We start from the raw sequence: 114,553 nt of genomic DNA on the forward strand, positions 1-114,553 counted from the left end.
CCGCCGACGCGGCGCTGTTCGTCGTCTGCGCCGCCGAAGGCGTCGACGCGGCGACGGTCGCGGTGTGGGAGGAGTGCGCCGCGGTCGGGATGCCGCGCGCGGTCGTCGTCTCCCGGCTCGACCACCACCGCGCCGACGCGATGGCCGAGATCGCCGCCTGCCAGGCCGCGTTCGGCGCCGGCGTGCTGCCGCTGTACCTGCCCGCGGGCGACGGCCTGGTCGGGCTGATCACCCAGCGGTACTTCGACTACTCCGGCGGGCACCCGCCCCGGGTCGGCGAGCCCGACCCGGCCGACCTGGAACGGATGTCCGAGGCCCGCAACGAGCTGATCGAAGGGATCATCGCCGAGAGCGAGGACGAGTCCCTGATGGAGCGCTACCTCGGCGGCGAGGAGATCGCCGAGGAGACGCTGATCGCCGACCTCGAAACCGCCGTCGCGCGCGGGACGTTCCACCCGGTGATCCCGGTGTGCGCGACCAGCGGGATCGGCCTGGCCGAGGTGCTCGACGGGATCGTCCGGGCGTTCCCTTCCCCGCTCGAGCACCGGCCCCCGGACGTCACCACGCCGGACGGCGGGACGCACGCCGCCATCACCGCCGACCCCGCGGGCCCCCTCGCCGCGGAGGTCGTCCGGACGGCCGTCGACTCCTACGTCGGCCGGGTGTCGCTCGTCCGGGTGTTTTCCGGGACGCTGCGGCCGGAGCGCCCGGTGCACGTGTCCGGGCACGGGCTCGCCGAACGCGGGCACGAGGACCACGACGCCGACGAGCGCGTCGCGCACCTCTACTCCCCGCTCGGCGCGAACCTGCGGGAAGTGCCCTACTGCGTCGCGGGTGACCTCTGCGCGCTGACGAAGGTCGGCTCGGCCGAGACCGGCGACACGGTGTCCTCACCGGAGGAGCCGTTGCTGATGGAGCCGTGGGCGATGCCGGAGCCGCTGCTGCCGGTGGCGGTGGTCGCGAAGACCCGCAGCGACGAGGACACGTTGGCGCGCAACCTTTCCCGCCTGGTCGCCGGCGACCCGACGCTGCGGCTGGACCGCAACGCCGAGACGAACCAGCTGGTGCTGTGGTGCATGGGCGAGGCCCACGCCGACGTCGTGCTTTCGCGCCTGCGGGCGGGCGGCGCGGACGTCGAGACCGAACCGGTGAAGATCAGCCTGCGCTCGACGTTCAGCAAGCCGGCCAAGGGACACGGCCGGCACGTCAAGCAGTCCGGCGGGCACGGCCAGTTCGCGGTCTGCGACATCGAGGTCGAGCCGCTGCCGCGGGGCGGCGGGTTCCAGTTCGTCGACAAGGTCGTCGGCGGGTCGGTGCCGCACCAGTTCATCCCCAGCGTGGAGAAGGGCGTGCGGGCCCAGCTGGCGCGCGGGCTGGCCGACGGGCACCCGGTGGTCGACGTCAAGGTGACGCTGGTCGACGGCAAGGCGCACAGCGTCGACTCGTCGGACGCGGCGTTCCAGACGGCGGGCGCGCTCGCGCTGCGCGAGGCCGCGGCGAACGGGCACATCACGATGCTCGAGCCCCTCGAGGAGGTGGCGATCCGGCTGCCGGACGAGCACCTCGGCACGGTGCTCGGCGACCTGTCCTCCCGGCGGGGCCGGGTGCTGGGCACCGAAGCCGGCGAAGGCGGCCGGACGGTGATCCGCGCGGAGGTCCCGGCGACGGAGCTGCTGCGGTACCTGATCGACCTGCGCTCGATGACGTCCGGGACGGCGACGTTCACCCGCCGCCACGCGCGGTTCGAGCCGATGCCGGAAGGGATGGCGGTCCACTAGCCGAATGCTATGAGAAGCCGAAGCCGCCCGGGCGGCCGTTGCGGTCGGCCAGCAGGCCCGCCAGGGTCGCGATCGCGATCTCCGGCGGCGTGCGCGAGCCGATGTTCAGCCCGACCGGCCGGTGCACCCGGGCGATGTCGTCCTCGGTCACGCCCAGGCCCCGCAGCGCGGCCACGTGCGGGCCCGGATGACGCGGGTTGCCCAGCACCCCGATCCAGCGCGGGTTCCCGCCGAGCGCGGCCTTCAGCACCTCGCCCAGTTCGGGCCGGTGGTGGTCGGTGACGACGACGTCCGCGGACGCGTCGAGCGGCGGCAGCGTCGTGTCCGCCTCGATGCCGTCCGGCACGTCGGTGGCACGCGCGGCGTCCGGCTCGAACAGCGCCACGTGGTAGCCGAGGTCACGGGCGAACTTCAGCAAGTACCGCGAAACCGGCGACGCGAACACCGCCACCAGAGTCCGCACACCGGGGTCCGCCTCGGCTTTGCCGTGGGCGACGTCGCAGGTCTCGCTCATGCCGCCCAGTCTGTCAGCCACCACCCTGTTCGCCCACCCACCACGCGTCAGACCTCCGGCTCGGCGAACTCGAAGTACTCCGGCAGCGGCGCGGTGCCCGCGAGCCGGAAGTACCGCACCTTCCGCCGCCGTCGCAGCCGCAGCGTGTCGCGGACGGCGTCGTTGTGGACGCGGCGGGCGATCACCACCCGGTGCTCGGCGTCGGTCAGCTCCTCGGCCAGCTCGGCCGGCAGGGCCGCCCGGTCGACGCGGCTCAGCCGCAGCGTCAGCTCGTTTTCCTCGCCCTCGCGGTCGGCTCGCGGGGCCGCTTCGGCGCGCTCGGCCAGCGTTCGCAGGCCCGTGTCGCCCAGCACGACCGCGACGGCGCGGGCCACGACCGCGCGGCGGGCCAGCGCCGCGTCGAGGGCGGCCCAGCCCGCGTCCATCCGGACGTGCAGCCGGTCGAGCCGGTTCGCCGTCGCCACCAGGAAGAGCCCGCCCAGCACGACGACCAGCGCCAGCACCGGCAGCAGCCAGCCGAGCACGCTCACCGGGCCGGCTCCCGCTCCGGCGCCGCGACGCGCCGCGGGTCGGCGGCCACGGCCGTCTCGTAGACGCGCAGCACCTGCGTGGCCACCACCGACCAGTCGAACATCGTCACCCGCTCCCCCGCCGCCGCGGCCAGCGACGCCCGACGTGCCGGGTCGCCGAGCAGCTCGCGCAGCCCGTCCGCCAGCGCCGCCGGGTCGCCGGTGTCGACGAGCATCCCGGCGTGGCCGTCGTCGAGCACCCGCCGGAACGAGTCGAGGCCGCTGGCCAGCACCGGGGTTCCGGCCGCCATCGCCTCGGTGAGGATCATCCCGAAGCTCTCGCCGCCGGTGTTGGGCGCGCAGTAGACGTCGACGCTGCGCAGCGCCTGGGCCTTCACGGCGTCGTCGGCCTGCCCGAGCAGCTCCAGGTGCGGCGCCAGCTCGGGGCCGGCGTCGCGGCGCAGCTGGTCCTCGTCACCGCGGCCGACCACCACGAGCCGCAGGTCCTCGAACTCGGGCAGGATCCGCCGCAGCGCCTCCAGCAGGACGCCCATGCCCTTGCGCGGCTCGCCGAACCGGCCGACGAACCCGACCGTGCCGCCCGCCCGCGGGTAGCCCGGCAACGGCGTCGCCGAGGAGAAGAACTCGACGTCGACGCCGTTGGGGATCTCCACGGCGTCGCCGCCCGCGTGCTCCACCTGCACCCGGCGGGCCAGCGCGGACACCGCGATCCGCGCGGTGATCTTCTCCAGCAGCGGCCGCAGCACCGGCTGGAACGCCGACAGCGTGCGCGAGCGCGTGGTCGCGGTGTGGAACGTCGCCACGATCGGGCCGTCCGCGATGAGCAGCGCCAGCAGCGACAGGCTCGGCGCGGCCGGCTCGTGCAGGTGCAGGACGTCGAAGTCGCCGTCGCGGATCCAGCGGCGCACCCGCGCGTAGGACACCGGGCCGAACTGCAGCCGGGCGACCGAGCCGTTGTACCGGATGCCGAGTGCCTTGCCCGCCGGGTGCACGAACTCCGGCAGGTCGGCGTCGTCGTCGGCGGGCGCGAGCACGGACACCTGGTGCCCGCGCGCGAGCAGCGCCTTCGTCAGGTCGATCACGTGCCCCTGGACCCCACCGGGCACGTCGAAGCTGTAGGGACAGACGATCCCGACCCGCATCGGACGCGCAGCCACGCCTCAGCTCGCTTCTTCCAGGTCGACCCGCTCGGCGGCCGCCAGGTCGGCGGGCCAGAACTTCTGCAGCATGTGCCAGTCGGCCGGGTGCGCGGCGATGTCGCCGGCGAAGATGTCGGCCAGCGCCTGGGTGGCGGCCGCGACCTCGGCGCGCGCGGTGACGCGGATGCGCGGGTGCAGCCGGATCTGCCAGCCGTCCTCGGTGAACCAGCAGCCGGCCGGGATCAGCGCCGCGCCGGTCGTGGCGGCCAGCCGCGCCGGGCCGCCGGGCATCCGCGCGGCCTCGCCGAAGAACTTCACCGGGATGCCGCTGGTGGTCAGGTCGCGGTCGCCGACCAGGCAGACGGCCTTGTTCTCCCGCAACCGCTTCAGCAGCACGCGCATCGCCGAGCTGTCGCCGGTCAGCGGCACGATCTCGAAGCCGAGCGACTCGCGGTACTCGACGAACCGGCGGTAGAGCGACTCGGGCTTCAGCCGCTCGGCGACGGTCGTGAAGCCGCCGAGGTAGTCGGCGAGCCACACGCCGGCGATGTCCCAGTTCCCGCTGTGCGGCAGCGCCATCACCGCGCCGTTGCCCTCGGCGAGCGCGGCGTCGAGGTTTTCGACGCCGGTGATCGACCCGGCGACCTTCGCGCTGACCTCCTTCTGGTCCATCGACGGCAGCCGGAACGTCTCGTGCCAGTACCGGGCGTACGAGCGCATCGCGCGGCGCGTCAGCTCGTCCAGCTCGGCCGGGTCGGCCTGCGGCACGACGCGGGCGAGGTTGGCGCGCAATTGCCGCACGCCGCCGCCGTCGCGCCGGACGGCGAGGTCGGCACCGAGCGAGAAGACCGTGCCGCCGAACCCGGGCGGCAGCCACCCGGCCAGCCGCCACCCGGCCGCGTAGCCGAAGGCGCTCAGCCGCTCGGTCAAGCCGCTCATGCCGGCTGCTCCCCGGCGGCGGCCTCGCGGGCCGCCTTCGCCACGGCGGCGAAGCGCTGCCCCAGGGTGATGAGGGACCCGGCGGCCAGCAGCCAGAGCGTCACGTCGACGGTGTACGGGATGCCGAAGCCGTGCAGGCCGGTGCCGACCAGGGCGATGATCAGCCGCTCGGCGCGTTCGACGAGCCCGCCGTCGACCGGCAGGCCGGACGCGTCGGCGCGGGCCTTGACGTAGGAGATGACCTGGGCGAGCACCAGGCACAGCAGCGCGGCGGCGGCGGCCGGGTGGTTGTCGTCGACGACGAAGCACCACCAGGCGATCGCGGCGAACAACGCGCCGTCGACCAGCCTGTCGCAGGTCGCGTCCAGCACCGCGCCGAACGGGGTGCCGTAGCCGCGGGCGCGGGCCATCGCGCCGTCGAGGAGGTCGAGCATGGCGAAGCCCCACACCGTGAAGGTGCCCCAGAGGAGGTAGCCGTTCGGGAAGAAGGCCAGGGCGCAGACGACGGCGCCGGCGGTGCCGAGCACGGTCATCGCGTTCGGGGTCAGCCCGGCGCGGACCAGCGCCTGGCCGATCGGGTCGGTGACGCGGGAAACGGAGGCACGCGCGAAGATGTTGAGCATCGGTTCGTCAGAGGCACCTGGCTACGAGGGTCGGGTGGGCGATGGCAGCCTATCGACCCGCCCCGGCGAACCTGACGCGCCGCCCCGGCTCAGCCCGATTTCGAGAGTTCGCCCTCGTGCTCCCGCGCCTCTTCCGCGGCCTGCGCGGCGGCGCACTTCGGCGAGAGGCGCTGCCGGATCGCGGCACTGATCTCACCGAGCGCGACGACCTGCTCGGGCGTCAGCGGGTCGAACAGGCTCTCCCGGACGGCCTCGACGTGCCCGGGCGCGGCCGCTTCGAGCGCGGCGAAGCCCGCGTCCGTCAGCACCGCCCAGGCACCGCGCTTGTCGGTCGGGCAGGCTTCCCGGCGCACCCAGCCGTTGGCTTCCAGGCGCGCGACGGCGTGCGAAAGCCGGCTGCGCGACGCCTGGCGGGCGTCGGCGAGCTCGCTCATCCGCAGCCGGCGGCCGGGCGCTTCCGAGAGCGCCACGAGGACTTCGTAGTACGTGTGCGGCATGCCCGAGTCGTGCTGCAGCTGACCCTCGAGGTGCGCGCTGAGCATGCGGGTGGCCGCGTTGAACTCACGCCAGACGCGCTGCTCGTCGTCGCTGAGCCATCGGGTTTCGGACATACGCCCATCATACCCTCGGTTGAACACTCAATCAGGCTTTGCCGGTTACGGCATTGGAGCGTTTCTACCAGGCGTCGGCGAGCAGATCCCGCGTTTCGCCCAGCAATTGCGGGAGCACCTTCGTCTGGCCGATGATCGGCATGAAATTCGCGTCGCCACCCCACCGCGGCACCAGGTGCTGGTGCAGGTGCGCGGCGATCCCCGCGCCCGCGATCACGCCCTGGTTCAGGCCGATGTTGAACCCGTGCGCGCCGGACACCGCGCGGATCACCGTCATCGCGTGCTGGGTGAACTCCGCGACCTCGCGGGTCTCGGCGGGCGTCAGCTCGGTGTAGTCGGCGACGTGCCGGTACGGCACCACCATCAGGTGCCCGGGGTTGTACGGGTACAGGTTCAACACCGCGTACACGGCGTCACCGCGCGCGACGATCAGCCCCGTCTTGTCGTCCAGGGACGGGATGCGGCAGAACGGGCAGCCGGTGTCCTCGTCGTCGTCCGGCTTGTCCTGGCCCTTGATGTAGGCCATCCGGTGCGGGGTCCAGAGGCGCTGGAACGCGTCCTGGACCCCGACGCCCTGCTGCTCGACGAGTTCGGGACCGTCACTCACCGAACGACCGTCTCCAGCGCTTCGGCCGACGGCGACGCGTTCTCGCGGCGCTCGATCCAGCCGGCGATGGCGTCGACGGCGTCGGCCACCGGCACGCCGTTGATCTGGCCGCCGTCGCGGAAGCGGAACGACACCGCGCCCGCTTCGACGTCCTTCGCGCCGGCCAGCAGCATGAACGGCACCTTCTGCGTGGTGTGCGTGCGGATCTTCTTCTGCATCCGGTCGTCGCTCGCGTCGACCTCGGCGCGGATCCCCTTGGCGCGCAACGTCTTCTCGACGTCCTGCAGGAACCCGACCTGGTCGGCGGTGATCGGGATGCCGACCACCTGCACCGGCGCGAGCCACGCCGGGAACGCGCCCGCGTAGTGCTCGGTCAGCACGCCGAAGAACCGCTCGATCGACCCGAACAGCGCACGGTGGATCATCACCGGCGTCTGCCGGGTGCCGTCCGGCGCGGTGTACTCCAGCTCGAACCGCTTGTTCTGGTTGAAGTCCAGCTGGATGGTCGACATCTGCCAGGTGCGGCCGATGGCGTCCTTGGCCTGCACCGAGATCTTCGGGCCGTAGAAGGCCGCGCCGCCCGGGTCCGGGACCAGCTCGAGGCCGGAGTCGACGGCGGCCTGCCGCAGCGTCTCGGTGGCCTCCTCCCACTCCCAGTCCTCGCCGATGAACTTGTCGGAGTCCCCGCGGGTGGACAGCTCGAGGTAGAAGTCGGAGAGGCCGTAGTCGGCCAGCAGGTCGAGGACGAACTTCAGCAGCGACCGGAGCTCGCCCGGCATCTGCTCCTTGGTGCAGTAGATGTGCGAGTCGTCCATCGTCAGGCCGCGCACGCGGGTGAGGCCGTGCACCACGCCGGACTTCTCGTAGCGGTAGACGGTGCCGAACTCGAACAGCCGCAGCGGCAGCTCGCGGTAGGACCGCCCGCGCGAGCGGAAGATCAGGTTGTGCATCGGGCAGTTCATGGCCTTGAGGTAGTAGTTCTCCTCGTCGAACTGCACCGGCGGGAACATCGTGTCCGCGTAGTACGGCAGGTGGCCGGAGGTGTGGAACAGCTCGCCCTTGCTGATGTGCGGGGTGTTCACGAACTCGTAGCCGGCCTCCTCGTGGCGGCGGCGCGAGTAGTTCTCCAGCTCCCGGCGGATGATGCCGCCCTTGGGGTGGAACACCGGCAGGCCGGAGCCGATCTCCTCGGGGAAGGAGAACAGGTCCAGCTCGGCGCCGAGCTTGCGGTGGTCGCGGCGCTCGGCCTCGGCGATCCGCTCCAGGTAGGCGTCCTGCGCCTCCGCCGACTCCCACGCCGTGCCGTAGATCCGCTGCAGCTGCGGGTTCTTCTCGCTCCCCCGCCAGTACGCCGCGGCCACGCGGGTCAGCTTGAACGCCGGGATGAACTTCGTGGTCGGCACGTGCGGACCACGGCAGAGGTCACTCCAGACACGTTCCTTGGTGCGCGGGTCGAGATTGTCGTAGATGGTGAGCTCGCCCTCGCCCACCTCCATCACCTCGGAAGTATCCACTTCGGACTTGAGGTCGACGAGCTCGAGCTTGAACGGCTCGTCCGCCAGTTCCTTCTTGGCCTCGTCGACGGAGTCGAAAACGCGCCGGGAGAACTGCTGGGCGCCCTTCACGATCTGCTTCATGCGCTTTTCGAGCGCCTGCAGGTCTTCCGGGGTGAACGGAGTGTCAACGGCGAAGTCGTAGTAGAAACCGTCTTTCACCGGCGGCCCGATGCCGAGCTTCGCTTCGGGGAATTGCTGCTGCACGGCCTGGGCGAGCACGTGCGCGGCCGAATGGCGGATGACGCTGCGGCCGTCCTCGGTGTTCGCGGCGACCGGCTCGACCTCGGCGTCGGTTTCCGGCGCCCAGGCGAGGTCGCGCAGCTTGCCCTCGGCGTCGCGCACGACGACGACCGTCTCCTCGCCCTTGGTCGGCAGGCCGGCCTCACGGACCGCCGCGCCCGCCGTAGTGCCCGCCGGTACCACCACACGGGAGGTGGCCACGGGGGAAACGGGGGGCGACTGCGACACGATGGCTCCTCGGACTGGAGTGACGGAGATGACCCCGACGATGCTAGTCGTCGGCCCGTGCGGACCTCACGCGCGTGGCGCGAACGCCGGACCGGCCGCCTCCGGGTGCGGAGGCGGCCGGTCCGGTCTAGGTCAGAGGGTTTCGACGACCTGGTCGAAGTCCAGCCGCGGCAGGCGGTCGAACCAGGGGTTCTCACCCGGCTTGCCGACGTTGACGACGACCAGCGAGCGCCACTTCTTGTCCGCGAAGAACTCGTCGTCGACGCCCTGGGCGTCGAAGCCGGTCATCGGGCCGGCGGCCAGTCCGGCGGCGCGGACGCCGATGATGAAGTAGCCGACCTGGAGCAGCGAGTTGAGCTTGGCGAACTCGACGCGGCCCTGCTCGTCGGAGAAGTTGTCCTTCACCTGCGGGGCGTGCGGGAAGACCTGCGGGATGTTCTCGTGGAAGTCGACGTCCGCGGCGAGCACGACGGTCAGCGGCGCGGCTTCGGTCTTGTCCCGGTTGCCCGGCGACATGTGCGGCAGCAGGCGGGCCTTCGCCTCGGCGGTGCGCAGCACCAGCGCGCGCAGCGGCTGGGTGTTCATCGACGTCGGGGCCCACTTGACGAGGTCGTAGATCGCGCGGACCTGCTCCTCGGTCACCGGCTCGGAGCTGAAGCTGTTGGCCGTGCGCGCCTCGCGGAACAGGAGGTTCTGGACCTCCGCGGGAACCTGGAGGCCTTCGGTCTGCTCGGCAAAGGTGGTCATGGGGCTGAGTTCCTTCCGTGGTCGGATACCCCGTGCAACCAGGTTGAGCGTTGAACTATTTCGCGTTCAACTAGGCGGGCCCGGTGAAGTGGATCACAACGGGAAGCCGCGCGCGCACGAGGCGCGACGAGCCCTCACCCGACCGGGCACGACCACGGCCGCCGATCCCCCTCGGCGGGGATCGGCGGCCGTGGTCTTCGGCGCGCGGTGCGGGACGGGTCAGTAGGCGCCCTGCCCGCCCATCACCGCGCGGAACGTCTTCCAGAGGATCACCAGGTCCAGGGCCAGCGACCAGTCCTCGACGTAGCGCAGGTCGAGCCGGATGCTCTCGGCCCACGTCAGGTCGCTGCGTCCGCTCACCTGCCAGAGCCCGGTCAGGCCCGGCTTCACCAGCAGCCGGCGGCGGGCGTCGGGCGCGTACTGCGCCGTCTCCTCCGGCAGCGGCGGCCGCGGGCCGACGAGCGACATCTTCCCGGACACCACGTTGAAGAGCTGGGGCACTTCGTCGAGCGAATACCGGCGCAGGAAACCACCCACGCGGGTGATCCGCGGATCGCGCTTCATCTTGAACAGCGGGCCCGCGCCCTCGTTGTCCTGCTCGAGGGTCTGCCGGATCTGGTCGGCGTTGGTGACCATCGTGCGGAACTTGAGCATGGTGAACGTCGCGCCGTCGCGGCCGACGCGGCGCTGGCGGTAGATCACCGGGCCGCGGTCGTTCAGCTTGATGGCGAGCGCGATCACCAGCAGCAGCGGGGAAAGCAGCGTCAGCAGGAACGCCGAGCCGGCACGGTCGACGATCTCCTTCACGACGCGGCGGCCGCCGGTGAACATCGGCGCCGTGACCCGCAGGAGCGGCATGCCCAGCACGCCGGTGACGTTGAGCCGGGGCCCGGCGACCTCCATCAGCACGGGCGCGACGACCATCTCCGCGCCGGTGCCCTCCATGTCCCAGGCCACCCGCTGCAGGCGTTTCGGCGTCCAGTACTGGTCGGACGTGATCGCGACGACGCGGTAGCCGCCGCGGCGCACGTGCCGGGACAGCTCCTCCAGCCTCCCGACCACCGGGACGCCGTCGATCTCGCCGCTGTCGCGCTCGGCGCCGTACCCGGTGAACGTGCAGGCCGCCTCGACGCGCCAGCCGACGTGGACCTCGGACTTGGTGCGCGCGATCAGGTCGGCGACGGTCTCCGGGCTGCCCGCCGCCATCACCGGCAGCAGGCAGAGTCCCTTGGCGCGCTTGCGGTGCAGCACCTGGCGCAGCAGGTAGCGCTGCGGGAAGGCGACGAGCGCGATCGCCGGGACGACGACGAACACCCAGACCTGGACCTCGAGCGCGCCGAACAGCAGGCCGCCCAGCGCGACCAGGACGGCCGCGGTGATGAAGCCGCGGCCCAGGGTGCGGTACTCCTCCGCGCCTTCCCCGAGCACGCGCGGGCTCCACGCCCGGCTGACCGGCAGCGAGACGAACACGGCGAGGATCGTGCCGAAGGCGTGCATGTCGTGCGGGGCAACGCGATCGATGACGAACGCGCTGATCGCGATCACCAGCAGCGTGATGAAGACGTCACTGCCGACGACCCAGGCTCGGTATCTCGCCTCCCAGGCCGCCGGGAGCGCCTTGGGGGACGGCGTCGCGGCCGCTTCGACCGGCTTGCCGTCCCGCTGGGCGGGTCGGGGAATGGCCTGGAGGTCGATGTGCGGCGGTGGCTGGCTCACCGTGTACGACGGCCGCACCGACTCTTCCATCTGACCTCCCGGGACCAGGGATCGGGTTGGGTCCGCAAGCACGCTGCGTCACCGGCAGTGATTTCGTACAGTCACCACGACTCGGATCTCGCGCTCTGCCCGCGGGGGCTTCACACGGCAAGGTATCGGCGACCCTCTCAGCATCGTTACAAGGATTTCCAGCCACATGCAGCGCGTCTTTCCCGCCAGAAAATGGCCGCAAGATAACAAGATGATGACGATGCGTAATAGGGAGTATCCCCGGGAAAACTACGGTATGTAGCCAAAAGTGCAATGCCCGCACCCGGGTGGACCCACACTCTTCCGAACGGCCGAACCGCCCCGCGAGATCTACTGTGGACACTGCGGCGCCGCACCGGTCCACAGTGGACCACCACGGCGCCGCGTACGGCACGACGCGAACGCCGGGTGATCACTCGGTGACGTTCATCGCCGAACCGTCACAAGCCCGCATTTCCGTCACAAGTCCCCGGCGCGCACACCGCCGAGGACCACAGCACGCCTCCCGCAAAGTTCGTTCGACAAAAGCCCGCCGCGACAGCGGACTTCAGAGGAAGTTCCGAAGATTCCCGGCGATACGGGAGCGGAACCCCTCTTGCCACCAGATACGCATAGGCCGAACGGATCGTTCACTCCGCTTAAAGCGTGACGAACTCCACAACGCAACCACACACGGGGGTCCGGGGGCTCGCCCCCGACGGGGGCGTGGGGGCTCGGCCCCCACAGGACACAACGAGAGAGCCCTGTTCGCGCTATTTGCGAACAGGGCTCTCTCAGCGAACTCGTGGGCGATACTGGGATCGAACCAGTGACCTCTTCGGTGTGAACGAAGCGCTCTCCCGCTGAGCTAATCGCCCGCTCGCGGTGTCAGGAAACTGTAGCCTACGACTTCCGGGCGCCTGCAAATGGGTGGTCCTCGGCGACCACACTCCGCTTACCGGCGAGTACGGAACGAACAACCCCGAGCTAGCCGGGGTTGTGGCCGGCGGGGGCCGCGTGCGGCCACGTTCGACACCCGTGCGACGGTGCTATCGCCCGGCGGCTAAACCGCGCAGTATGGAGGAGTGGGCCCACACGGGGCGCGCCGGTCGATCGCGCGCCGTGGGGAGATCACGGGCACAGACGGGGGCTGATGGGCCCGGACGGGTGATATGCGGCGCACCCGTGACGGAATCGGCCTCCCGAAGCGTCTCAGTGGTGACGCCCTCGGCCGGGCCGGGCCGGGCCGGGAAGGGAGACGAAGGGTAGGACGATGCGCAACGATCACGTGACGCTCCGCTCGACGGCGGTCTTCGACCTGCTGGCGCCGCGGACGCCCGCGGTTCCGGTCAAGGTGGAGCTGCGCTACGACACACGCGACCCGTATGCGGTCGTCGCCGCCTTCCGCACCGGCCGCGCCGGCTGGGTCGAGTGGGTGTACGCGCGTGACCTCCTCGCGGACGGCCTGCTGGCCGACGCGGGTGACGGGGACGTTCGCATCCGCCCGTCGGTCGAGGATCCCGAGTCCGTGCTGATCGAGCTGAACTCGCCGTCCGGGCACGCCATGTTCGAGGCATCCGCCCAGGAGCTGGCCGACTTCCTCGACCGCACCTACGACGTGGTGCTGCCGGGCAACGAGCACCTCTGGGTCGACGTAGACGACGCGCTCACGCACCTCATCCCCCACGATCTGGCCTGATGACGGGCTCGCAACGGCGGAGTGACACCCCGGTGTCGAAGCCGTTTTCGGGGTCCGATATGGTTTTTCCACACCACGGCGACGGCGGTTCGAGCCCCTGGAGCGGCTAGTCGGCAAGTGGTGCAGTGCGGATGTAGCGCAGCTGGTAGCGCATCACCTTGCCAAGGTGAGGGTCGCGGGTTCGAATCCCGTCATCCGCTCGGTAGGCTCTCGAGGCCTGGCACGGTGGAGTGGCCGAGAGGCGAGGCAACGGCCTGCAAAGCCGTGTACACGGGTTCGAATCCCGTCTCCACCTCGCGCGATTAGCTCAGCGGGAGAGCGCTTCCCTGACACGGAAGAGGTCACTGGTTCAATCCCAGTATCGCGCACCACATGTTTTCGCAGGTCAGAAGCCCTGTCCCTCCCCGGAGGGGCGGGGCTTCAGTCGTCAGTCGGCGATGGCCGCAGGTGCGGGAACCACGACACCAGCTTCGCCCCCGGATACCGCGACGCCGGCGACCGCAGCCAGCGCTCCTCCAGGATGTCCAGGATCTGGTTCACCATCGCCGGCGTCACGTGGCCGTACACGCGGGTGATGCCCTTCATCTTCTGGCCCAACCGTGCGCACCGCGGAACCTTCGGGATCCCGTCCTCGGTCAGCCAGGTGCCGTGGGAGTGCCGCCCTTCGTGGAAGGTGAACGTCGGCAGAATCGGCGGCCGCCGCTCCCCCACCCGGAGCCGCCCAGTTCGACTCCGTCCCACGCCCGCTGCCAGACACGGATCCGGAAGTTCGCGCGCCGCCACGGATGCCCCCTCAGGCGTGCACATCAGGTCAGTTCCTGATCTTTGACGTTCCAGGATTCACTGGTGGTGCGGCCGGTCGCATCGGTGGTGCTCAGGGCACGGTCGGCGTCGTCATAGGTCACCTGGCACTCTGCTGCCTCGCCGGACGGATGGTCGCCACAGATACCCAACGCGTCTTCGTAATGCTTGCGCCCCTGGTCATCGGCGTGGTCGCGGTCACCTTGGACAGCCAGCGCAGCGACATCCGGCGCCTTCTTGTCGGCCTCCTTGCCTTTCTCTATCTCGCGCTCAACCTGCAACTGGTGCCCAACGACATGAAGGTCCTCGTCGAGGTCGGCGGCCTGGTCTTGTTCGCCGCTCTCGTCTCTCCGCAGACGTCGCTTCCCCGAAGCCGTCGAAACGCCGCCCCAGCCGGCCCGCGGGCCGAGGATTTCTCACCACGCCGCGGAACCCTCAGCCTCAGCGAGGAACCGACGATCAGACGGCCGGCCTCCGAGACTCGACCCTGAGGATCACACGCTGACCGCCGAGCCTCTTTGCCCCCGTTCACCGGGCTTGAGCCGGGTCGGTTCCGCAAGTGCGGATGGACTCTGAACAACGCCGCCGCGAGCAAGCTGACCAGGTGGCCCCAGGCCGTGAGACCGAACACCACGGCAAACCTACCCGGTATTCCCTTGGTGAACGCTGAGAACGACAACGCAGAGGGCAGCGAGCACTCCGGCAAACACCACCAACGTCCACATCAGACGCTCGCCGCCAGTGCCGGCTGCAACCTCCGCGCCGCGTTCTTCCTCGACCTGCTCCACCGCGGCTTCTCCGCCGACGACGCCCAACAGCAACGCGACACCGCCATCAACCGGGGCCGCTACGAGATCCTCGCGACGCTGCCCGTCAAGGTGGACCTGGTTCGCCGGACTACCTGGCTATTTCTCGCAATCCGGGCGTACCAGCGTATCGGCGGACGGTGTTGGCGCGCCGTTCATACGAAAGTCGGTGTGACCGCCGCCCTTGTCTTGTCACACTGCCAGGAGAACCTGCTCGACACCGATTCCGTTGCCCAGTCGGCCGGCCCGTCCGTCACCACCTCTGGTTCCCGTGCCCGGGACCGCGACGGCGATTGCCGCGGTCCCCGGGGTCCCCGCGTCCCCTGGGAGTGTCCATGCAGCGCAGCAACATCATCCGGCTCGCCGCGGTTCTCGCCGTGAGCCTGGCGTGCCTGTCCTTCACCGCGCCGATGGTCTCGGCCGGCGGGGACTCCGAAGACGCCGATGGTGTCGAACACGAAGTTCTCGTCCCGCAGCCGGCAGCGACCGCGGCGAGTTGCGGCGTGGAACGCTGGTCGGTCAAGACCGGCACGGACGCCGACGCGAGCAAGATCACCTTGCAGTCCACGACATCCAGCACGATCGCCGCGCTGACCGCACTGCCCAAGCCCGCCACTCTTCCGGCGAACAACCGGATCCAGCCGACCGAAACCACGGTGTATCGGCTGCAGGGCACGCTGACGCAGTACAAGCTGGAGTCCGATTCGGACTATCACCTGGTCCTGGCCGACGGGTCCGGTCACACGATGATCACCGAGATCCCCGACCCCGCCTGCGTCGGCTCGTCCAGCGCCCTGCTGACCAGCATCCAGAAGGCACGCGGCGAGTTCAACGCGAAATACACCCCGACCGGCAGCTTCCAGACCGCGAACGTCCCGGTGACCGTCACCGGCGTCGGGTTCTTCGACTTCCTGCACGGCCAGACCGGTGTCGCGCCCAATGGCATCGAACTGCACGCCGTGCTCGACATCCAGTTCGGCACCGGCGGCGGGGGCAGCGTGTCGGTGACCAACCCCGGCAACCAGACCGGCACCGCCGGCCAGCCGGCGAGTCTGCAGATCTCCGCCGCCGACACCGCCGGCGGCAGCCTGTCCTACAGCGCTACCGGCCTGCCCACCGGACTGTCGATCAACCCCGCGACCGGGCTGATCTCCGGCACCCCGACCACGACGGGCACGAGCACGGTGACACTGACCGCCACCGACTCGACCGGCCCCGCCGGGAGCACCTCCTTCAGCTGGACCATCGCGCCCGCCGGCGGCGGTGGCTGTACCGCGCGGCAACTGCTCGGCAACCCCGGATTCGAGACCGGCACGGCCGCCCCGTGGTCGACCGGTTCCGGCGTGATCAGCAACAACTCCGGTGAACCGCCGCACGGCGGAAGCTGGGACGCCTGGCTGGACGGCTACGGCAGCACCCACACCGACACGCTGTCCCAGCAGATCGCCCTGCCCGCCGGCTGCGCCACCTACAACCTGAGCTACTGGCTGCACATCGACACCGCCGAACCGACCACCAGCGCCTACGACACACTGGCCGTGCAGATCCTCAACGGTTCCGGAACCGTGGTCGCCACCCCGGCGACCTACTCCAACAAGGACGCCGCGACCGGCTACACCCAGCACAGCGTCAACCTCTCGGCCTATGCCGGCCAAACCATCACCGTGAAGTTCACCGGCACCGAGGACTACACCGGGCAAACCTCGTTCGTCCTCGACGACACCGCCCTCACCGTCGGCTGATCCCAGCCCCTGGTGGTGACCCAGCCGAAGCCGGCTCACCACCAAGGGACGCCGACGGCTCGGACCCGGTCTGGTGCCGCAGCCAGGCCGCTGACATCGGCCCGCCTGCGCAGCGCCGATCGGCGGGCTGCACGACAAATGGCGCGGCGATCACTCCGCCCGGTCCCCGACGAGCCTGACATGCGCGCTTCCGGCCCGCCATGAAGCCGAGAATGACGGACTGGCCGAGGTCGATCACACTCAACGCCAGGTTCCTTCACACGGGACGGCAGGCACCCGGGGCGGGGGGAACCCCGGATGCCTGCCTGCTCTGGGAACGCCCGGGGACCGGCCGGTCCGGGGCGATCGTTGTTCAGTCGCGGTCGAGGCCGTGGTGCTCGAAGCCGTCGTCGCCGAAGCCGTGCAACGCGGCGAACAACAGCGCAGCGAGGAGCAGCACCCCCGCCAGCACCGCGACGAAGACGGCCAGACGGCGTCGTCTGTTCACGATCGCCTGGCCGAAGCGAGCACGGGCAGCCAGCCACTGGCTTCGTCGGCGGGTACCACACGCTGGGGCAGATCGGCGGTGACTGCGTCGAGGTCGTAGCGGTAACGCGCCGCGGCGACCAGAGCCGGGTCTGCTCGCGCTCTCCGTCCGAGCAGCGGATCCCCTGCCGATCCTCCATCACAACGTCCTCGGATCGGGTCGGCTTCTTCGTCGCTGCCACGCTATAAGAGGGCGAGTTCGCCCACGGCTACGGACGGGTTAACGGGCTGCAAGAGGAACTTCCAAGCGATAGCCGAACCCCGCACGGTGGTGATCGTGGGCGCGATCGCCGCACTTCCGCGGCTTCGGCGAGTTCCGGCGCAGCGCAACGATGTTGACGTCCAACGTCTTGATCGTCGGCGCCGACTTCGGGCCCCACGACGCCCCTTTCCTGCGTGCGCGCAGTGATCATGATGATCAGCGCGTTCGGCGTGATCACCCGCACCCGACGGCACACGACGGTTCGGATAACGCTTCCGGCCATTCGACTGCGGTGCCGGACCAGCCTGCGGTCGCCAGATGTCAGCGTCAGTAGTCAACCTCAAAAGCTGAGAATTTACCCTTGGAGTACTGAGGTTTAGCCATTGCCTAACTTCGTCCACGGTGGCCATCGAGGGCAAGAAATGAGGTTCGCCTCACCTATATGAGGAGAGCCTTCCCTGAGTTACAGTGCCCGGTAACCGTCCGCGCAATTCCAGGAGCCTGCTCATGTCGCCCAGCCAGATCGCGCTCCTCGGCGCTGTCGCCGGGGTCACCATCTACCTCGGACTCCCGCTCGGGCGGTTGCGGGCGGAGTTGCCGCGACTGAAGACGCTGCTCAACGGAATCGCCACCGGCGTGCTGGTTTTCCTGCTGTGGGACGTGCTCGCCCACGCCTGGGAACCGATCGACAGCGGGCTGGGCCACGGCGATTTCGGCATCGCGCTGGGCAACGGCGCAGTCCTCACCGTCACGCTCGGCGTCAGCCTGCTCGGGATGGTCTACTTCGACCAGGCCACACATCGCCGCCGACCGCAACGCAGGCCAGGCCCCGGAGCCGCGAAGATCGGCGAGCTGACCACTCCCACGGCGGCCGCACCCGCCGCGCGGCTGGCGTTGACGATCGCCGTCGGAATCGGCCTGCACAACTTCGCCGAGGGCCTCGCCATCGGCAGCTCCGCCGCGGCAGGCGACCTCAGCCTGGCACTGCTGCTGGTGATCGGATTCGGGTTGCACAACGCCACCGAAGGTTTCGGCATCGTCGCGCCGATGGTCGGCAGCCGCCCCTCATGGGGATACCTCGCCACACTCGGCCTCATCGGCGGCGGCCCCACCTTCCTCGGCACGCTCGTCGGACAGGCGTTCGTGAACGACACCGTGTCGGTCGCCTTCCTCGGCTTGGCAGCGGGCTCGATCCTGTACGTGGTGATCGAACTGCTGGCGGTCGCCCGCAAGGCTGGCTTCAAACCGGTGACCACCTGGGGTCTGCTGCTCGGCCTGTTCCTCGGTTTTGCCACCGACGCGGTCGTCACCGCGGCCGGCGCCTGACGCCCGCGCCGGCCGACTCACGCTCGCGGGCTGTCCGCGACGCGGACGGTGATCTGGGAAGTCGCGCTGATCGGTGCGGCAGGTGCGAGCGACCGGAGCCACTGCGTACCGGGCAGAACACGCGGCGGCCCGTGGTTAGCCGGTCAGGCGCACGGTGCCGGGGCGCCGCGGCCGCACGGCCAGGCCACGACGTCGCACGATGCCCATGCAGCACGCCGGCGCGCGACAAGGCCGCATCCGGCACCGGGAGGCAGAGGTAGTCATTCCGACAGCCTGGATTCGGTCCCAAGCGCGTCGGCCCGACGCAGGCTAGCCGCCGTGCAAAACACGTGCGGAGGGCGCCCGGTAGACGTGCTGGCAGGGACTCAGCCCGCGGCCTCGGCGACGCGTGCCGGTCGCCGCTGCCAGGACGTGTACCCGACAAAGACGACGAGGGTCGAGCCCAGCAGCAAAGAAGCGCCGATCGTGCCATATCCCATGCCGCCCGCGACCACCGGTTTGCTGACGAAATCCCCGGCTGCGGCCCCCAGCGGCCGCGTGAGCACGAACGCGATCCAGAACAACAGCGTCCCCGAGACACCCGTCTTCCTCATGGCCGGCAGCACGACAAGGATTCCGCTGATCGTCAGGGCGGTGCCGCCGAATCCCAGCCCGGAGTCGTCGGCAAGGAAGTCACCCAGCGATGTGCCCAACGTCGTGGACAAGAGGATCGCCGCCCAGTACAGCAGCTCACCGCGGAACGTGCGGATGGTCTGCACGTCGAACGAACGGCCGCTGAACTTCCACAGCAGGAACACCGCCGCCAGGGCGGTGAGCAGCACAAGCGCCCCCCGCGCGTAGCCGAGCCCAGCAGTGCGGTTCAGGAAGTCCGACATCGTCGTGCCGGCGGTGCTGGTGGCCAAGATGACCGTCCAATACAGGGCCGGGTGGAACGTGTCGACGGCCAACTGCGTCACCAGACTCGCCACGAACAGGCCCACGAGGATCACGGAACTGGCCAGGTACCCGACCTGGAGGGTCTGGGCGAGCAGGTCCCCGGCGGTCTCCCCCAGCGTGGTGGCGGCGACGATCTTCATGATCCAGAACACCGCAGTGATCGAAGGAAGCTTGGTCATGATCACCATTCAAGCGCCGCCCGAACCATTACTCGGCCTGCGTCCTGCTGATCCTCGGCCGCGGACGGCTGCTGTCCGACCCGTCGATGATCGAACTCGTGCACCCCGGTGGCGAGCTCCACGTCCGGACCGACCGCGACACCCCCGCTCCCCGCGCTGCTCACCGAACGCGGAGCCCACGTCATCACCGACGGCAACGGCCGGCTCACGGTCGCCGGCCTCGAGCCCGGCGCGATCGCGGCGGTGGCCGGGCTGCTGTTCCTCGCCGTCACCGTGTTCAACGGCATCTCTCCCGACGGCTCGACCACCCTCACCCACTGGGCGCCCGGCGTAGCCGCCGAAGGCCTGACCTGGGCGACATTCCACGACCCCGAATGGCCCTCGGCCGGCTTGGCACTGCTGCTCTGCCTGACCTACCTGGTGGTCACCACCACCCGCAGCGGCCGACGTCCCGCCCGTGCGACTTCCGGCATACGGGCTACGCCGGAAGTCGCACACCGACCCCGCACAGATCGTCCGCCAGGCAGTCGACCCCGTGCGCGGCCGGCCGTAGGGTTCGGCCCCTCAACGCCGGAAGGACCAGAACGCCCATGATCGAAGCACGCGCGGTGTCCAAACGCTACGGTGGGAAAACCGCCGTGGACGACCTCACCTTCACCGTGAAACCCGGTGTGGTGACCGGGTTCCTCGGCCCGAACGGCGCCGGGAAGTCGACCACGATCCGGATGATCATGGGCCTGGACGCGCCCACGTCCGGCACGGTCACGGTCAACGGCAAGGCCTACCGCCGCCACGCCGCGCCGCTGCACGAGGTCGGCGCCCTCCTGGAGGCGAAAGCCGTCCACACCGGACGATCCGCCTACAACCACCTCCTCGCCCTCGCGCTGAGCACGGGCATCCCGCGCCGGCGCGTCGACGAAGTCATCGAACTGGTCGGACTGAACGACGTCGCCCGCAAGCGCGTCGGCGGGTTCTCCCTCGGCATGGGCCAGCGCCTCGGCGTCGCCGCCGCGCTGCTCGGCGATCCGGCGACCCTGGTGCTCGACGAGCCGGTCAACGGACTGGACCCGCAGGGCATCCTGTGGATCCGGAACCTGCTGCGCGGCCTGGCCGCCGAGGGCCGCACCGTCTTCGTCTCCTCGCACCTGATGAGCGAGATGGCCCTGACCGCCGAGCACCTGATCGTGATCGGCAGGGGCAAGCTCATCGCCGACACCTCGGTCGAGGAGTTCATCCGGCGCGCGTCGAGCCGGGTGGTGCGAGTCCGCACCCCGGAGGCCGCGCGGCTGCGGGACCTGCTCAGCGGGCCCGAGATCGGGGTCACCGACCTGGCGCCGGGCCTGCTCGAGGTCAGCGGCCTCGACGGCGCCGAGATCGGCCGGGTGGCCTGCCGCGAAGCCATCCCCCTCGAAGAGCTGACGCCGGTCCAGGCGTCGCTGGAAGAGGCGTTCATGGAGCTCACCGACGACGCCCTCGAATACCGGGTCACCCCGGCCGCTCAGGAAAGGTCCGCGTGATGACGACCACCACCGCCCCGGCCACGACCGGCGGCGCGCCGTCGCCCCAGGTGCCGCTGCCGGACGACCTCAAGGTCACCCCGGTCCGGGTCCTCCGTTCCGAATGGCTGAAGTTTCGCACCGTCCGCTCGTCACCGCTGGCGGTCGCCGTGACCGTGGTCGGGATGATCGCGCTCGGCTGGATCTTCTCCGCCGCCGACGCCAGCCGCTGGCCGGTCATGCGGCCCCAGGCCAAGCTGCGCTTCGACCCGACCGACGTCAGCATCCGCGGCTACGTCCTGGCGCAACTGGTGATCGGCGTGCTGGGCGTGCTCGTCGTCTCCGGCGAATACGGCACCGGGATGATCCGCGCGACCTTCTCCGCCGTCCCGACGCGGACCCCGGTGCTCTGGGCCAAACTCGTCATCTTCGCCGTCGTGTCGTTCGTCGTCGGCACGGTCAGCTCGTTCGCCGCGTTCCTCGGCGGACAGGCGTTCCTCAGCTCCCAGCACATCGAGACGACGCTGTCGGCGCCCGGGGTGTTCCGGGCCGTGTTCGGCGTGGGCCTCTACCTGACCGTGGTGGGCATGCTCGGCGTTGCGCTCGGCTGGCTGATCCGGCACACCGCCGGCGCCATCGCCACCCTCTTCGGCCTGCTGCTGGTGCTCCCGGGGATCGCCGAGGCGCTGCCGGACAGTTGGGCCCCGCACATCGTGCCCTACCTGCCGAGCAACGCCGGACAGGCCCTGATCACCGTCCACCCGGACTCGGCCATGCTCGCGCCGTGGACCGGCTTCGCCGTGTTCTGCGCCTACGTCGCCGTCGCGCTCCTGGCCGCGGTCGTCCTGCTCGAGCGCCGCGATGCCTGAGCCGTGGGGGATGATGGCGCGGTGAGTGACGCGGGCCCGTCGTGGCCGGTCTCCGAACACGGCCTGGTCAGCGGGTGGCCCGGCGCTGAACGGCTGCGCGCCTGGGCCCGCGCTCACCCCACGGCCACCGACGTGCTGCTGGCGTGCGCGTTGCTGCCGCTGACGCTGGTCATCGAGCACCGCGGCGTGGCGCCGGCGGCTCGTCCGCTGCTGTTCGGAACGGGCGTCCTGCTGGTCTCGACGCTCGCGTTCCGTCGGCGCTATCCGCTCTCGACCCTGGCCGCCGCGTGCACGTTTGCCCTGGTCCAGGGTTTTTTCGGCCCGGCGTTCCCGCCGAGCGTGATCGCTGTGCTCGTCGCCGTCTACACCGTCGGCAGCTACTCCCGACGGCGGCCGGCCTTGACGGCACTGGCGATGCTCGGCGTGCTCATCGCGGCCGTCGTCTTCCCGAACGACGAGTTCGCCGAGTCCCTCGCCCGGTTCGTGTTCACCGCCGCCATGGTCGTCGCCGCGTTCGTGCTCGGGGTGAACGTCCGGATGCGCCGGGTCTACCTGGCGTCGCTGCAGGACCGGGCGCTACGAGCCGAACGCGAGCGCGACCAGCAGGCGCAGATCGCGGCCGCCCGTGAACGGGCGACCATCGCCCGGGAGATGCACGACATCGTCGCGCACAACCTCTCGGTGATGATCGCACTGTCCGACGGCGCCGCCTACGCAGCACGAACCGACGCGGGCGCCGCCGAAACCGCGTCCCTGCACGTCTCCGCGACCGGCCGGCAAGCGCTCGACGAGATGCACCGGCTCCTCGGCGTGCTGCGCAACAACAACGGCGACGAAACCCCGCGAACCCCGCAGCCCGGTGTCGCCCAGATCGACGACCTCGTCGCGCAGATCCGCACGACCGGCCTGCCCACCTCGTGGACGATCACCGGCGAACGGTTCCCGCTCTCCCCCACCGCCGGGCTCGCGCTCTACCGCGTCGCCCAGGAAGCCCTCACCAACGTGCTCAAACACGCCATCCGGCCCGCCGGCGCGCACATCCGCCTGACCTACGCCGACCCCGCCGTCACCCTCGAGGTCGACGACGACGGCGCCGGCCACGGCGGGACGACCGGCCCGGCCGCCGGGCACGGGCTGAGCGGCATGCGCGAACGCGTCGCCGTCTTCGGCGGCGACGTCACCGCGGGCCCCCGCCCCGGCGGCGGCTGGCGGGTCACCGCCCGGCTCGAACCCGGACGCGTCCCCGGCGACACCGGCTCGGTGGTCAGCGCATGATCAGCATCCTCCTCGTCGACGACGAACCCCTGTTACGCCTGGGCTTCCGGCTGGTCCTGGAGTCCCAGCCGGACTTCACCGTGGTCGGTGAAGCCGCCGACGGCGCGGCCGCGATCAGCCAGACCGCCGAACTCGACCCCGATATCGTCGTGATGGACGTCCGCATGCCCGGCATGGACGGGATCGACGCCACCCGGGAAATCGTCCGCACCCACCCCCGCTCCCGGGTGCTGATCCTGACCACCTTCGACATCGACGAATACGCCTTTCCCGGCCTCAAGGCCGGCGCCAGCGGCTTCCTGCTCAAGAACGTTCCGCCCGAAGACCTGATCTCCGCGATCCGGGCCGTCGCCGGCGGCGACGCGGTCGTCGCACCCAGCGTCACCCGCCGGCTCCTCGACGCCGTGGCCGACCGAATCCCCGACACCGCCCCGGCGGACGAATCACCAGTCGCCGGATACGGGCTGGAACGGCTCACCGAACGCGAACTCGAAGTCCTCACCAAACTCGCCCGCGGACTCTCCAACGCCGAGATCGCCGAAGAACTCGTGCTCTCGGAAGGAACCGTGAAAACCCACGTCGGGCGCATCCTCAACAAACTCGAACTACGCGACCGGGTCCAAGCCGTCGTGCTGGCCTACGACATCCGCCTCGTGCGCCCCGCCTGACCACATCGTCCACTGCCCCCTCTTCGGGTCCACGGACAATGCTCGGCGCGATCCCCGACCGGGGTATGGCGACCGGGTACCGAAACGCCGAGTGCAGTCAGGATCGGGCGGCTATGTCCGCGAATTTCGACGGCCCCTGCTCGCGAAAATCGACGGCGCTGCGCATGATCGATGTCTGCGGCACGGGAACTGCGGCCGGATGTGGTGCTCATGGACATCCGCAACCCTCATCGGACGGGGCTGTCCAACACCGATATCGCCCGCGACCTGACCCTCAGCGAAGCGACCGTCAAACCCACGTCACCCGCATCTTCACCAAACTCGTCCTCCGCGACCGCGCCCAAGCCGTCGTCCTCGCCTACGAAACCCGGCTCGTCACCCCAGGCAACCCCACCGAACGTGGACCGGATCACCAGTCCGCCCGATGACCCGATCACGCCGACGGGCTGCGCCGCACGACCGACCATCCGTGCGCCCACACTCTCAGCGGTATCGTCGGCGGCATTGTCACGCGCACCCGGCATCCGGACCAGACGGCGCCCGTACGGCTGATCCCCTCCAGCCGTACGGGCCGCTGATCGATTCGCGGCTCCGGCTGATCACCGGGAACGTCTGGAGCCGGTTCGAACCGTGGGAGCAACGGCAGGACGGCATCCGGAGGAAGACGACGTGCTCACCGGCTCGTCAGCCCTATCGGGGACATCCGGGACGGCGTGTCGTCGGGTGGGTGAACCGGCGACGGCGTCTCGTGGCTCAGGCAGGCCGGTCTGGTGATAGCCGAACCGGAACGCCTTGGCCGGCTTGTCCTTCCGCGCTCGCAAGATCGAACCCGCTGCCTCTGGTGGTGTTGCATGAGTGCCAGATAGCCGTCCTCCAGTCCGGGGTCGGTCGGTATCGCGTCCGGGTGCGGACGGGCGCCGGCGACCACCCGGTACCGGACGGGTACAGCCGCACTCGCCCGAAGCGCGTCGTCGTCGATCGAGGGCACGCCTGGAGCGAGTGCGCTGGTTCACCGCGTCCATTGTGGACGGGGTTAGCGGACGGCCAAGCGCTCCACCGTTCGGTCGCGGCGGATAGTCCTGTACCGGTCAAGAGCCCTGTCGGCCATCGTCTGGGCTTGTCAGTATGCGCAGGCTGTTCCGTGACCGGATCTCCCGGAGCGAGGGGACGCCGCGGGAAGTCCGGCCGTCATCACCCGATTCAGGGAATCGAGGCAGTCCCATGCGCGTCAGACCGTTTCGCCTGCTATGTGTACTAGCGCTCAGCACCGCGGCACTTGTCCTTCCGGCCACCGCGGCGTCGGCCGCGACGCCGATCGTCAACGGCGACTTCGAAGCCGGCAACCTCAGCGGATGGACGTCCACCGGGACGACCGCGGTGGTGAGTTCGGGCGCGCACGGCGGTACCTACGCGGCCCGGGTCGGGTCCACCTCGCCGAGTGGCTCCTCGTCGATCGCACAGAATTTCACCGCGCCCAGCGGCGCAACGCAGTTGTCCTTCTGGTATGCCGTGACCTGCCCGGACACCGTCACCTACGACTGGGCCACCGCCACCCTGCGGGACAACACCACCGGCACCACGGCCACGCCACTGCCCCGAACCTGCACCAACGGCGCCGGCTGGAAACAGGTCACCGCCGCCGTGACGGCTACGCATTCCTACACACTCACCTTGACCAGCCGTGACGACAACTACCCGGGTGACCCGACCTTCACCCTCTACGACGACGTCACCGTGAACGGCACCGCGCCGGTCAACGACTTCTCGATCTCGGCGAACCCCGCGTCCGGCACCGTGACCGCCGGGCAGACCGCCACCTCGACGATCTCGACCGCCGTCACCGCCGGCTCCGCGCAGACCGTCAGCCTGTCCGCCACCGGTGCGCCCGCCGGCGCGTCGGCTTCGCTCAATCCGACCTCGGTGACCGCGGGCGCCTCGGCGACCCTGACCGTCTCGACATCGGCGACGACACCCTCCGGCAGCTACCCGATCACCGTGACCGGAACCGGCCCGTCGGCCACCCACACCACGACCTTCACCCTGACGGTCGGCTCGACCGGCGGCCCGACACTGGTCAGCGCCGACCCGTTCACCAACACCACCAGCCAGCACGCCACCGAGGTCGAACCGGACACCTTCGCCTGGGGCAACACCATCGTCAGCTCGTCGCAGGTCGGCCGGTTCACCGACGGCGGCAGTTCCGACATCTCCTGGAACACCTCCACCGACGCCGGTGCCACCTGGGCCCACGGCATGCTGCCCGGCATCACCGTCTACCAGGGCGGTGGCGCCTGGGCCAGGGTCAGCGACCCCGCCGTCGCCTACGACGCCAAGCACGGCACCTGGCTGATCAGTGGTCTGATCATCAACGCCAACGTCGGCGGCGCCGGCGTGTCGATCAGCCGTTCCGCCAACGGCACCAGCTGGCAGAACCCGGTCATCGCGGTCGGCAACGACGGCCAGGACTACGACAAGGAATGGGTCGTCTGCGACAACACCACAACCAGCCCGTTCTACGGCAACTGCTACGTCGAGGTCGACATCACCACCACCGGCAACACGATCGTCATGAGCACCTCCACCGACGGCGGTGCCACCTGGTCTGCCGCCAGGTCGCCCTCGGGCAGCCCGAGCGGGCTCGGCGGCCAGCCGCTGGTGCAGCCCAACGGCACCGTGGTCGTGCCCTACTCGGGCAACGGCTCGTCGATCCGGTCGTTCACCTCGACCAACGGCGGCTCCACCTGGAACGCCAGCACCCTCATCGCGAACGTGTCCAGCCACACCCCCGCCGGCGGGCTCCGCGGCGGCGACGGCCTCCCCTCGGCCGAGATCGACGCCGCCGGCACCGTCTACGTCGCCTGGCAGGACTGCAGGTTCCGCTCCGGGTGCCCGGCCAACGACATCGTGTATTCGACGTCGTCGAACGGGACCAGCTGGAGCACGGTCACCCGGGTGCCGATCGACACCACCACCAGCGGTGTCGACCACTTCATCCCCGGGATCGGCGTCGACCGGACGACGTCCGGTGCGAGTACGCACATCGGGCTGTACTACTACTTCTACCCGGCTGCGAACTGCACTTCGGCGACCTGCCAGCTGACGGTCGGGTACGTTTCCTCGATCAACAGCGGCGCGACCTGGAGCACACCACAGACCGTGGGCGGGCCGATGAACCTGTCGCAGATCGCGTCCACCACCCAGGGAAGCATGGTCGGTGACTACCTCTCGTGTTCGATCGCGGGTGGAAAAGCTGTCGCCATCTTCGCGGTCGGCAAGACACCCTCAGGCGGCCAGGCCTTCGATGAAGGGATGTACACCGCCGGCGGTCTCCCCGTAACCGGTGGCGCCATCAGGGCGCACTCCGGCGGCGCGACCGGTGTTCCGGCCGGCCCGGCGCCGACCGTGACCGCCCGCCGCTGATCATCGACCCAGCGGAACCGGCCGCGCTCACCGCCACCACGGCGAGCGCGGCCGTCCTTCGCTGGGCGCGCTCGCCGCATGACACCGGACTGTCATGGAGCTTCGTCATATCCACGCAAAGCGACGCGCCGATGACGGTCGCAGTTGCCCTCGGCTTCACACAACAAGGCGAATGTCAACGGCTCACCCAACGGCGACCCTCGTCGGCGCGGCGCAGATCGGTTCCTGGGGGCTACGCTGCTTGAGGTTGAGCTCACAGCCGATCACAGCGGCCGGATTCGCCAACGCGGCCGAGCCGGCCTTCCTCCACGCACGTTCCGGTGCGAGACAGTGCGGTGCCTCATGACGCCACCCTCCGACCCCGCTGCCGACGGGCACCACCCCCTGGTGGGCCAACCACACAGCGACGACGAAGGCACGGTCGCCGAGGCGGAAGCCGAAGCGGCCGAGATCAGCACCCCCGAGCAGCCGCTGGGAACGGTCGGCAAGCGGCTGGACCGCCGATCACCATTCTTTGTCGGCATGACCGCCGCGGCCGGGGTCGCCGTCACCTACGGCCTGATCCAGCTTCTCGCCGGCGCGGCCCAGATCCTCATCCTGGTCGGCTTGGCCCTGTTCCTCGCCATCGGCCTGGAACCCGCAGTGTCCTGGCTGGTCACGCGCCGGTTCCCGCGGTGGCTGGCCGTCGTCACGGTCTTCGTCGTCGCTTTCGCCGCGATCGGCGGGTTCTTCGCCGCCGCCATCCCCGTCATCGTCGAACAAACCACCGCACTCGTCACCAAAGCCCCCGAGTACCTACGCGAAGCCCAGGACCACAACACCCTCCTCGGCCGCCTCAACGAACGGTTTCACCTGCAGCAAGCGATCCAATCGGTGGCCGGCTCCAGCGGCGGCCTGACCAGCGGCGTCCTGGGCGCGGGCAAAGCGGTTTTCGGCGTCCTGACCGATGCGCTGATCGTGGTCGTGCTCACCATCTACTTCGTCGCCGACCTGCCCCGGATCCGGTCGACGTTGTACCGGTTGATCCCCCACTCCCGCCGCCCCCGGGCCATCCTGATCGGCGACAACATCTTCGCCAAGGTCGGCGGCTACGTTCTGGGCAACCTGGCCGTCTCCGTCATCGCCGGCGTGCTCACCCTGACCTGGCTGCTGATCTTCGGCGTGCCCTATGCGGCCCTGCTGGCCATCGCCGTCGCAGTACTCGACCTCATCCCGGTCGTCGGATCCGTGATCGGCGGCGTACTGATCAGCCTCGTCGCACTGACCGTGTCGCTACCGGTATGCCTGGCCACCATCGGTTTCGCACTCGTCTACCGGCTGGCCGAGGACTACCTGCTGGTACCAAAGATCATCGGCACCGCGCTCAAGGTACCCGCTCTGGTCACCGTCGTCGCGGTCCTGCTCGGCGGCGCCCTGCTCGGCGTCATCGGCGCCCTGGTCGCCATCCCGGTCGCTGCCGCGATCCTCCTGCTCGCCCAGGAGGTGCTCTACCCTCGCCTCGATAAGGCGTGAGTGGCAGCCCCTAAGGGCTGTCTCGTAACTGGTGTTGTGGTTGGCGGGGGCTGGTGTTGCGTCATTCGGTGAGGATGATGTCGTGCAGGTTCGCGATCCCGGACAGCGTGTGGGCGAGCATGCTCGCGGCGCGGCGGTAGTCTCGAAGGATCTTGAAGTTCTTCATCCGGGACAGGACATGCTCGACTCGAGCGCGGACCTTGCGGTGGGTGGCGTTGAGATCTTCCTTCCACTCGGGCAGATCGCTGCCGTTGCCCTGGTAGCCGCCGTCGGCCATCACGGGCCGGTCGGCGAGTTGCTCGGCGATGCCGCAGGCGCGGTAGACGGTGCAGTCGTTGCGGCTGCCCGGCTGCGGGGTCACCGGTGGCGATCACCAGCCGGGTGTCGGCGTCGATGGCGACCTGCACATTTGCCGAGTAGCGGTAGTTCTTCGACGGGGTCGCCAGCCGGTGATCCCGGGTCGGGACCAGGGTGCCGTCCACGATCGCGACCGCATCCACCCGGCGTTTACGGACCGGCGCCAACGCCAGCAGCGGACCGCTCGTGTCGATCACCCGGTGCGCCGCGGAATGCGACACCCCGAACAATGGCCCGATCTGGCGCATCGTCAGGTTCGTCCGCCAGTACGTCGCGACCAGGTACACGCACCTCGGTGCTCTCGGCTGTGCGCGATCCGACGGCCGCGACGACGCCAAAGCCGGTCAGCTTCAGGTCGTCCGCGAAGGCGCCGGCGATGCCGCCGGTCCCCATGGTTCCCCAGCGCAGAGGCTTGGCGGTCATGTCCGCCTTAAGTCCGACGACCCTCTAAAGTTATCGTGCGATCACCATGCGGCACCGAGGGGGACAATGTGGTGGAGGCGAAGAAGGTCGGGTGCATCGGGGGAACAGTCGCGCTGATGGGCGCGCTCGGCGCGCTGCTGACCGGCATCGCGAACTTCGGCGGGCTGTTCAAAGGCAGCGCTGCCGACCCGCCGGCCAACAGTTCCGCCGTGGCCACGGCGGCCAGCCCCGCACAGCCGCCGGCCGCGAGCACCACGCCCGCCGCCCCGGCGACGGTGTACTTCCAGGGCCACTTGGATTTCGGCCACTTCAACTTCGACCTGAACCCGCCGAAGCGCACGGGCGACACGTACGTCTGGGGCGGCGGCGGAGTGTTCGAGAGCTACCACGACGCCGCGAAGCTGGCGGTCTGGACAAGCGGCGGAACCCCGGACCGCGCGGGGTGCGCCTCGACGGTCGACGAACAGGGCAAGGCGTACATCAGCGGCACCGAGAAGGGCAACCACGTCTGCGGCCGGACGGCAGAGGGCCGCGTATTCCGCATCGACGTGACGGGGGTAGCCGAAACCTTCGACGGAGGCGCCACGGGGGATGTCACGGTCTGGAACAAGTGACTGCGGGCCGTGTCGGCAAAAGCACGGTGGATGCCCGCCTCGCGATCGGGCACGGCCGAAGTTCCCCAGCCGAGCAGAGACTCGCCGTGCCCTGTCGCCGTGTGCCCGCTCGCGCCACCCCCGCCGGCGCCGGCCAGATCTCTTCCTGCCGGTGATGCTGATCGTCTTCGGCCTGGGCATGCTGGTGCTCCTGATTGCCGCCATCCGGGTCCTGATGAGCGACCTCACCCACGGCGGCGAGCCCTCGCCGTGATTCGTGCTCTCGGTGTTCGCGACGGCGATCCAGTTGGTCGTGGTGGTCGCGCTGCGCCTCAGGCGGCGGTCGGGCGCGGCGGCGTTCGTGGCGGCCGTGCTGCTGCAGAGGTTGCGAGTCCTACGCTCACGTCCGTCCCGGGCGTAGCCCCGCGTTGTCGTCGACAAGACGCAGGCGATTCGCCAGCGACATGTGGGGGAGGTTGACGACACACCTCCTCGCACAGCACTGGTGACGATCACGTGGTGACCAGATCCCCTGTGGCAGACGATCGCGACCTCCTGCACCGGTGTGCGCGCCGAGCCGAGGCCGCCGTGGACCCCGAACCACGGGTCTTGCGTCGCCGGACGCGGATGTGGCCCGAGCAGGCAGACCGCTTGCCGCCTGCTCTTCACGATCGATTCGTCCAGTGGCAGACGGCCGGTATCGCCGGCTGCTTCAGCGGTTATGACTCCATGTAGCCCGTCACGCTGATCCGCATGTCATGGATGTCCCGCCATCGCCGCTGCGAAGCAGGTCACCGCTTGGTGCCCGGCCGCCGGACCGGGTTCGGCCGACGACGCCGTTCTCGGCGTCCCGCCCGGGCGCCGAGTGCCGTCAGTCGGTGATGCCGCTTTCGATGCCACCCTGGGACCGGTTGAGGCGCTGAGCCTCGTGGAGCTGGTCCTCGAGGCTGATGATGCGGCAGGCGGCGTCGATGGGGGTGCCCTGGTCGACCAGTTCCCGCGCGCGGGCGGCCAGGCGCAGCTGGTGGCGGGAATAGCGGCGGTGCCCCTGCAACTACCACTACACAAACAACTACACACTGCTGATCTTCGCGGGCACACCGGCTCCACCCGCGTCCTGCACTACCGCTCCGGGACCGGCACTACCTGGTCAAACCTCTTCACAACTCGGTCCTGGAGTACTGCTCGCGGTCACCAACGCGCCACACGACCTGCAGCTCCATTTCCCGGAACCGCCAGTCCGCGTCCGCCCGGACTGCCTCGCCGGTGATCACGCTGCCCGTGGTGAAGTGCGACTGCAGGGACAGTTCGTCGCGCACTTCCGGCGCCCAGACGTGGACGGCTGTCATGTTGGCGCGCAGGCGTGCGACGTCCGCGTTCAGCTGTCCGTCGTCGATCGCCGCCCAGTAGGCGTTCAGCAGGGCACTGATCGCACGAGAAGTACCGCGAGCGTCTCGTCAGCAACGCCGGCCGCGACACCTGCTCACTCGAGGGGCGTCGCCTTCTTCACCGTACGCGGCGTACCGGACTTCGGCCAGTTCGCCGCGGGCGCCGCCCAGTGCGGGGGCACGGCGACCATCATCGGCGACGACGTCACCCGGTACGTCGCCGATCAGGTGGAGCGGCAACGGAATCGCGCGGTGCCGTACCGCTACCTGACGTTCGCCACCGAGCCGGTGACCGAACCGGCGGGCGTCGCGCGGGACTTCTGCACCGCATGGACGACATGTTCGGCTTCGAACGGACCGCGCGGCGACGGTCGCTGGACGGCCACGCGGCCATGGCCTACGGCGCGGCACAGGTGAGGATCACGGCCACCGCCTACCTGCGCGAGACCGCCGCCACGATTCCCGTGACGCCCGGCGCGATCTGGCGCGAGATCACGGCGATCCACACCTCCGCCCCCGACGAACGCCAGACCAACAAGGGCCTCGAAGGCTCACCGGCTCCATTGACTACGGAGGCGACATCGGCCGGAACCCCGAGAACAAGCCCGTCGCGGTTCTGCGCGTCGAAGGCGGCGAGGTCGGCCGGCAAACCCAGGGCTTCTGCGGTCGCGCCCCGACCCACCCGTCGGACCCGTGGTGCCCACCACCGAGTTGACCCCGCGCCTCCCGCTCGCCGGGGACGGCTCATCGGCGTGGCCGCGCGGTCCGCGCACCGGGCCCCGCGCCGGGACGGCGTCTCGGCCGGGGCGCCGTGGAGCAGCGCCCGCGATCGGTCCGGGTGGCCGTGGGCGCGGGACTGCGCAGCTCACCGCGCACGGCCCTGGCGAAGATGCGTTGCGTGTGCTCGGTCGGCGGCACGTCCAGGTCGTGCCGCAGGCGCCGCACGCACATCCGGTGCCAGTTGCGGACCTGGCCGAGCTCGCCGCGCCGGGCGTGCAGGACCATCAGGGTCTGGTACACCTCCTCGTGGTACGGGTCGATGGCCAGGATCCGGCGGCACAGTTCGACGGCCTCGGCGTCGTCGCCCCGGCGCAGCGCGTCGGCGCGCAGGGCCGTCAGGGCGTGCAGCGCCCGCGTCCGGTAGTACTGCCGCTGCTCCTCGACCCAGTCCGCGGTCTCCCCGGCCAGGAAGTCGCCGGCGTAGAGCCGCGCGGCCCGCCGGTAGCAGGCCATGGCTTCGGCTCGGGCGCCCCGCGACTCGGCGGCGTGCGCTTCGCGCAGGGCGCGGTCGAACTCGTCGACGTCGAGCCACAGGTTCGTGGCGAGGAGCTGATAGCCGTGCGCGCGGCAGACGATCTCGACCGGCCGTCCGCCGGCCGCCTGCTCGAGCGTCCGGCGGACGGCGTGCACCGCCACCTTCAGCGAACTCGACGCCGGCGACCACGCGCCACCCGGCCACAGCGTCTCGAACAGCTTCTCCCGCCGGACGATCCGGCCGCGGTTGAGCAGCAGGTACTGGAAGAGGTGGCGCGCCTTGCCCGCGTGCCAGCACGTCACCGGTTCGCCGGCCAGGGACACCTCGAAAGCCCCGAAGCAGCGGACCACGACCGCTGTACCATTGTTTCGCCCTCGCCGGGCCTTGGCCACCGTAGCGTCGTCTCGCACGACTCCAGCCCCCATCCCAACACCGAGAACCACCGCGCCAATGTTCCGGAAACCCACGCTAGGCACCCGAGATCCGCGATGTCCTTGACCGACCACAGCGGGACGCCCGCCGGCGAGATCAGGGGCAGGTCCGGGCGGTCGAGCGAGGCGAGCAGCCGGTCGAGCGCGGCCGCCAGGTCGGCGTCCGGACGTTCTTCCCGGTACACGTCGTGGAGGGCCACGACGTCGGCCACGCGCGCCGCGCCGGACGCCGCCAGGGCCGCCAGCCAGCCCACGACGTCGCTTCCTTCGAGGTAGCAGTCGTTCCGGCGGAACAGCGCCGGCCGGTCGTGGCGCAGCGCCTGGAACAGCGCCTGCTGCCGGGCCACGGCCGTCCGGGTGTGGCCGGCGAGCCGGTCGAAGTGGACGACCAGGACTTCGGGTTCCCCGGCCGTGTCGAGACTCCGGTCGACGACGCGTCCCGCCCGGTCGAGCAGCCTGAGCTCCGTGTGGACCTGGCCCGGCCGGTCGCCGGTGAGCCGCTTCTTCAGCCGCGCCCGCAGCACCAGCTCGCCACCGGCGACGTCGACGTCGCCGCGGTGCCGGTAGGTGTGCTGGAAGACCTCGAGGAGCTCGTAGAAGGCCGGTGCCGCGTCCCGCCCGGAACCGAACATCTCGTCGACGATGACGCGCCGCATGCGCTGGTGGACGTACTTCTCGCCGAAGGGGCTCGCCGAGGTCAGCCGGAAGAGGTCGCGCAGCGCGTCGAAGTGCCGGTCGCCGAGACGCTCCCCCGATTCGCGCAGCTCCTCCAGTGCGGCCAGCAGGCCGTCCACCAGCTTCACCGCGCGCAGCAACGGTTCCGTCGTGTCCGCCGTCCCGGTGTAGGCGACCGCGGGTGCGGTCAAGCCGTTGTCGTTCAGCAGTTGCACGGACTTCTCCCCCAGCCCCAGCTCCACGACCAGGTCGGGATCGAGACCGGCCAGGGTCGCCACGGTGTCCCGGGACGCCATGACTTCGTCGGTGAGCGCGAGGACGCCGTTGCGGACGTCCTCGGCCGTGGTGAGCAGGCCGGCACCGTGGTTCGAGACCACCGGGGTGTGGGGATCGGTGAACACGATGCCGTTCGCGTCCAGGAATCGGTCGAGAGCCGCGCGCACGCCGCTCATCCGTTCGGAGTGGGCCAGGAAGTTCGTCGGCTTCTTCAGCTCCTCCGTCCGCACCGCCGGGAATCGCGCCGTGAACGCGTCGAAATCCGGTTTCACCCCGGCTCGCACGTACACGTTCACCTGCCGGTCGGAATAGCGCTTGTGCACCTCGACGTCGGCCTTCGGATACGTCTTCCCGAGCGCGTCGAGAACGGCGGCGAGATCATCGGCGTCACCCTTCAGGGCGATGACGTGGAACGGCTCGGGAACCAGCCGCCGGCCGCGCAGCGCGTCGGGCAGGTGCACGGCGACCTCCCGGGCGACCGGCTCGTCGGGCACCTCGCCGTCGGCGGCCACCAGGACCAGCGGTGTGAAAGCCCTCGCGATCTTGACGCCGTCGCCGACGGACAGCGCCCCGCTCGCCACCGCGGAGGCGATGATGCCGAAGCTTTCACCGGTGTAGGCCGTGAACGGGAGCGGGATGCCGTTCTTCGCCGCGGTGTCCCGCAGGCGGGCCTCCAGGGCCACGCTGTGCACCAGGAACGCCGCTCCGATGAACGCCTGCTGCGCCAGCTTCCCGGTCGGCACGTTCTCGGGAACCAGCAGGAGCTTCGCCGGCCGGCCGGGAAAACCCAGCGCCCGCGCGGCCTGCCGGTAGACCTCGAGCACCGCCGGGCTCCCGGAGTCGAGCAGGTGGCTGCCGAGGTTCCGGTACGCGGCGCGGCTGCCCAGGCCCGGGAAGACGCCGGCGACGCGGTCCCGCCGGAGCGCCGGGGGACTCGTGCGGTGACCATTCGGAAGCACGTTCGAACGTGCACGGGAAGGAACCAATCTCATCGCTTCTCCCCGAGTTTCTCCAGGACGGAAACGGGGAAACCTCGCCCTGCCGTCGGACAGCCTGTCGATGTCGCGTGTGCTGTCGAAAGTAGGAGAGCCGGGCACCGGTCTCAAGCGCGCAGGCGCTGGTGGAGCCGATGAGACAGGGCACGATGTCACCAAAGTCGTAGTGCCGGTTCCACCTATGACGGCGGTGCCCGTTCCGATGCCGCACCTACGATGAGGTCGTTCACCCACGAGGGCATGCACATGGAATGGAGGGTAGACATGCCTATCGGGCTTCTCGCCTTGGCGCTGGGAGGCTTCGGCATCGGGCTCACCGAGTTCGGGATCGTGGGTCTGCTGCCCGAGGTGGCGGCGGACTTCGGGGTCACCGAATCGGTGGCCGGATACCTGGTCTCGGGGTACGCGCTCAGCGTCGCGGTCGGCGCCATCGCGCTCACCTTGGCGATCTCGAGGTTCGACCGGAAGAAGGTGTTGCTCGGGCTGATGGTGCTGTTCATCGCGGGCAACCTGATCTCGGCCGTCGCGCCGGTCTACTCGGTGATGCTGCTCGGCCGGATCGTCGCGGCGCTGTGCCACGGCGCGTTCTTCAGCGTCGGCGCGGTGGTCGCCGCGGAGATGGTCGCGGAGAACCGGAAGGCCAGCGCCATCGCGCTGATGTTCGGCGGCCTGACCGTGGCCAACGTGCTCGGCGTCCCGCTGGGCACCCTGCTCGGCCAGCAGCTCGGCTGGCGGTCGACGTTCTGGGCGATCACGGTCATCGGCGTCGTCACCATGGCCGGCATCGGGCTGCTGGTCCCGCGGCCGGCGCCGGTCGCCCGGACCGGCCTGCGCGGTGAGCTCGGCGCGTTCCGCCGTCCCCAGGTCTGGATCTCGGCGGCGATCACCGTGCTGTCCTACGGCGGCATGTTCGGAGCGTTCACCTACATCGCCTTCACGCTCACCGAGGTCAGCGGCTTCGCCACCACCACGGTGCCGTGGCTGCTGGTGCTGTTCGGCGTCGGCATGTTCGCCGGCAACTTCCTCGGCGGCAAGGCGGCGGACCGGGCGCTGGACAAGTCGCTGCTGGTGGTCCTCGCGCTGCTCACGGCGGTGCTCGGGGTGTTCGCCCTGACCGCGCACAGCAAGGTCCTGACGGTCGTCTCGCTGTTCCTGATGGGCACCGTCGGCCTGGCCACCGCGCCCGGCCTGCAGCTGCGGATCATGCGGTACGCCGAGGACGCGCCGACGATGGCCTCCGGCGCCAACATCGCGGCGTTCAACATCGGCAACGCGCTCGGGGCCTGGCTCAGCGGTCTCGCACTGGCGGCCGGACTCGGGTTCGTCTCGCCGCTGTGGGTCGGCGCCGCGGTCAACGTCGTGGGTCTCGCCGTCCTGGCGGCCGGGTCGGCGGCGGCGCGCCGGCAGCAGCCGCAGGTCGCGGAGGCTCACCAGGCCGTCACCGCCTGACGCGCATCGCGCCGAGGACGCCCGCTCCCCCGCGGAGTGGGCGTCCTGGCGCGCTGTCACTCTGTTCTCCCCGTGGACGGCCACCCACGGACGGCCAGTTCGATTCCCCGCTGGCGGTCAGTTGCACGGTCAGTGATCGCAGCAGGTTCGTCGGCCGGCGCGGCCGTGCTGGTCATGCCGCGACGTTGATCGCGCCTCGACTGCCAGCACGGCGCGTTGAACGGCGCGGCGGCACGGGATCCGTCAGTTGCCAAGGTCGTGGGACCACCGGGTTGCCCGCGATAGGACCACCTTGCGGCTCGGCATCGTTGTAAGAACACGTTCTCGATAACGGTGCCCGCGCGTCAGTCTCCTCCTGCCGCGAACGCCCTCTTCTGCCGACGAGCGTTGCGACACGAGGTCGCACGTGGTGAGTGAGCTCTGTTGATTGGAGGTTCGGTCTAGTGCCGGAGACGTAGCTCCTGGTCAGTGTTCGTGACCGGTCCCCGCCTTGACGTGCGTGGCCAGTGATGGCTGGGTGCGAAGCTCAGGGAAAAGCCCAAGGGTTCCCGCTCCGTCCGGGGACCACAGGTCAGGGGAAGGCCGGAAGGGTGAACGTCAGTGAACCCTCGCTGATGCCTCGTTACGGCAAACTCCCGGGTCGGGTTGTTGTGCCGGGAGAGAGAAGAGGCCAGCCGCTGAGAGTCGGCAGACGACGGCCGAGGACGCTTCTACGGCCGTGGGAACACCGTCGCCTCCGGGGTACAGAGGGCACCCGACCCGGTCGCATCTCACACGCGCGGAACGTGGAAACCCCGTCCAGGTCCGCGACACCTCCGTGGTGTCGCGGTAAGCCGACCGCAAGGAAAGCCCAATCCCTGGGCGGGAACAGGACGCCCAAGAAGCGAACGCCGGCGGCCGAAAGGCAGCAGGAAAACGGAAGCGATATGACCGGTCCTCCACCGGTTGGTCTCCGCATAACTGGCCGGATACCGGGCCTGGTGCCCGGCTGCGAAAGCAGGCTGACATGTGGCGGGTGAGCCCGTGAAAACGAAGCACCGAACCCACCGGAACCGAAGGGCAAGTTAGACACCCATGGAGGTGAACGGACCCGAGGACGACATCCTCAACTGGGACGTCATTGACTGGCGGCACCACGAGGACAACGTACGGCGGTTACGGGGCAGGATCTTCACGGCGACGAAGGACGGGGACTGGCCCAAGGTCAGGAACCTGCAGAAGATGATGCTGCGAAGCTGGTCGAACACGCTGGTGAGCGTACGGCAGGTCGCGCAGCGCAACGCTGGCCGCAACACCGCGGGGATCGACGGGCAGGTCGCGCTGACCTCCCCGGTCAGGGCGGAGCTTGCGGTGCGGACGCATCGCACGGCCCGGTCCTGGAAACCCCGCGCGGTGAAGCGGGTGTTCATACCGAAAGCCAATGGGAAACAGCGGCCACTCGGAATTCCCGTGCTCGCCGACCGCGTCCACCAGGCGCGGCACCGCAACGCGTTGGAGCCCGAGTGGGAGGCCCGGTTCGAGCCTAGATCGTATGGGTTCCGGCCAGGCCGCAGCTGTCAGGACGCGATCTCGGTAATCCACGTGATGGCCTGCGGCAAGACCGCGAAACGCCTGTGGGTGCTGGACGCGGACCTCAGCGCCGCGTTCGACAGAATCGACCACGACCGGCTGCTTGCCGCGATCGGATCGTTTCCCGGTAAGGGAATGATCCGTGACTGGTTGCGGGCAGGCGTGTTCGAACCGGGCAAGGGATTCACCCCGACCGAGGAGGGAACCCCGCAAGGCGGGGTGATCAGTCCGCTGCTGTTGAACGTTGCGTTGCATGGGCTGGAGGAAGCGGCCGGAGTCCGCCAGGAACGCAGTGACACACGGCGAACCAAGCGAGGCTCTCCCGCGCTGGTCAGGTATGCCGACGACATGGTGGTGCTCTGCCATTCCAGGCAGGAGGCCGAGCAGGTCAAGGCGAAGCTCGCCCTTTGGCTGGCGCCCAGAGGTCTGTCCTTCAACGAGGACAAGACGAGGATCGTCCACCTCGACGACGGATTCGACTTTCTGGGATTCACCGCCCGCCGCTATCAGGGCAAGCTGATCATCAAACCCAGCAAAGCCGCTATCGCACGAGTCACCCAACGCCTTGCCGCGGAAATGCGTGCCCTGCGCGGCGCGAACGCGGCGATGGTCCTCGTCACGATCAACCCGATCACGCGAGGCTGGGCGAACTACTACCGCGGGGTGGCATCGTCGAGGGTCTTCGCGGCCCTGGACACCTACCTGTGGCGGCTCACTTACAAGTGGGCCTGCCACTGCCATCCCGACAAACCGAAGTCCTGGGTCATCACCCGGTACTTCGGCCGGTATCACAAAGCCAGGCAGGACCGCTGGGTGTTCGGCGACCGCGACAGCGGCGCCTACCTGCCCAAGTTCGCCTGGACCAAGATCGTCCGGCACCGGTTGGTCCGCAGCGAGGCGTCTCCGGACGACCCCGCACACGCCGACTACTGGGCCGACCGGCGACGCAAGCGCGCACCTCCGCTCGATCGCAGCGCCCTTTTCCTGCTACGCAAGCAGAAAGGACGTTGCCCGACATGCGGGGACCTGCTCCTGCACGCCGACCGTGAGCCACAAAGCCCCCGTGAATGGGAACAGTGGCACCGCACCACCCGCAAGGCGATCACCAGACAGCACATCATCGCCCATGGGACACGCGGCACGCCGGACGACACCCGACTCGTTCACTCCCACTGCCAGCGCCGGGCAACCGGCGCCGACAGGGAACCAGCAACTCTGTATTCCTGAAGCGCCCCAAGGGGCTTGCTTGAGCCGTGTGCATCGACGAGATGCACGCACGGTTCTGAGGGGGGGCGGGGCGCAGCAATGCGTCCCGCCTACCCGGCGATTCGTACGCGCTGCTTGTGCAGACTCGGCAAGACGGGCCTGTGCCTCGACGTATACGACGTCGGCAGCAACCTCGGCCCGCAGCTGGGCCAGTGGCCGTGCAAGAACGCGCCGGGGATGAACCAGAACGTCACCCTCTGCTGAGCAGCACCGCCCGGAACGCTTCTCGGATCCACAGTGGACCAAGCGGTGGCGAGCCGGCGCGCGGTCCGGCACCGCTACCGGACCGCCTTGCCGGCGCCCTACTCCCGAGCACTACGGGATGAGCACGATCTTGCCGCGTGCGCGCCGGCGCATCAGGTGGCGGTACGCGGTGCGCACCTCGGCCAGCGGGTAGCTCGCCGCGATCGGGACGTCGAGGTCGCCGGCCGCGACCAGCTTGGTCAGTTCGGCCAGCACCTCGGCGTTCGCGGAGCCGGCCATACCCTCGCTCTTGACGCCCGTGCCGGCCGCGCCCGCGAAGTCGATGATCGTGTTGATCCGGTCCTTGGCGACACCGAGCTCGAGGGCCAGCTCGACGTAGCCGTCGCCGAAGTTGTCGACGAACGCGTCGACACCCTCGGGCGCGGCCGCGCGGACCCGGTCGAGCACCCCGTCGCCGTAGGTCACCGGGACCACGCCGTGGTCGCGCAGCCAGGCGTGATTGGCCTCGCTCGCCAGCCCGATGACGGTGGCGCCCGCGCGGCGAAGCAGCTGCACGGTCAGCGAACCCACCCCGCCCGCCGCCCCGGCGACGACGACCGTGTCACCCGGACCGGCCCCGACAGCCCGCACGTTCGCGTGCGCGGTGGCCCCGGCGACGAACAGCGCGCCCCCCGCCTCCCACGGCACCGCGGCATCGCGCGGCACGAGCTGACCGGCCGGGACGGCGACCAGTTCGGCGTGGCTGGCGCGGGTGTCCACCCAGCCGATCACCTCGTCGCCGACCGACCAGGTCCGCACCGCAGAGCCGATCTCCGTCACGACGCCGGCGAGGTCGCTGCCCTGCCCGGACGGGAACGTCGCGGGCCAGCTTTCGTGCAACGCGCCGGTCCTGATCACGTTCTCACCGGGGTTGATCCCGGCGGCCCGGACGCGCACCAGTACCTCGCCGGCCGCGGGCCGCGGCCGGGGCACGTCCCGCACCTCCAGCACGTCGATGTCGCCGTACTCGTCAAACCGCACTGCCTGGGGCATGCCGCCCCTCCTTCCGGACTCCTCGTCTGAACTCCAGCAAACCCGGTCCGGAAGGCATGATCCATGCTGGATTCACGCGAAAAAATATGCGATCGTCTCGTAGCGTGGACGTACTGACCGATCTCCTGCAGCGCTCGCGTGCGCGCGGCGCCGCGTTCTCGCACTCGACAGCGCGAGGCGCCTGGGGAATCCGGTTCCCCACCGGCGGCAAGCTCGCGATCCACGGCATCCTCGGCGGCGAGGCGTTCGCGTGGACCGACGACCCCGGCCGCTCCCGCCACGTGCTCACCGGCGACGTCGTCCTGGTCCGCGGGCCGGTCCAGCAGTTCATGGCCCACACGCCGGGCGCCGACGTGGTGCCGTTCGCCTACCCCCGCTCCGCCGGCCCGGGCCGGGGCGCGCGCCGAATGGAGTTCGGCGCCGAGTCCGGCGACCCCACCACGTTCTTCTGCGGCGCGTACACCTTCCAGGGCGAACTCTGCGCGGGGCTGCTGGCCGGGCTGCCGGACCTGACCGTGGTCCGCCCGTGCGCCGGGTCGAGCCTGCGCGCGGCCCTCGACATGTTCGCCGCCGAAATCCTCCGTGACGCGCCGGGGCAGCAGGCCCTCCTGGACAGCCTGCTCGACGTCGTCCTGGTGCAGGTACTGCGAGAACAGCTCGCCACCGACGTGGCGGCCGCTCCGGCGTGGTTCCGCGCGATGGACGACCCGTCGGTCGGGGCGGCGCTGCGCGCCGTGCACGCGGCCCCGGCGCGCGCCTGGACGGTCGCCGATTTGGCCGGCGAGGCCGCCCTTTCCCGCGCGACGTTCGCGCGCCGATTCACTGCGCTGCTCGGCGTGGCCCCGCTGACCTACCTCGCCGACTGGCGGATGGCGCTGGCCCGCGAGCAGCTGCGCGACGGCGACGCCGGCCTGGCCGCGGTAGCGCACTCGCTGGGGTACGCGTCGGAGTTCTCCTTCGCCGCCGCCTTCAAACGCCACCACGGCGTGGCACCCGGCCGGTGGCGAACCTCCGCCGGCACGGCAGCTCCGTCGCCACGGACCGGCATGCGGTAAATCATCTCGTGGCGCAACGAAATGAACTGGCTCTCGCGGTCATGGAGCTCATCGACCAGGGACACCTCCGGATCTCCCGGCGCCACCACCTTCACCCGCGTCCAGGTGCTGGGAACCGTAGCCGCCCGTCGGCCGGTCCGCCGAGGCACGATCGCCGCCGAACTCGGCCTCACCGCGTCGGCGACCAGCCGGCACCTCGCCGCACTGGAACGAGCGGAGCAGGTCACCGTGTCCCCGGACCCGGACGACTCCCACACGTCGAGCTGGCGACCGTCCTCGGTGAGGGCGCCTGCTTCCGGCTCAGGTTGCCGGTGCCGGTGCCGGTGCCGGATCAGGATTGAGCGCTACTCCCGGTGAAGTCGATCAGCACCTTCGAGGCCACTGAGCGATCGCCGGCGACATCGAACGCCGCGACCGCTTCGGCGACCGGGAACCGGTGGGTGACCACCGGATCCACCGGCAGACCGCCGGCCAGCAGCGCAAGGGCGTCGTCGAACTCGGTGTCGAAGCGGAACGCGCCGGTGAGCGTGATTTCGCGCGTCACCACGACGTTGCCCAGGAAGCCCGTCTCGCCAGTCGGGAGCAGCCCGAGCAGGACGACCGTGCCCCCGCGGCGGGTCCGGGCCACGCAGGTCGCGAGGCCCGCCGGGGCGCCGGACGCCTCGATCGCCACGTCGGCGTCCGCCGGCCACGCCGGGTCGTCCGGGCGGTCGGCGGGCACCGTCGACGTCGCGCCGAGCAGCTCGGCGACCTTCAGCGGCTGCGGAAGCAGGTCGCTCACGACGACCTCCGCCGCGCCCGCGTGCCGCAAGGCGGCCACGACCAGGCAGCCGATCGGCCCGGCGCCGGTGACGAGGACCCGCTTGCCACGGACGTCCCCCGCGCGGTGGACCGCGTGCAGCGCCACCGACAACGGCTCGGCCAGCACGGCCCGATCGAGCGAGAGCCCGGCCGGAAGCACGCGGACCTGACCGGCGGGCACCACGAGCTGCCGCGTGAAGCCGCCCTGGACGTGCGGGGTGCGCGCCGCGCTGCCGAGGTAGCGGGACCGAGCGCAGACGTTCCGGTGGCCCTCCCGGCACTCTCGACACTCACCGCAGGGCGTCGCCGGGTGGACCGCCACCGGATCCCCTTCCGCCAGGCCGGTCACCCCCGGCCCGAGGGCCGCGACGTGGCCGACCACCTCGTGCCCGAGCACCATCGGCTCGCGCACGGTGAAGTCGCCGACCGCACCGCGGTGGTAGTAGTGCAGGTCGGACCCGCAGATCCCGCCGAACGCGACCCCGACCGCCACCTCACCCGGACCGGGCTCGGCCGGGACGCGGTCCTCGATCCGCAGATCGCCCGCTCCGTGCACGACACACGCTGTCGAAGAAGTCATCGAACTCACCTCAGAGCACCGAGAGCATGCCGCCGTCGACGTACAGCAGCTGCCCGTTGACGAACGCGGACGCGTCGGACGAAAGGAAGATGAGCGCGCCGACCAGGTCTTCGACGCGACCCCAGCGCCCGGCCGGCGTGCGGCCGCGCACCCAGGCGCTGAACTCCTCGTCGGCCACCAGCGCAGCCGTCAGCTCGGTCTCGAAGTAGCCGGGTGCCAGGCCGTTGACCTGGATGCCGGCCGGCCCGAGGTCGGCGCACATCCCCTTGGTCAGCAGCTTCAGCCCGCCCTTGGTCGCGGCGTACGGCGCGATGCCCGGGCGGACGGTTTCGCTCTGCACCGAGCAGATGTTGACGATCTTGCCGCGGCCGCGGGGCAGCATCCGCCGGGCGACCTCGCGCCCGACCAGGAACGCGCTGCTGAGGTTCGTGTCGAGCAGCCGGTACCAGTCCTCGTCGGAGAACTCGGTGAACGGCGCCCGGTGCTGGACCCCGGTGTTGTTCACCAGGATGTCCAGCGCCCCGGCCCGGTCCTCGACGCGGGCGATGCCCTCGGCCACCGCCGCCGAATCGGTGACGTCGAAGGGTTCGGAAAGGACCGTCCCGAAATCGGACAGCTCCTTCCCGGCGCGCTCCAGAGCCGCGCGGTCGCGGCCGTTGAGGACGACCACACAACCCGCTTCCAGGAGCCCGCGGGCCAATGCGAAGCCGATCCCTCGGCTGGAGCCCGTCACGAGCGCGACGCGGCCGGCGATGTCGAACAGCGGATGGCTCGTCACGCGGGCACCACCTCGGGGATCGGGGTGCGGGCGGGCCGGCCTGCGAGGACGTCGAGGAGGTTGTCGACGGCCAGGTCGACCATCGCCGCCCGGGTTGCCACGGTGGCCGACCCGACGTGCGGCAGCGCGACCAGCCGGTCGGCCGCGACGAGGTCGGCCACGTCGGCGCCCCGGGGTTCGCGCTCGAAGACGTCGAGCCCGGCCGAGTGGAGGACACCGGTGCGCAGCGCCGCCAGCAGCGCGGCTTCGTCGACGACGCCGCCGCGGGAGGTGTTCACCAGGGTCGCGGTGGGTTTCATGGTCCGCAGTTCCGCAGCACCGATGAGATGCCGGGTGGCCGGGGTCAGCGGCACGTGCAGGGAGACGACGTCGGACTCGGACAGCAGCGTCGGCAGGTCGACCCCGCCGGGCGCGGCCGGGTCGTGGTGCAGCACGCGCATGCCGAACCCGGCGGCGCGGCGCGCCACCGCGCGGCCGATCTGGCCGTAGCCGACCAGGCCGAGCGTCGCGCCGTGGACGTCCAGGCCGAGGTAGCCGTCCATGGCGAAGTGGGTCCAGCCGCCGGCCAGCAGGCTGTCGCGGGCCGCGCCCAGTCGGCGGCGGGCCTGCAGGACGAGCGCGAACGCCAGGTCGGCGGTGGTTTCGGCGAGCACGCCCGGGGTGTGCGTGACGACGACGCCGCGTTCGCGGGCGGCGGCCTGGTCGACCGCGTCGTAGCCCATGCTGGCCAGGCTCACCACGCGCAACGCGGGCCCCGCGGCGTCGAGCAGGGCCGCGTCGACGTGGTCGTTGCCCAGGCACAGAATGCCGGCGGCCCCGTGGGCAAGCCGGGCGAGGTCGCCCGGCTGGGGACGGCCGGCGCCGGTCCAGCGGACCAGGTCGACGTGGTCGCCGAGCCGGCTCAGGCCGGTGCCGGGCAGGTCCCCTCGGGTGCTGAGCACACGCTGCTTCACTTTCGCTCCTCGGGCCGGAATCCGATCTCCGGAAAACATTAGGCAGCACGGTGCCGGGCCGACAAATAGCGATTCGCGGTGGCGTGATGCGTTCGCCTTATCGCTGTTCTTCTTCGTCGAACGCGGTGATCAGCTCGTGGAAGAGGTCGTGGACGACCAGGGCCGGCTCCGACAGCGGCTGGTGGTCGGACGTGCACAGCGAGAGCTGGACCTCGATCGCCGGGGCGATGCGCCGGACCACCAGGCCGCTGACGTCGAGGATCGCGCGTGCCGCCGACCAGGGCAGCACGGTCGCGCCCAGGTCCGCCGTCACGGCGTTGACCAGGGTCAGCGCCGATTCGATCTCGCCGACCACGCGCGGGGTCAGCGACACCTGCGCGAACGCGGCGTCGACGACCTGGCGGATGGTGTGGATCCGGCTCGGCAGCAGCAGGTCGACCTCGGCGAGTTCCTCCACCGTGACGTCCTCCCCCGATGCCGGCCGGGTGCCCGCCGAGATCAGCAGCAGGTCCTCGGTGCGCATCGGCTCGAACTGGACGCCGCGGATCGGGCCGGCGCCGTAGATGAACGCCATGTCCATCCGGCCGGTCATGATGGCCTCGCTGATCACGCCGCCGAAGTTTTCGTTGATGTGCAGGACGATCTCGGGGTAGCGCTCACGCACCGCGCGCAGCAGCGGCAGCGCGAGCGCGGCGCCGGTGCTGTAGGGCGCCAAGCCGACCGACACGCTGCCGGCCGGCGCGCGGCCGCCGACGTCGACCGCCGCGCGGGCCTGCTCGACCTGGCGCAGGATGAGCTGCGCGTGCCGGTACAGCGCGCGGCCCGCCTCGGTGGGCACCACCCCGCGCTTGCTGCGGATCAGCAGGCGCTGCGCGAACTCCGTCTCGAGCGTCGACACCTGCTGGCTGAGTGCCGGCTGCGCGATGTGCAGGATCGCCGCCGCGCGGGTGATGCTCCCCGCGTCGACGATCTTGACGAACGAATACAGGCGCCTCGTGTCCACAGTGTTCCCTCTCGGCCCGGCAGAGCCGTCATCGTACGTGCCTGCCGGAGTCATAACGAGCCGCGATCACGTCAGCCGGAACAGGTATTTGCCGCTCCCATGACCTGGGATTACGGTCTCCGAAACGCGCTTTCACCGGCGGCCCGAAATGTTCCGGGCCGGTGCTCTCCCGTGCTTTCCGGAGGCTCTTCATGACCGCGAAAATCGATCTCGTCGCCGATCTCGGCGAAGGGTTCGGCGCCTACACGCTCGGCGACGACGAAGCGCTGCTCGACATCGTCACCTCCGCCAACATCGCCTGCGGCTTCCACGCCGGCGACCCGTCCATCATGGACACGACGGTCCGGCGGTGCGTCGAACGCGGCGTCGGGGTCGGCGCCCACCCGAGCTTCCCCGACCTGGCCGGGTTCGGCCGGCGCGCGATGGACCTGACCGCGGCCGAAGTGCGCACCGCCGTGCTCTACCAGATCGGCGCGCTGCAGGCGTTCGCCGCCGCGCACGGCACCCGGGTGGCGCACGTCGCGCCGCACGGCAAGCTCGGCAACCTGGTCGCCACCCGCGCGGACTACGCGGCAGCCGTCGCCGATGCCGTCGTCTCGCTGGATCCGGACCTGATCGTGCTGGCCCAGGACGGCGAACTCGCCGACGCGGCCCACGCGCGCGACCTGCGGGTGGCGGTCGTCGGGATCGCCGATCGCGCCTACCGCGACGACGGGACCCTGGTGCCCCGCGGCGAGCCGGGCGCGGTCCTGCACGACCCGGCGGAGATCGCGGCGCGGACGGTCCGGCTGGTGACCGAAGGCGTGCTGGACACGGTCGGCGGCGCGGATCTCGCGGTCGCCTGCGACACCGTCCTGCTGCACGGCGACACCCCGGGCTCGGTCGCGGTGGCGCGCCGGGTGCGCGACGACCTGTGCGCCGCCGGCGTCACCGTCGAAACCCTGGGAGGCTGACGTGGACCACGGCCTGCGCGTCCGGGACTCCGGCGACTCCGCCGTCATGGTGACGGCCACCCGCGGCGACGAGGCGCACCGCTGGGAAACGGTGCACGCCCTGGCCGACGCCCTCGAGACGGCCGGCATCGACGGCGTCCACGGCCTCGTCCCCACCTACGACACCCTGCTGGTCGAGTTCGACTGCGTCCGCGTCGGCCACGCCGTCGTCCGCCGGGCCATCGACGACGCGGCCGGCGCGGCCCGAGGCGACCGGCCGGCGCCCGCCCGGTTCGTCGTGCCGGTGGTCTACGGGGGCGAGCACGGCCCCGACCTGCCGGTCGTCGCGGAGCGGCTCGGACTGTCCGAACAGGACGTCGTCGCCGCGCACAGCGGCAAGGACCTCGTCGTCCGCTGCCTCGGCGCACCGGTCGGCGCGCCCATGATGGACGGTCCGGCCTTCGGGAAGCCGGTTCCCCGCCTGGCTTCCCCGCGCACGAGCGTGCCCGCCGGCTCGGTCGCGGTCGCCGGGCGCCAGGCGGTGATCTGCCCGCTGCCCTCCCCCGGCGGCTGGCCGCTGCTCGGCCGCACCCCGCTGCGGGTGCTGGACCTCGGCGCCGACCGGCTGACCGCATACCGGCCGGGCGACCGCTTCCGGTTCGTCCCGATCGACGCCGCCGAGTGGTCCCGATACGCCGGGCGTCCGCTGGCGGCCGCTGGAGGCAGGGATGCCTGACACCCTCACCGTCACGCGGGCGGGCCACGCCGTCGTCCAGGACCTGGGCCGGTTCGGCCGGTCCCGGTCGGGGCTGCCGGTCAACGGCGCGCTCGACCAGTACTCGGCCCGCGTCGCCAACGTGCTCACCGGCAACGCCGAGAACGCGCCGCTGGTCGAGCTCACCGCGCTGGACTTCGGCTGCACCACCTCGGCCGACGTGCTCGTGGCCATCACCGGCGCGCCCGCCGAGGTGACCGTGGACGGGTCGCGGCGGGTGCGGTGGGAGCCGTTCACCGTCCACGCCGGACAGACCCTCCGGATCGAGGGCATCCGGGACGGCCTGCGCGTCTACCTCGCGATACACGGCGCCGTGGCCGCGACCTACCTGCTCGGCAGCTGTGCCCCGGACACGATCCTCGGGTTCGGCCGCCGGCTCCACGAGGGCGACGAACTCGCCCTGACCACCCGGCTCCCGCCCTTGGAGCACCCGGTGTTCCGGCACCCGGTGTTCCGCCTCCGCCCGCCGGTGCCGCGGTTCGGCGAGCCGTGGACCGTCGACGTCACCGACGGTCCCGACGTCGCCGACTTCGGGACCAGTGCCGGCCGGCTGTACGCCGAGCCGTTCACCGTCACCGCCCGCAGCAACCACGTCGGCCTGCGCCTGGCCGGCCCGGTCCCGCGCCGGGAAACCACCGGCGAGATCCTCTCCCGCGGCGTGCCGGTCGGTGCCGTCGAGGTCCCGGCCGGCGACGAGCTGCTCGTCCTGCACCGCGGCCGCGGGGTCACCGCCGGTTACCCCGTGCTCGCGGTCGTCACCACCACCGGCCTGTCCGCCCTCGGGCAGGCCCGGCCCGGGCAGGCCGTCCGGTTCCGCCGGCGCGCCGTCGAAGAAGCCGTGGCCGCGCGCATCGCCCAGCACCACGCCATCCGGGCACTCCACCGCCGGGTGTCCACCGTGTTCGACGCCCTCCGCATCCCCGTGCCCGTCCACTGAGGAGACCATGATGAGTACCGTGGCCGCACAATCCGACTCACCCGTCGTCGACGCCCGCACCGCGCGCCGCATCACCGCGGCCGGCTGCGTCGGCATCTTCGCCGAGCTCTACGACAACGGCATCTTCGGCTTCATGGCGGCGACCCTGGCCACGGTCTTCTTCCCGGACTCCCAGAACGCCGTCCTGCTGGTGTTCATCGGGTACGCCGTGTCCTTCTTCTTCCGGCCGCTCGGCGGCATCATCTGCGGCCAGCTCGGCGACCGCATCGGCCGCCAGCGCATGCTGGTGTTCGTCATCCTGCTGATCAGCGTGGCCACCGCGGCGATCGGCGTCCTGCCGAGCTACGCCGCGATCGGCGTGGCCGCCCCGATCCTGCTGCTCCTGCTGCGGGTGCTGCAGGGCTTCTCGGTCGGCGGCGAGGCCGCCGGGGCGATGACGTTCCTCGCCGAGCACGCGCCGGAAGGCAAGCGCGGCCTCTACACGAGCTTCGCGCAGATCGCGTCGTTCCTCTCGCTGCTGACCGGCACGCTGATCGCGGCCGCGATGACCAGCGGCCTGGGCGCGCAGCGGATGCACGACTTCGGCTGGCGCATCCCGTTCCTGCTGGCCGTGCCGCTGGGCCTCACCGGCATCTACATCCGCCGCCGGATCAACGACACCCCGCGGTTCACCCGGCTCAAGGAGGAAGGCGGCCTGTCGGCCAACCCGCTCAAGGAGGCCTTCTCCTCCCCCGAGCACCGGCGCGCGATGCTGCTCGCGCTGTTCATCCCGCTGATGAACGGCTCCGGCTACTACGTCCTGTTCACCTTCATGCCGACCTTCATGAGCAAGAACCTGACGTTCGGCACGGTCTCGGGCCTGCTGGTCACGGCGTCGAGCCTGGTCGCGATCTCCGTCGCCATCCCCTTCATGGGCAAGCTGTCCGACCGGATCGGGCGCAAGAAGGTCCTGCTCGGCGCGGCCGCCGCGATGATCGTCGCCGGCATCCCGTGCTACGCGCTGATCGCCACCGGCTCGGTCGGGCTCGCGATCCTCGGTGCCTGCGTGATGGCCGTGATCTTCGCCGGCCACACCGGTGTCATCCACGTCCTGCTGGTCGAGCTGTTCCCCACCCGCGTCCGGTACTCGGCCTACGGCCTGGGCTACAACATCTCCTCCGCGCTGTTCGGCGGCACCGCTCCCCTGCTGATGACCTACCTCATCGCCGAGACGCACAACGTCTACGTGCCCGCCTTCTACGCCGTGCTCACCGCGCTCGGCACGCTGATCGCCGTCTCGCGGGTGCAGGATCGCGCGCACATCCCGCTGCGCGACGCGTGATACGGATTCCCTATCACGCCACCGCGAACCGCTCTTTGTCAGCGCTCTTTTTCTTTCCTAGCATCGAAAACGAGCCCACTCCCGATCGCTTTCGGAGACGTCCCATGCCCTTTTCCGACTATTCCACCGCGCTGGTCACCGGCGCCTCGACCGGGATCGGCGCCACGGTCGTCGAGCGCCTGGCGAAACAGGGCCTGCGAGTCCACGCCGTCGCCCGCGACAGCGAACGCCTCAACGAGCTGGCCGAGCGCACCGGCTGCGTCCCGCACGCGCTGGACCTCACCGACACCGCCGCGCTGACCGAGCTGACCCGCGGCCTCGAGATCGACGTCCTCGTCAACAACGCCGGGGTGTCGAGGACCGGGAACATCCTGACCGTCGACGAGTTCGGCGTCGACGAGCTCGTCGCGGTCAACGTCGCCGCCGTGCTGCACCTGGTGCGGCTGCTCATGCCGGGCATGGTGGCGCGCGACCGCGGCCACATCGTCAACATCAGCTCGATCGCCGGCGTCTACAACTTCGGCGGCAACACCGTCTACCACGCGACGAAGGCGGCGGTGCACACGATCTCCCGGCAGCTGCGGGTGGACGGGTTCGGCAAGCGGGTGCGCGTCACCGAGATCTGCCCCGGCCGCGTCGAGACCGAGATCTTCGGCAGGCTGCTCGGCGACATGGACGCGGCGCAGCGCGAGTTCTACGACGGCTACGAGTCCCTCAAGCCCGAGGACATCGCCGACGCCATCGAATTCGCCGTCGACTCGCCGCGGCACGTCAACATCGGGCACATCGAGATCCTGCCGACCTTCCAGGTACCGGGCGGCCTGGAGTTCGAACGACGGAGCGACGCATGACCCTCGCCCAGCGCGTCACCCGCATCCAGCCCTCGCCCAGCACCGCGGCCGCGCAGCGGGTCCGGGAACTGCGGTCGGACGGCGTGCGGATCGTCGACCTGACCGTCGGCGAACCGGACTTCGACACCCCCGAGCACGTGAAGACCGCCGCGGTGGAAGCGATCCGGCGGGGCGACACGAAGTACACGCCCGTGAACGGCACGCCGGAACTGCGTCGCGCGATCGCCGCGAAGCTCGCCCGGCGGCACGGCCTCGACGTCCCGCTCGACCGGATCGCCGTCGGCGGCGGCGCGAAGCAGGTCATCTTCCTCGCGCTGACGGCCACGGTGAACCGCGGCGACGAGGTGATCGTCCCGGCGCCGTACTGGGTGTCCTACCCGGACATGGTGCTGGCCAACGACGGCACCCCGGTGATCGTCGCCTGCCCGGCCGAGCAGGGCTTCAAGCTGACCGCCGACGCTCTGCGCGCCGCGATCACCCCGCGGACGCGCTGGCTGGTCCTCAACACCCCGGGCAACCCCACCGGCGCGAGCTACACGCGCGCGGAGCTGGGTTCGCTGGCCGAGGTCCTTCTGGATCACCCGCACGTCCGGGTGCTGACCGACGAGATCTACGACGAGATCCGCTACGAGCCGGGGACGGCGGCCACGCTCACGCAGGTGGAGCCGCGGCTGGCGGACCGCGTCCTGATCACCAACGGCGTCTCGAAGACGTACGCGATGACCGGCTGGCGCATCGGCTACGGCGCCGGCGCGCCCGACGTCGTCGCGGCGATCAACAAGCTGCAGTCCCAGATCTCGTCGTGCCCGTCGTCGATCTCCCAGGCCGCGGCCGTCGCGGCGCTCGACGGGCCGCAGGACTTCGTCGAGGAGACGGTCGCGGTCTACCGGACCCGGCGCGACCGGACGGTGAAGCTGATCGACGACGTCCCCCTGCTCTCGTGTACGCCGCCCGACGGCGGGTTCTACCTCTTCGTCGACTGCGCCCGCGCCTTCGGGCACCGCACGCCGGACGGGACGACCATCCGCACCGACGCGGACTTCGCGCGCTACCTGCTCGAAGCGGAGCAGGTAGCCGTGATCCACGGCGAGGCCTACGGATCGCCGGGCTATTTTCGCGTCTCCTTCGCCACGTCCGACGCGGTCCTCGCCGAAGCATGCACCCGCATCGCGCGCGCCTGCGCCGCCCTCACTCAGGAGTCCTCATGACCCGCGTCCACACCGCCTTCGACCGCCCCGACCCGGCCCTGGTCAAGGAGCTGGGCAAGCACTCCGCGGCTACGATCCACGAAGCCCAGGGCCGCCGGGGTGCGCTGGCGTCCTCGATCAAGCCGGTGGATCCCGCGATGTCGGTGTGCGGCCCGGCGTTCCCGGTCCGCTGCGCACCGCGGGACAACCTGATGCTTCAGATCGCGATCGCGCACGCCCGGCCCGGCGACGTCGTCGTGGTCTCCGCGGGTGAGTACGCCGAGGCCGGTTCCTTCGGCGACGTGCTCGCCAATGCGTGCCAGGCCAAGGGAATCGCCGGGCTCGTCACCGATACCGGTGTGCGGGACACCGCCGAGCTGCGGGCACTCGGCTTCCCGGTGTTCTCCTACAGCGTCTCGATCAAGGGCACGGTGAAGGAGACCGTGGGCCCGATGGCCGAACCGGTGCTGATCGGCGGCGAGCTGGTCCGCCCCGGCGACGTGGTCCGCGGCGACGCCGACGGCGTCGTGATCGTCCGGCAGGAGGAACTCGGCGACGTCATCGACGCGTCCCAAGCCCGCGAAGCGGCCGAGGCCGAGTACATCGCGGCGTACCGCGCCGGGAAGACAGTCATCGAGGTTTGCGGCCTCGCCCCGGTGATCGAGGCGAAGGGCCTCGTCATCGAAACCGGCCTTCCGGGCGATGCGGAGCGCTGAGCTCCGCCATCGCCGCGTGAAACTCGGGCAAGGACACCGCCGGGTCCGGCCGGTGTCCGCTGGCCGCGTGGACGCGCCAGCGTGGCCGCCACCGCGCGTTTGGGCCGCCGCGACCGCCGGACGCGGTTGTCCCGCAATCACCACGACGAGCCGGTCGACCTCGGCGTCGAGGATCGTGTCCGGGAAGGATCGGTTCACCGGTTCGTGGCCGGGCGGGTGGGTAGAAATCAGTTGCCGGCGCGGAGTTCGGTGGTGAGGCGCTGGGCTTCGTGGAGCCGGTCTTCGTCGAGTGACGGCGTGGTGAGCACCGGGTAGTCGTCGTCGACTTCGATCCATACCGGCACGGGCTCGGGGTGTGCCTCATCCGGACCGCAGCGGGCCGTTGCCGTGGTCGTAAGCCACGAGCAGCACATCACCCAGGTGGGCGTCATCGACCCGGGCCGGCGTCCGGGACGCTCAGCGACGGATCTCCACCGGCTGCTGTGGGATGGGGACCTCGCGCGGCCCGGGCATGCTGAGTCAACCCCTTGCGGGATCTCCGTCCTCGCTGCCGAAGACTTCCGCTATCCGGCGGTACCTTCAGTTCGCGCCGACCGGGAGCCACACACGCATGGCCGCCGGCCCGCGTTCGGCCCACTGGCAGTAGGGGGTCATCGGCAGGTCGAACGCCGGCCCGTGGTCGAGCCGGGTACGCAGGCGGTACGGCCAGGCCGGATCCTCAGGGGAGAACGCGCTCGCTCGCACCACGGTCTGCCCGTCGCGCTCGACCGCGCCGGCCGCGACATCGATGCCGACGGAGTCGAGGCTGACGCCGTCGGGCAGGTCGACGGACTCGGCGCAGAGCACGAGCGGGCCGCGTTCCACGGCGACGCAGCCCCGCAGCCCGTCCACCCGGGGATCGGGCCACGTGAGCCGGGGCCGCACGGGCAGCCGCAGCCGCAGCGTCTCCCCGACAGTGAACCCCCGGGTCACCGCCACCACGCCCGGCCGCGCCTCGCGCTGCTGCCCGCCCTCTTCGAGAGAGGCGCCTTCCGCCCACTCCGGGATCCGCAGGCGCAGCGTGACCGGGTCCGCCGGCGCTGCCTCGACCCGGATCGTCACCTCGCCGTCGTGCGGGTACCGGGTTTCGACGTCGAGGCGGAACCGGCCGCCGCCGATTTCCGTGTCGATGCGGGCCGACGCGTACTGCAGCACGGTCAGTTCGCGGTCGCCGGCGGTGGCGAGGTAGGCAGGCCAGGACGCGAGCGTCCGGGCCACGTTGGTGGGACAGCAGGAGACGTCGAACCAAGCGGCGCGGCTGCCGCCCTCGGCGCGCGGGTTGACCGCGTCCTCGTCGCCCGGCGTGCCGGGAACGCGCTGCTGCAACGGGTTCGCGTAGAAGAAGGCGCGGCCGTCGGCGCGGGGCGAGGTGGCGATGACGTTGTAGAAGGTCCGTTCCATGAGGTCGGCGTACCGGATGTCGCCGGTCGCGAGGTGCAGCCGCCAGGCCACCATCACCGATGCCACCCCGGCGCAGGTCTCGCAGTAGGCGCGGTCCGGGGGCAGCTCCCAGTCTTCGCCGAACCCTTCGTCCTGGTGCCGGGACCCCATGCCGCCGGTGAGGTGGGTGCGCCGGGCGACGGTGTGCCGCCACTGTCGTTCGATCGCCGTCAGCAGTTCGCGGTCGTCGAGTTCGACGGCGACGTCGACGGCGGCCGCGGCCAGGTAGAGGGCCCGCACGGCGTGCCCGCGGAAGGCCACGGCGGCGCGGATCGGCCGGTCGTCCTGGAAGTACGCCCGCCCGAGCGGGATGTCGCGGAGGCTGCCGTGCCCACGCCGGTCGAGGAACCGCCGGGCCTGCTCGAGGTAGCGGGACTCGCCGAGGGCCCGGCCGAACTCGGCGAGGCCCACCTCGATCTCCGGGTGCCCGCACAGGCCGGCGTCCGCGAACCGCTCGCACACGTGGTCGGCGGCTCGGCGCGCGATCTCCACGAGGTCGTCGGGTTCGGACGTGCGCAGCCGCGCGACGGCCGCTTGCAGGAGGTGGCCGACGTTGTAGAGCTCGTGACCCATTTCCAGATCGCTGTAGCGCGGCGGCTGCCCGGGGTGGCCGAAGGCGGTGCTCAGGTAGCCGTCGGGGTCCTGGGCCCGGCCGATCCGGGCGGTGAGCCGGCGGATCCGCTCGTCCAGCGCGGGATCGCCGGTGCGGCCGTGCTCCCACGCCAGCGCTTCGAGCAGCTTGTACGCCTCCGAGTCGGCGAAGACCCAGCCGGTGCGGCCGAGGCCGATCGTCCCGTCGGCGACCCGGTCGAAGTTCGCCAGCCAGCCCAGCCGTTCCATCCAGGCTTCGCAGTGGTCGAGCGTCGCGACGGCGTTGACCTCCTGACGCTCGGCCCAGAACCCGCCGGTCAGCGTCGTTTCCCGCAGCCCCAGTGGCCGCCGTGAGCCACGGGAGGGCACGACGGGGCGGCCGCCGACGGTGGTCCTCGTCTCGGTCACTGCCGCCCCCACGGGATGTCGGCGCCTTCACGGGTGAACACCGGGATCCGGTCGAGGGGCGCGGCGGCCTCGACCGTGGTGCCGCCGTCGAACACCGCACCGCTCGCGTCGGCCCAGCGGGTCCCGGTCGGCAGGTACACCGGCCGGGTGCGCTGGCCGGCTTCGGTGACCGGCGCGACGAGGACGTCCGGGCCGAGCTGGAACTGGTCTTCGACCTGCCACGCCCGTGGGTCGTCCGGGTGGTCGACGAACAGCGGCCGCATGGGCGGCACGCCGTCGCGGGCGGCGGCGCGCATCTGTTCGTGCAGGTAGGGCCGGAGCTGTTCCCGCAGGTCGAGCAGCCGGACGATGATCTCGTAGGCCTCGTCGCCGTACGACCAGACTTCGTTGGGGCCGCCGGTCATGGCGTACCCGGTGGGCGTGCGCGGCTCGCGGTCGCCGTGCAGGCGGAACAGCGGGCAGAACACCCCGTAGGCGAACCAGCGGACGAACAGTTCGCGGTAGGCGGGGTCGGCCGGGTCGCCGCCGTGGAACCCGCCGATGTCGGTGGTCCACCACGGGATTCCGGAGATCGCGATGTTCAGCCCCGCCCGGATCTGCTGCCGCAGCGACTGCCAGGTGGCGGGGATGTCCCCGGACCAGACGGCGGCGCCGTACTTCTGCGAGCCGGCCCAGGCCGACCGGCACAGCAGCACCGTCGGCTCGTGCCCGGCCGCCGCCATGCCTTCGGCGAACAGGCGGGCGTTCTCCCGCGGGTAGATGGAAGCGACCTCGGCCCCGGGTCCGGCGTGGAAGGCCAGGTTCCCCGGGTGCGCCGGGTTCAGCTCGGGTTCGCACGCGTCGAGCCAGAACACCGAGATGCCCTGGTCGAGGTAGTTGCGCTGGACCAGGTCCCAGACGAACGCGCGGGTCTCGGGGTTCGTCGGGTCGTAGAACGCGACCGGCATCGGCACGTCCATGCCCTTGTCCTGGATGGTTTGGTGGAACTCGGCCCCCTGGTCGGTGCCCACGAGCAGGCCGTGGTCGCGGTAGGTGTCGAAGTGCTCCGACAGCGGTGACACCGTCGGCCAGATCGACACCATGAGCTTGCTGCCCAGCTCGGCCAGCTCCGCGACCATGCCCGGGACGTCGGGCCACTCGGTCTCGTCGAACCGGTAGTCCCCCATCGCGCTCCAGTGGAAGAAGTCCGCGACGATCACGGACATCGGCAACCCCCGGCGGTGGTGCTCCCGGGCGACCTCCAGCAGTTCCTCCTGGGAGCGGTAACGCAGCCGGGACTGCCAGAAGCCGCTCGCCCACTCCGGCAGGTCCGGGCTGTGCCCGGTGGCGTCGGCGTAGCGGCCGAGGATCCCGGCCGGCGTCGGCGCGGCGGTCAGCCAGTAGTCGATCTCGCGGGCCTGACCGGCCGTCCAGCGCGTGGCGTTGCCGGAGAACTCCACCCGGCCGACGGCCGGGACATTCCACAGTAGACCGTAGCCGCGGCTGGAGAGCACGAACGGGATGCTGACCTCGCCGTTGCGCTGCAGCAGGTCCAGCGACAGTCCTTTGAGGTCCAGCCGGCCGTGGGTGCGCTGCCCGAGCCCGTACAGCTTTTCGTCGTCGTAGGCGGCGAACTGCTGGTGGATTTCGTGGGCGCCGGACCGGTTTCCCTGGAAGAACCGGGCGCCGGGCAGCCAGAAGTGCTCCCGGCGTTCGGCGAGCAGCTCCTGCCCGGTGCTGGTGCGGCTGAAGGTCAGCAGCGGCTCGGGGTAGGCGGCGCCGGTGTCGAACGCGATGTCGACGGTCAGCTCGCCGTGCACGAAGACGGCGTGCCGGTCGGCGGTCTTGATGACCGGCGGTTCGGACGGCGGCGGCCGGTCGAGCGCGCCGTGGCTCTCGGCCGGGAGCCGGAACCGGGCGGCGCGCACGCGGACGCTGTCGGGGCCCCAGGCTTCGATGGTGAGTACCTCGTGCCGGTGGCGGACCTCGAGCGCGGTCTCCGCCAGGAAGAACCTGACCAAGTTCGGTCTCCTTGCTTCGGAAGGGAGGTCGCTAGTCCTTCACCGCTCCCGCCGTCACACCACCGGCGACGTACCGCTGGGCGACGACGAGCAGGACCGCGGCCGGCACCGACGCGACCGCGGCGGTGGCCATGATCGAGTTCCATTCGGTGGTGTTGTTGCCGATGTACCGGTAGATGCCCAGCGTCACCGGGATCATCGCGCCGTTCCGGTCCAAAGTGGACGCGAAGATGAAGTCCGACCACGCCCACAGGAACGCGAACAGCGACACCGTGATCACGGCGTTGCGGCTGACCGGCAGCACGATCGAGGTGAACGTCCGGACGGTGCCGGCGCCGTCGATCTTCGCCGCCTGCATCAGCTCGCCCGGGATGCCGGCCATGAACGCCGTGAACACCAGCACGCCGAACGGCACCGCGATCGTGGAGTCGGCGACGACGAGGCCCCCCAGCGTGTTGAGCCAGCCGAGGCGCACGTAGATGGCGTAGAACCCGATGGCCATCACCACGCTCGGGATCATCTGCGCCACCAGCAGCACGAAGTTGACCGTGCCGGCCCCGCGTACCCGCAGCTTGGCCAGCGCGTAGCCGGCGGCCGCGGAGATCAGCACGGTGAGGACCACGCACCCCAGCCCCACGAGCAGGCTGGTGCCGAGCGCGGGCAGCTGCTCGCCCAGTGCGTTCGTGTACCCGTCCAGCGTGGGGTTCCACGGGAACCAGTGCGGCGGATCGGTCCGCATGTCCTCGGTCCGGGTGAGCGAGACGTTGACCATCCAGTAGACCGGGAAGAGCATCAGCCCGGCCAGCACGACGCCGAGCGCCGTCTTCCACCCGCTGCGCCGCCGGGTCATGACCGCTCCTGACGCCGTTGCAGGTGGATGTAGAGGAAGCCGAAGACCAGGGCGATGACGATGAGCAGGTTGCCGATCGCCGCCGCGGGCGAGAAGTCCGGCTGCCCGGTGCCGAAGGCCTCGCGGTAGGACCACACCGCCAGCGTGGTGGACACCGTGCCGGGGCCGCCGGTGGTCATGATCCAGATGATGTCCACCACCTTGAGCGTGTAGACGAGCCCGAGCAGCAGGGTGATCGCCGAGACCGGCCGGAGCATCGGCAGGGTGATCCGGCGGAACTTCTGCCACGCGGTCGCGCCGTCGAGCTCGGCGGCTTCGTACAGCTCGGCCGGAATGTTCTGCAGCCCGGAGTACAGGATCACCAGGTTGAAGGGGATGCCGAGCCAGATGTTGGCGATCACCACCGACGTCAGCGACCAGTGCGGCGAGGTGAGCCAGTCGATGCCATCGAGGCCGAACGCCTGCAGGACCGCGTTGACGATCCCGTTGTCGCTGCCCAGCATCCAGGCCCAGGTGGAGCCGGACACGATCAGCGGCAGCAGCCACGGCACCAGGAACAGGCCCCGCAGCAGGCCGGACAGCCGGAAGTTGCTCCGGAAGAACACCGCCAGGGCCAGGCCGATGGCGTACTGGAAGGCGATCGACACCAGGGTGAACACCGCCGTGTTCCCCAGCGCGAGGCCGAAGTCGGGCGAGGAGAAGATCGCCGCGTAGTTGTCCGTGCCGACGAACTTCGCGTTGCCCTGCACGAACGCCCGCGCGTTGTAGTGGTGCAGGCTGAGGTCGATGTTCCGGTACAGCGGGTAGACGTAGAAGATCAGCAGGTACGCGGCGAGCGGCGCGAGGAAGCCGGCGGCCGCCCACCGGGTCGGGTGCTTCACCCGGCGGGACGGCGGCGGGCTCGCCGGGCGGGCGCTCGACCGCCCGGCGAGCAGCGTCGTACTGGTGGCGTGCATGGCGTCAGCCGACCGCCTTGGCGGCGGTCTTCTGGGCCTCGCCGAGCGCGTCCTGCGGGGACTTCGCGCCGCTGAGCGCGTTCTGCACCGCCGTCCAGAGGGGTTCGGAAATCTTCGGGTACTTGATGCCGAGGTTGTCGGCGGTGCGGCCCTTCGCGGTGCGCACCGCTTCGACCCACGGCTTGAGCTCGGGGTGCTGGGCCAGCAGCGCGTCCTGGCCGGCCCGGGTCGGCGGGACGTAGTAGGCGAAGGTGTTCGCCGTCTCGACCATGCCCTGCGGCGTGGTCATGCAGTCGACGATCTTCTTGGTCACCTCGTAGCGCTTGGTGTCCTTCTGCACGGGCGCGGTGAGGAACTCGCCGCCGGTGGGGGTCGGCGCGACACCGCCGGTGCGGCCCGGGATCTGGACGACGCCGCTGGGGAACTTGGCCTTCGACGCGCTGGTGACCTGCCAGGTGCCGTTGACGGCGAAGCCGAACTCGCCGGTGAGGAACTCCTCCCAGCTGGTGTTCTGCGAGTCGTGGATGACCGAGTTGGGCGCGTACCCGGACTTCAGCCATCCGGTCCACAGGTCGAGCGCGGCCACCGCCTCGGGCGAGTCGAGCTGACGCAGGTTCGCGCCGGCGCCCCAGAAGAACGGCAGGAACTGGAACGTGCCCTCTTCGGTGCCGATCCCGGCGAACGTGATGCCCTTGTGGTGCGCCGCGGTGACCTTCTGCAGCGCCGCGGTCAGGCTCGCCCAGTCCTTGATCGAGGCCGGGTCCACCCCGGCCGAGTCCAGGACGGACTTGTTGTAGTAGAGCGCGAGCGTGTTGGCGCCGATGGGGATCCCGAAGGTCTTGCCGTCGACGACGCCGGCGCCGAGCAGGTTCTGGTCGACGCTCTTGGTGTCGACCCCGAGTTCGTCCATTGTGGACAGCATGCCGGTGTCGGCGAGGGTGGAGACGGCCGGGTTGTCCAGCAGGATGACGTCCGGCGAGGTCCCTTCCTGGGCGGCGAGCAGGGACTGGTTCGTCAGCGCGGTCGTGTCGTAGGCGGTGCGCTTGATGCTCACCCCCGCCTGCGTGCCGCACGCTTCGACCCGCTTCGCCCAGCCGGAGGACGCGTCGTGCTGCGGGTACGGGTCCCACCACGTGTAGGTGGTGGGCGTGGCGCCCGCCGCCCCGCCGTCGCCGGACGACGAGGAGCAGGCGGCGAGGCCGGCGACCAGCGCCAGGGTGCCGGCGGCGGCCGCCAGCCGGATGGATGAAGGCTTCACGGTATTCCTCCTTGAACTGCGTGAAGAAGTCAGCTTCGGTGCGGGGTGCCGGTGCTGCCGCGGTCGACGAGCTCGGGCGCGAGCAGGCAGAGGACGTCGGGTTCCTCGCCCGCGTCGAGCGTCTCGATCCGGTGGACGAGCTGGCGCACGGCCAGCTCACCCAGCCGGTCCGGCGCGCTCTCGATCGACGAGAACGGCAGCGAGAACGTGCGGGCGAACTCGTCGGAGTACCGGCCGATCACCGACAGGTCCTCCGGCGCGCGCAGCCCGCGGGCGTGCAGCACGGACGGCAGCGCGGCGGCCGCCGCCTCGTTGTTGAGCAGCAGCCCGGTCACGCCGGGGTGGGCCTCGAGCAGCGCGTGCAGCTCCCGGCCCACCTCGGGCTGGCGAGAGGCGCCGAACACGGCGTGCAGCGTCATCCCGCGCTTCCGGGCCTCGTCCTGGGCCCCGTTGCGCAGCCGCCAGACGTACGAACCGCCACGCTCGACGACGTGCGCCGGCTGGGAAACCAGGATCAGCTCGCGGTGCCCGGCGGCGTGCAGGTGCCCGACCATCAGCCGGCCGGCGGCTTCGAAGTCCAGGTCGAACACGTCGACGCCGCTGGGGTCGCGGGTGAGGCCGACGAGCGCGCCGGGCTGGGGCGCCGCCCGCAGCAGCGGGACCCGGTCGTCGTCGTGAGCCACGTTGAGGAGCACGATCCCGTCGACCATGCACGAGCTGGTGATCCGGTCCAGCGCGTGCGCCCCGTCGGACTCGGTCACCAGGAGCGTGTCGTAGCCGAGCTCGCGCGCGGTGTCCGAGACGCCCAGCATGTACTGCAGCATCGCGGGCTTGAACTCGTCCTCCAGGAACTGCGCGAGCAGGCCGATGACCATGGTCTGGGCCGTGGCCAGTGCCCTGGCCCCGGCGTTCGGCGTGTAGCCGAGCTGCCGGGCCAGGTCCCGCACCCGGACGCGGACCTCCTCGGTGATCGGGCGCTTGCCGGAGAAGGCGTAGGACGCCGTGCTCCGGGAAACTCCCGCCGCCTTGGCGACGTCGCCGATGGTGACCACTGGTTCCTCCGAAGGTGGCTCAGCGCGCCGGGGCGCTGAACGGGGCGATCTCGATGCGGTCGAGCACCGGCGCGTACGGCGAGCGAAGCAGGACGCCGGGATAGGTGTCCGACGCGTAGGTCGTGCCGTCGAAGTCCGGCAGCTCCGCCGACCGGAACGAGAGGGTGTTGTCCCCCGGCTTCAGCCGCACGGGCACGGTCAGCTCCCAGAAATTGTTCTGGTGGAAGGTGTGCGGGAACAGCACCCGTTGCGCCGGACCACCGTTGACCGAGATGTCCGCGTGGCGAGCCAGCGGATCCGGGTTGTAGTGCGTGGCTTCCGACTGCTCCGGGTTGGCGTAGCGGATCCGCAGCGCGTAGGTGCCCGGCCGGTCGGCGGTGACGTGGAACGTCACGGTGTTGCCGTTGCCGGGCGCGCCACCCACGCCGGTGACGGCCTGACCACCGTCCGCATTGGACAGTCGCGTCATCTGCGCCGTCCCGGCGAGCTGGGCGTTCTCCGCCTGGTAGGTCTTCGTGGGCAGGGCGCCGTCGGTCCGGCGCACGTCGAGCCGGTCGACCCAGGACGCCGCCGCGACCCCGGTGAGGGTGACTTTGTTGATGCCGCCGGACAGCGACACCGCGGCCGAGGCGGTGCCGGCGACCTTCCCGACGTCCTGGCCGTTGACCGCCAGGCTCGTGAGCCCGAGGCCGCGCACGGTCAGCGTCGACTCGGCGTCCTGCGGCGAGTACACCCAGAACGTCGCCGTGTCCCCGCGGCCGAGCCGGAGCGTGCCGGCGCCGGAACCGGGGCCGTAGACCGGCTTCCCGCCGGACGTCGTAGCCAGTTCCGCTTCGTACACCGCGGTGGCCGCGGCCGGGTTCGGCAACGACAGCTGGAGGCTGTCGACGATCGCGTCGCCGTGCGTCGCGCGGGTGCCGTCGAGGCTGCGGGCGGCGAGCGAGAGCGTGTGCTTGCCCTTGCTCAGGCGCACCTTCGTGTCGGCGTGGTCCCAGACCACCCACTTGTAGCCCAGCGGCAACAGCAGTTCCTGCTCGCTGGTGCCGTCCACGCGGAGGAACACGTTCGTGGGGCCGTTCGCCTTGACCAGGTCGTAGGTGTTGAGGGAGTTGGCGAACACGCTCAGGTCGTAGGTGCCGTCGCTCGGCACGTCGACGCCGAAGCTCAGCACGCCGTCGGAGCCGGTCCGGAGCCCGCCCACGTCGTAGCCGCCGGAGGTGTAGAACTTCGAGACGTCGTTCGGGGAGCCTTCCGGGCCGTTCTTGCTGTAGCCCGAGCCGGTGTAGGTCGCGGCCTCGGCTTCGTAGCGCTGCTCCCACAGCTTCGGGCTCGCCGCCGCCGGGGCCCCGGTGCCGCCCGGGCCGAGCACGATCTCGTACGCCGACGACTCCTTCAGCTTGGGCAGCGAACCGCCGAAGTCGAACGCCGCCACGCCGTTCTGCACCTTGACGTCACGCTCGGAGATCAGTTCCGGCTGGGCCGAGTCCCCGATCTGCCCGGTCCACGGGATCTCCCGGATCCAGGCGTGCACGGTGCCGCCGAGCGTCTTCGGCACGTTGGCGAACCGGACCCAGGCGTTGCCGTCCTTGCCGCCGAAGATCGTCCGCGCCTGGGCCTTCGACGGGTCGAGGGTTGCCACGCCCTGCAGCGAGTAGTTCTGCCCGGGGAAGGGTGGGTCCACCTTGACGGTGTGCCCGCTCAGCTCGCCGTAGGCGTTGAACAGCCACCACTGGCCGTTGCCGCGGTTGGCCTGCACGGCCGAGTCGGACAGGTTGCCGTCGATGTTCCAGTACGCGATGTCCGCGTCCACTTTGGACTCCTCGATCGCGGAGATCCACTGGATCATCTGGCCCGGGACCGAGGTGTGGTAGTTGAACGCGTATTCGTCGATGTTGATCGGCAGCTGCTTCCCGGCGTAGGGCGTGCCCGCGAACACCTGGGCCTCCCAGCCGCGGTACTTCGCGACGCTGGTGCGGATCTGCTCGGGGTGGCTCAGCTCGTGCCACGTCAGCACGTCCGGCACGGTGCCGGCGGCGACCGTGTGCTGCAGGAAGCCCTTGACCTGGTCGTAGAGGACGCTCGTGTTCGGCCCGGCGATCCGTGCCGCGGGCAGCTTGCCCTTGATCAGCTTGTAGGTCTGGTCCCACGCGGCGAAGTAGTCGGCCGGGTTCGTCAGCCAGCTGACTCCGTTGTAGCTCCACTCGCCGGTGCCGAACATGTTGCCTTCGGGTTCGTTGAACGGCACGAACACGACGTTGTCCCGGTACTTCGGGTCGAGCGTGAGCACCTGGTCGACCTGCTTGGCGATCTTCTCGGAGTAGAGCCGCAGCTTCTCTTCGGGGGTGGTTCCCGGCCACTGGTAGGGGAAGCCGCGGTGGATGTCGGTCATGTAGACGTAGACGTCGCCGTTCGTGCTGTCCGCGAGGGGCTTGACGATTTCCAGGGCGTCGGCGCCCGGGTGCTGGGGGCCGTCCTGCGCCTTGGTGGCGATCGTGCGGACGTGCATGCCTTCGATGAGGTTGTTGGTGGGGACGCCGTCGCCGTACAGGCCGTAGAGGCTGCCGGCGGCTCCGCCGTGGAAGGCGCCGGTGTCGCTGGCGAGGTCGATGGTCAGCTGGCCGTCGCGGACCACCGTGACCGACGCCGTCACCGGCCGGCCCGCGGCCGTCCCCGGCACGGTGAACGTGCCCGGGCGGCTGTAGGCGGCCGGGTCCACAATGGACCATTGGATCGGTACGTCCCGGTCGTAGCCGTCGCTGAACGTGCCGCGGACCGCGGCCGGGAGCGCGGGCGGCGTGCCGACGGTGGCGCGGAGGTCGAACTTCGTCTGCGTCAGGCCGGTGACCACGGGCGCCGGTCCGGCCAGCTCGGCGACCTGCGTGGCGGACAACGCCGTGTCGTACAGCTGGAAGTCGTCGATCGCGCCCTTGAACAACGGGTCGGCGTAGAAGCTCTTGCCGAGGTACCCGGCGAAGGACGTGCCCGCGTCGGCGAGTTGCGCGGCGGTGACGTCGGTGCTCGCCGACGAGACTGCGGCGCCGTCGAGGTAAGCCGTCAGCCGGTGCGCGGCCGAGTCGAGGGTCACTGTGACGGTCTGCCACGTCGTCGGCAGCGCGGCGTAGCCGGTCACCTGGGCCTCGGCGCCGCCGCCGGCGGTGGTGACCGCGCCGCGAAGGCGTCCGTCGGCGTTCGACGGCGTCGCGAACAGGTACTTCGTGGTGTCCTTGCCCAGCGCGAAGAGCCACTGCCACGGCGCGGCGTTCGCGTTGTCCCACTGCACGCGCACGGAGACGGTGACATCGGGTGCGCTGCCGAGGGCGGCGCGCGGGATCTCGACGTAGGCGCCGTTCGAGGTCGGCGCACCGCCGGGGAGGGCCAGCGCACCGCCGCCACCGGCCCCGGCGACGACCTGGGCGGTGGTGCCGTTGACCAGCGTGCCGTCGAGCCCGTGCCCGGAGGAGTCGGACACGACCCCGGTGCTCACGTCGGTGGTGTCGAAGTCGTAGTGCACCAGCGGCGCCGCCGCCTCGGCCGCCGCGACCGGTAGCGCTAACACTTCGCCTGCGCCGAGCAGTGCGGCAGTCAGCACCAGCGTCACCGTGCGGACCGGCGTCCGCGTTCCTCTCGATAGCACCATCGTCGCTGCTCCTGAGTAGGTCCGAACGGTCAACGTCGTCGAGCGTGGCCAGCCGAGGCGGTGATCATCGAACCGGTTCGACGGACGGTCTCAAGCGCACATTGTGAGCGCTAACACGATCCGGTGGCAAGACCCGTCACAGATCGGGTGCCATCGGCGTCGGGCTGTGACGGCAGCTCGACCGCGGAGCACCACAAGCCGGCGCGACCAGCCTGATGCGGTGGCGATCGAGCTGGTCCTGCTGCCGCGGGTGGCCTACCGCGGCCGGGAGATCACCGGCCCCCGCATGGGCGGGCTGCTCGCCCTGCTCGCCGACGACCTCCGCACGCCTAGGCCTATATCGCTCGGCTGATGCCAGCCCTGGTGATGACCCAGCCGAAGCCAGCTCACCACCAGGGGACGCCGACGATGGAGCGACGGCGCGGAACCCGATCTCGCGCCGCAGCCGGGCTGCTGACCTCGGGCCGCCTGCGCAGCGCCGATCGGCGGGCTGCACGACGAATGGCGCGGCGATCACTCCACCCGGTCCCCGACGAGCCTGACATGCGCGCTGCCGGTCCCGCCAACGACTGGCCGATGTCGATCACGCTCCAGGGTGCTGTTCCTTCGCGGGAATGGTGTCGCCGAGTCAAGCCTCGGCCGAGCGGCCGTCCGGCTTCGTCGGCTTCGCGCGACAAGGACCGAAGCTCCCGGCGCGCCAAGAGCAGGTCAACGTCGGGCAAGAATTCCCGTGATCACGACCCTTGCGGAGCCGGCGGCTCGAGGCGGTAGCCATAGCCCCGCACTGTGGTGATGACCGGCAGCGCTCCTGAACCGCCGGCCGCGACGGCCAGCTTGCGCCGGAGCGCGACGATGTGCACGTCCAGCGTCTTCGTCGAACCGTGCCAGTGCGTGTCCCACACGTCCGCCATCAGAGTGTCCCTGCTGATCGCCGCGCCCGGCTCCTGTGCCAGGCGCAGCAGCAGGTCGAACTCCTTGGGACGCAAGGAAAGCTCGTCACCCGCCACCACCACGCGACGGGCAGCGACCTGGACCACCAGCTCCCCCACTCGCAGCGGCGTCACGTTCGAGGAGTACCCCCGGCGCAGGTGCGCGTGCAACCGCGCCAGCAGTTCCCGCAGCCGGATCGGCTTAGTCAGGTAGTCGTCGGCGCCGACTTCCAGCCCCACGACGACGTCCATCTCCTGCGTGCGCGCCGTGATCATGATGATCAGGGCGTTCGGCGTGATCGCCCGCGCGCGCCGGCACACCTCGATCCCGTCGAGGTCCGGCAGGCCCAGGTCGAGGAGGACGACGTGGTATTCGTCGAGCTTCATCCGGCGGAGGGCGTCACCACCGGTGTGGGACCACATCACGTCGTAGTCGTGCATCCGCAGGGCCGACTCGAGCAGGCTGCCGATGGTTTCATCGTCTTCTACGAGCAGAACCGCCGCCATGGTCCAATGTTACCGGAATTCCGAGCGGCCGATCTTCGGCCGCAGAATTTACCTCTTCAAGGTGAATGCTAACCATTGGTTAACCTTTATCCTCGCCAAACTTCGCGTTCAGCGGATCAGCACGGCAGACTTGCGGCCATGCGCAGACGCATCATTCTGCTCGCGGTCGCCGCCGCGCTGCTGGCCACCAGTCTTTTCGGAATCCCCCTTGTGGTCGGTGTCGCGAACTACTTCACCCAGGACGAGCGCACCGAACTCGAACGCACCGCCGACGCCGCGGCGCTGTCGATCGCCGACGACGTGCTCACGCACCGGAGCCTGCCGGAGTTCCCGGGGTCCGGGTCCGAAGAGGACACCACCGCGCTCTACAGCCCGGCGGGCGTCCTCCTGACGGGCAGCGGCCCGGCGAACGCCGATCCTGTCGTGTCGCGCGCCCGCGACGGCGAGGTGGCCAGCGGCGAGGTCGGCTCGGAACTCGTGGTCGCCGTGCCGATCCTGCAGGACGACCAGCTGAGCGGCATCGTGCGCGCGTCGACGCCCCGCACCGACGGGTACCAGAAGATCGCGGTCTCCTGGCTGGCCATGGCCGGGCTGGCGGCCGCCGCGATCGCCCTGACGTGGCTGCTCGCCGCGCGGCTGGCCGCGCGGGTCGCCGGCCCGCTCGAGCAGCTGTCCGCGGCGGCCGGCCGGCTCGGCGACGGCGACTTCAGCGTCCATGCCCCGGTCAGCGGCATCGGCGAGATCGACCAGCTGGGCGGCGCTCTCGACCAGGCCGCGGCCCGGATCGCCGACGTCCTGGACCGTCAGCATGCCCTGGCAGCCGACGCTTCGCACCAGTTGCGGACCCCGCTGGCCGGCCTGCGCCTGCAGCTGGAGTCGGCGTTGGACCCGCCGGGGCAGAACCTGGAAGCGGCCGTCGCGGCCGCGATCGCCACCGCGGATCGGCTGGAGACGACGATCGACGACCTGGTCACCCTCGCCAGCCGGCCGCCGGAGGATCGCGGGGTGATCGAGCCTGACGTACTGCTGCGCGACGTCGTGGCCGGCTGGCGGAACCTGCTGGCGAACCGGGGCAGGCAGCTGGTGATCTCCGCCGAGGCCGACGGGCGGCCCAGAGCGGCCGAGGCCGCGGTGCGGCAGATCGTCGGTGTCCTGCTCGACAACGCCGTCATCCACGGTGCAGGGACGGTGACGATCACGACCCGTGACAGCGGTGACGCGTTCGCGATCGACGTGGCCGACGAGGGACGTGGCACGAGCGACGGCCAGGACCTGTTCATCCGGGGGCACAGTGGCGCCGGGGGCACCGGAATAGGTCTGGCGCTGGCCCGGGACCTCGCGGAAGCCGAGGGCGGCCGGCTGTGGCTCAGCCGGGCCGCACCCACGACGTTCACCCTGTTGCTGCCCCCGGCGTGAGCAGGGCACCGGAACGCGCCGTGACCGCGAAGAAGTCGCGCTGGTCGGCGGACAGGTAGCGATCCGGTGCGGTGGGCATGCTCGGCACCAACGTCCGCGGCGCCGCACCCGCGACGTCGGGCCGGAACAGGGTGCAGCTCACCATCCCGCCGTGGATGTCCAGCTCCATCCCCCGGACGACGCCCGCCGTCGCCAGCGCGTTCGCCATGGCGGTCAGCGTGAGCTGGTCGCCGGCCACGTAGACGAGCCGGCCGTGCGCATCAATACCGGCGCCTGAGCGCCAGGTGAACTGGAATTGGTTGCGCGGGCTCCCCCACTGCCCCGCCGGGTTCCCCGACAGTCCGGGGACCGGCTTGCCACCGTCGACGATCAGCTCGAGGTTCTGCCGCACCGCCACGACCTGCTGGGTCATGTGCGCGTCGCGGCCCCACAGTGCGACGTTCGCCACCCCGGAGCGGTCGATGACCAATGAGGCCATCCCGTTCTTCAACGGTTTCCCGTACTGGCCGTCGGCGTAGAAACCGCCGTCGGTGTCACGGAGCTTGAACCCCGAGTTGAACGTGGCGAGCAGCGACGGACGGAGCGCGTTCGGCACCTGCGCGTGCTCGGGCCACGTGCCGCCCGGCTCCTTCGTCCCGGCGATCAGGTGGGTGCCGGCCCACTTCTGGTCGAACGCCACGATCGCGGCCACCACGCTCGTGTGGCCGGGGTCCGGGCGCAGGAACGTCGTGTAGTCGGCAGCCTGGCCTCCGGCCATCCGGGCACCGGGCACCCACGCCCCTTCACCGGGCAGGGCGCCGGGGAGGGTCGCCAGCGGCGCCGGCGCGTTCGCCGTGTCGGCGCCGACCGGCACCGACACCGGAGCGGGCAAGGCGTCGGTGCTCGGCGCGCTGTTCGCGGGCGGATGTCTGGTGTAGTACCAGTTCTCGAGCGCGTTCACGACCGGGCCGGCGCCCATCTGCCGGGCCCAGTCCGCGGTCCGGGCGGTGACGGTCGCCGCCCCGGGCGCGGTGAGCGCCTGAACGTAGGTGACGGCCGGATAGACGATCAGGATCAGGGACACGACGACCGCGCGCCGCAACCGTTTCTTACGGCGTTTCACCGGCGGACGAGGAGGATTCGGAGTTCCGGTTCGGCTCGCTACATCGACCATGTTTCACGGTAACGACGCCCGGGTTCGCCCTGGTGCATCGAAGTGCTAATATATGACTAATAGCGACCGACCTCGTTGCGCTGCTTGCGGTTCCGGAGGAGTTCGAGACCGAGGGGAATGAGCGAGACGAGCACGACCAGCGCGATGATGGGCAGCAGGTACTGGTCGATACCGGGAATGCTGGAACCGAGGACGTAGCCGGCGAGCGTGACGCCGATCGACCAGAGCAGGCCGCCGAGGACCTGCCACACCACGAAGGTGCGAGCCGGGACGGCGAGCATTCCGGCGAGCGGGTTCAGGACGGTGCGGACCACGGGGATGAACCGCGCGAGCACGATGGCCTTGGCGTGGCCGTAGCGGCCGAAGAGTTCTTCGGCCCTCGTCAATCCTCGATGGAGGTGCTGGTTGCGAGTCTTGGCCACCAGGGCGCGACCGCCACGCCGTCCGATGAGGAACCCGGTCTGCGCACCCAGGAGCGCACCGGCGACGGAGGCGATCAGCACCAGCGGCAGCGAAAGGTGGACGGCGGCCGTCGCACTCGTCGTGCAGAACAGGCCCGCGGTGAAGAGCAGGGAGTCGCCGGGCAGGAAGAACCCGATCAACAGGCCGGTCTCGGCGAACAGCACGAGGAACACCCCTGCCGCGCCGAGACTCGACAACCACGACGTCGCGCTCAACGGGTTCATCGGTCGGACCGCCTTCCGCCGGCGTGGTCGCCGGTCACATGTTCGACAGCTATGTAGTAGTTCTACACCTAGGTAGTTTTCAGCGGCCGCCGTCCCGGTTCCGCTCAGGGCGCCGTCGCGTTGCCACGCCAGCGCGCCAGGGCGTGCTCCCACAGCCGTGCCCGGTGCTTGTCCAGCAGGTGACGGCTGATCAGGTAGGTCGCGCCCAGCGCGGCGAGCGCAGCCGATTCCCACAGCACGCCGCCGAGCACGGCTGTGATGAACACCTCCGGGCCGCTCAGCGGCGGGGCGACCTGCCGGCCCGCCTGATCCGTCCACACCTGGACGTGCTTCGGCACGACCGGACCGGCACCCAGCTGAACGACACCACGCCGGGGCTGACCGTTCGGCGCGCTCCAGACCGCCGTGACCGACCTCAGGTCGGCCACCCCGCTCCCGCTGCCCTGCGCCCGGCCGGCGGGCACGGGGATGTCGGGCCGGAGGTTCGCGGCAACCAGGTGCCGCGAGTGGGCTTGCGCGGCCGCCGCGGCCGCGAGCCGGCCGTAGTCCGCCGCGGAAAGCACGCCGACGACCGCGATCGACACGGCCGCCAGCAGTCCCAGCACGACGATGACCCACGCCTCCAACCGGTCGGGCAGCCGGCCCGACCGGGAGGCGATCGGCTTCACCAGCCGCAGGCGTCTCGGCAACGCACTCGATCCCCGCACAGGCCTCATGACTCCAGGGTGCGCCACGATCCGGACCGAGTCATGGCCGTTAACCGCGGCTTTGCCCGGCCCTGGCACATCATTACCCGGCAGCGGGCCGCCACCGTTCGTCATGAGCGTCCTGGTGCACTGGGGGTGCCCCGGGGTGGCCGTCACCTTTCGCGACACGCGCTAACCTCGCGATAACCTTGGGTTTGGTACACAGGTGCGGCACGACCGTGCGGTGTCCGGTCGCGCCCGTTTGCTTGAGTCCATAGTAGACATTCGTGGACGAATCCGGCTGAACCATTCAGGTTTTTCCGCCGTGTGCCGTGGTGAGGTGGCGACCTGAAAGGAGGGGCTGATGCCCCACTTGCGTACGTCCGGACGGCACCGCAAACCGGCGACGATCGGACTCGTCGCCCTGCTGGGCGTCGCGGGGGCGACCGCGACGGCGATCGCCCTGAGCAGCCCGGCGAGCAATGCGGCAACGGAGAACTGCACCGCACTGGACACGGCGATGCAGAACAACCTCAGCTTCATCGCCAGCCAGCAGGCGGCGCCGGACGCCCAGTCCACGGCCCGCATCGCCGACCGCACGGCCGTGGTCGGCCAGATCCAGCAGCAGCGACAGGCCAAGGGCTGTCAGGGGAAGGTAGCGGCGAGCCAGGCGGCGGTCGACTGCGCCGCGGTCGCCGGAGCCGCCGACGGCAGTGCGGTGGCCGATCAGCAGGGTATGGCGGGCCAGGCCAACGGGGCCGGTCAGAACGGCGCGGGCCAGCAGCACGGCACGGCCCGGAACGGCATGACCGGCAAGAACGGCGCGGCAAGCAAGAACGGCATGGCTCACAAGAACGGGATGGCGAACCAGAACGGCATGACCGGACAGCAGGACGCGGCCGGTCAGAACCAGGCAGCCGCGGGCGGCCAGGCCTGCGCGGTCGTCCAGCAGTGCGTGGCTCAGCAAGCCATGGCCGCGGACGCCAACGGCATGGCGCAGCAGAACGCGATGACCGGCCAAGCTGCAGCCGCAGCCCAGAACGGCATGGCTGACCAGCAGAGCATGAACAACCAGAACGGCATGGCCGACCAGCAGGGCATGGCGAATCAGACCCAAGCCGCCGACCAGAACGGGATGGCTCAGAACGGCACCGCCGACCCGAGCGCGACGGCCGATCCGACCGCGGCTGCCGCCCAGGACGCGACAGCCGGCCAGGACTGCGCGGCCATCCTGGCCTGCGTCGCCCAGGCCGACCCCAACGCGGCAGCCGGCCAGCAGGGCATGGCCACCGGCCAGACCGGGGCGGCCGACCAGAACGGGGCCACCGGACAGAACGGCGCCGGACAGAACGGGAAGGCGAAGCACAAGGCGAAGACCAAGGCCAACGCCGGTCAGCAGGCCGCGGACCAAGCTGCGGCGGATCAGGCGGCGACCATCGCGGCCGACTGCGTCGCCGCGGCGGCCGCCAACGGTGCCCAGGCAACCGGCGCGCAGACCACCGACACGCAGGCCGCAGACACCCAAGGCGCCCAGGCTACCGGCACCCAGGCCGCCGGTAGCCAGGACTCGGCGGCGAGCAACGTCGTCTGTCCCGGCTCCACCGTCACGCTCTCCGGTGACGCGGGTTCGCCTGCGGCGTCCAGCAACCAGTTCCCGGTCGGCACCATGCTGAAGGTCACGAACCTCGACAATGCCAAGTCCATTACGGTGCCGGTGACCTCGACATCCGGAAGCTGCGCGCTGCTGAACAACTCCGCGTTCAACCGGATCCACGAACCCGGCAAGCAACTGATCCGCAACGCGAAGATCCAGAAGGTCGGCTGACAACCTGGCTGGGGTGTGTGTCAGCGGAAGGTCGACGCACACCCCGGCCGTCAGCCCAGAGCCGGCAGCACCCCGGTCCCTTCCTCGCGAACCACCTGCAGCGCCGGCGGGTTCAGGCCGAGCAGCCGCAGGATCGTCGGCGCGACCTCCATCGTCGCCACGGCGCGGCGATCACTAGGCCGTCGGCGAGGCCGGGGACACCCAGGTACCAGCTGGTGGGCCACGCCACCAGCGCGACGGTCCGCAGCGTCCCGCATGGCCACCATTGTCCGGCGTGCGAGGTTAACGGACCTTAGCCCGCAGGGAACCGGTCACTGACCGCCGTCCCCCTAGCTTGGCTTTCGTGGCTTCCCCGTCGTCGACAGAGCGAGGCGCCGGTCTCGGCGTCCGGCGCCCGCTCCTGACCGCGGCGCTCGCGGCACTCGTGTTCCTGGCGCTGCTCGCGTCGGCGAGCGATGCCCTGCCCTGGGCCAGAGGCTTCGACCTCGATGCCCATTCGTGGCTGGTGTCGCACCGGTCCGCGGCACTCGCCTCCGTCGCCGCGGTGATCACCTCGACGGCGTCCTCCGCGTTCACCGCCCCGCTCGTGTTCGTGGTCGCCGCCGCGCTCACCCGGGGATACCTCCGCGCCCGGCTCGTCCGCGCCGGGCTCGTCCTCGCCGTGATGTTGTCCGCCGTGCTGTGCCGCTACGGGATTTCCGAGCTGATCGCCCGCCCACGTCCACCCACGGCGGATTGGGTGGTCCAGGCCGGCGGCCTCTCCTTTCCGTCGGGGCACACTTCCGACGGCGCGCTCGCCGCGGGCCTGATCGCCTGGCTGGTCGTACGCCGGTTCACCGGCCGAGTCACGACGTGCGTGGTGTGGCTGCTCGCGGCCGCGTACGCCCTGCTGATCGCCTGGACCCGCGTCTACCTCGGGGTGCACTGGCCCACCGATGTCCTCGGCAGCTTGGCGTTCGCCACGGCCTGGCTGTCCGGTTCCCTCGTGCTGCAGCGGCTCGAAGAGCGCGAGACGAGCATCTGACGCAGAAAGGTCCTCATGCCTGCAATGACCACGGCCCGCATCGCCGTCGCGGCGGTCGCGGCGGCGGTGCTCACCGCCTGCTCCGGAAGCCCGGCGCCCACAACGGCTCCGGCCTCGAGTCCGGCCTCGAGTCCGGCTTCGGGAGGCGAGCCCTCCGGCGGCACCACCGCGACGGAGGTCAACCCCGCCGGCGACATCCCCGACAACCAGGCCTACGTGCCCTTCACCCCGCCCGGCGGCGGCTTCACCGTCAAGATCCCGGAGGGCTGGGCCTCCTCGACGGCGGGCGACACGACGACCTTCACCGACAAGCTGAACCAGGTCCAGGTGACCTCGTCCCGCAGCGCGGCCGCGCCGACGACGACGTCGGTGACCGCGACGGACGTCCCGGCGCTCAAGGCCAAGACCCCGAACTTCGCCATGGGTCAGGTCTCGACGGTTTCCCGCGCCGCCGGCCAGGCGACTCTCCTGACTTACCAGGGCGATTCGGCACCGAACCCCGTCACCGGGAAGGTCGTCCGTGACGCGTTCGAGCGCTACAGCTTCTTCCGAGCCGGGACCCGCGTCGACCTGACGCTGTCGGGTCCGACCAACGCCGACAACGTCGACCCCTGGCGCACCGTCACCGATTCCCTGAGCTGGTCGTGATGACGATCCCCGACTGGTCCACGCCGGCGCTGGACGCTCGCGACCTCTACCGCTTCTTCCGCACCGGCGACGACGAAACGCTGGCCCTGCGCGGCGTTTCGCTCACCGTTGCCCGCGGCGAGACCGTCGCGGTGGTCGGGCCCTCGGGCTCGGGGAAGTCGACGCTCCTGGCCTGTCTGGCCGGCCTGGACGAGCCGGCGGGCGGCAGCGTCGAAGTCGCCGGGGAACGGATCAGCCACCGTCCCGAGGCCGTCCGTGCGAAGATTCGCGCCCACCGGATCGGGGTGCTGCTGCAGTCCCGCAACCTGCTGCCGCACCTCGACGTGCGGGGCAACGTCCGGCTGGCCCGCCGAGCGTGGCGCCACAGCGGCTTCCGCCCTTCGGTGGACGAACTGCTGGAACGAGTCGGACTCCGCGAGCGCGGGCGGGCGACGCCCGCGCAGCTCTCCGGCGGCGAACTCGCCCGGGCCGGGCTCGCCGTCGCGCTGGCCAACAATCCCGACGTGCTGCTGGCCGACGAGCCGACCGGCGAACTCGACGGGTACACCGAGCAACAGATCCTCGAGCTGCTCCGCGACCACGCCGCCCAGGGGGCGGGTCTGCTGGTCGTCACCCACAGCGCCGAAGTCGTGGCGATCGCCGACCGGGTGGTCACCATCCAGGACGGCGAGGTGGCGGCATGACCGCCGAACCGCTGGTCGTCTGCGACGCCGTGGCCCGCACGTTCGGCAGCGGGGCGGCCGCGGTCGTCGCCGTCCACGGCTCCAGCTGCAGTGTCCACAGTGGAGCGCGGATCGCCATCGCCGGGCCGTCCGGCTCGGGGAAGTCGACGCTGCTGCACCTGATGGCCGGGCTGGAGCGCCCCACCCACGGCACCGTCTCGTGGCCGGGTCTCGACCCGGCCCGGCCGCGCACCAGCGACATCGGCGTCGTCTTCCAGAGCCCCAGCCTGGTCCCGAACCTGGACGTCAGCGAGAACACCGGCCTGCCCCTCGTCATCGACGGCGTCGACGACCCCGAACGGGCCCAGCGCGTGTCCGAAGCGCTCGCCCTGGTCGGCGTCGACGACCTGGCCACCAAACTGCCCGAGGAGATCTCGGGCGGCCAGGCCCAGCGGGTGGCCGTCGCCCGGGTGCTCGCGCAACGGCCGCGGCTCCTGCTCGCCGACGAACCCACCGGGCAGCTCGACCGCGCCGCCGGACAGCGGCTGCTGGACGCGCTGCTGGCCGCCACCGAACACCTGGGCGCCGCGCTCGTCGTCACCACCCACGACCGGGCCGTCATCGAGCGGCTGGACACCCACTGGACCATGCACGAAGGCAGACTCCGCACCGTCGCGACCCGGACGGTGACATCGTGATCGGCCTGTGGCTGGGCGGCCTGCTGCGCCGGCGCGCGGGCCGCCTGCTGGCCACCGCCCCCGGTATCGCGCTCGCGGTCGCGCTGATCGCCGCCCTGGGCTCGTTCCTCGCCTCGTCCCAAGCCACGATGACCGCCCGCGCGCTGCGGTCGGTCGCCGTCGACTGGCAGGTCGAGGTCCAGCCGGGCGGCGACGCCGGGGCCGTGCTGAACCGGCTGGAGAGCCTGCCGGGCACCGCGGCCGTCCGCACCGTCCACTTCGGACGCACCAGCGGGCTGCTCGCCACCACCGGCGGCACCACCCAGACCACCGGCCCCGGCGTCGTCCTGGGGATTCCGCCCGGCTACGCGGCCGCCTTCCCGGACCAGATCCGGCAGCTCAGCGGCTCCCCCGACGGCGTGCTCATCGCCCAGCAGACCGCGGCCAACCTGCACGTCCAGCCCGGCGACCAGGTCACGATCGGCCTGCCGGGCGGCACCACGCCGCAGCCGGTCACCGTCGCCGGTGTCGTCGACCTGCCGCAGGCCGACTCGCTCTTCCAGAAGGTCGGCGCGCCCGCGCAGACGCAGCCGTCCGCACCGCCGGACAATGTCCTCCTCCTGCCCGAAGCCACCTTCGCGGCAGTGACGAGCCGCAGCGCCCCGGCGCCGGTCACCCAGTTCCACGTCGCCCGGGACGCACCCGCGTCCCCGGACCCCGCCACCGCGTACCAGGGCGAGATCGCCGCCGCACACAACTTCGAAGCCCAGGTTGCCGGAGCGGCACTGGTCGGCAACAACGTCGGCGCCGCCCTCGACGCCGCACGCAGCGACGCCGCCTACGCGCAGATGCTGTTCCTGTTCCTCGGTCTTCCCGGCGTCGTCCTCGCCGCGCTGCTGACCAGTGCGCTCGTCGAAGCCGGCGGAGACCGGCGACGCGCCGAGCAGGCCCTTCTGCGCACCCGCGGGCACACACCGCGGACGGTCGCCGCCATCGCGGTCACCGAAGCCGCGTTCGTCGCGGTGCTCGGCGGAGCCGCCGGGCTGGCCGTCGCCGCGCTGGCCGGGCAGCTCGCCTTCGGTCCGGCGCCGGAAGGACAGACCGCCGCGGCCACGGATTCGTGGTACGCGATCGCCTTCGCCGCCGGACTGCTGATCACCACTCTCGCCGTGCTGGTCCCCGCCGTCACCGGCCTGCGAGGGCGGACGGTTTCCCAGGCCCGGCAGGTGATCGGCGCCCCACGCTCGCCGTGGTGGGCCAAGGCGGGCATCGACGTTCTGCTCATCGCGGCCGCGCTGGTCGTGTTCTGGGCGTCCGGCAGCAACGACTACTCGCTCGTGCTGGCCCCGGAAGGCGTGCCGACCATCTCGGTGTCCTACTGGGCCTTCCTGGGCCCGGCGCTGCTGTGGCTCGGGGCGGCAGCCCTGCTGTGGCGGCTCACCACGATCGTGCTCCGGCACGGTCGAACCCCGCTGCGCCGGATTTTGCGGCCCCTGTCCGGCCGGCTGGCGGGGCCCGGTGCGGCCGGGATCTCCCGGCAACGCCGGCCGCTCGCCCGCGCGATCGTGCTCCTCGCGCTGGCGTTGTCGTTCGCCGCGTCGACTGCGGTCTTCAACAGCACCTACCAGCAACAGGCCGAGGCCGACGCGCAGCTGACCAACGGCGCCGACGTCGCCGTCACCGAACCGCCCGCCGCCCAGGTCTCCCCCGCCGCCGGGGACCAGCTGCGGAGCGTCCCCGGCGTGTGGCACGTCGAGCCCGTCCAGCACCGGTTCGCCTACGTCGGCGCCGACCTGCAGGACCTCTACGGCGTCCGCCCCGGCAGCATCCGGGACGTCACCGCCTTGCCGGACACCTACTTCCAGGGCGGCAGCGCCGCGGACCTGATGGCGACCGTCGCACGGCAGCCCGACGCGATCCTCGTCAGCGCCGAAACGGTCAAGGACTTCCAGCTCAACCCCGGCGACCTGATCAACCTCCGCGTCCAGGACGCCCGGACCAAGGCCCTGCGGACCGTGCCGTTCCACTACAGCGGAATCGTCAAGGAGTTCCCCACCGCACCCAAGGACAGCTTCTTCGTGGCCAACGCCGCCTATCTCGCGCAGACCACGGGCTCCGACGCCGTCGGCGCGTTCCTGGTCGACACCGGAGGCAGCAACCAGGCAGGAGTGGCCGACGCCGTGCGGGCCCGGCTCGGCACCACCGCGACCGTCACGGACATCACGCAGACCCGCGCGCACGTGGGTTCCAGCCTGACCTCGGTCAACCTGTCCGGGCTCACCCGCTTGGAACTGGCGTTCGCGGTGCTGATCGCCGCCGGCGCCGGCGGGATCGTGCTCGCGGTCGGGCTGGCCGAACGACGCCGTGGTCTCGCGATCATGGCGGTGCTCGGCGCCGGACGCCGGCACCTGCGCGGGCTCGTCCTCGGGGAGGGACTCGTACTGATCGCCGGCGGCCTGCTCGGCGGCGGGCTCATCGCGTGGGGCGTCTCGCAGATGCTCGTCAAGGTCTTGACCGGCGTGTTCGACCCACCGCCGTCGTCGATCGCCGTGCCGTGGACCTACCTCGTGGTGACCGCCGCCGCGGTGGTCGCCGCCGTGGTCCTCGCCGCCGTGACCAGTGCCCGCGCCTCCACCCGGCCCGCCGTGGAGGAACTGCGTGACCTGTGATCACCCGTTCGTGACCCCGGACTTTGCCATTCGCTCACTTCGCATTGGCGGGGTGTGAACCCGGATCTCGTTACGGTGCGCCAAGTCGCACACCGTCCCCGCGAGTCAACCGAGATTGCGAGCCCATGACCTCAGTACGAACTCCCTTGCCCAGCCGCACATTGCTGAACAAGGTGCCGGAAGTCACGCTCTACTTCTGGCTCATCAAGGTGCTGTGCACGACCGTCGGGGAGACGGCGGCCGACTTCCTCAACGTCGACCTGGGCTTCGGGCTGACCGGGGTGTCCGTCGTCACCGGGGTGCTCTTGGCTGTCGTGCTGGTATTCCAGTTCCGCGCGACCCGCTACGTCCCCGGGTTGTACTGGCTCACCGTCGCGATCGTGAGCGTGTTCGGCACCCTGGTCACCGACAACCTCACCGACAACGCGGGGCTGCCGCTGGAAGCGAGCACGATCGTGTTCGGTGTCCTGCTGGCCGTGACCTTTGCCGTCTGGTATGCGTCCGAGAAGACGCTGTCCATCCATTCGATCGTCACCCGCCGGCGCGAAACGTTCTACTGGCTGGCGATCCTGTTCACCTTCGCCCTCGGCACCGCCACCGGTGACCTCATGGCCGAAGTGCTCGGACTCGGCTACCTCGTCACCGGCGCGATCGTCGTGGCCCTGGTCGCCGTCACCGCGATCGCCTGGCGGCTCGGCCTGCACCCGGTCCTCGCCTTCTGGTTCATCTACGTCCTCACCCGGCCCCTCGGCGCCTCACTCGGTGACTACCTCTCCCAGCCGTCGAGCCAGGGCGGACTGGGCCTGGGCGCGACGGTGACCAGCCTGATCTTCGTCGCGGCGATCATCGGCACCGTCGTGTACCTGTCCGCCACGAAGGCCGACGTCATCCCCGGCGCGGCCGCTGTTCCCATCGACGAACCGGTGCGGGGCGGGATGTGGCAGACGGTCGTGTTCCTCGCCGTGATCTTGGCCGCCGGCGGCGTCGGCTACACCCTGCGCACGTCGGCGCTGCAGGACGACAGCCCGCTAGCGCCGGTCGCGGTGCAGCCCGCGCCCGGCGGCGGCCCGGCACAGCCGGTACCGGCCCACACCTCGCCGCTCGGTGACCTCTCGACGTTCCGCGGCATCACCCAGGACACCCTCGACCTGCTCAACAGCGGCAACCAGGCAGGCGCCACGAGCCGCGTCGACGACCTCGAAATCCAATGGGACAACGCCGAAGCCCGGCTGAAGCCCAAGAACAAGACCGAGTGGACGAACGTCGACGGCAAAATCGACAAGGTACTGCGCGAACTCCGGGCCGCGAACCCGGATCAGGCCGGCGAAAAGGACGCGCTCACGGCGTTGCTCGCGACCCTCGGCTGAGCCGCCGGCTCACGGCTTTCCCACCGCAGCACCCGCTCTCGCCCAGGTGGCGCGCAGGTCCGCCGGACAGGTCTGGACCTGCGCGCCGGGAGCGGTGCCGCGGGCGAACGCCATCCTGGACGGCCAGGTCGTGCAGGTACCGGGCTTCGCCTGGATCGCTCGCCCGGACGATGAACGACATGCTCGGCCGCTTGGAGAACGCCGCCGGCCGCCAGCGGCGCTTCGTCGCCGACGCCTCCCACGAACTGCGCAGCCCGCTCGTGGCCATCCGCACCACACTCCAAGTCGGGCTCGCCCACCCCGACCGCGTCCCCTGGCCCGAAATCGCCGAACGGGCCGGGCAGCAATCCGACCGGCTCGAAGCCCTCATCCAGCAACTGTTGTTTCTGGCCAGGGTGGATGTACACCAGCTGACGGCGAGCTCGTCCTCTGGCTGCCACGCCACGAGCCCTGCCCCCGGGGGGTGACCCTCAGTCCCGGCCGAAGCCGTGGTGCTCGGCCCCTTCGCCGTCGAAGCCGTGGAACGCAGCCACGGTCATGGCGGCCACGAAAACTAGCAGCACCAGCGCGATCACCAGCCTCCGCTGCCGCGAACCGGCGGCTCCCCCGCGGGCGAGCAGGGTCCGGATCTCCGCCGCGAGCTGCCGGCCGATCGCTTCGAGGATCGGCCGCCAGCCCCGCGCAGTGGCCGGCGAAGATTCCGGCGCCGGCAGGTCCGCCGTGAGCGCGTCAAGGTCGTGGCGGAACTTCAGGGCGTAGACCCGGGTCATGCGCTCTTCGATCTCGTCCATCGACAGGCGCCCTTCGGCCGCCGCCGTGTGCAAGCGGGCGCGAGTCTGCTCCCGTTCCGCGTCGGAGCAGCGCACCCCGGGCTGCGGGAGAGCTTGTTCGGTGGCTTCGGTCATGCTGCACCTCATCTCGACGTAGGGGCACCGCCGGTGCCGAGGCTAAGGACCCGGCTGCTCGCTACCGGTCAAGGAACGGTTAGCGTGAGGCAAGAACGCCCGGTCGCCGCCGGAAAAACCGGTCGGGTCACCTGCGCCGAGCCGATCACCCCGCAGGCGACCGACGAGTGCCGTCCTCGGCCGCCGCAGCGGGAGGCCCAGGCGCGCGACCAGCGCGGCGAGCCCGAACGCGACCAGGCCGGCGCGGCGGACGGCGAACAGCAGAGCGGCGGCGACTTGGCGCGCTGGCGGACCCACCGGGCTGACCGTCCATGCGTGACGATCCGTGTACGACGCCGACGAAAGCTTGTTCTTCCCAGGAACAGATCCGCGCCGCCGTCCTTCGGGAAGGCGGCGCGGACCGGAACTCGTTACAGGTGATAGAAGTCGCTGTAGTGGTCGGGCGAGTACCAGACCTCGCCGGTGTTCAGGTCGACCACGATCCGGTAGGCGTCCCGGTGCGCCCCGCACGTCCGCGGGTAGACGTCGTACTCCTGGAACGAGTCACCACTGGGCAACTGCCCGTCGTTGTTGTAGTAGGTCCCGCCGGCGAAGTTGCACTGCCCGTTCGGCCAGTCGTACCAGCCCCGGCTGCCCGGATAGCCATCGGACTCCCAGACCGAATTGGCCGACCGAGCGGCAGAGCAGCCGGAGATGGTGCACGAGTCGAAAGTGGACGCGTTCGCCGGCGTGGTGCCCGCCGAGATGCCCAGCGCCGACACGATGACACCGGCCGTGACGCCGAGCCGCTGTGCCCACGACCGTCGGGAACGTTGCCGAGCCTGCACAGATCCTCCCAAGAGAAGTTGATGGTGGGGGTCAACCTCGACGATGAGCGTTTTCTGTCCGCAATCAGACCAGGACATCGTCGCCAAATGTGAATGAACTTCAGTTGGCGCGACGAACGTGGCGCGGATGAGGAGATCAGGCGAGGCCGACGCCGTAGGCGTTCAGGGCCGCGGTGACCGGCTGGAAGTAGTCGGTGGTGCTGTCGCCGCCGGACACGGTGCCCAGCGCCGTGCTGCCGTCGAACAGGGCACCGCCGCTGTCGCCGTGGTCGGAGTAGACGTTCGTCTCGATCAGGCCGTAGACGACGTCGCCGTTGCCGTAGTTGACCGTCTGGTCCAGCGCGGTGACCGTGCCGCAGGTCAGGCCGGTGGTGCGGCCGCTCTTGCAGACCTGCTCACCGACGTAGGCGTCGCCGGCCTGGGTGATGGGCTGGGTGGTGCCGTCGTAGAGGTCGACCGCACCGGGGCCGTCCCCGGAGTCGTTGCGGATCAGGCCGTAGTCGGTGCCCGGAAAGCTCGAATCGACCGAAGGGCCGATCCCCTGCCAGGACGGTCCACCCTGGGTGCAATGTCCCGCGGTGATGATGTACTGCTGGCCGCCGCTGGTGACGTTGAACCCGGCCGAGCAGATGATCGAACCGGTGCTGATCTCGTCGCCGTCGTAGACCTGCGTCGTCAGCGGCTTCGCGGTGTGCTTGACCCGCACCGCGGAGCCGAGCGACGCGATCGCGTCTCGCAACCTCGCCATCCCGGCGCCCTGTGCGGCGTCGGAAATCGTGACGACGACCTGGCGTGTGGTGGGGTCGATGCCCCACGCGGTGTTGGGGACGTCGTGGACGCGGTCGAGGGCGGCTTTCGCGGAGGCGAGCATCGCTGCGCTCGGCGCCGCCGACGCCGGTGCGCCCAAGGCCAACACCGAGGCCGCGGCGATTCCGGCGATGAACAGGATTCTGGGCAGGGACGTGGTCATGAGGCACTCCCAGGTGAACCGGACGGGGACATCCCCAGCGTCGCCGGAGCACCCCCTGGGTCACCACCTACCTCAGTAGGGAATAGTCGGTGATTTGCCCTCACACCGGAGAATCGGACAAGAGCGGACACCGCGATGCTCCCGGCTTCCTGTGGGGACGGTGAGAATCGGCGCCGGACCTTCGTGAGACGTGGTCAGGGAGCGCGGTGCCCTTGGTAGCCGATGATGGATCCGGCGAACCGATCGGCCTCGGCGCACGGGTCCTGGTGCACCGACAGCTTGGGGTTCGTGGCGTCGATGGTGACGGACAGCAGGGTGTCGTCGGCGACGCCGACTTGAACGGTGCAGTGGCCGCCGCGGGCGTCGCGGTGGATGGCGGGGTAGCTGTGCACGTCAGCCGGATCGAAGCCGCCCACTGTGGTCCGGTGCTCGTAGAGGGACTCGAGGCCGCCGCTGCTGGTGTCGACCGACGCCTGGTAGGTCAGGCCGGTCGTATCCGCAGGTACCCAGACGCACCACGGCAGCTTCGTCGTAGCGGGGGCGGCGATGTAATAGCGTGCGAGCTGTTGCGCGTTCACCAATCCGCACGGCTGGGCAACGAAGGCAGTCAGGTCCAGCGGATCGCCGGGGATCGACGGCGAGAGCCGTTGCGGCGCCGCGGGCGGCGACGAGCATCCGGCCACGGCAGCGATCACAACCCCGACGGCGAGCACAACGGAGAAACCTCGCACGGCGACCTCCATCCTGCCCGCGGACTCTTGGCGACAATCCAGGATGGCACGACAGCCGGCAGCGTCACCGCATCCGGCCCGCGCGCGCTCGTCATGTCCACGCGCGGGCCTGGCCGGTGTCACTTGAGGGCTTGGTTGGCTTTCACCGCGAAGTCGTTGGTGTAGGTCTTGGCCAGGTCGATCGTGTGGCCCTTCACGTCGGGGTTGAACGCGGACAGGACGTTGAGGACCGTCTGAGGGCCGTCGCCGGGCATCAGGCCGTCGGTGGTGTAAATGCCCTTTTCGCTCTTCAACGCCGCGACGTAGGCGGCTTTGCCGACGCCCTTGTAGTAGTCCGCCGGCATCTTGTCGGCGATCTCTTCGGGCGTGTGGGTGCTGATCCAGTGCATCGTCCCGACGTAGGCGTTGGCCAGCTTCTGCACGATGTCGGCGTGCTTGGTGACGTAGTCCGTGCTCATGTACAGCGACGACGCCGGGTAGACGCCGCCGAGGGCAGCGCGGGCACCGTCCGCGGTGCGCATGTCGAGCAGGATCTTGGCCTGGCCGGTGTTGATGAGGGCGGACACCGTGGGTTCGGTCGTCATGCCGCAGTCGATGTTCTTGTGCTGCATGGCCGCGATGAAGGTGTTGCCGGCCTGGACACCGCTTTCGTGGATCTGATCGACGGGCACGCCGTTGCGGACGGCGAGGAAGCGGGTGAGGAAGTCGGTGGACGAGCCGATGTCGGTCACGCCGAGGCTGCGGCCCTTCCAGTCGGCCGGTGACTTGATCTGGCCGGCGACGTCGGAGCGGCACAGCTCCACTTCACCGGGAACCTGCAGCATCTGCACCACCGCTTCGGTGGCCTTCCCCTTGCCCTGCAGGTCGATGTTGTGGTCGTAGAAGCCCACGACCCCGTCGATCTTGCCGGCGATCATGTCGTTTTCGGCGTTGACCCCGGCCGGTTCGTCCTCGAGATGAACCTCGAGCCCCTGCTGTTGGTAGAGGCCGAGTTGCTGGGCGAGCATCGCGGGCAGGTAGATCTGCTTGTCCAGGCCGCCGACCATGATCGTCACGACCGGCTGGCCCTGGGTGTTGGTGGTCGAGCCGGGCGAGCTGCCGCAGGCAGTCACGGTCACGGCGAGCGCGGCGCCCGCGCCGAGCGCGAGCAGTTTTCGGGAAAGCATGGACGGAACTCCTTCGTTCACGGTTTTTCAGAGTCCGGCCGCGTCGGTGGACAGCGCCGGGGGTCGCCAGGACAGCAGGCGGTTTTCCAGGAGGGTGATGAGCCCTTCGGCGATCAGCGCCACGACGGCGATGATCAGCATGGCCGCGAAGACGCCGTTGGGGTTGAAGGTGCCTTGGGCCTGCCGGATCAGCAGGCCCAGCCCCTGGTCCGCGCCGAGGAACTCCCCGACGATCGCGCCGATCAGCGCGAAGCCGAAGCTGACGTGCATGCTCGCGATGATCCAGGTGACCGCCGAGGGCAGCACCACCTGACGCGTGACCTGACCGCGCGAGGCGCCCAGGATCCGCACGTTCGCGATGAGGTTGCGGTCGACCTCCCGAGCGCCCTGGAAGGCGTTGAAGAACACCGCGAAGAACACCAGGACGACCGCCAGCATGACCTTCGAGCTCAGGCCGAGACCCAGCCACACGACGAAGATCGAGCCGAGCACGATCCGCGGGATGGAGTTCATGATCTTGATGTAGGGGCCGAAGATCTCGGCGAGCACCCGGATGCGGCCGAGGGCGATGCCGAGCACGATGCCCAGCACGACACCGATCGCGAAGCCCAGCACGGCTTCCTCCAGGGTGACCCACGCCTGGGTCCACAACGGACCGACGGAGGTGCCGTGCTGGGCCCAGTCGACGATCTGTGCCACCACCTGGCTGGGCTGGCCGAAGAAGAACGGGTCGACGATCCCGGCGCCGGCCGCGAGCTGCCAGCCACCGACCACGATGACGGCGACGGCAAGCCTGGCGGCGTAGACGAACCAGCGGCGCCTGGTGGCGGCGGCCTTCCTGGCCTCGGTCACCGTGTTCCTCGTGGGCTGTTCGGCGATGTTCATCGTGTCCCTCCCGACGGTGGTCATGCGGCGCTCGTCTGCCGCTGGTACGCCAGCTGCACCTCGTCGCGCAGGGACTCCCAGATCCGCTGGTAGAGCTCGACGAAGTGGGCGTCGAACCGGATCTCCTGCACGGTGCGCGGGCGGGGCAGGTCGACCGGGAACACCGCCTTGACCGTGGCCGGCCCGGCGGTCAGCACCACGACCTTGTCGGCGAGCGCGATCGCTTCTTCCAGGTCGTGGGTGACGAAGACGACCGAAGGCCGCGTCAACTCCCACAGGGCGAGCAGCTCGTCGGACATGATGGAGCGGGTCTGCACGTCCAGCGCGGAAAACGGCTCGTCCATCAGCAGGATGCGCGGCTCGTTGATCAGGCTCTGGGCGAGCGCGACCCGCTTGCGCATGCCTCCGGAAAGCTGGTGGGGATAGCGGTCCTCGAAGCCGGACAACCCGACGCGGCGCAGCCAGTCCCGGGCCCGCTCATGGGCGTCCTTCTTGGACAGACCGTGGAACAGTGGCCCGGCGGCCACGTTCGCCAGCACGTTCTTCCACGGCAGCACGGCGTCGTTCTGGAACACGAAGCCGATCCCGTCGCCGATGCCGCCGACCGGCGCGCCGTCCACCAGCACCTGTCCCTCGGTGACGGCTTCGAGACCGGAGATGAGGGTCAGCGTGGTCGACTTGCCGCAGCCGGTCGGCCCGACCACGGCGCAGAACTCCCCGGCGCCGATCTCCAGGTCGAGGTCCCGCAGCGCGGTGTAGTCCCCGCCGGCCGGGGTCGCGAACCGCTTGGTGACGTTACGCAGCACGATCGCGGGTGGTGAGCTGGTCATCGATCACTCCTTCGTGGATGACCGGTCACGGTAGGCAGCGGCAGCCGGCATCGACAGCCTTGTGCTGCTTTGCCGGATAAACAGCGAAAGTGCAGGTTCTGCTCGTTCTGCTCGGTCCACGCCTGGAGCGAACGGGTCCGATGAGGGACACTCACCTGAACCAACCGGGGGTCACGGAGAGGAACCGCGGTGCGCCGACCCCACACGCTGTCGTCCCTGATCCTCACCTACGTGCTCGCCATCCTGGTCATCACGATGAGCCTCGGTTTCGGCCTCTACACCCGGCTCAGCGGCCGCTTCCTCGACGAGGACACCGAGCACGAGGCGCTCGCGATCGCCCAGGCGGTCGCCGCCGACGAGAGTGTCCGCACCGCGATGGCCGCCGGCGACCCCGGCCACGTCGTCGCCCGGCTGGCCGAGCAGGTGCGCGCCGCCGACGACGCCGCCTACGTCGTGGTGGTCGACCGCGCCGGCATCCGCCATTCCCACCCCAACCCGGCGCTCATCGGGCAACTCCTCGACAACCCGGCAGGCGCGCTGGACGGGCAGACCCACGTCGGCATCGACGAAGGCACCCTCGGCCCGTCCGCCAACGGCAAAGCCCCCATGCGCGCCGCGGACGGCACACTGCTCGGCGCGGTCTCCGTCGGAATCCTGGAGAGCACCGTGTCACGCCGGCTGTGGTCGGAGATCCCGCTGCTGGGTCTCTACACCGGCGGCGCCCTCGCCGTCGGGGTCGTGGTGTCGCTCTTCCTGGCGCGCCGGCTCAAGCGCATGACGTTCGGCCTGGAACTGGACGACCTGGCCGGGCTGCTGCAGGAACGGGAGGCCATGCTGCACGGCATCCGGGAAGGGGTCGTCGCCTTCGACCCGCACGGGCGGCTGAGCATGATCAACGACGAGGCCCGGCGGCTGCTGAAGCTCCGGCACGCCACGATCGGCGTCACCCTCGACGACCTGCTGCCCGACGGCAGGTTGCACGACGTGCTCGCCGGCACCGACGCCGGAGCCGACCAGGTCGTGCTGACCGACGAGTTCCTGCTGATGGTCAACCGGATGCCGGTCCGGCTCGGCGGGCGGGACGTCGGTTCCGTGGTGACCTTGCGAGACCGCACCGAGCTGGAAGGCCTGCTCCGCGAACTCGACAGCGTCACCGGGCTGACCGACGCGCTGCGCGCGCAGCAGCACGAGTTCTCCAACCGGCTGCACGTATTGTCCGTACTGGTCGGCATGGGCGAGCACGAGGAAGCGATGTCCTATCTGGACGAGCTCACCACCACCAGCACGAGCCAGGCCGAACAGCTGCGGGCCCAGCTCACCCCGGCCGCGCTGGCCGCGCTGCTGCTCGCGAAGATCACCATCGCGGCCGAACGGGACATCCTGCTCACCGTGACCGCGGACTCCCGGCTGGAAGACCCCGGACCCGATCCCCGGGCACTCCTCACGATCGTCGGCAACCTCGTCGACAACGCGCTGGACGCGGTGGCCGAGTCGCCCGCGCCGCGGCACATCACCGTACGGCTGCGAGACGATGCCGACGTCATCACGATCGACGTCACCGACAGCGGTCCCGGAATCGCCGCCGACGACACCGAACGCGTGTTCGCCGACGGCTACACCACCAAACCGGCGCGGGCCGGGGTACGCCGCGGCCTCGGCCTGGCGCTCGTGCACCGGCTGGTGACCCGGCTGGGCGGCACGATCACCTGCACTCCCGGGCCCGGCGGCGCCTTCACGACCTGCCTGCCCACCACCCGGCCGGCGGTCCGGGCATGATCAGGACCCTGATCGTCGACGACGACTACCGGATCGCGAAGGCACACGCCTCGAGCATCCGCCGGATCGAACCGTTCGTCCCCGTCGGCGAAGCCCACTCCCTCGCCGAGGCGCGAGCGATGGTCCGCACGACGCACCCCGACCTGCTGCTGCTCGACCTCTACCTGCCCGACGGCAACGGCCTGGATCTCATCAGCGGACTGCGCGGAGATCATCATCAACCCGACTTCATCGTGATCACCGCGGCCCGCGACATCGACAGCGTGCGCCGCGCCATCCGCCTGGGCGCGGTCTACTACCTCGTGAAGCCGTTCGGCTTCGCACAGCTACGCGAAGAACTGACCGCCTACCAGCGCCTCCGAGACGGGCTCAGCGAAGCAGACGTCGCCAACCAAGAGACCGTCGACGCGCTCTACGGACTCCTGCGCGGCCCCGCCAAACGCGCCGGCGAACGGCGGCTGCCGACCACAATGGCCCAAGTCCTCACCACCGTACGAGAGTCGGTCGAACCCCTGTCGGCCACCGGCGTCGCCGAGCGCCTGGGCATCAGCCGGGCAACCGCACAACGCTACCTCGCGGACCTGGTCCGCCGCGGCCTGGCAGACCTGTCCCTCAACTACGGCACGGCCGGCCGGCCCGAACACCGGTACCACGCCACAACCTGACAACGTGCACCTCAGTGGCCGATCGAAGGCATTGCCAACGGCACGGCCGCAATCACCAACGGGACCGCCGGGCGCCTAGGCCCGCGAAACGGTGCCGGACCCAGCCGTGACGATGATCTGGTCCAGAAACGCGCTCCCCGGCCCGCAGTTCGCCCTCGCGTCGACCTCGGCGATCGTGACGGTCAGCGTGAACGTGCCCTTGATCCCCCGATACGCGCCGGTGCCCGAGCCCGCCACGATCGGCGTCGGCGCGGTCGCGCTCACGGTGCCGGAACAAGTGGTGCGGTCGGGCGGAAAAGTGCTCATCACGGCGGCGACATGGCGATCGAGTTCGACCACGTCGAGCCGGAAAGATCCCTGCGACAGCGTCAGTTCGAGGCCACCGTCGTGATCGGGACTGACCGCACCGTTCGCGTCGACGCTCACTGCCGCACCGAAATCGCCGATCCCTCCGGTCAGGACCACAGTCGACGCCGCGCCGTCGTTGTCGGTGTAGTCGACCAAGTTCACGGCGCTGCCCGAATCGGGCGGCCGGCCAGTGGTGACCTTCCCGGACGAGGCGCCGTCCGCCGACGAGACGCACAGCCCCAGCATCACCGCCGGCAGCACCGCGAACACCGGCACTGATCGGATACGTCGCATGTCACTCCCCCATTGCGAGACGGGTCGGCGGCCGAACGACCGTCCTGCCCCGGCTCCGGCGCCCACCGGTCCAGTATGCGACGCCGAAGAGACCGTGCCATCGGGGTTTTCCCGGATCCACCACAACGCTTGACGAGGTGACGTGCACGTCAGCGAGTTTCACCCGCGCCGAGGCGCGTGACGTCCCTACGGGTGACCGAGAGATACCCGACGAACGCGAGAATCGCGACCAGCAGAGCGAGACTGACCGGCCCGGTGCCGAGGTCGAGTCCGCCGCGGCCGGCGGGGACGCCCATCCAGTCCGCGAACGACGCGCCCAGCGGGCGGGTCAGGACGTAGGCGAACCAGAAAGCGAAGACGGCGTTCAGCCCGAGCCATCGACGCGCCAGCGGCGGCAGGGCGATCAGCACCGCGAAGGCCATCCCCGAGCCGAGATACCCCAGGTGCAGCGTCGTCGCCGTGAGGTCGCCCGCCGCCGTGCCGAGCGCGAAGGTGGTGACGACCGCGAGCCAGTAGAACAGTTCCCGGCGGAACGTGGTGATGCTGTGGATCGCCAGCGTCTTCTCGGTCGCATACCAGACCCCGAAAACCGCGGCCAGCGCGACAGCGAAGAACACCGTTGAAACGGCGTAAGGAATACCGAAACCGACATGCAGGACATCGGCCGCCATGGTGCCGAAGACACTCACCAGCACGACAGCCAGCCAATACAACCAGGCGACGTAGGCCCGGGCCCGGAACTGCGCGACCAGCGCGATCACCAGACCCGCACCGGCGATACCGACGGCGATCACCGGGTCCATCAGGTGGGCCAGGAAGTCCGATGTGGTCTCGCCCATGCCCGTGGTGAGGACCTTGACGATCCAGAAGTACACCGTCACTTCCGGAACCTTGGCGGCCACCCGGCGCGGTGCCGCCGGGGAATCGTCGAGCCGGAGCTGCCCAGTTGTCATGGCGGAATCCTGGCACACGGCCACATCGGCCGATCCACGACCCGAGAGTTTCCCTATTTCACCATTTGCCGAGTTTGCCGGATCCTTTCATGCGAATGAATTTGCCCGTCGGCCACGGTTGTTTGCCTGCTGAGGCCGCTGCGCTAACCGTGCGGTTACCCAGTGCGGGAAGCCGGTACGCTCTCACGCTTGCTATACGTGAGAAGGAGGATTCTGGGGCGGTCTCTTGGACCGTAAGGAGTTCGTCCTCGTGCACGACCGATCAGGCGGCCGGGCCCTGCGCGCCGGCAAGGTCGTGGTGGCGCTGGGCTCCGTCGCGGTACTGGGGCTGGCCGGGCTGACCTGGTCGCAGCTCGAGACCGGCGTGACCACCGCGGACGTCATCGACCACGGGAAGGCCGCCACCAGCCCTGCCGACGAGCAGAACATCCTGCTGGTCGGGCTCGACACCCGGACCGACGCCGAGGGCAACCCGCTCCCGCAGGATCTGCTCGACCAGCTGCACGCGGGCGGCGCGAGTGACGGCGGGGACAACACGGACACGATGATCGTGGTCCACATCCCGGCGGGCGGCGGGGGAGCAACCGCGTTCTCGATCCCGCGCGACTCCTACGTCCAGCTGGCCGGCGGGTTCGGCAAGCACAAGATCAACTCCGCGTACACCTACGCGCAGGTCGCCGCGGCGAATTCGCTGCGCGCGCAAGGCGTGAGCGGCGCTCAGCTGAACGTCCGCGCCGCGCAGGCGGGGGCCAAGAACGCGATCGAGACAGTCCAGCAGCTGACCGGGCTGACGTTCACCCATTTCGCGTCGGTCAACCTGGTCGGCTTCTACGCCATCAGCCAGGCGATCGGAGGCGTCCCGGTATGTCTCAAGCAGGCGACGCGGGACCCCTTCTCCGGCGCGGACTTTCCCGCCGGTCCCCAGACCGTCTCCGGAAAGGAGGCGCTCAGCTTCGTCCGGCAGCGCCACGGGCTACCCGGCGGCGACCTGGATCGCGTCAAGCGTCAGCAGGTCTTCATGGCGAGCCTGGCCAGGACCGTGCTGTCGGGCGGGACACTGGCCGATCCCACCAAGCTGACCACCCTGATCGACGCGATCAAGAAGACGGTCACCCTGGACCAGGGCTGGGACGTGCTCGGGTTCGCCCAGCAGATGCGGAACATGAGCTCCGGCCGGATCGTGTTCAAGACGATCCCGGTGGGCAACGTCGCCCTGAAGACCATCGGCGACGGCGAGGCGGTCGAGGTCAACCCGCAGGAGGTCCAGTCGGCGATCAAGACGGCGATCAACGCCGCCGGTGAGGCTGCACCCGCAAGCGCGACAGCGTCGCCGCCGGCACAGGTGAATTCCGGCGCGGGCAGCCGGAAGGGCGATCCGGCCGTCACCGTCGACGTCCGCAACGCGAGCGGTGCCAACGGCCTGGCCGCGTCCGTGTCTCAGAGCATCGCCGGGCTGGGTTTCAAGGCGGGCAGCGTGGCCAACACCGTCACGCGGCGCACCTCGGTCGTCGACTACGCAACCGGCGAGCAGGCCGCCGCGCGGCAGGTCGCGGACTACCTCGGGAACGGTGTCGGGATCGCGGCCGATCCGAGCCTCGCCCGCGGCCACGTCCGCGTGGTGCTCGGCACGGACTACCACGCTGCCGCGGGCACCTCGGGCACCGCACCCGCCATCCAGACCGCGCCGCCGACCGGCGACGCGTCGATCACCGCCGACGGGCTGGCCTGCGTCAACTGAACGGCTGCCCGAACCGGCCGACGGCTCGCGCGAGTCAGGTACGCGGTGCGCAGAGTGAGCGCGCAGTGCTGCGGGTGCGGTCACGGCGAGGTTGGCCGAGGGCTATCGGGTGATCCGGACGATGACCTGCTCGTTGGCGTAGCAGTATCCCTCGTAGCTGACGGAAACGCCGGTGCGCTCGACGTATTCCTGCAGCGCCCGGCACTCGTGCTCTTGCCAGCCCGGGAAATTGAAGAACTCGTCGAACACGAGCACGGAGCCAGGTCGCAGGCGCGGGCCGACCAGGTCCAGTACCGTCTTCGCGGAGCTGTAGAGGTCCGCGTCGACGTGGATGAAGTCGACCGGTTCAGGATGGCGGGCGAGGAACTCGGGCAGGGTGTCGGCGAACCAGCCGACGACCAGTTCGGCTCCGGCGACGTCCGGCCGGCCGTCGACGCTGAACGTGCCCGCCGGGAAGTCGATGCGCCAGTCTTCGGGCAGGCCCTGGAAGGCGTCGAAGCCGTAGACGCCGCCGGAGGTCCGCGCGGCGGCGATGATCTTCAAGGTCGAGCCGGTGTAGACGCCGAATTCGAGCGCCATTCCGCCGGTGGGAGCGAGCGAGAGCGCGTGTTCGAGAGTCCGGTGTGGATCGTCGAACCGCGGTGCCGTGGGCATGTTGGCGCGGACGAATTCGGCCGATTCGAGAGTGGCCTGCCGGTCGGCGGCATAGACGATGTCGCGGCGCGTGCGGATTTCGAACTCGATGAGCCGGTCGTAGACCCGTCTTGTCTCCGCACGCAATTCGGCGAACTGCTGTTCCTGCTGCGCCAGCAGCGGCGCGACGGCGTCCGCCACCATGTTCATCAGCCGTACCCGGACCGGTCGCAGCAGCCGGTCCCGCCAGGATGCCTGCATTGCGGGAGGGTTCCTCTCGTCGCCGAGGTGGAGGTGGGCATCATAAGGTGCAGATCGACCTGTGTCGCGGCATTCGGCCGTCGAGACTCTTGTGCACGCTCAGCGTCCTCTCAGGATGGACAACCCGAGGATCGGCCATTGCCCGCGTCTGCGACCGCCGGCGCCAGTTCGAGGAGAGCCGATGACGTGCTTCGGTATCCCGTTCGATTGGCTTTCACGGACATCCAGGACCGGCGACAGTGTCTGAAGGGCCGAACACTACGTCGCCGGCCACTCCGATGACCTCCGCCCGTCCGCGGGCCACCTTGCCGTGGACATCACTTGACCGCGCTCAGGTGAACAATGCCGGTCCCACGGCGGTGTCTGCGCAGCACCCGCAGACGGAGCGGGCACACTGACCGGGGTGAGCGCTGAGCAGAACGAACCCAAGCCGTCCCCGCGCGGCACCGGGCGCCCGCCGCGGCCCGCGGCGGTGACGCTGGCCCTGGGGGCGCTCGGGGTGGTGTTCGGGGACATCGGCACCAGCCCGCTGTACGCGCTGCAAACCGTGTTCTCGATCGACAACGGCGCGGTGCGGCCGGTGCCCGGCGACGTCTACGGCGTGCTGTCGCTGGTTTTCTGGTCGATCCTGCTCGTCGTGTCGGTGAAGTACGTGCTCTTCGTGATGCGCGCCGACAACGACGGCGAGGGCGGCATCCTGGCGCTGGCCGCGCTCATCCGGCGGCGGGTCCCCGGCCGGGCGCGGCTGGTCGGGCTCGCGACGCTGTTGGGGGTGGTGGGCGCGTCGCTGTTCTTCGGCGACAGCGTCATCACGCCCGCCATCTCCGTGCTGTCCGCGGTCGAGGGCATCGACGTCGTCGCTCCCAGCATCCGCGACGCCATCCTGCCCATCGGCGCGGTCATCCTCATCGTGCTGTTCCTCGCGCAGCGGTTCGGCACCCACCGGGTGGGCCGGCTGTTCGGGCCCGTGATGCTGCTGTGGTTCCTGACGCTGGCGCTGCTCGGCCTGCCGCACGTCCTCCAGCGCCCGGGGATCCTGCGGAGCCTCTCCCCCACCTATGCCGTCGGCTTCGTGTTCGAGCACCCGTACGTCGCGTTCATCGCGATGGGCGCCGTGGTGCTGGCGATCACCGGCGCAGAGGCGCTGTACGCCGACATGGGGCACTTCGGCCGCTCACCGATCCGGCGAGCCTGGTTCGCCGTCGTGTTCCCCGCGCTGACGCTGAACTATCTCGGCCAGGGGGCCCTGATCCTGGGACAGCCTGACGCAGTGCGCAACCCGTTCTACCTGCTCGTCCCGAGCTGGGCGCAGATCCCGATGGTCGTGCTGGCGACCTTCGCCACCGTGATCGCGTCCCAGGCGGTCATCTCCGGCGCGTTCTCCGTGACCCGGCAGGCGATCCGGCTGGGCTTCCTGCCGCACCTGACCGTCCGGCACACCTCCGCGGAGGAGAGCGGTCAGATCTACGTCCCCGGGGTGAACTGGCTGCTGATGGGCGCCGTGCTCGTCCTCATGGTCACATTCGGCTCCTCGGCTTCGCTGGCCACCGCCTACGGGGTGGCCGTCACCGGCACGCTGCTGCTGACCACCGCGCTGTTCCTGATCCTCGCCGGCGCTGTGTGGCAGTGGCCGTGGTGGCGGCTGGTGCTGGTGGCCGTGGTCTTCGGCGGCGTCGAGCTGACCTTCTTCGCCGCCAACCTGACCAAGGTCGTGCACGGCGGCTGGCTGCCGCTGCTGCTGGGCGGGGTGGCCGTCACGACCATGCTGGTGTGGCAGCGCGGGCGTCGCCTCGTCACCGCCCGGCGCACCGAAACCGAAGGCAGGCTGTCGGACTTCGTCGACCAGCTGCGCGACGACCCGCCCACGCGGATGCCGGGCACCGCGGTGTTCCCGCACCCGACGAAGGAGACCGTGCCGCTGGCGTTGCGCGCCAACGCCGAATTCAACGGCGTCGTGCACGAACACGTCGTGATCGTCTCCGTGGTCTTCGAGAACGTGCCGCACGTGTCCCGCAACGAGCGCCTCGCCGTCGACTCCCTGTCCCACGCCCACGACGGCATCGTGCACCTGTCGGTCCGGTTCGGCTTCCACGACGACGCGAACATCCCCGCTGCGCTGCGCGACGCGTTCATGCTCACCACCGAACTCGAGACCGACCTGGACAACGCGTTCTACTTCCTGTCCAAGATCACCATCGAGCAGGGGCCGCCCGGCGGCATGCCCCGGTGGCAGAAGCGGCTGTTCATCGGCCTGGCGCACAACGCCGCCTCCCAGGCGGCCGCGTTCCGGCTGCCGGTCGACCGCACGGTCGTGATGGGGACCACGATCGAGCTGTAACCTTCCTTGGTGAACGCCTTCGCCGCGGGGCGCCAGTCGGATGAGGGCTGCCCGCACCAGCGAAGGGATCGTGCCCGTCAGGTGATGGCCCCGCCCACGGAATTCCGCAGCGGCTCTCCGGCAATGTCCGGTGGGCGGAATCCGAACCACATCCGCAAGATCCGGTCGCCTCACGACGTGCCGCGCCCGGCCCGGCTCCCGGCGTAGGCCCGTTCCCGCAACCCGGTCAGCCACCGGGGGCACAGCTCCCAGCCCACCGGATGGTTGACCATGGGATCGAACGCCGGTCGCGAGGCGTCGGCCGCGACCTCCCGCACCGTCAGCACTGCGCTGTCACACCAGCGCCCGTCCTCCCGGCCGGTCCGCAGCACGAACCGCAACGGTCCCGCGGTCAGCGCCGGCCCGAGGTCGGCGAGCGCCCCCGGCACCCGCGGCGACGACGGATCCGCCCACGCGCCCAGCCAGACCAGCCGGTCACCCCAGCGGTAGGGCGCCAGGCTGCTGAACCCGCCGCGGGTCCACGTCGTGGCCGGCCGGGGCAGCATCCGGCCCACGTGCCCGTGCCCGGCGGTGGTCAGCGTGATGTCCCACGGGGTGGAGCCGGGGCCGGGCACCCGGACCGCCAGTCCCAGCGCGTCCGGGAGCCGTCCCGGGGTACCGGCCCCCTTCGACAGGCGGGCGAGCACCGCAACGGGCTCCGACGGCCACGGCAGGTCGTCCGCGATCCCCTGGAGCTCGCCGTGGACCAGGAGCCCGTCGGGGTGGAACGCACGCGCCCGCCGCAGGGCCGCCAGTCCCCGGAAGCCCAGCGTCACCACCGTGCCGGCTCTGTCCCGCCCGAAACCCATCCGGTTCTCCTCCCGCTTTCCGCGGGTGACTACCCGCCGGGCGCGAGGTCAACCCTGCTCCAGACGGCTGTCGCGAAGCCGGACCGCCACGACGAACACCGCGCATAGCCGGGGTCCAGCCGGGTAGCCGACGGACCACCTGCCCGGCGAAAGGACCTGCGATGCCCCGTTCGAAACTCCCGGCGGCAACTCCCTGATGTTCGTCGGGACCGCGACCACGGTGCTCCGGCTGGGCCCGTTCACGCTGCTGACCGACCCGAACTTCCTGCACCGCGGCCAGTGGTCGTACTTCGGCCAGGGCCTGTTTTCCCGGCGGCGCACCGAACCCGCGCTGCAACCGGCCGAGCTGCCACCGCTGACCGCGATCGTGCTGTCCCACTTCCACGGCGACCACTTCGACCGGATCGCAGCCCGGGAACTGCCCAAGGACACCCCCGTCCTCACCACCGAGCACGCGGCGACCCGCCTGCTCCGGCGCGGCTTCCAGGCACCGGTGCCGCTGTCGACGTGGTCGCGCGAGACCTTCACCGACGGGGACGCGCGGCTGACCGTGACGGCCGTCCCCGCCCGGCACGCCCCCGGGCCGATGCGGCGGCTGCTCCCGCCGGTGATGGGCAGCGTCCTGGAGTACCACGCCACGCCCGAGGCCGACCCGCTGCGGATCTACCTCAGCGGGGACACGGTGCTGCACGACGAACTCCGCACCATCCGCGGCCGCTTCCCCGACCTCGACCTCGCGGTGGTGCACCTCGGCGGCACCCGGGCCTTCGGCGTGCTCGTCACCCTCGACCACCGCGGCGGCGTCGACCTGCTGAACCTGCTGGAACCACGCCGCGCCGTCCCCGTCCACTTCGACGACTACGGCCTGTTCCACTCCCCCGTGTCCAACTTCCTCGAGGAGGTCCGGGTCCGCCGCCCGCCCACCCGGGTGCAGCTGGTGCAGCGCGGCGAATTCCTGTCGTTGTGACTTCGCGCGGGTTTCGCGGCCGCGCCGGTGGCTATCCGCCGGTTCCGCAGCACCGGAGAGAGGCACGGCATGACCGAAGACGACCGCTTCCTCAGTCCGGACCCGCCCCGCTCGCCCGGCACCCCCGAACCACCGGACCTCGACGTCGACGCCGCGCAGTTCCTCGACGACGAGCCCCGCCGCCCCACCGCCACGCCGGAGGCCGAGCCCCCGGACTGACCGCACGGAACGCCCACCCGGAAGCGAAGGGGACGAACGCCCAGGTGGTCCGATCCCACGGTGGCCGCGTCGAGCCGGTGAATCGACGACGAAGGCGTGCACGGTTACCTGCCGGCACCGGCGGCCGCGGAGGTCTAGCTTCGGCAACCGTCGCCCGGCGCGGGTTTCACCGACGACGGCCGGGGGAAGCCGTGCGGGCCAGGTCGTTCCCCAGGAGGTTGTCATGGCCGCGACACCCGCGTCAGCACCGGTCCGGACGCTGATCCCGGCCCGCATCGACCGGCTGCCCTGGTCGCGGTTCCACACCCGGATGGTCGTCGCGCTCGGGGTGGCGTGGATCCTCGACGGTCTGGAGATCACGGTGGCCAGCGCGGTCGCCGACACCCTGACCAAGCCCGAGACGCTGCACCTGTCGTCGGCGGCGGCGGGGCTGCTGGCGACGATCTACCTGGCCGGCGAGGTGGTCGGCGCCCTGTTCTTCGGCAACCTGTCCGACAAACTGGGCCGGCGGAACCTCTTCATGCTCACCCTCGCGGTCTACCTCCTCGGCAGCGGCCTGACCGCGGCGACGCTGGGCAACGGCGCGGGCTGGGTCGCCTTCCTCTACGTCACCCGGTTCGTCGCCGGCATGGGCATCGGCGGCGAGTACGCCGCGATCAACTCCGCCATCGACGAGCTGATCCCGGCCCGCTACCGGGGCCGGGTCGACATCGCGGTCAACGGCACGTACTGGGCCGGCGCCGTGCTGGGCACGATCGGGACGTACATCCTGCTCAACCAGATCAGCGTGTCGCTGGGGTGGCGGCTGGGCTTCCTGATCGGCCCGGTGCTCGGGGTGGTGATCCTGCTCGTGCGGCGGCACCTGCCGGAAAGCCCGCGCTGGCAGATCATGCACGGCCGGGAACACGCCGCCGAGGCGTCGATCAAGCAGATCGAGCACGAGGTGGAGCAGGCCGGCCGCAGTCTGCCTCCGGTCGACCGGAGCAAGGCGATCGAGGTGACTCCGGCCGAGCAGATCGGGTACGTGGCGCTGGCTCGGGTGCTGTTCCGCGAGTACCCGTCCCGCGCGATCCTGGGCGCTTCGTTGATGATCAGCCAGTCGTTCCTGTACAACGCGATCTTCTTCACCTACACCCTCGTGCTCGGCAAGTTCTACGGGGTGCCGTCGGCGGCCACACCGATCTACCTGATCGCGTTCGCGGTCGGCAACCTGGTCGGCCCGTTCACCATCGGCCACCTCTTCGACACGCTCGGCCGCCGGACGATGCTCTCGGGTACGTACCTCGTTTCCGGCGTACTGCTCGCCATCACGGCGGTGCTGTTCTACGCCGGTTCCCTCAACGCGATCACGCAGACGATCGCGTGGTGCGTGATCTTCTTCTTCGCCTCCGCCGGCGCCAGCGCGGGCTACCTGACCGTCAGCGAGATCTTCCCGCTGGAGGTGCGGGCCAAGGCGATCGCGGTGTTCTTCGCGATCGCGCAGTGCTTCGGCGCGCTGGGCCCGGTCTTCTACGGCGCTCTGATCGGCACCGGGGACCACCCCGTCCGGCTGTTCCTCGGCTACCTGCTCGGCGCGGCCGTGATGATCGCGGGCGGGCTGATCGCCCGCTTCCTCGCCGTCGACGCCGAAGGCAAGTCCCTGGAAGAGATCGCCCAGCCGCTGGCGGCGACCGGCCGCCGCGGCCGCACCCGCGCGGAAGGCGCGTCTTCGCCGTTCTCCACCTGAGCCCGCTCAGCGCTCTTGCCGAGCACCGGCTCAGGTGGCCTGGGTGAACCACCAGGTTTCGCGCGTGGTGTCGTACCAGCCGAACACGGTGGCACCGTCCGTCATGGACAGAGCGGTGCCGATTCGGCCCGGTCCCCGTCCGTCGGTCCTGGTCGTCCACGCGCCGATCGCGTGCAGCACCACCATTCCGCCGAACCCGGCCGGCGGCGTGATGGTCTGGATGGCGACGGGACCGCCCGCGGGAGCCGGCACGGGAGCGGCGATGGTGTGGAACGGGTGGGTGACGCTGATCGCCGGTTGCGCCGTGAGTCGCGCCCCGGTGGTCTGCACCTGTCCCATCAGCCCGACGCTGTGCGCCTCGGTGGACACGCCGCGCCCGGCCTCCAGGCGGAACCGGCCGAACCAGGCGGAGGCGCCGCCGTGGGTCCAGCACGACGGATCGTCGTGCTCGGCGCTCGGGTCGTTGTTCACGTTCGACAGGCTCAGGCGGATCGACGACACCCCCGGCGGGACCTGGAACGCGGCGCGGTGGAAGCCGGTGGCGTAGGCGTGCTTTCCGAGTGCGCCGGAATAGTAGAGGTGCCGGCTCTGCGAGTCGTGCGCCGGGAAGATCAGCACGCGGTACAAGGCGGCGCCGTCCTCGGCGTCGCCCTGGTCTGCGCGGTGAACGTGTACCACTGCCCGGGGATCACCGCGACGTCCCGGTACAGGAAGAACAGATCGTTGCGGCCGTCTCCCAGCACCCAGCGCTGGGCGGCTTTCGCTCCGGCCGGCAGCGTCGCCGGATCCTTCGAACCGTCCTCGATGCCCAGCACGGTCCCGGCCGGGGCGGTCGTGCTGCGGAACCAGCCGTCGGCGACGTTCTCGTCCGCCGACGGCACTTCGAAGTCGCCGTTGAACAGGATGTTCTGCCCGTTGGAATGGCCGCTGACGATACTGGGGAAACGCTGGAGGTGCGCGCCGGAGTAGGTGTTCCTCGCGTCTCCTTCGTCGACCACGGTGTCTTCGCCATTGCTGAACAAGCCCGGTTCGATCGTATTGTCGATCGCGCCCGGGCGGCAGCGCACAGCGCCCAGCACCGGGGGCATGACCGGTTGTTCGTGCCAGAACTTCAGATTGCCGTTGGCTTCGAAGTAGCAGCCGTCGATCACGGTGTTGGCGTCGGCGCCCGGGCCGAATTCGATGCCGAGGCCGTTCTTCTCGAAGGCGCTGCTGATCCGGTTGCCGACCGCGGCCTCGACGTGGACTCCGGTGATGTTCTGCGCGACCCGGCCATCGAGCACGGTCCAATTGTTGCCGGAATTGGTCAGTGAGATCCCGCGGCCGCAGGTGGCGATCTCGCAGTCGAGCACGGAGACGTAGTAACCACCGGCGCCCGACGGCGGCAAGGTGCGGCGCACCAGCGCGCCCACCGGAACCGAGGTCGCGGTGACGTTCCCGTCCCAGGCGACGTCCAGGGCCGGGTAGTCGGCGTCGTCGTGCGGCGCCACGCTGGTGACCTCGCCGGTCAGGTCGGTCTTCTCGCCGTTGTCACCGGGGTATTCGACGGTGACGTGCTCGCCACCGGTGTAGAGGGTGTCCGTCGCGGTGACCAGCAGCCGGGTGGCGGTGGTGGGCTTCTTCCGGACCCACGTGCGCAGCGCGGTGTCGCGGCCCCGGATGCCGATCTCGTGCCCGCGCATGCTGACTCGTTCGATCTGCGAGAAACTGACGCCGGTGAAATCGATGCCGATACTACCGGGCACTCCGTACGCCTGAGCTGTATTGTTGATCAGGAGGTCACGGAATCGGACGTCCCGGGTGTACATCGGATAGTCGGCCGACTGGAACACGATGATCGGTTCCGCGGTGATGATCTGCGTGACGCTCTTGCCGTCGCCGAATACCGTTTGGCCGGAGTAGAACCGCAGCGGCTGGTCGACGTGGTAGGCGCCGGCGGGCAGGTACACGTCCGCGCGCGAGTCCAAAGCCGCCTGCATCGTCGCGGTGGTGGCCGCGACGCTGCTCACCGCGCCGAAGCTCAGGACGTTGACGACGTTGTCCAGCAGCGGGCTCCACCGCTTGCCGTCGTCGAGCCACAGGCGCGCGTTGCTGTCGGTGACCTGCGCGAGCCGGCCGCGCGTGCCGGCGGCCGGGAGCTGGGCGGTCGAATAGCTTTCCACGACCGTCGGGGCGGGCTGGGATCCAGAAGAACGGGTCATGTCTTACTCGGTTCGTCGAGAGTGGATGAGACTTTCAGGAGGGACGGTCCGCTCGACTTGATACCGATTCTTTGGGTGGAGTTCGACGAATTTCGGTTGCGTGCGGACCGGCCGATTCGGACGGTTCACCGAAGGCGGGACAGCCCGCCGATCCTGGCCCGGTGCGTGGTCAAGCCGTGGTCTGCCGGGCCCGGTGATCGGCGACGTGGACCCGGATCGCGCACCGCGTCGAGCAGAGGCCCGGCGTCTTCGGCGGAGTGGTGCAGGAGCGGCGGTTTGCCGTCGTGGGTGGTGATGGCCGGGCGGCAGGCCGTCGCGGCAGCGGGTGGCCAGCCGGCGGGGCCGGGTGGGGGCTCCTCACCCGGCCCCGCCGGCATCCCCGTCGCCATCTCGGGTCAGCTGTGTGCCAGCGCTCGGTCGGCGAGCGCCCCGATGAGGGGGGCGAGTGTTCGGGCGTAGGTGGTTGTCAGGTGGTTGTCGTCGCGGTAAACGAGCGTGTCGCCGACGATGACCGGGCAGCGTTGCGTGGTGCAGAAGAGCTGGGTGAGGTCGGCGTAGTCGCCTCCGCGGGCCGTGGTGGCCGCGGCTTCGGCGGCGATGCCGGCGGTGTTCACCGCGACCGGTTCGGGCGGTGCGCAGGCGGCGGCGTCGTCGAGGTGCGCGGACAGGCACGTCGGCACGGTGGACTGGGGGTCCGGGACCGGTCCGAGGACGAGGACGGCGGCACCGGTGGACCGTAGCTCGGCCACTGTCCGGGCGAGACTGTCGAGCCAGGGCCGGCTGTAGACGGTGAAACCGAAGTCGGCGCCGTAACGCCGGGACGTGCCGAGGACCACCAGCCGGGGGTGCTCGGCCCGCAGCCGGGTGAGGATCTGACCGCGCCACTGCTCGCATTCGACGTACTCCCGGCCGAGGTAGGGACTGGTGAGCGGCAGGTCCAGCAACGGGCAGGTGACTTTGCTCAGGGTTTCCAGCCGCCAGTGCCGTTGCCCGGCCAGCGTTTCCAGCGCCGGGCTCCACATCGCGGCGTGCGAGTCACCGACCAGGGCGACGGTGGTGGCCGACCGGGGATCGCCGGACCGGCACGGGGGCTGTCCGAGGTCGCGCCACGAGCGCACACAACCGTTGAGGAACACGGTCGCCTTGTCGTTCTTCGCCTCGCCGAGCGAGGGCGTCAAGTTCACCGGAACCCCGGACACCGCGGCCGACGCGGCGACCGACGCCTGCACCTGCGCGATCAGCTGCTTCAGGACCAGATCCCGTGCGTCGGCGGTCCGGGCTGCAGGTGCGGTCGGCGTCCGGACGGTCGGCGCGGGGGCCGCGATGCCGTGTCCGGTCGGCACGGGCGTCCGGACGGACAGCACCAGTCCCGCGCTCACGGCGACCGCGGTGACCGAGCCGCCGAGGAGGAGGCTGCGCACCGGTGAGCGCCGCAGAGGCGTGGCGAACCGGCCGGGATTCTCGATGAGGACCATGGTGACCACGGCGAGCGCGCCGGACACCGCGGCCGTTCCCAGCCGCTCGGCCAGGGTCAGCGGATGCCCGAGCAGCGACGGCGCGAGCAGCAGGACCGGCCAGTGCCACAGGTACCACGAGTAGGACAGGCGCCCCAGCGCCCGCATCGGCGCCGGCGAAAGGACACGGCCGGCTCCCCGCCGCGGCTCGGCGCAGCCCGCGACGATCACCATCGCGGCGCCGAGCACCGGAAGCAACGCGGCGATCCCCGGATACGGCGTCGTCCCGTCGAGCCGGACGCAGGCCACGGCGATCGCGGCCAATCCCGCGCAGCCGGCCACGCCCGCCACCGGCGCCGGCAACCGCGCCCAGCGGCCGGCCGTGAGCGCGACGACGCCGCCGGTGGCCAGCTCCCACGCGCGGGAGGGCAGGGAGAAGAACGCCCACGGCGGCAGTACCCGGGTCCAGATCACCGAAAGGGCGAACGATGCCGCCGCGATCGACAGGAGGACGAGCAGGTACGGCGTGGCCGGGGACCGCCGGCCCCCGCGCCGGGCCAGGACGGCCGCGCCGATCATCAAGGTTGGCCACAGCAGGTAGAACTGCTCCTCGACCCCGAGCGACCAGTAGTGCTGGAACGGCGAGGGCGGCGTGTCGGCGGCCAGGTAGGACGTCCCCTGCAGGGCGAACCGGTAGTTGCCGGCGTACAGGGCGCTGGCGATGCCGTCGCCGAGGACGTCGCGGGCCTGCAGGGGCGGCAGGAGCGCGACCGCGCCGATCGACGTGGTCACCACGACCGTGCCGGCCGCCGGCAGCAAGCGCCGCGCCCGGGCCCCGTAGAACCGCGCGAGCCGCACGGATCCGGTGCTGCGCAGCTCCCGCCACAGCAGCCGGGTGATGAGGAACCCGGAAATCACGAAGAACACGTCGACACCGGCGAATCCGCCGGACACCCCGGGCACGCCCGCGTGGAAGAGCACGACCGCCGCAATCGCGACCGCCCGCAGCCCCTCGACGTCCGGCCGGAAGGTGGCTCGTGGACTCGCTTCGTCCCCCGCAACGGGTTGAGGGTGCATCGTGGCTCCGCTCGGACGCGCGAACGAGGAACCGGGCGCCGGTTCCTGGTGGAGCAGGAACCGGCCGAGATCGTGCGGTGCTAGCCGCCGGTGGCCGAGCGACGCGAGCCGAACAGGGAGTTCGACGCGTTCAGGTTCGCGTCCTCGTCGACGCCCACACCCAGCCGGTCGACCAGCTCACCGCCGAGCCACCCGCTCACTGCGGCGACCGCCACTCCCGCGAAGCTCAGGACCAGCGCCCACGCACCCGGGTCCCAGCCACCGGCGCCGGCCCGCAGCAGCCAGCTCCCCGCGAACAGCACGACCACCACCAGATTGCCCAGCCCGTGCAGCGAGCCGACCCGCTTGGCCCGGGTCCCGGCCGGCACGGCCAGCCAGTCGATCAGCCCGAACACCGCGGCCACCACCCCGCCGACGACCCCGGCCGCGATCGCGTACGCGGACGCGACCGCGAACCCGGACCGTCCGGTGATCAACCCCAGCACGTCGAAGACCACGGCCGTGGCCAGCAGGCCGAGCGGGAACACGATGAGAATCGGATGAATCGGGTGACCGAACACCTTCGCCCGGCTTTCCATGGCCGGCCCCTTCCTGCCGAACACCCGGCCTGCCCGGCCGGCGCCACCGCGTACCCGCGCCTGCGGTGCACAAACCCGGCGCCAGCTACGTGCGGTGGCTTCGGTCGGTCAGCGGGAAATCGCTCTGGCCGACGGTTCCGGTGGGCGACTCGGGCTCCCGGCGGTTCGAGACGTCCGCCCGGCCCGGCTGCGGGTCCGGCCCGGGGACCCGCCCGGCCAGGTCGGCCTCGCTCTCCGCCATCGAAGCCCGGCTTCCTTCTTCGGCCGCCCACTCCGGCGTACCGTCACGCTGCTCGTCGCGCTCGTTGTCACTCATGAGGCCCGGCTACCCGGACCACCAGCCGGCAACCACCGCGGACCCACCGTTTCGCGGACCCCGCCGCGGATACTTCGACAGCCGGAACGGTGTCCACGCACGCGAGGAGCACACGATGCCCACATCGTTGTCCGGCCAGGTGGTCGTGCTCATGGGAGGGCCCAGCCGCGCGCGCCGCGCGACCTCCGGGATCCCGTCCTCGGTCAGCCAGGTGCTGTGGGTGTGCCGCCCTTCGTGGAAGGTGAACGTCGACAGAATCGGCGGCCGCTGCTCCCCCACCCCGGAGCCGGTGGCAGCGCCACGAACCGAAACCCTGCAGGAGTTTCGTCCGGCCCTTCTTGGGCCGGGAGTTCCCGCGCCGGGTCGGCGGCCGCTGACGGCCATCGGAGTGATGGTCGTCAATCTCAGGCCTCCTTTGTGGACCTTCCCGCCGACCTCCTCCAGCGGCGCGCGGATCTCGATGCCGCGGCGCTCGGCGTCGTACTCGTGTCGCTGCTGCCCGACGAGTTCACCCCATCGGGCGCCGGTGCTCCACCCCCAATCCTTGGCTCGGCTGACCGGAAGCTCCGACGTAAAACGATCGGTTTCCATTCCGTCGAAATCGGGTTAATCTCGCAGGGTGACCACCGAGGTGAAGCCGACTTCCCGCGAGCGGCTACTGGAAGCAGCGGCCACGCTCACCTACCGGGAGGGTGTCGGCGTCGGCGTCGACGCGCTGTGCAAGGCGGCAGGCGTGTCGAAGAAGTCCCTGTACCAGCTGTTCGAGAGCAAGGACGAACTACTGGCGGCCAGCCTGAAGGAAGGCGCGGCCGCCTTCGTGGCGAGCCTGCTCCCTGCCGCGGACGACGACCGTACCCCCCGCGAGCGGATCCTCCACGTCTTCGAGCAGGTGGAACTGCAGGCGGGTAGGCCCGGCTTCCGCGGCTGCCGCTACCTGGCCGTGCAGATCGAGCTCAAGGACCAGCGCCACCCCGCGAGCCGGGTGGCCCGCCGGATCAAGCGGAACCTGATGACCTTCTTCCGCGGCGAAGCCGAACAGGGCGGGGTGAGCGACCCGGATCTGCTGGCCCGGCAGCTCATCCTGGTCTTCGACGGCGCCAGCGCCCGGGCGGGGATCGGCGTGGAGAACCTGAAGGGGCTCATCACCCCTACCGTGGCGACGCTGCTCGACGCGGCGGGCCTGCGCTGACACCGACGACCGCTCAGGAGGACGCCGGCGGGCGCCAGCCGCCGGTGACCTCCTTGACCGGCTTGTGCGGGAATCGGCGCTCGGCGTATTCCTGCGCTCGGGAGCCCGGCATGACGTACAGGGTCTCCGTCTTGTCCTGCAGCGGTCGCAGCACGGTGTTCATGAAGGCCTTGCGGTCCTCCAGGTACGGACCCAGGACGTCCTCGCCCGCAGGGCAGACGGCCAGGCAGTAGCCCGACTTGTAGCCGGGCGGAGAGCTCAGGCTCTGCCACATCGAGGCGCTTTCGGAATCGGTGACGCGGGAGCGGTAGTCGGCGGCGTCCTCGCTGTCGGCCACGGTCTGCGCCCAGTCGGTGAACCCGCTCATGAACTCGCGGTAGTTGTGCGTGGTGCACGCAAGCCCGTCGAACTCGCCGTCCTTGCCGATGGCGCCGACCGGGCAGGCGGAGACGCACAGCTTGCAGTCGATGCAGGGGTTGTAGTCCAGTGCCTGCCCGTACTCGCTCACCTCGGCGTCGACCAGGACGGTGACCAGCAGCACGAAGTTGCCGAACTTCGGGTGGATGACGTTGCGGTGCAGGCCCATCACCCCGAGCCCGGCGGCCACCGCGACGGTCTTGTGCGCCACCACCCAGATCCGGTCCGTGCCGAAGCGGTCCATTTCCTGCGGGAAGCCGACCGACGGGTTGAGTGCGCGGTAGCCGGCGTCCTGCAGGGCCCGGGTGACGTCGCGGGCGGTGTGGTTGGCCTGTTCGTCGGTCTGGTGGAACTCCTGGTTGGCCACGCTGCGGGCCGGGGAGCGGCAGTTGTCGCGGTTCATCCGGAACGCCATCGCGACCAGGGTGCGGGTGCCGGGCAACGCGGACAGCACGTACTCGCGCTCGCCGGCCAGGTCGGGGTGGTCCAGGCTGACCGCGGCGACGTCGTCCGCACCGGCGGCCAGGCACAGCGCACGTAGCCAGGCCGCGTCGATCACCGCCGGCGGATCCATGGCGTCTCCGGCCCGGCGCCGGGCGAGCACCGCCTGCACCGACGGGTGCGCGGCCAGCTTCGCCGGAAGCTTCGGATCCACCGGCTCCCCCTCGGCCCGCACGGTAGTCATCCGATCTCCTCCCGAGTCCGGTTCGATCGGCAGCTCGTAAACCGATCAGTTTCCGATCTTGCACGGTTACGATAGCAGCTCGGCTTGTCCATGGACACCGTTCGGTTTACGCTGTGGGAACCGATCGGTTTCCTCCGCACTCAGGAGCAGGCGAGATGCCCGGCCAGCCGTCACGTCCCACGATTCACGTTCCCGGCACCACCAGCCACACCATCGCCCCACGGAACGGGCACCGCGAGGGGACGCTGCGCTACCTCAAAGCGGGCACCGGCGCTCCCCTGGTCCTGCTGCACACCGTGCGAACACAGGCCGAGCACTTCCGCCACCTGGTTCCCCTGGTCTCGGACCGGTACACCGTGTACGCCCTCGACCTCCCGGGGATGGGCTACTCCGAGATCGTGCCCGGCGCGTCGTACGAAGAGCCGGCGATGCGCGCGGGCGTCGAACGGCTTCTGACGGAACTCGACCTCGACGACGTGACGGTGCTCGGCGAGTCCATGGGGGCGGTGCTCGCCCTGACCACCGCCGCCGACCTGCCGGACCGGGTCCGGCGCGTCATCGCGGTGAACACCTACGACTTCCGCGGCGGAATCGCCCGGTCCGGCCTGCTCGCCCGGCTGGTGGTCACCGGCGTGCTCGCTCCCGGGATCGGCCCGGTGGTCGCCGGGGTCGAGCCCAAGGCCGCACTTCGCCGGATCCTGCAGGGCGGGCTCGGTGACAAGACCGCATTGCGAGCGGACTATGTGGACGAACTCCTGCAGGTGGGCAGCCGCCCCGGCTACCCGGCCGTGGCCCGCGGCGTCTACCGGAACCTGCCCAGCCTCATCGCGGCCCGGTCACGCTACCCCGAAATCAAAGCTCCCATCCACCTCGTCTACGGCGAAAAGGACTGGTCACGACGATCGGACCGGGCCGCCACCAAGGACCTGCTGCCCGACGCCGAATACACACTGGTGCCGGGAGCCGGCCATTTCATCGCCCTGGAACGGCCCGACGTACTCGCCGGACTGGTGAACGCGGTGGCGTCGTGACCGGCCAGGTTCGCGTTGTCGCGCACGAGGTCCGCCGTCGCGAAGTCGCGGTCGACCTGCCGTTCGAGGAAGGTCGCGGACCTGTTCACCGCACTCGGCATCGGGGTTCCCGCCGGGCTGACACTGGAACACCGCGAGGGCAGAGGTGCTCGTCTGGTTGCTTCCGGTCAGCGTGTCGAGTCGGCGCTGGGACGGTCCCGGTCTCGCCGGCGGGCCGGTGAAGTGGGCTGGCGGAACGCGCCGTCCTGACCCGTGCAGTCAGCCGGCCAGGGAGGCGCCGACGTGGGTCACCCTCATCAGAACCGGCGGCGCCAGGTCTGGCGCCGCGGCGTGCCTGACACGTCGTCCCGCCGCCGGTTCGGCGCTTCGGTCATGATCGAAGCCACCGGTTCGACGTCTTCGATGTGCTCGCCGCGCCGCGGTGCCGGTTTCGCCCGCTCGGGCATCGGCTCCGGTTCTGGGTGGGCCAGCACCTCCTCGACACCGCGGAGGAACCGCTCGGCCTGCTCAGCACGTTCGGGCTCCGGTGTTCGTTCCCACGCCCGCAGCATGGTTCCGGTGGTGGGCACGAACCGTTCCGCGTAGGCGGCACCGGTGACGGCGTTGAGCGCAGTCAGCCGGCCACGGAGGACGTCCCGCGCGCATTCCGCCAGCGCCGGGTCCTGGTGCTTGGTCAGTTCGACGAGCATGCGCGGTCATCGGGCGAGCTACGACGCTTGGGTGCGGTGTGGCGCGACGGGCTGGGGATTCGACGACCTGCTGCCCTTCTTCAAGCGGAGCGAACACGTCGAGGGCCGCGATCCGGCCCTGCGCGGCCGGAGCGGTCCCCTGGCTCCCGGTCCGGCGGTGTCGGGTCACCCGATCGCGCGGGCCGGCCTCGAGGCGGCCGCGCAGACCGGATACCCGATGGCCGCCGACATCGGTGGCGGCCTGGAGGACGGCTTCGGCTGGTGCGACCTGAACATCGTCGACGGCCGGCGGCAGAGCGCCGCGGACGCCTACCTCACCCCGGTGCTCGGCCGGCCCAACCTCGACGTCGTCACCGACGCGCTGGTGCACCGGGTCACGATCACCGGGGGCCGCTGCACCGGGGTCGAGTACAGCGTGGCCAACGAGATGGTCGCCGTGGAGAGCGGTACGGAGGTGGTGCTGACCGCGGGGACCGTGGGGACCGTGGGGACTCCGCAGCTGCTGATGCTGTCCGGTGTCGGACCGCAAGCCGACCTGCGTGCGGCCGGGGTCCGGGTGGTCGCCGACCTGCCCGGCGTCGGCGCGAGCCTGCACGATCACCCCATGTCGGGAATCGTCTACCGCGCCGCCCGGCCGGTTCCGCACGGAACGAACAACCATGGTGAGGTGCAGGGCCTGGTCGACACCGGCATCGGCGGACACGGGCCGGACGTCCAGCTCATGTTCGTCGACGTGCCGCTGCGAGCGGACGCGCTGCCCGGCCCCGAGCTGGACCAGGGCTACGCGACCATGGTGTCGCTGCTGGCGGGGTTCAGCCGTGGCTCGGTGCGACTGGCCGAGGCCACGCCCGGGGCGGCACCGGTGATCGATCCCCGCTACTACAACGATGTTCGCGATCTGGAGATGATGGCTTCCGGCCTGCGCATGGCTCGCGAGATCGGCGGCGCGCCCGCGCTGGCGCCATGGCGTGGCACGGAAGCGCTGCCGGGTGCCGAGGTGCGCGACGACGATGACCTGCGTGCGTATCTGCGGAAGAACCTCAGGAGCTACTCGCACTACGCGGGTACGTGCCGGATCGGCGCCGACGAAACGGCGGTGGTGGACACCGACCTGCGCGTGCACGGCATCAGTGGACTGAGCGTGGCCGACGCGTCGGTCATGCCCGCACCCGTGTCCGCCAACACCAACGCCACGGTCTACGCCATCGCCGAACGAGCAGCGGATCTCATCCGCGGCCGGCGCGGTCAGGGACCGGTTCACGGTTGACACGGCGCTTGCGGAGGTCGCCCCGCGAACGCCGTGAGGAGGTGGCCGGCCGGCCACCTCCTCCCCCGGACGTGACTACGAGTGCGTCACCGTGACGCCGGTGGGCAGCGTCAGCTTCCAGTTGGCCAGGTCGAGCACGCTCGACGGCGCGCACGCGGCCGGCGCGGCGGCAGCTGTCGTTGCGGGCAGCGTGCACATCCCGGCGGCCAGCACGGGCGCGCCGATCCACAGTAGACGCTTGAACATTCCGAATCTCCTTTGAATCGGACTCTTTCTTCGGCGGGAAGGGAGAACTGCCGGGCAGCGTGACGTCAGGGGGTCAGGGAGATGTCGTCGAGCTGCTCGGCGGCGGGCCGTACCGGGTACAAGTCACCTCCTGGCGGCACGGGCACGTGCGGGAGTGCGGCACGGGCGGCGCGGTCACCCGCGTCGGCGGCCGCGTGCAGGCTGTCGAGTGCGGCGTACTGGGTGAAGACCAGTTCCTGGTAGGGCCAGTGCGAAACGCCGCCGGTCGCGGCCGGGATCAGGAAGTCGACGGCCTTGAACAGGCTGCCCCCGGCGGGCGTCCGATAGGCCCAGAGGTCGACTCCGACGTGCTTGCCGATCGCCGCCAGCCGGGTCATCGCGACCAGGTTGAAGGTGAAGTAGTGGTAGCTGCGGGTGCGGATGGCTTCCTGCGGCTGGCTGCCGTTCCCGTCGATCTGCTTGTCGATCCGGGAGCTGCGCGCGCCCTGGACGATCTGCCGGGCGAGTGCCTTCTGCCCGGTGTAGAGCGCGATCCCCGCGGTCAGCATGTCGTAGAACGTGCCGTGGTTGTTCGGCTGCGCGGCCTCGTCCCTGCCGTTCTGGCTCGTCCGCAGCCAGGTCAGGAAGTTGCCCGACCAGGACTTCAAGCCGGCGCTGTCGGCGCGGCTCCAGCCTGGCGCCCCGGCACTGAGGATCGCGACGGCGTCGAGGACCTGGGTGAACGTGTAAGAGAACTCGATGATCCCGATGCCCCGGCCATCGGTCTTGCACGGAATGCCCTGCGCGAAGTTCAGGTTCGGGTTCATCCGGGTCGCCGGATCGAGGAACCAGGTGCGCAGGGTCGAGCGCCGCACGCTGGGCGTACGCCGCGTTGCCGGTGTAGTACCACGCCAGCGACAGCTGGTAGATGGCGCTGAACGCGGTCAACCGCTCCGGCTTGTCCGGGATGGCGTCGGTGGCCGGGTTGCGCACGCCGTCCTTCTCGACGTAGGGGCAGCCGAGGAGGTTGTCCGCGGTCTGCGGCTGCGTGGGCCACCAGTACGGCGCCAGGCTGAGGTAGTCGTGCTTGTCCCCGCTGGGTGGCGTCTTCGGCTTGTCCACCACCGTCCACGGACCCTTCGTCAGGGCCACGTTCGCCTGCGTCAGCAGGTTGTTCAGCGCGCTGCGGGTGCCGCGGTCGCCCGCGACACCCGCCGACGCCACCGAAGCACGCGGAAAGCTGGCGGGCGCGCTGAGCACGCTGATCGCGCAGCGCCGGGCGGAGCCCACCGACGATCTGCTGACCGCGCTCGTCGCGGCCCGCGACGAGGGCGACCGCCTGACGGACCACGAACTGCTCATGCTCGGCGTCCCGCTGCTGGCCGGCGGCCACGAAACCACGGCGAACCTGACCGGCAGCTTCCTGGTGGAACTGCTGTCCGACCGCGCACGGTGGACGGCGCTCGTCGCCCGTCCCGAGCTGATCCCCTCGGCGGTCGAGGAACTGCTGCGGTTCGTGCCGCTGGCGACCGTCGCGGACCTCGCGCGGATCGCCAAGGAGGACCTCGAGCTCGGCGGCCAGGCCATCCGGGCCGGCGACGCGGTGCTGGTCCAGCTGGACTCGGCCAACCGCGACGACTCGGTGTTCGCCTCGGCCGACGACCTCGACTTCGGCCGCAAGGTCAACCACCACGTCGCGTTCGGCTTCGGCGCGCACCACTGCGTCGGCGCGCCACTGGCGAGGCTGGAACTGCGCGTCCTGCTCTCGACGCTGGTCCGTCGCCTGCCGGACCTGCGCCTCGCGATCTCCGCCGAGGACATCGAATGGCGCCGCGGCGGCTTGCTGCGCGGGGTCACCAGCCTGCCCGTCACCTGGTGAAGTCCTTGCGGTGGTTCGGCATGCGGTGACCGACGCCGGTCGAGCCCGGGACGCGAAGCGGGTGAGCCTGGCCGGGCTCACCCGCGATGTCGCGCCGCAGCGAGGTGTCACGCGACGTAGAGGTACGCGCGAATCTCGGTACCGTTGGCCTCCCAGTCGAAGTGCGTGACGGTGTTCTTGGGGCAGGCCTTGGCTTCCTTTCTCCCGGACCCGTCCGTGAAGCTGCCGAACGCCTTGACGAAGGCGCACTTCCCGTCGGCCTCGGTGTCCTTGACCCAGCCGTCGATGAAAACGTGGCTGCCCACGCACTCCACGGTCCACGCCGCTTCGCCTCCCGAGGTCGTCGGGTGGAAGTTCGCCGGGCAGGCGGCGTCGACGCCGAGAGATCCGGCGGAGGCCGGTGACGCCACCAGGCCGGTGGTCAGCAGGGCCCCGGCGGCCGCGGCGACGATCGACATCTTCTTCATGTCTTTCTCCTCCTCGATGGTCGGACCTGATGGTCGGACGTCGAGGAACGTAGGCCCGGCACCGGCCACGCGACACCGGTGTTGCGCGTACGCGGAAACATGCGGGTCAGCGCGGGCCGGGCTGGTTCTCGCGTAGCCGGCGCCCCAGGGACGTGACGGTGTGCAGGACCGCCGGTCCGGCACGATGGCTGGCTATCAGGCCCGCGTCACGCAGGACTTTCGTGTGGCGGCTGGCCGAAGCGGCCGAAATCCGCAGGCGCCGGGCCAGCCGGGTGGTGGTGGCGCCGGCGTCGATTTCGCGGAGCACCGCGGCGCGGGTGCGGCCCAGCAGCTCGTCCAGCGCGCCCGGTTCGCCCGCGCCGAGGTGCGACCAGCGCAGGTCCTGGTCCAGCGAGTAGACCAGCACCGGCGGCAGGCCCGGGTCCGCCAGGGACACCGGCGTTCCCTGGCAGAAGAAGGACGGGATCAGGCGCAGGCCGCGGCCCGCCAGGTGGAGTTCCTGGTCGACGCAGTAGTCGACGTCCAGCAGCGGAGCCTGCCACCGCATCGCCGGGTGCATGGTGGCGAAGAGGCCGTCGATCCCTCCGTTCAGCAGGGCGTGCGCGCGGCGGGCCCGGTCGGCGTCGACGCCGGAGCCGATCAGGTCGCGATGGGGCGCGACCGCCGCTTCGTGGTAGCTGCGCAACGCCTCGCCCAACCGGCTCAAGGCCACCGGGTCACCGTCGGCCAGGGGCCGGGCCCAGCCGGGGACCGGGGAGTGCCGGGCCAGCCGGCACAGCTCGTCGCGCAGCCGACGGCGGGGCGTGGACATGATCGCGTCGAGGCCGGCCTCCACCTCGCACCGGCCGGCCAGCGGGGTGAGGAAGTCCGGGAAGTACGAGCCGAGCGGGGCGAGCGCGGCCAGCACACGGGCTCCCGGCCGCATCCGGGCGGCGAGCGCCGGGCTGGTCCGGATCCGGCGCACCCACGGCCGGAACGCCGGCCCGACGTGCGGTTCGTGCAGCCGGAACCGGCTGAGCACCGTCTCCCACAACGGATCCGCGGCGTCGGCGAGGCTGATCCTGGCCAGGTCGTCGGACGTGAAATGGATACGCAGCATCCCCATCAACCCCCACAGCGGTCGACCGGGTGGTCGTCGGGAGCGGAACCTGCCGCCGGCCGCACACCCTCGGTCGCCTTCCCCTGCGGCACATCGTACGGCGGCCGGTCCGGCGGCCAAGGCGTTTTCGCCGACCCCGCCGCGCACGCGAAGAACCGCTCGTTCGACGCCCGATCCGCCTACGGAAGCACGGCAGCGGACGGATCAACCCGACGCGAGCGCGTCCCAGGCGGCCATCGCGCAGGTGATGACCGCCTCCAGCTCGGGGCGGGTCGCGCCGTCCCTGGCTTGAGTGGAAAGGCCCTGCACGACGGTGGTGTAGTAGCGGGCGATGGCGTCCAGGTCAGTCGGCACGGCGGTGAAGTCACCGTCGGCGACGCCGCGGGCGAGCCGGTCCCTGATGGCGGCGAACTGGCCGCGCCGGAGGTCGGCCAGGAACTCGCGGACCTCGTGGTTCTCCACGGCGCCGGTGGGGGCGGCGAGGACGAGCATGCAGTAGTGCGGCGCGTCGGGGCGGGTGATCTCGTCGGCGGTGGCGCGCAGCATGGCCTCGATCGCCGCGCGGGTGGCCGGCTCTTCGCGCAGCGCACGCCGCGGCGGCTCGCCCGAGGTCTTGCCATAGAGCACCATGACCTTGCGGAACAGCTCCTGCTTGCTGCCGAAGCAGGCGTAGATGCTGGCCGAGGCGATCCCCATGGCTTCGGCCAGGTCGTTGAGCGAGGTGCCTTCATAGCCACGCTCCCAGAACAAGTCCAGCGCCTTGCGCAACGCGATGTCCGGGTCGAACGTGCGCGGCCTGCCACGAGCAGCCATGGGTCTCCGTACTTGTTTGTCGTTCGATCAAGTTTACCTTGACCGAAGCGCAGCCGCCGTGACAGGGTTTGTTGGTCGTTCGATAAACAAACTGGGAGCCGACCACCATGCCCCTTCCCGCCACCATGAACGCCCTGCAGCAGCGGTCCTGGGAGGGCCCGCGAGACCTGCGTTTGATCACCGACGCACCGGTCCCCTACCCCGGCCCCGGCGAAGTCCTGGTCCGGGTCGCCGCTGCCGGCGTCAACTTCGTCGACCTCTCGCAGGCCCGCGGCACGTTCGCCGGCGGCCCGCAGCCGCCGTACCTGGCGGGCACCGAAGGTGCGGGCGAGGTCGTCGCCGTCGGCGACGGGGTGACCGACCTGGCGCCGGGCGCACACGTCGTCGGCATCACCATCACCGGCGGCGCCTTCGCGGAGTACCTGGTGCTCCCCGCGGCGGCCGCGCTGCCGGTGCCGACGGGCTGGACCGACGAGCAGGCCCTGGGCCTGGTCGTGAACTGGCCGACCGCGCTGGCGGCGCTCAAGCCGCTGGGCGGCGTCACCGCGGGGCAGACCGTGCTGATCCACGCCGCGGCCGGCGGGACCGGCCAGGCCGCGGTGAAGCTGGCCAAGCACTACGGCGCGACGGTCATCGCCACCGCCTCACCGGTCAAGCACGAGGTGGTCCGGGCACTGGGCGCCGACCACGTCCTCGACTCGCACGGCACCGATCTCGCCACGGAAGTCCGGCAGCTGACCGACGGCGCGGGCGCCGACCTGGTACTGGAGTCGGCGGGCGGCGACACGCTCGAGTCCAGCTTGGCCGCGGCCAAGCGCGTCACCGGCCGGGTCGTCGTCTACGGCCTGGCCGGCGGCGAAGCCTCGATCACCAACTGGGACCTCGTCTACCGGCACCAGGTCCACGTCATCGGATTGAACATCGGCGTCCTGATCCAGGCCGCACCGCAGATCTTCGGCGAAGTCATGGGAGAGATGTTCGCGCTCCTCGCGGCCGGGGTGCTCACCCCCGGCCGGCCCACCACCTGCGCACTGGCCCAAGGGCCGAAAGCCTTGGCGGAACTGGAAGCGCGGGCCACCGTCGGCAAGCTGGCCCTGCTGCCCTGAACGAC

Annotated in this window: 103 protein-coding genes, 4 tRNA genes and 3 pseudogenes (1 of these 110 running past the window's edge); 50 read left to right on the top strand and 60 right to left on the bottom strand. The window is 70.5% G+C overall.

The genetic code is table 11. The features are described from left to right. Positions 1 to 1,778 carry the 3' portion of an elongation factor G-like protein EF-G2 gene (locus OG738_RS37625; RefSeq protein ID WP_329048174.1) on the top strand. The gene continues 331 nt to the left of window position 1, outside the view, so only the last 1,778 of its 2,109 coding nucleotides appear in the window; its start codon lies off the left edge, out of view; its stop codon occupies positions 1,776 to 1,778. Positions 1,779 to 1,785: 7 nt separating this feature from the next. Here OG738_RS37625 and OG738_RS37630 read toward each other — a convergent pair whose 3' ends face one another. The 11 genes from OG738_RS37630 to OG738_RS37680 all read right to left on the bottom strand — a co-directional run bounded on the left by OG738_RS37630 (position 1,786) and on the right by OG738_RS37680 (position 12,115). Further along, positions 1,786 to 2,292, bottom strand: a complete 507-nt coding sequence (locus OG738_RS37630; protein WP_329048176.1) for an XdhC family protein — start codon at positions 2,290 to 2,292, stop codon at positions 1,786 to 1,788. Between the two features lie 47 nt (positions 2,293 to 2,339). Beyond that, positions 2,340 to 2,822, bottom strand: coding sequence for an NUDIX hydrolase (locus OG738_RS37635; protein ID WP_329048178.1), 483 nt, complete (start codon positions 2,820 to 2,822; stop codon positions 2,340 to 2,342). Next, a complete protein-coding gene (locus OG738_RS37640; protein ID WP_329056957.1) occupies positions 2,819 to 3,964 on the bottom strand; it encodes a glycosyltransferase family 4 protein in 1,146 nt (381 codons plus the stop codon). The genes OG738_RS37635 and OG738_RS37640 overlap by 4 nt, the downstream gene beginning before the upstream one ends. 18 nt (positions 3,965 to 3,982) lie before the next feature. Then, a complete protein-coding gene (locus tag OG738_RS37645; protein WP_329048179.1) occupies positions 3,983 to 4,900 on the bottom strand; it encodes a phosphatidylinositol mannoside acyltransferase in 918 nt (305 codons plus the stop codon). Further along, the gene (gene pgsA / locus OG738_RS37650; protein ID WP_329048181.1) at positions 4,897 to 5,523 is read right to left on the bottom strand and encodes a phosphatidylinositol phosphate synthase; all 627 of its coding nucleotides are present in this window, start codon (positions 5,521 to 5,523) and stop codon (positions 4,897 to 4,899) included. The genes OG738_RS37645 and pgsA overlap by 4 nt, the downstream gene beginning before the upstream one ends. 89 nt (positions 5,524 to 5,612) lie before the next feature. Then, positions 5,613 to 6,134: a MarR family winged helix-turn-helix transcriptional regulator gene (locus OG738_RS37655; protein ID WP_329048183.1), complete on the bottom strand. Its 522-nt coding sequence runs from the start codon at positions 6,132 to 6,134 to the stop codon at positions 5,613 to 5,615. A 64-nt stretch (positions 6,135 to 6,198) separates the two neighbouring features. Beyond that, on the bottom strand, positions 6,199 to 6,741 hold the full coding sequence (locus tag OG738_RS37660) for an HIT family protein (RefSeq protein ID WP_329048185.1): 543 nt from the start codon (positions 6,739 to 6,741) through the stop codon (positions 6,199 to 6,201). Beyond that, the gene (gene thrS, locus OG738_RS37665) at positions 6,738 to 8,765 is read right to left on the bottom strand and encodes a threonine--tRNA ligase (protein WP_329048187.1); all 2,028 of its coding nucleotides are present in this window, start codon (positions 8,763 to 8,765) and stop codon (positions 6,738 to 6,740) included. Before thrS ends, OG738_RS37660 begins: the two co-directional genes overlap by 4 nt. A 132-nt stretch (positions 8,766 to 8,897) precedes the next feature. After that, complete coding sequence (locus OG738_RS37670; protein ID WP_329048188.1) at positions 8,898 to 9,512, bottom strand: malonic semialdehyde reductase; 615 nt, start codon at positions 9,510 to 9,512, stop codon at positions 8,898 to 8,900. 219 nt (positions 9,513 to 9,731) lie between these two features. Further along, on the bottom strand, positions 9,732 to 11,258 hold the full coding sequence (locus tag OG738_RS37675) for a sugar transferase (RefSeq protein ID WP_329048191.1): 1,527 nt from the start codon (positions 11,256 to 11,258) through the stop codon (positions 9,732 to 9,734). Positions 11,259 to 12,043: 785 nt separating this feature from the next. Next, a tRNA-Val gene (locus OG738_RS37680) sits at positions 12,044 to 12,115 on the bottom strand. 395 nt (positions 12,116 to 12,510) lie between these two features. Here OG738_RS37680 and OG738_RS37685 point away from each other — a divergent pair. The 4 genes from OG738_RS37685 (at position 12,511) to OG738_RS37700 (ending at position 13,307) form a co-directional block, all read left to right on the top strand. After that, positions 12,511 to 12,936 (top strand): SsgA family sporulation/cell division regulator, encoded by a 426-nt coding sequence (locus OG738_RS37685; protein WP_033293569.1) that lies wholly within the window; start codon positions 12,511 to 12,513, stop codon positions 12,934 to 12,936. Between the two features lie 127 nt (positions 12,937 to 13,063). Further along, positions 13,064 to 13,136: transfer RNA gene (locus OG738_RS37690), tRNA-Gly, on the top strand. A gap of 24 nt (positions 13,137 to 13,160) precedes the next feature. Further along, positions 13,161 to 13,231 (top strand) — tRNA-Cys (locus tag OG738_RS37695). Between the two features lies 1 nt (position 13,232). Then, positions 13,233 to 13,307: transfer RNA gene (locus OG738_RS37700), tRNA-Val, on the top strand. Positions 13,308 to 13,356: 49 nt separating this feature from the next. Here OG738_RS37700 and OG738_RS37705 read toward each other — a convergent pair. Next, entirely contained in the window at positions 13,357 to 13,647 is a 291-nt protein-coding gene (locus OG738_RS37705) for a hypothetical protein (protein ID WP_329048204.1), read from the bottom strand. 95 nt (positions 13,648 to 13,742) lie between these two features. Further along, a complete protein-coding gene (locus OG738_RS37710; RefSeq protein ID WP_329048205.1) occupies positions 13,743 to 14,018 on the bottom strand; it encodes a hypothetical protein in 276 nt (91 codons plus the stop codon). 378 nt (positions 14,019 to 14,396) lie between these two features. Between OG738_RS37710 and OG738_RS37715 the strand changes: the two genes are divergently transcribed. Beyond that, on the top strand, positions 14,397 to 14,924 hold the full coding sequence (locus tag OG738_RS37715; RefSeq protein WP_329048207.1) for a hypothetical protein: 528 nt from the start codon (positions 14,397 to 14,399) through the stop codon (positions 14,922 to 14,924). Further along, a complete protein-coding gene (locus OG738_RS37720; RefSeq protein WP_329048210.1) occupies positions 14,879 to 16,285 on the top strand; it encodes a putative Ig domain-containing protein in 1,407 nt (468 codons plus the stop codon). The genes OG738_RS37715 and OG738_RS37720 overlap by 46 nt, the downstream gene beginning before the upstream one ends. Positions 16,286 to 16,637: 352 nt before the next feature. On the opposite strand, the gene OG738_RS37725 is transcribed toward OG738_RS37720, so the two are convergent. Beyond that, positions 16,638 to 16,772: a hypothetical protein gene (locus OG738_RS37725; protein ID WP_329048211.1), complete on the bottom strand. Its 135-nt coding sequence runs from the start codon at positions 16,770 to 16,772 to the stop codon at positions 16,638 to 16,640. A gap of 747 nt (positions 16,773 to 17,519) precedes the next feature. On the opposite strand from OG738_RS37725, the gene OG738_RS37730 reads away from it, so the two are divergent. Then, the gene (locus tag OG738_RS37730) at positions 17,520 to 18,338 is read left to right on the top strand and encodes a ZIP family metal transporter (RefSeq protein WP_329048213.1); all 819 of its coding nucleotides are present in this window, start codon (positions 17,520 to 17,522) and stop codon (positions 18,336 to 18,338) included. 365 nt (positions 18,339 to 18,703) lie between these two features. On the opposite strand, the gene OG738_RS37735 is transcribed toward OG738_RS37730, so the two are convergent. After that, positions 18,704 to 19,462, bottom strand: coding sequence for a COG4705 family protein (locus OG738_RS37735; RefSeq protein ID WP_329048215.1), 759 nt, complete (start codon positions 19,460 to 19,462; stop codon positions 18,704 to 18,706). Positions 19,463 to 19,561: 99 nt separating this feature from the next. Here OG738_RS37735 and OG738_RS37740 point away from each other — a divergent pair, with 99 nt between their 5' ends. The 7 genes from OG738_RS37740 to OG738_RS37775 all read left to right on the top strand — a co-directional run bounded on the left by OG738_RS37740 (position 19,562) and on the right by OG738_RS37775 (position 28,693). Further along, a complete protein-coding gene (locus OG738_RS37740) occupies positions 19,562 to 20,047 on the top strand; it encodes a hypothetical protein (protein ID WP_329048217.1) in 486 nt (161 codons plus the stop codon). Then, the gene (locus tag OG738_RS37745) at positions 20,044 to 20,970 is read left to right on the top strand and encodes an ABC transporter ATP-binding protein (RefSeq protein ID WP_329048219.1); all 927 of its coding nucleotides are present in this window, start codon (positions 20,044 to 20,046) and stop codon (positions 20,968 to 20,970) included. Before OG738_RS37740 ends, OG738_RS37745 begins: the two co-directional genes overlap by 4 nt. Next, complete coding sequence (locus OG738_RS37750) at positions 20,970 to 21,818, top strand: ABC transporter permease subunit (RefSeq protein ID WP_329048221.1); 849 nt, start codon at positions 20,970 to 20,972, stop codon at positions 21,816 to 21,818. The genes OG738_RS37745 and OG738_RS37750 overlap by 1 nt, the downstream gene beginning before the upstream one ends. A 21-nt stretch (positions 21,819 to 21,839) precedes the next feature. Continuing rightward, the gene (locus tag OG738_RS37755; protein WP_329048223.1) at positions 21,840 to 23,093 is read left to right on the top strand and encodes a sensor histidine kinase; all 1,254 of its coding nucleotides are present in this window, start codon (positions 21,840 to 21,842) and stop codon (positions 23,091 to 23,093) included. Beyond that, entirely contained in the window at positions 23,090 to 23,761 is a 672-nt protein-coding gene (locus tag OG738_RS37760; protein WP_329048226.1) for a response regulator transcription factor, read from the top strand. Before OG738_RS37755 ends, OG738_RS37760 begins: the two co-directional genes overlap by 4 nt. A 1,221-nt stretch (positions 23,762 to 24,982) precedes the next feature. Further along, positions 24,983 to 27,181, top strand: a complete 2,199-nt coding sequence (locus tag OG738_RS37770; RefSeq protein WP_329048227.1) for an exo-alpha-sialidase — start codon at positions 24,983 to 24,985, stop codon at positions 27,179 to 27,181. 387 nt (positions 27,182 to 27,568) lie between these two features. Then, the gene (locus OG738_RS37775) at positions 27,569 to 28,693 is read left to right on the top strand and encodes an AI-2E family transporter (protein WP_442875969.1); all 1,125 of its coding nucleotides are present in this window, start codon (positions 27,569 to 27,571) and stop codon (positions 28,691 to 28,693) included. Positions 28,694 to 28,754: 61 nt separating this feature from the next. On the opposite strand, the pseudogene OG738_RS37780 reads toward OG738_RS37775, so the two are convergent. Continuing rightward, positions 28,755 to 29,388: pseudogene (locus tag OG738_RS37780) on the bottom strand (transposase); the annotation flags it as partial. 156 nt (positions 29,389 to 29,544) lie between these two features. Here OG738_RS37780 and OG738_RS37785 point away from each other — a divergent pair. Beyond that, positions 29,545 to 30,087: a hypothetical protein gene (locus OG738_RS37785; RefSeq protein ID WP_329048230.1), complete on the top strand. Its 543-nt coding sequence runs from the start codon at positions 29,545 to 29,547 to the stop codon at positions 30,085 to 30,087. Between the two features lie 850 nt (positions 30,088 to 30,937). Here OG738_RS37785 and OG738_RS37790 read toward each other — a convergent pair. The 4 genes and pseudogenes from OG738_RS37790 to OG738_RS37805 form a co-directional block, all read right to left on the bottom strand. Then, positions 30,938 to 31,114: pseudogene (locus OG738_RS37790) on the bottom strand (MerR family DNA-binding transcriptional regulator); the annotation flags it as partial. Positions 31,115 to 31,226: 112 nt separating this feature from the next. Then, a complete protein-coding gene (locus OG738_RS37795) occupies positions 31,227 to 31,415 on the bottom strand; it encodes a hypothetical protein (protein ID WP_329048231.1) in 189 nt (62 codons plus the stop codon). Between the two features lie 783 nt (positions 31,416 to 32,198). Continuing rightward, positions 32,199 to 33,059 (bottom strand): AfsR/SARP family transcriptional regulator, encoded by an 861-nt coding sequence (locus OG738_RS37800; RefSeq protein ID WP_329048232.1) that lies wholly within the window; start codon positions 33,057 to 33,059, stop codon positions 32,199 to 32,201. Next, complete coding sequence (locus OG738_RS37805; RefSeq protein ID WP_329048233.1) at positions 33,008 to 35,050, bottom strand: hypothetical protein; 2,043 nt, start codon at positions 35,048 to 35,050, stop codon at positions 33,008 to 33,010. Before OG738_RS37805 ends, OG738_RS37800 begins: the two co-directional genes overlap by 52 nt. A gap of 300 nt (positions 35,051 to 35,350) precedes the next feature. Between OG738_RS37805 and OG738_RS37810 the strand changes: the two genes are divergently transcribed. From OG738_RS37810 to OG738_RS37820, 3 genes are all read left to right on the top strand, one after another. Beyond that, the gene (locus OG738_RS37810) at positions 35,351 to 36,535 is read left to right on the top strand and encodes an MFS transporter (RefSeq protein ID WP_329048235.1); all 1,185 of its coding nucleotides are present in this window, start codon (positions 35,351 to 35,353) and stop codon (positions 36,533 to 36,535) included. Positions 36,536 to 37,609: 1,074 nt separating this feature from the next. Then, complete coding sequence (ltrA, locus tag OG738_RS37815; protein WP_329047700.1) at positions 37,610 to 39,331, top strand: group II intron reverse transcriptase/maturase; 1,722 nt, start codon at positions 37,610 to 37,612, stop codon at positions 39,329 to 39,331. A 114-nt stretch (positions 39,332 to 39,445) separates the two neighbouring features. Continuing rightward, complete coding sequence (locus tag OG738_RS37820; protein ID WP_329048238.1) at positions 39,446 to 39,574, top strand: hypothetical protein; 129 nt, start codon at positions 39,446 to 39,448, stop codon at positions 39,572 to 39,574. A gap of 111 nt (positions 39,575 to 39,685) precedes the next feature. Here the strand turns inward: OG738_RS37820 and OG738_RS37825 are convergent, their stop codons facing one another. Beyond that, the gene (locus tag OG738_RS37825) at positions 39,686 to 40,606 is read right to left on the bottom strand and encodes an NADP-dependent oxidoreductase (RefSeq protein WP_329048239.1); all 921 of its coding nucleotides are present in this window, start codon (positions 40,604 to 40,606) and stop codon (positions 39,686 to 39,688) included. Between the two features lie 104 nt (positions 40,607 to 40,710). On the opposite strand from OG738_RS37825, the gene OG738_RS37830 reads away from it, so the two are divergent. Both OG738_RS37830 and OG738_RS44810 read left to right on the top strand, forming a co-directional pair. Beyond that, the gene (locus OG738_RS37830; RefSeq protein WP_329048241.1) at positions 40,711 to 41,661 is read left to right on the top strand and encodes an AraC family transcriptional regulator; all 951 of its coding nucleotides are present in this window, start codon (positions 40,711 to 40,713) and stop codon (positions 41,659 to 41,661) included. Positions 41,662 to 41,682: 21 nt separating this feature from the next. Further along, positions 41,683 to 42,018 carry a MarR family transcriptional regulator gene (locus OG738_RS44810; RefSeq protein WP_442875836.1) on the top strand — a complete coding sequence of 112 codons (336 nt, stop codon included), beginning with the start codon at positions 41,683 to 41,685 and terminating at the stop codon, positions 42,016 to 42,018. Here the strand turns inward: OG738_RS44810 and OG738_RS37835 are convergent. The 4 genes from OG738_RS37835 to nac form a co-directional block, all read right to left on the bottom strand. Beyond that, positions 41,993 to 43,042 (bottom strand): L-idonate 5-dehydrogenase, encoded by a 1,050-nt coding sequence (locus tag OG738_RS37835; protein WP_329048243.1) that lies wholly within the window; start codon positions 43,040 to 43,042, stop codon positions 41,993 to 41,995. The genes OG738_RS44810 and OG738_RS37835 overlap by 26 nt on opposite strands. A gap of 10 nt (positions 43,043 to 43,052) precedes the next feature. Then, positions 43,053 to 43,820: an SDR family oxidoreductase gene (locus OG738_RS37840; RefSeq protein ID WP_329048244.1), complete on the bottom strand. Its 768-nt coding sequence runs from the start codon at positions 43,818 to 43,820 to the stop codon at positions 43,053 to 43,055. Further along, complete coding sequence (locus tag OG738_RS37845) at positions 43,817 to 44,773, bottom strand: 2-hydroxyacid dehydrogenase (protein ID WP_329048246.1); 957 nt, start codon at positions 44,771 to 44,773, stop codon at positions 43,817 to 43,819. Before OG738_RS37845 ends, OG738_RS37840 begins: the two co-directional genes overlap by 4 nt. Positions 44,774 to 44,870: 97 nt before the next feature. After that, positions 44,871 to 45,776 carry a nitrogen assimilation transcriptional regulator NAC gene (gene nac / locus OG738_RS37850; RefSeq protein ID WP_329048249.1) on the bottom strand — a complete coding sequence of 302 codons (906 nt, stop codon included), beginning with the start codon at positions 45,774 to 45,776 and terminating at the stop codon, positions 44,871 to 44,873. Positions 45,777 to 45,967: 191 nt separating this feature from the next. On the opposite strand from nac, the gene OG738_RS37855 reads away from it, so the two are divergent. From OG738_RS37855 to OG738_RS37885, 7 genes are all read left to right on the top strand, one after another. Then, entirely contained in the window at positions 45,968 to 46,729 is a 762-nt protein-coding gene (locus tag OG738_RS37855) for a LamB/YcsF family protein (RefSeq protein WP_329048251.1), read from the top strand. Position 46,730: 1 nt separating this feature from the next. Next, positions 46,731 to 47,444 (top strand): 5-oxoprolinase subunit B family protein, encoded by a 714-nt coding sequence (locus tag OG738_RS37860; protein WP_329048253.1) that lies wholly within the window; start codon positions 46,731 to 46,733, stop codon positions 47,442 to 47,444. Further along, positions 47,437 to 48,420: a biotin-dependent carboxyltransferase family protein gene (locus OG738_RS37865; protein WP_329048254.1), complete on the top strand. Its 984-nt coding sequence runs from the start codon at positions 47,437 to 47,439 to the stop codon at positions 48,418 to 48,420. The genes OG738_RS37860 and OG738_RS37865 overlap by 8 nt, the downstream gene beginning before the upstream one ends. A 19-nt stretch (positions 48,421 to 48,439) precedes the next feature. Next, positions 48,440 to 49,741 carry an MFS transporter gene (locus OG738_RS37870; RefSeq protein WP_329048257.1) on the top strand — a complete coding sequence of 434 codons (1,302 nt, stop codon included), beginning with the start codon at positions 48,440 to 48,442 and terminating at the stop codon, positions 49,739 to 49,741. A 104-nt stretch (positions 49,742 to 49,845) separates the two neighbouring features. Continuing rightward, complete coding sequence (locus OG738_RS37875) at positions 49,846 to 50,592, top strand: SDR family oxidoreductase (protein WP_329048258.1); 747 nt, start codon at positions 49,846 to 49,848, stop codon at positions 50,590 to 50,592. After that, the gene (locus OG738_RS37880) at positions 50,589 to 51,800 is read left to right on the top strand and encodes an aspartate transaminase (protein WP_329048259.1); all 1,212 of its coding nucleotides are present in this window, start codon (positions 50,589 to 50,591) and stop codon (positions 51,798 to 51,800) included. The genes OG738_RS37875 and OG738_RS37880 overlap by 4 nt, the downstream gene beginning before the upstream one ends. Then, complete coding sequence (locus OG738_RS37885; protein WP_329048260.1) at positions 51,797 to 52,495, top strand: 4-carboxy-4-hydroxy-2-oxoadipate aldolase/oxaloacetate decarboxylase; 699 nt, start codon at positions 51,797 to 51,799, stop codon at positions 52,493 to 52,495. The genes OG738_RS37880 and OG738_RS37885 overlap by 4 nt, the downstream gene beginning before the upstream one ends. Before the next feature lie 579 nt (positions 52,496 to 53,074). Here OG738_RS37885 and OG738_RS37890 read toward each other — a convergent pair. Genes OG738_RS37890 through OG738_RS37920 form a run of 7 tightly spaced genes read right to left on the bottom strand, consistent with a single transcriptional unit; the run spans position 53,075 to position 64,726 of the window. Further along, positions 53,075 to 54,973: a glycoside hydrolase family 127 protein gene (locus tag OG738_RS37890; RefSeq protein WP_329048261.1), complete on the bottom strand. Its 1,899-nt coding sequence runs from the start codon at positions 54,971 to 54,973 to the stop codon at positions 53,075 to 53,077. Continuing rightward, on the bottom strand, positions 54,970 to 56,973 hold the full coding sequence (locus OG738_RS37895) for a glycoside hydrolase family 31 protein (protein WP_329048263.1): 2,004 nt from the start codon (positions 56,971 to 56,973) through the stop codon (positions 54,970 to 54,972). The genes OG738_RS37890 and OG738_RS37895 overlap by 4 nt, the downstream gene beginning before the upstream one ends. 31 nt (positions 56,974 to 57,004) lie before the next feature. Next, entirely contained in the window at positions 57,005 to 57,823 is an 819-nt protein-coding gene (locus OG738_RS37900; protein WP_329048264.1) for a carbohydrate ABC transporter permease, read from the bottom strand. After that, positions 57,820 to 58,779: a carbohydrate ABC transporter permease gene (locus OG738_RS37905; RefSeq protein ID WP_329048266.1), complete on the bottom strand. Its 960-nt coding sequence runs from the start codon at positions 58,777 to 58,779 to the stop codon at positions 57,820 to 57,822. The genes OG738_RS37900 and OG738_RS37905 overlap by 4 nt, the downstream gene beginning before the upstream one ends. Before the next feature lie 4 nt (positions 58,780 to 58,783). Then, a complete protein-coding gene (locus OG738_RS37910) occupies positions 58,784 to 60,037 on the bottom strand; it encodes a sugar ABC transporter substrate-binding protein (protein WP_329048268.1) in 1,254 nt (417 codons plus the stop codon). 29 nt (positions 60,038 to 60,066) lie between these two features. Then, positions 60,067 to 61,089 carry a LacI family DNA-binding transcriptional regulator gene (locus OG738_RS37915; protein ID WP_329048269.1) on the bottom strand — a complete coding sequence of 341 codons (1,023 nt, stop codon included), beginning with the start codon at positions 61,087 to 61,089 and terminating at the stop codon, positions 60,067 to 60,069. A 19-nt stretch (positions 61,090 to 61,108) separates the two neighbouring features. Then, on the bottom strand, positions 61,109 to 64,726 hold the full coding sequence (locus OG738_RS37920) for a LamG-like jellyroll fold domain-containing protein (protein ID WP_329048271.1): 3,618 nt from the start codon (positions 64,724 to 64,726) through the stop codon (positions 61,109 to 61,111). Between the two features lie 220 nt (positions 64,727 to 64,946). On the opposite strand from OG738_RS37920, the gene OG738_RS37925 reads away from it, so the two are divergent. Then, a complete protein-coding gene (locus OG738_RS37925; protein ID WP_329048272.1) occupies positions 64,947 to 65,078 on the top strand; it encodes a hypothetical protein in 132 nt (43 codons plus the stop codon). Between the two features lie 382 nt (positions 65,079 to 65,460). Here the strand turns inward: OG738_RS37925 and OG738_RS37930 are convergent, their stop codons facing one another. Next, positions 65,461 to 66,162, bottom strand: a complete 702-nt coding sequence (locus OG738_RS37930) for a response regulator transcription factor (RefSeq protein ID WP_329048273.1) — start codon at positions 66,160 to 66,162, stop codon at positions 65,461 to 65,463. A gap of 138 nt (positions 66,163 to 66,300) precedes the next feature. On the opposite strand from OG738_RS37930, the gene OG738_RS37935 reads away from it, so the two are divergent. Continuing rightward, complete coding sequence (locus OG738_RS37935) at positions 66,301 to 67,578, top strand: HAMP domain-containing sensor histidine kinase (RefSeq protein ID WP_329048275.1); 1,278 nt, start codon at positions 66,301 to 66,303, stop codon at positions 67,576 to 67,578. On the opposite strand, the gene OG738_RS37940 is transcribed toward OG738_RS37935, so the two are convergent. The 3 genes from OG738_RS37940 to OG738_RS37950 form a co-directional block, all read right to left on the bottom strand. Beyond that, a complete protein-coding gene (locus OG738_RS37940) occupies positions 67,553 to 68,680 on the bottom strand; it encodes a hypothetical protein (RefSeq protein ID WP_329048277.1) in 1,128 nt (375 codons plus the stop codon). The two genes, OG738_RS37935 and OG738_RS37940, sit on opposite strands and share 26 nt — an antisense overlap. A gap of 107 nt (positions 68,681 to 68,787) precedes the next feature. Further along, positions 68,788 to 69,417, bottom strand: coding sequence for a DedA family protein (locus OG738_RS37945; RefSeq protein WP_329048279.1), 630 nt, complete (start codon positions 69,415 to 69,417; stop codon positions 68,788 to 68,790). A 104-nt stretch (positions 69,418 to 69,521) separates the two neighbouring features. Further along, positions 69,522 to 70,133, bottom strand: coding sequence for an Rv1733c family protein (locus OG738_RS37950; RefSeq protein ID WP_329048280.1), 612 nt, complete (start codon positions 70,131 to 70,133; stop codon positions 69,522 to 69,524). A 334-nt stretch (positions 70,134 to 70,467) separates the two neighbouring features. Here OG738_RS37950 and OG738_RS37955 point away from each other — a divergent pair, with 334 nt between their 5' ends. From OG738_RS37955 to OG738_RS37990, 8 genes are all read left to right on the top strand, one after another. Continuing rightward, positions 70,468 to 71,928, top strand: a complete 1,461-nt coding sequence (locus tag OG738_RS37955) for a hypothetical protein (RefSeq protein ID WP_329048282.1) — start codon at positions 70,468 to 70,470, stop codon at positions 71,926 to 71,928. Between the two features lie 343 nt (positions 71,929 to 72,271). After that, positions 72,272 to 72,952, top strand: coding sequence for a phosphatase PAP2 family protein (locus tag OG738_RS37960; RefSeq protein WP_329048283.1), 681 nt, complete (start codon positions 72,272 to 72,274; stop codon positions 72,950 to 72,952). Between the two features lie 24 nt (positions 72,953 to 72,976). Continuing rightward, positions 72,977 to 73,600, top strand: a complete 624-nt coding sequence (locus OG738_RS37965; RefSeq protein ID WP_329048284.1) for a hypothetical protein — start codon at positions 72,977 to 72,979, stop codon at positions 73,598 to 73,600. Continuing rightward, positions 73,600 to 74,283 carry an ABC transporter ATP-binding protein gene (locus OG738_RS37970; protein ID WP_329048285.1) on the top strand — a complete coding sequence of 228 codons (684 nt, stop codon included), beginning with the start codon at positions 73,600 to 73,602 and terminating at the stop codon, positions 74,281 to 74,283. The genes OG738_RS37965 and OG738_RS37970 overlap by 1 nt, the downstream gene beginning before the upstream one ends. Then, on the top strand, positions 74,280 to 74,960 hold the full coding sequence (locus OG738_RS37975; RefSeq protein WP_329048286.1) for an ABC transporter ATP-binding protein: 681 nt from the start codon (positions 74,280 to 74,282) through the stop codon (positions 74,958 to 74,960). Before OG738_RS37970 ends, OG738_RS37975 begins: the two co-directional genes overlap by 4 nt. Further along, entirely contained in the window at positions 74,957 to 77,608 is a 2,652-nt protein-coding gene (locus OG738_RS37980; protein ID WP_329048288.1) for an ABC transporter permease, read from the top strand. Before OG738_RS37975 ends, OG738_RS37980 begins: the two co-directional genes overlap by 4 nt. A gap of 125 nt (positions 77,609 to 77,733) precedes the next feature. After that, on the top strand, positions 77,734 to 78,975 hold the full coding sequence (locus OG738_RS37985; protein ID WP_329048290.1) for a COG4705 family protein: 1,242 nt from the start codon (positions 77,734 to 77,736) through the stop codon (positions 78,973 to 78,975). A gap of 170 nt (positions 78,976 to 79,145) precedes the next feature. After that, a complete protein-coding gene (locus OG738_RS37990; RefSeq protein ID WP_329048293.1) occupies positions 79,146 to 79,442 on the top strand; it encodes a histidine kinase dimerization/phospho-acceptor domain-containing protein in 297 nt (98 codons plus the stop codon). 3 nt (positions 79,443 to 79,445) lie between these two features. On the opposite strand, the gene OG738_RS37995 is transcribed toward OG738_RS37990, so the two are convergent. From OG738_RS37995 to OG738_RS38025, 7 genes are all read right to left on the bottom strand, one after another. Beyond that, the gene (locus OG738_RS37995; RefSeq protein WP_329048295.1) at positions 79,446 to 79,880 is read right to left on the bottom strand and encodes a DUF1707 SHOCT-like domain-containing protein; all 435 of its coding nucleotides are present in this window, start codon (positions 79,878 to 79,880) and stop codon (positions 79,446 to 79,448) included. Between the two features lie 410 nt (positions 79,881 to 80,290). After that, on the bottom strand, positions 80,291 to 80,707 hold the full coding sequence (locus tag OG738_RS38000) for a ribonuclease domain-containing protein (RefSeq protein ID WP_329048296.1): 417 nt from the start codon (positions 80,705 to 80,707) through the stop codon (positions 80,291 to 80,293). A gap of 136 nt (positions 80,708 to 80,843) precedes the next feature. After that, a complete protein-coding gene (locus OG738_RS38005; RefSeq protein ID WP_329048297.1) occupies positions 80,844 to 81,677 on the bottom strand; it encodes a S1 family peptidase in 834 nt (277 codons plus the stop codon). A gap of 194 nt (positions 81,678 to 81,871) precedes the next feature. Beyond that, positions 81,872 to 82,420, bottom strand: a complete 549-nt coding sequence (locus OG738_RS38010) for a DUF3558 domain-containing protein (protein WP_329048298.1) — start codon at positions 82,418 to 82,420, stop codon at positions 81,872 to 81,874. Positions 82,421 to 82,527: 107 nt separating this feature from the next. Continuing rightward, entirely contained in the window at positions 82,528 to 83,574 is a 1,047-nt protein-coding gene (locus OG738_RS38015) for an ABC transporter substrate-binding protein (protein WP_329048300.1), read from the bottom strand. A gap of 27 nt (positions 83,575 to 83,601) precedes the next feature. Then, entirely contained in the window at positions 83,602 to 84,483 is an 882-nt protein-coding gene (locus OG738_RS38020) for an ABC transporter permease (protein WP_329048303.1), read from the bottom strand. Beyond that, entirely contained in the window at positions 84,480 to 85,289 is an 810-nt protein-coding gene (locus OG738_RS38025) for an ABC transporter ATP-binding protein (RefSeq protein ID WP_329048304.1), read from the bottom strand. The genes OG738_RS38020 and OG738_RS38025 overlap by 4 nt, the downstream gene beginning before the upstream one ends. Before the next feature lie 189 nt (positions 85,290 to 85,478). Here OG738_RS38025 and OG738_RS38030 point away from each other — a divergent pair, with 189 nt between their 5' ends. Both OG738_RS38030 and OG738_RS38035 read left to right on the top strand, forming a co-directional pair. Further along, positions 85,479 to 87,065 carry a sensor histidine kinase gene (locus tag OG738_RS38030; RefSeq protein WP_329048305.1) on the top strand — a complete coding sequence of 529 codons (1,587 nt, stop codon included), beginning with the start codon at positions 85,479 to 85,481 and terminating at the stop codon, positions 87,063 to 87,065. Further along, complete coding sequence (locus OG738_RS38035) at positions 87,062 to 87,730, top strand: response regulator (RefSeq protein WP_329048306.1); 669 nt, start codon at positions 87,062 to 87,064, stop codon at positions 87,728 to 87,730. Before OG738_RS38030 ends, OG738_RS38035 begins: the two co-directional genes overlap by 4 nt. A gap of 75 nt (positions 87,731 to 87,805) precedes the next feature. Here the strand turns inward: OG738_RS38035 and OG738_RS38040 are convergent, their stop codons facing one another. Together OG738_RS38040 and OG738_RS38045 are read right to left on the bottom strand one after the other, a co-directional pair. Then, positions 87,806 to 88,348 (bottom strand): hypothetical protein, encoded by a 543-nt coding sequence (locus tag OG738_RS38040; protein WP_329048307.1) that lies wholly within the window; start codon positions 88,346 to 88,348, stop codon positions 87,806 to 87,808. Positions 88,349 to 88,521: 173 nt separating this feature from the next. Then, positions 88,522 to 89,325 carry a COG4705 family protein gene (locus tag OG738_RS38045; RefSeq protein WP_329048308.1) on the bottom strand — a complete coding sequence of 268 codons (804 nt, stop codon included), beginning with the start codon at positions 89,323 to 89,325 and terminating at the stop codon, positions 88,522 to 88,524. Between the two features lie 250 nt (positions 89,326 to 89,575). Here OG738_RS38045 and OG738_RS38050 point away from each other — a divergent pair, with 250 nt between their 5' ends. Beyond that, positions 89,576 to 91,063, top strand: a complete 1,488-nt coding sequence (locus OG738_RS38050; RefSeq protein WP_329048309.1) for an LCP family protein — start codon at positions 89,576 to 89,578, stop codon at positions 91,061 to 91,063. A gap of 102 nt (positions 91,064 to 91,165) precedes the next feature. Here OG738_RS38050 and OG738_RS38055 read toward each other — a convergent pair whose 3' ends face one another. After that, a complete protein-coding gene (locus OG738_RS38055) occupies positions 91,166 to 91,957 on the bottom strand; it encodes a class I SAM-dependent methyltransferase (RefSeq protein WP_329048311.1) in 792 nt (263 codons plus the stop codon). Between the two features lie 403 nt (positions 91,958 to 92,360). Between OG738_RS38055 and OG738_RS38060 the strand changes: the two genes are divergently transcribed. Further along, entirely contained in the window at positions 92,361 to 94,295 is a 1,935-nt protein-coding gene (locus OG738_RS38060; RefSeq protein ID WP_329048313.1) for a potassium transporter Kup, read from the top strand. Positions 94,296 to 94,465: 170 nt separating this feature from the next. Here OG738_RS38060 and OG738_RS38065 read toward each other — a convergent pair whose 3' ends face one another. Further along, positions 94,466 to 95,143, bottom strand: a complete 678-nt coding sequence (locus OG738_RS38065; protein WP_329048314.1) for a hypothetical protein — start codon at positions 95,141 to 95,143, stop codon at positions 94,466 to 94,468. Positions 95,144 to 95,339: 196 nt separating this feature from the next. On the opposite strand from OG738_RS38065, the gene OG738_RS38070 reads away from it, so the two are divergent. From OG738_RS38070 to OG738_RS38080, 3 genes are all read left to right on the top strand, one after another. Further along, entirely contained in the window at positions 95,340 to 96,110 is a 771-nt protein-coding gene (locus OG738_RS38070; RefSeq protein ID WP_329048316.1) for an MBL fold metallo-hydrolase, read from the top strand. 69 nt (positions 96,111 to 96,179) lie between these two features. Beyond that, positions 96,180 to 96,329, top strand: coding sequence for a hypothetical protein (locus tag OG738_RS38075; protein WP_329048318.1), 150 nt, complete (start codon positions 96,180 to 96,182; stop codon positions 96,327 to 96,329). Positions 96,330 to 96,552: 223 nt separating this feature from the next. Then, complete coding sequence (locus OG738_RS38080; protein ID WP_329048320.1) at positions 96,553 to 98,055, top strand: MFS transporter; 1,503 nt, start codon at positions 96,553 to 96,555, stop codon at positions 98,053 to 98,055. Positions 98,056 to 98,085: 30 nt separating this feature from the next. Here the strand turns inward: OG738_RS38080 and OG738_RS38085 are convergent, their stop codons facing one another. From OG738_RS38085 to OG738_RS38105, 5 genes are all read right to left on the bottom strand, one after another. Beyond that, on the bottom strand, positions 98,086 to 98,682 hold the full coding sequence (locus OG738_RS38085) for a hypothetical protein (RefSeq protein ID WP_329048321.1): 597 nt from the start codon (positions 98,680 to 98,682) through the stop codon (positions 98,086 to 98,088). Next, positions 98,667 to 100,256, bottom strand: a complete 1,590-nt coding sequence (locus OG738_RS38090; RefSeq protein ID WP_329048323.1) for a glycosyl hydrolase family 28-related protein — start codon at positions 100,254 to 100,256, stop codon at positions 98,667 to 98,669. Before OG738_RS38090 ends, OG738_RS38085 begins: the two co-directional genes overlap by 16 nt. A 395-nt stretch (positions 100,257 to 100,651) precedes the next feature. Continuing rightward, on the bottom strand, positions 100,652 to 102,787 hold the full coding sequence (locus tag OG738_RS38095; protein WP_329048324.1) for an acyltransferase family protein: 2,136 nt from the start codon (positions 102,785 to 102,787) through the stop codon (positions 100,652 to 100,654). Positions 102,788 to 102,867: 80 nt separating this feature from the next. Beyond that, positions 102,868 to 103,365, bottom strand: coding sequence for a DUF2231 domain-containing protein (locus OG738_RS38100; protein WP_329048326.1), 498 nt, complete (start codon positions 103,363 to 103,365; stop codon positions 102,868 to 102,870). Positions 103,366 to 103,450: 85 nt separating this feature from the next. After that, the gene (locus tag OG738_RS38105; RefSeq protein WP_329048328.1) at positions 103,451 to 103,681 is read right to left on the bottom strand and encodes a hypothetical protein; all 231 of its coding nucleotides are present in this window, start codon (positions 103,679 to 103,681) and stop codon (positions 103,451 to 103,453) included. Positions 103,682 to 104,300: 619 nt separating this feature from the next. On the opposite strand from OG738_RS38105, the gene OG738_RS38110 reads away from it, so the two are divergent. Then, entirely contained in the window at positions 104,301 to 104,870 is a 570-nt protein-coding gene (locus OG738_RS38110; RefSeq protein WP_329048331.1) for a TetR/AcrR family transcriptional regulator, read from the top strand. A gap of 13 nt (positions 104,871 to 104,883) precedes the next feature. On the opposite strand, the gene OG738_RS38115 is transcribed toward OG738_RS38110, so the two are convergent. Next, complete coding sequence (locus OG738_RS38115) at positions 104,884 to 105,972, bottom strand: 4Fe-4S binding protein (RefSeq protein ID WP_329048333.1); 1,089 nt, start codon at positions 105,970 to 105,972, stop codon at positions 104,884 to 104,886. Between the two features lie 155 nt (positions 105,973 to 106,127). Between OG738_RS38115 and OG738_RS38120 the strand changes: the two genes are divergently transcribed. Beyond that, positions 106,128 to 107,003 carry an alpha/beta fold hydrolase gene (locus OG738_RS38120; protein ID WP_329048334.1) on the top strand — a complete coding sequence of 292 codons (876 nt, stop codon included), beginning with the start codon at positions 106,128 to 106,130 and terminating at the stop codon, positions 107,001 to 107,003. Between the two features lie 296 nt (positions 107,004 to 107,299). On the opposite strand, the gene OG738_RS38125 is transcribed toward OG738_RS38120, so the two are convergent. Then, positions 107,300 to 107,692 carry a hypothetical protein gene (locus tag OG738_RS38125; RefSeq protein WP_329048336.1) on the bottom strand — a complete coding sequence of 131 codons (393 nt, stop codon included), beginning with the start codon at positions 107,690 to 107,692 and terminating at the stop codon, positions 107,300 to 107,302. Here OG738_RS38125 and OG738_RS38130 point away from each other — a divergent pair. After that, complete coding sequence (locus tag OG738_RS38130; RefSeq protein WP_329048337.1) at positions 107,691 to 108,959, top strand: GMC family oxidoreductase; 1,269 nt, start codon at positions 107,691 to 107,693, stop codon at positions 108,957 to 108,959. The genes OG738_RS38125 and OG738_RS38130 overlap by 2 nt on opposite strands. A gap of 75 nt (positions 108,960 to 109,034) precedes the next feature. Here OG738_RS38130 and OG738_RS38135 read toward each other — a convergent pair whose 3' ends face one another. From OG738_RS38135 to OG738_RS38145, 3 genes and pseudogenes are all read right to left on the bottom strand, one after another. Then, positions 109,035 to 109,205 (bottom strand): hypothetical protein, encoded by a 171-nt coding sequence (locus OG738_RS38135; RefSeq protein ID WP_329048339.1) that lies wholly within the window; start codon positions 109,203 to 109,205, stop codon positions 109,035 to 109,037. A 65-nt stretch (positions 109,206 to 109,270) separates the two neighbouring features. After that, positions 109,271 to 110,059, bottom strand: coding sequence for an alginate lyase family protein (locus OG738_RS38140; protein ID WP_329048341.1), 789 nt, complete (start codon positions 110,057 to 110,059; stop codon positions 109,271 to 109,273). Positions 110,060 to 110,111: 52 nt separating this feature from the next. After that, positions 110,112 to 110,336, bottom strand: a pseudogene (locus OG738_RS38145) (alginate lyase family protein); the annotation flags it as partial. On the opposite strand from OG738_RS38145, the gene OG738_RS38150 reads away from it, so the two are divergent. Continuing rightward, positions 110,272 to 111,063, top strand: a complete 792-nt coding sequence (locus OG738_RS38150; RefSeq protein WP_329048342.1) for a cytochrome P450 — start codon at positions 110,272 to 110,274, stop codon at positions 111,061 to 111,063. The pseudogene OG738_RS38145 and the gene OG738_RS38150 sit on opposite strands and share 65 nt — an antisense overlap. A gap of 107 nt (positions 111,064 to 111,170) precedes the next feature. On the opposite strand, the gene OG738_RS38155 is transcribed toward OG738_RS38150, so the two are convergent. The 3 genes from OG738_RS38155 to OG738_RS38165 all read right to left on the bottom strand — a co-directional run bounded on the left by OG738_RS38155 (position 111,171) and on the right by OG738_RS38165 (position 113,442). Then, the gene (locus OG738_RS38155) at positions 111,171 to 111,530 is read right to left on the bottom strand and encodes a hypothetical protein (RefSeq protein WP_329048344.1); all 360 of its coding nucleotides are present in this window, start codon (positions 111,528 to 111,530) and stop codon (positions 111,171 to 111,173) included. Positions 111,531 to 111,636: 106 nt separating this feature from the next. After that, a complete protein-coding gene (locus tag OG738_RS38160) occupies positions 111,637 to 112,629 on the bottom strand; it encodes a winged helix-turn-helix domain-containing protein (RefSeq protein WP_329048346.1) in 993 nt (330 codons plus the stop codon). Positions 112,630 to 112,833: 204 nt separating this feature from the next. Then, the gene (locus OG738_RS38165; RefSeq protein WP_329048348.1) at positions 112,834 to 113,442 is read right to left on the bottom strand and encodes a TetR/AcrR family transcriptional regulator; all 609 of its coding nucleotides are present in this window, start codon (positions 113,440 to 113,442) and stop codon (positions 112,834 to 112,836) included. A gap of 107 nt (positions 113,443 to 113,549) precedes the next feature. Between OG738_RS38165 and OG738_RS38170 the strand changes: the two genes are divergently transcribed. Further along, on the top strand, positions 113,550 to 114,548 hold the full coding sequence (locus OG738_RS38170) for an NADPH:quinone oxidoreductase family protein (protein ID WP_329048350.1): 999 nt from the start codon (positions 113,550 to 113,552) through the stop codon (positions 114,546 to 114,548). The last annotated feature ends 5 nt before the right edge of the window (positions 114,549 to 114,553 follow it).

The organism is Amycolatopsis sp. NBC_01488 (genome assembly GCF_036227105.1).
Classification (GTDB): domain Bacteria; phylum Actinomycetota; class Actinomycetes; order Mycobacteriales; family Pseudonocardiaceae; genus Amycolatopsis.

Coding starts and splice junctions, on each gene's coding strand:
- OG738_RS37975 (WP_329048286.1), top strand. CDS start 74,280: ATGACCGCCGAACCGCTGGTCGTCTGCGACGCCGTGGCCCGCACGTTC.
- OG738_RS37655 (WP_329048183.1), bottom strand. CDS start 6,134: ATGTCCGAAACCCGATGGCTCAGCGACGACGAGCAGCGCGTCTGGCGT.
- OG738_RS38055 (WP_329048311.1), bottom strand. CDS start 91,957: ATGCAGGCATCCTGGCGGGACCGGCTGCTGCGACCGGTCCGGGTACGG.
- OG738_RS37965 (WP_329048284.1), top strand. CDS start 72,977: ATGACCACGGCCCGCATCGCCGTCGCGGCGGTCGCGGCGGCGGTGCTC.
- OG738_RS38155 (WP_329048344.1), bottom strand. CDS start 111,530: ATGAAGAAGATGTCGATCGTCGCCGCGGCCGCCGGGGCCCTGCTGACC.
- OG738_RS37855 (WP_329048251.1), top strand. CDS start 45,968: ATGACCGCGAAAATCGATCTCGTCGCCGATCTCGGCGAAGGGTTCGGC.
- OG738_RS44810 (WP_442875836.1), top strand. CDS start 41,683: ATGAACTGGCTCTCGCGGTCATGGAGCTCATCGACCAGGGACACCTCC.
- OG738_RS38080 (WP_329048320.1), top strand. CDS start 96,553: ATGGCCGCGACACCCGCGTCAGCACCGGTCCGGACGCTGATCCCGGCC.
- OG738_RS38170 (WP_329048350.1), top strand. CDS start 113,550: ATGCCCCTTCCCGCCACCATGAACGCCCTGCAGCAGCGGTCCTGGGAG.
- OG738_RS38075 (WP_329048318.1), top strand. CDS start 96,180: ATGACCGAAGACGACCGCTTCCTCAGTCCGGACCCGCCCCGCTCGCCC.
- OG738_RS38160 (WP_329048346.1), bottom strand. CDS start 112,629: ATGCTGCGTATCCATTTCACGTCCGACGACCTGGCCAGGATCAGCCTC.
- OG738_RS38120 (WP_329048334.1), top strand. CDS start 106,128: ATGCCCGGCCAGCCGTCACGTCCCACGATTCACGTTCCCGGCACCACC.
- OG738_RS37760 (WP_329048226.1), top strand. CDS start 23,090: ATGATCAGCATCCTCCTCGTCGACGACGAACCCCTGTTACGCCTGGGC.
- OG738_RS38090 (WP_329048323.1), bottom strand. CDS start 100,256: ATGACCCGTTCTTCTGGATCCCAGCCCGCCCCGACGGTCGTGGAAAGC.
- OG738_RS38065 (WP_329048314.1), bottom strand. CDS start 95,143: ATGGGTTTCGGGCGGGACAGAGCCGGCACGGTGGTGACGCTGGGCTTC.
- OG738_RS38100 (WP_329048326.1), bottom strand. CDS start 103,365: ATGGAAAGCCGGGCGAAGGTGTTCGGTCACCCGATTCATCCGATTCTC.
- OG738_RS37810 (WP_329048235.1), top strand. CDS start 35,351: ATGCCTATCGGGCTTCTCGCCTTGGCGCTGGGAGGCTTCGGCATCGGG.
- OG738_RS37720 (WP_329048210.1), top strand. CDS start 14,879: ATGCAGCGCAGCAACATCATCCGGCTCGCCGCGGTTCTCGCCGTGAGC.
- OG738_RS37735 (WP_329048215.1), bottom strand. CDS start 19,462: ATGGTGATCATGACCAAGCTTCCTTCGATCACTGCGGTGTTCTGGATC.
- OG738_RS37935 (WP_329048275.1), top strand. CDS start 66,301: ATGCGCAGACGCATCATTCTGCTCGCGGTCGCCGCCGCGCTGCTGGCC.
- OG738_RS37995 (WP_329048295.1), bottom strand. CDS start 79,880: ATGACCGAAGCCACCGAACAAGCTCTCCCGCAGCCCGGGGTGCGCTGC.
- OG738_RS38115 (WP_329048333.1), bottom strand. CDS start 105,972: ATGACTACCGTGCGGGCCGAGGGGGAGCCGGTGGATCCGAAGCTTCCG.
- OG738_RS38015 (WP_329048300.1), bottom strand. CDS start 83,574: ATGCTTTCCCGAAAACTGCTCGCGCTCGGCGCGGGCGCCGCGCTCGCC.
- OG738_RS37630 (WP_329048176.1), bottom strand. CDS start 2,292: ATGAGCGAGACCTGCGACGTCGCCCACGGCAAAGCCGAGGCGGACCCC.
- OG738_RS38010 (WP_329048298.1), bottom strand. CDS start 82,420: ATGGAGGTCGCCGTGCGAGGTTTCTCCGTTGTGCTCGCCGTCGGGGTT.
- OG738_RS38165 (WP_329048348.1), bottom strand. CDS start 113,442: ATGGCTGCTCGTGGCAGGCCGCGCACGTTCGACCCGGACATCGCGTTG.
- OG738_RS37990 (WP_329048293.1), top strand. CDS start 79,146: ATGAACGACATGCTCGGCCGCTTGGAGAACGCCGCCGGCCGCCAGCGG.
- OG738_RS38070 (WP_329048316.1), top strand. CDS start 95,340: ATGTTCGTCGGGACCGCGACCACGGTGCTCCGGCTGGGCCCGTTCACG.
- OG738_RS38135 (WP_329048339.1), bottom strand. CDS start 109,205: ATGTTCAAGCGTCTACTGTGGATCGGCGCGCCCGTGCTGGCCGCCGGG.
- OG738_RS37745 (WP_329048219.1), top strand. CDS start 20,044: ATGATCGAAGCACGCGCGGTGTCCAAACGCTACGGTGGGAAAACCGCC.
- OG738_RS37875 (WP_329048258.1), top strand. CDS start 49,846: ATGCCCTTTTCCGACTATTCCACCGCGCTGGTCACCGGCGCCTCGACC.
- OG738_RS37905 (WP_329048266.1), bottom strand. CDS start 58,779: ATGCACGCCACCAGTACGACGCTGCTCGCCGGGCGGTCGAGCGCCCGC.
- OG738_RS38095 (WP_329048324.1), bottom strand. CDS start 102,787: ATGCACCCTCAACCCGTTGCGGGGGACGAAGCGAGTCCACGAGCCACC.
- OG738_RS38025 (WP_329048304.1), bottom strand. CDS start 85,289: ATGACCAGCTCACCACCCGCGATCGTGCTGCGTAACGTCACCAAGCGG.
- OG738_RS37970 (WP_329048285.1), top strand. CDS start 73,600: ATGACGATCCCCGACTGGTCCACGCCGGCGCTGGACGCTCGCGACCTC.
- OG738_RS37880 (WP_329048259.1), top strand. CDS start 50,589: ATGACCCTCGCCCAGCGCGTCACCCGCATCCAGCCCTCGCCCAGCACC.
- OG738_RS37900 (WP_329048264.1), bottom strand. CDS start 57,823: ATGACCCGGCGGCGCAGCGGGTGGAAGACGGCGCTCGGCGTCGTGCTG.
- OG738_RS38105 (WP_329048328.1), bottom strand. CDS start 103,681: ATGAGTGACAACGAGCGCGACGAGCAGCGTGACGGTACGCCGGAGTGG.
- OG738_RS37985 (WP_329048290.1), top strand. CDS start 77,734: ATGACCTCAGTACGAACTCCCTTGCCCAGCCGCACATTGCTGAACAAG.
- OG738_RS37945 (WP_329048279.1), bottom strand. CDS start 69,417: ATGAACCCGTTGAGCGCGACGTCGTGGTTGTCGAGTCTCGGCGCGGCA.
- pgsA (WP_329048181.1), bottom strand. CDS start 5,523: ATGCTCAACATCTTCGCGCGTGCCTCCGTTTCCCGCGTCACCGACCCG.
- OG738_RS37825 (WP_329048239.1), bottom strand. CDS start 40,606: ATGCCCCAGGCAGTGCGGTTTGACGAGTACGGCGACATCGACGTGCTG.
- OG738_RS37955 (WP_329048282.1), top strand. CDS start 70,468: ATGCCCCACTTGCGTACGTCCGGACGGCACCGCAAACCGGCGACGATC.
- OG738_RS37670 (WP_329048188.1), bottom strand. CDS start 9,512: ATGACCACCTTTGCCGAGCAGACCGAAGGCCTCCAGGTTCCCGCGGAG.
- OG738_RS37685 (WP_033293569.1), top strand. CDS start 12,511: ATGCGCAACGATCACGTGACGCTCCGCTCGACGGCGGTCTTCGACCTG.
- OG738_RS38125 (WP_329048336.1), bottom strand. CDS start 107,692: ATGCTCGTCGAACTGACCAAGCACCAGGACCCGGCGCTGGCGGAATGC.
- OG738_RS37865 (WP_329048254.1), top strand. CDS start 47,437: ATGCCTGACACCCTCACCGTCACGCGGGCGGGCCACGCCGTCGTCCAG.
- OG738_RS38005 (WP_329048297.1), bottom strand. CDS start 81,677: ATGACCACGTCCCTGCCCAGAATCCTGTTCATCGCCGGAATCGCCGCG.
- OG738_RS37950 (WP_329048280.1), bottom strand. CDS start 70,133: ATGAGGCCTGTGCGGGGATCGAGTGCGTTGCCGAGACGCCTGCGGCTG.
- OG738_RS38045 (WP_329048308.1), bottom strand. CDS start 89,325: ATGACAACTGGGCAGCTCCGGCTCGACGATTCCCCGGCGGCACCGCGC.
- OG738_RS37645 (WP_329048179.1), bottom strand. CDS start 4,900: ATGAGCGGCTTGACCGAGCGGCTGAGCGCCTTCGGCTACGCGGCCGGG.
- OG738_RS37675 (WP_329048191.1), bottom strand. CDS start 11,258: ATGGAAGAGTCGGTGCGGCCGTCGTACACGGTGAGCCAGCCACCGCCG.
- OG738_RS37920 (WP_329048271.1), bottom strand. CDS start 64,726: ATGGTGCTATCGAGAGGAACGCGGACGCCGGTCCGCACGGTGACGCTG.
- OG738_RS38035 (WP_329048306.1), top strand. CDS start 87,062: ATGATCAGGACCCTGATCGTCGACGACGACTACCGGATCGCGAAGGCA.
- OG738_RS38130 (WP_329048337.1), top strand. CDS start 107,691: ATGCGCGGTCATCGGGCGAGCTACGACGCTTGGGTGCGGTGTGGCGCG.
- OG738_RS37885 (WP_329048260.1), top strand. CDS start 51,797: ATGACCCGCGTCCACACCGCCTTCGACCGCCCCGACCCGGCCCTGGTC.
- OG738_RS38020 (WP_329048303.1), bottom strand. CDS start 84,483: ATGACCACCGTCGGGAGGGACACGATGAACATCGCCGAACAGCCCACG.
- OG738_RS37795 (WP_329048231.1), bottom strand. CDS start 31,415: ATGACAGCCGTCCACGTCTGGGCGCCGGAAGTGCGCGACGAACTGTCC.
- OG738_RS37730 (WP_329048213.1), top strand. CDS start 17,520: ATGTCGCCCAGCCAGATCGCGCTCCTCGGCGCTGTCGCCGGGGTCACC.
- OG738_RS37750 (WP_329048221.1), top strand. CDS start 20,970: ATGACGACCACCACCGCCCCGGCCACGACCGGCGGCGCGCCGTCGCCC.
- OG738_RS37640 (WP_329056957.1), bottom strand. CDS start 3,964: ATGCGGGTCGGGATCGTCTGTCCCTACAGCTTCGACGTGCCCGGTGGG.
- OG738_RS37930 (WP_329048273.1), bottom strand. CDS start 66,162: ATGGCGGCGGTTCTGCTCGTAGAAGACGATGAAACCATCGGCAGCCTG.
- OG738_RS37835 (WP_329048243.1), bottom strand. CDS start 43,042: ATGACTTCTTCGACAGCGTGTGTCGTGCACGGAGCGGGCGATCTGCGG.
- OG738_RS37770 (WP_329048227.1), top strand. CDS start 24,983: ATGCGCGTCAGACCGTTTCGCCTGCTATGTGTACTAGCGCTCAGCACC.
- ltrA (WP_329047700.1), top strand. CDS start 37,610: ATGGAGGTGAACGGACCCGAGGACGACATCCTCAACTGGGACGTCATT.